The 114,307-nt window shown below is 68.9% G+C and carries 102 protein-coding genes and 2 pseudogenes (2 of these 104 only partly in view); 48 read left to right on the top strand and 56 right to left on the bottom strand.

Translation table 11 applies throughout. The features are described 5' to 3' along the window. The 3 genes in view from rffA to LR394_RS06905 are tightly spaced (at most 11 nt apart) and all read left to right on the top strand, a layout consistent with a single transcriptional unit that may run on beyond the window. Window positions 1–661 carry the 3' portion of a dTDP-4-amino-4,6-dideoxygalactose transaminase gene (gene rffA / locus LR394_RS06915; protein ID WP_231439660.1) on the top strand. Its footprint begins 458 nt before the window's first position, so the window shows 661 of its 1,119 coding nt (coding positions 459–1,119); its start codon lies beyond the left edge, outside the window; the stop codon is at window positions 659–661. Window positions 662–672: 11 nt separating this feature from the next. Next, on the top strand, window positions 673–2,916 hold the full coding sequence (locus LR394_RS06910) for a TDP-N-acetylfucosamine:lipid II N-acetylfucosaminyltransferase (protein WP_231439658.1): 2,244 nt from the start codon (window positions 673–675) through the stop codon (window positions 2,914–2,916). Then, complete coding sequence (locus LR394_RS06905; RefSeq protein WP_231439656.1) at window positions 2,913–3,632, top strand: WecB/TagA/CpsF family glycosyltransferase; 720 nt, start codon at window positions 2,913–2,915, stop codon at window positions 3,630–3,632. The genes LR394_RS06910 and LR394_RS06905 overlap by 4 nt, the downstream gene beginning before the upstream one ends. On the opposite strand, the gene LR394_RS06900 is transcribed toward LR394_RS06905, so the two are convergent. Together LR394_RS06900 and LR394_RS06895 are read right to left on the bottom strand one after the other, a co-directional pair. After that, on the bottom strand, window positions 3,629–4,279 hold the full coding sequence (locus LR394_RS06900) for a response regulator transcription factor (protein ID WP_231439654.1): 651 nt from the start codon (window positions 4,277–4,279) through the stop codon (window positions 3,629–3,631). The genes LR394_RS06905 and LR394_RS06900 overlap by 4 nt on opposite strands. After that, on the bottom strand, window positions 4,273–6,267 hold the full coding sequence (locus LR394_RS06895) for a sensor histidine kinase (protein WP_231439652.1): 1,995 nt from the start codon (window positions 6,265–6,267) through the stop codon (window positions 4,273–4,275). The genes LR394_RS06900 and LR394_RS06895 overlap by 7 nt, the downstream gene beginning before the upstream one ends. A 464-nt stretch (window positions 6,268–6,731) precedes the next feature. Between LR394_RS06895 and LR394_RS06890 the strand changes: the two genes are divergently transcribed. Both LR394_RS06890 and LR394_RS06885 read left to right on the top strand, forming a co-directional pair. After that, a complete protein-coding gene (locus LR394_RS06890) occupies window positions 6,732–8,315 on the top strand; it encodes a serine protease (protein ID WP_231439650.1) in 1,584 nt (527 codons plus the stop codon). Between the two features lie 78 nt (window positions 8,316–8,393). Further along, window positions 8,394–8,993 carry an RNA polymerase sigma factor gene (locus LR394_RS06885; RefSeq protein WP_231439648.1) on the top strand — a complete coding sequence of 200 codons (600 nt, stop codon included), beginning with the start codon at window positions 8,394–8,396 and terminating at the stop codon, window positions 8,991–8,993. Between the two features lie 14 nt (window positions 8,994–9,007). Here the strand turns inward: LR394_RS06885 and LR394_RS06880 are convergent, their stop codons facing one another. Next, window positions 9,008–10,624: a multicopper oxidase family protein gene (locus LR394_RS06880; protein ID WP_231439646.1), complete on the bottom strand. Its 1,617-nt coding sequence runs from the start codon at window positions 10,622–10,624 to the stop codon at window positions 9,008–9,010. Window positions 10,625–10,917: 293 nt separating this feature from the next. On the opposite strand from LR394_RS06880, the gene LR394_RS06875 reads away from it, so the two are divergent. The 3 genes from LR394_RS06875 to LR394_RS06865 all read left to right on the top strand — a co-directional run bounded on the left by LR394_RS06875 (window position 10,918) and on the right by LR394_RS06865 (window position 14,038). Beyond that, window positions 10,918–12,828 (top strand): hypothetical protein, encoded by a 1,911-nt coding sequence (locus LR394_RS06875; protein WP_231439644.1) that lies wholly within the window; start codon window positions 10,918–10,920, stop codon window positions 12,826–12,828. A 229-nt stretch (window positions 12,829–13,057) separates the two neighbouring features. After that, window positions 13,058–13,543, top strand: coding sequence for a hypothetical protein (locus tag LR394_RS06870; protein ID WP_231439642.1), 486 nt, complete (start codon window positions 13,058–13,060; stop codon window positions 13,541–13,543). Between the two features lie 123 nt (window positions 13,544–13,666). Then, complete coding sequence (locus tag LR394_RS06865; RefSeq protein ID WP_231439640.1) at window positions 13,667–14,038, top strand: PH domain-containing protein; 372 nt, start codon at window positions 13,667–13,669, stop codon at window positions 14,036–14,038. On the opposite strand, the gene LR394_RS06860 is transcribed toward LR394_RS06865, so the two are convergent. Next, a complete protein-coding gene (locus tag LR394_RS06860) occupies window positions 14,007–14,843 on the bottom strand; it encodes a helix-turn-helix transcriptional regulator (RefSeq protein WP_231439639.1) in 837 nt (278 codons plus the stop codon). The genes LR394_RS06865 and LR394_RS06860 overlap by 32 nt on opposite strands. 101 nt (window positions 14,844–14,944) lie before the next feature. On the opposite strand from LR394_RS06860, the gene LR394_RS06855 reads away from it, so the two are divergent. After that, window positions 14,945–15,775, top strand: a complete 831-nt coding sequence (locus LR394_RS06855; RefSeq protein WP_231439636.1) for an oxidoreductase — start codon at window positions 14,945–14,947, stop codon at window positions 15,773–15,775. A gap of 91 nt (window positions 15,776–15,866) precedes the next feature. Here the strand turns inward: LR394_RS06855 and LR394_RS06850 are convergent, their stop codons facing one another. Then, complete coding sequence (locus LR394_RS06850; RefSeq protein WP_231439634.1) at window positions 15,867–17,738, bottom strand: ricin-type beta-trefoil lectin domain protein; 1,872 nt, start codon at window positions 17,736–17,738, stop codon at window positions 15,867–15,869. 125 nt (window positions 17,739–17,863) lie between these two features. Between LR394_RS06850 and LR394_RS06845 the strand changes: the two genes are divergently transcribed. Both LR394_RS06845 and LR394_RS06840 read left to right on the top strand, forming a co-directional pair. Then, window positions 17,864–18,304, top strand: a complete 441-nt coding sequence (locus LR394_RS06845) for a hypothetical protein (protein ID WP_231439632.1) — start codon at window positions 17,864–17,866, stop codon at window positions 18,302–18,304. Window positions 18,305–18,478: 174 nt separating this feature from the next. Further along, window positions 18,479–18,868, top strand: coding sequence for a hypothetical protein (locus tag LR394_RS06840; protein ID WP_231439630.1), 390 nt, complete (start codon window positions 18,479–18,481; stop codon window positions 18,866–18,868). Window positions 18,869–19,025: 157 nt separating this feature from the next. On the opposite strand, the gene LR394_RS06835 is transcribed toward LR394_RS06840, so the two are convergent. Genes LR394_RS06835 through LR394_RS06775 form a run of 13 tightly spaced genes read right to left on the bottom strand, consistent with a single transcriptional unit; the run spans window position 19,026 to window position 35,758 of the window. Continuing rightward, window positions 19,026–20,162: an NAD(P)/FAD-dependent oxidoreductase gene (locus tag LR394_RS06835; protein WP_231439628.1), complete on the bottom strand. Its 1,137-nt coding sequence runs from the start codon at window positions 20,160–20,162 to the stop codon at window positions 19,026–19,028. After that, a complete protein-coding gene (locus LR394_RS06830; RefSeq protein ID WP_231439626.1) occupies window positions 20,155–20,679 on the bottom strand; it encodes an OsmC family protein in 525 nt (174 codons plus the stop codon). The genes LR394_RS06835 and LR394_RS06830 overlap by 8 nt, the downstream gene beginning before the upstream one ends. Before the next feature lie 27 nt (window positions 20,680–20,706). Then, window positions 20,707–21,696, bottom strand: a complete 990-nt coding sequence (locus LR394_RS06825; protein WP_231439625.1) for an ABC transporter ATP-binding protein — start codon at window positions 21,694–21,696, stop codon at window positions 20,707–20,709. After that, window positions 21,696–22,697 (bottom strand): ABC transporter ATP-binding protein, encoded by a 1,002-nt coding sequence (locus tag LR394_RS06820; protein ID WP_231439623.1) that lies wholly within the window; start codon window positions 22,695–22,697, stop codon window positions 21,696–21,698. The genes LR394_RS06825 and LR394_RS06820 overlap by 1 nt, the downstream gene beginning before the upstream one ends. Window positions 22,698–22,702: 5 nt before the next feature. Next, entirely contained in the window at window positions 22,703–23,578 is an 876-nt protein-coding gene (locus LR394_RS06815; RefSeq protein ID WP_231439621.1) for an ABC transporter permease, read from the bottom strand. After that, on the bottom strand, window positions 23,568–24,491 hold the full coding sequence (locus LR394_RS06810; protein ID WP_231439619.1) for an ABC transporter permease: 924 nt from the start codon (window positions 24,489–24,491) through the stop codon (window positions 23,568–23,570). The genes LR394_RS06815 and LR394_RS06810 overlap by 11 nt, the downstream gene beginning before the upstream one ends. Further along, entirely contained in the window at window positions 24,488–26,836 is a 2,349-nt protein-coding gene (locus LR394_RS06805; RefSeq protein ID WP_231439617.1) for a molybdopterin-dependent oxidoreductase, read from the bottom strand. The genes LR394_RS06810 and LR394_RS06805 overlap by 4 nt, the downstream gene beginning before the upstream one ends. Next, window positions 26,836–28,038, bottom strand: coding sequence for an NAD(P)/FAD-dependent oxidoreductase (locus LR394_RS06800; protein ID WP_231439614.1), 1,203 nt, complete (start codon window positions 28,036–28,038; stop codon window positions 26,836–26,838). The genes LR394_RS06805 and LR394_RS06800 overlap by 1 nt, the downstream gene beginning before the upstream one ends. A gap of 15 nt (window positions 28,039–28,053) precedes the next feature. Next, window positions 28,054–29,460 carry an amidohydrolase family protein gene (locus tag LR394_RS06795; RefSeq protein WP_231439612.1) on the bottom strand — a complete coding sequence of 469 codons (1,407 nt, stop codon included), beginning with the start codon at window positions 29,458–29,460 and terminating at the stop codon, window positions 28,054–28,056. After that, a complete protein-coding gene (locus LR394_RS06790) occupies window positions 29,457–30,101 on the bottom strand; it encodes an isochorismatase family protein (RefSeq protein ID WP_231439610.1) in 645 nt (214 codons plus the stop codon). The genes LR394_RS06795 and LR394_RS06790 overlap by 4 nt, the downstream gene beginning before the upstream one ends. Window positions 30,102–30,124: 23 nt before the next feature. Beyond that, a complete protein-coding gene (locus tag LR394_RS06785; RefSeq protein WP_231439608.1) occupies window positions 30,125–31,714 on the bottom strand; it encodes an ABC transporter substrate-binding protein in 1,590 nt (529 codons plus the stop codon). A gap of 25 nt (window positions 31,715–31,739) precedes the next feature. Beyond that, window positions 31,740–33,536, bottom strand: coding sequence for a hydantoinase B/oxoprolinase family protein (locus LR394_RS06780; RefSeq protein ID WP_231439606.1), 1,797 nt, complete (start codon window positions 33,534–33,536; stop codon window positions 31,740–31,742). Then, entirely contained in the window at window positions 33,533–35,758 is a 2,226-nt protein-coding gene (locus LR394_RS06775) for a hydantoinase/oxoprolinase family protein (RefSeq protein WP_231439604.1), read from the bottom strand. Before LR394_RS06775 ends, LR394_RS06780 begins: the two co-directional genes overlap by 4 nt. Window positions 35,759–36,030: 272 nt before the next feature. Between LR394_RS06775 and LR394_RS06770 the strand changes: the two genes are divergently transcribed. From LR394_RS06770 to LR394_RS42735, 4 genes are all read left to right on the top strand, one after another. Next, on the top strand, window positions 36,031–37,071 hold the full coding sequence (locus LR394_RS06770) for a LysR family transcriptional regulator (protein ID WP_231439602.1): 1,041 nt from the start codon (window positions 36,031–36,033) through the stop codon (window positions 37,069–37,071). Further along, complete coding sequence (locus tag LR394_RS06765) at window positions 37,058–37,702, top strand: TetR/AcrR family transcriptional regulator (RefSeq protein ID WP_231439600.1); 645 nt, start codon at window positions 37,058–37,060, stop codon at window positions 37,700–37,702. The genes LR394_RS06770 and LR394_RS06765 overlap by 14 nt, the downstream gene beginning before the upstream one ends. Window positions 37,703–37,756: 54 nt before the next feature. Beyond that, a complete protein-coding gene (locus LR394_RS06760) occupies window positions 37,757–38,104 on the top strand; it encodes a 5-carboxymethyl-2-hydroxymuconate Delta-isomerase (protein ID WP_231439598.1) in 348 nt (115 codons plus the stop codon). Between the two features lie 84 nt (window positions 38,105–38,188). Then, window positions 38,189–40,105: a CASTOR/POLLUX-related putative ion channel gene (locus tag LR394_RS42735; RefSeq protein ID WP_231439596.1), complete on the top strand. Its 1,917-nt coding sequence runs from the start codon at window positions 38,189–38,191 to the stop codon at window positions 40,103–40,105. 60 nt (window positions 40,106–40,165) lie between these two features. On the opposite strand, the gene LR394_RS06750 is transcribed toward LR394_RS42735, so the two are convergent. Continuing rightward, window positions 40,166–40,675 (bottom strand): WapI family immunity protein, encoded by a 510-nt coding sequence (locus tag LR394_RS06750; RefSeq protein ID WP_231439595.1) that lies wholly within the window; start codon window positions 40,673–40,675, stop codon window positions 40,166–40,168. Between the two features lie 275 nt (window positions 40,676–40,950). Here LR394_RS06750 and LR394_RS06745 point away from each other — a divergent pair, with 275 nt between their 5' ends. From LR394_RS06745 to LR394_RS06730, 4 genes are all read left to right on the top strand, one after another. Next, window positions 40,951–41,259 (top strand): hypothetical protein, encoded by a 309-nt coding sequence (locus LR394_RS06745; protein WP_231439592.1) that lies wholly within the window; start codon window positions 40,951–40,953, stop codon window positions 41,257–41,259. Next, window positions 41,256–41,657: a roadblock/LC7 domain-containing protein gene (locus LR394_RS06740; RefSeq protein ID WP_407936993.1), complete on the top strand. Its 402-nt coding sequence runs from the start codon at window positions 41,256–41,258 to the stop codon at window positions 41,655–41,657. Before LR394_RS06745 ends, LR394_RS06740 begins: the two co-directional genes overlap by 4 nt. A 167-nt stretch (window positions 41,658–41,824) precedes the next feature. After that, on the top strand, window positions 41,825–43,018 hold the full coding sequence (locus tag LR394_RS06735) for an L-talarate/galactarate dehydratase (protein WP_269328772.1): 1,194 nt from the start codon (window positions 41,825–41,827) through the stop codon (window positions 43,016–43,018). 70 nt (window positions 43,019–43,088) lie between these two features. Beyond that, on the top strand, window positions 43,089–43,862 hold the full coding sequence (locus tag LR394_RS06730; RefSeq protein ID WP_231439590.1) for a YqjF family protein: 774 nt from the start codon (window positions 43,089–43,091) through the stop codon (window positions 43,860–43,862). Here LR394_RS06730 and LR394_RS06725 read toward each other — a convergent pair. Next, the gene (locus tag LR394_RS06725; RefSeq protein ID WP_231439588.1) at window positions 43,859–44,215 is read right to left on the bottom strand and encodes a cupin domain-containing protein; all 357 of its coding nucleotides are present in this window, start codon (window positions 44,213–44,215) and stop codon (window positions 43,859–43,861) included. The two genes, LR394_RS06730 and LR394_RS06725, sit on opposite strands and share 4 nt — an antisense overlap. A 51-nt stretch (window positions 44,216–44,266) precedes the next feature. Between LR394_RS06725 and LR394_RS06720 the strand changes: the two genes are divergently transcribed. Next, a complete protein-coding gene (locus LR394_RS06720) occupies window positions 44,267–45,232 on the top strand; it encodes a GlxA family transcriptional regulator (RefSeq protein ID WP_231439586.1) in 966 nt (321 codons plus the stop codon). On the opposite strand, the gene LR394_RS06715 is transcribed toward LR394_RS06720, so the two are convergent. Next, the gene (locus LR394_RS06715) at window positions 45,229–46,542 is read right to left on the bottom strand and encodes an MFS transporter (RefSeq protein ID WP_231439584.1); all 1,314 of its coding nucleotides are present in this window, start codon (window positions 46,540–46,542) and stop codon (window positions 45,229–45,231) included. The two genes, LR394_RS06720 and LR394_RS06715, sit on opposite strands and share 4 nt — an antisense overlap. 108 nt (window positions 46,543–46,650) lie before the next feature. On the opposite strand from LR394_RS06715, the gene LR394_RS06710 reads away from it, so the two are divergent. Continuing rightward, a complete protein-coding gene (locus LR394_RS06710; protein ID WP_231439582.1) occupies window positions 46,651–47,697 on the top strand; it encodes an alcohol dehydrogenase catalytic domain-containing protein in 1,047 nt (348 codons plus the stop codon). Window positions 47,698–47,716: 19 nt separating this feature from the next. Here the strand turns inward: LR394_RS06710 and LR394_RS06705 are convergent, their stop codons facing one another. After that, window positions 47,717–48,316, bottom strand: a complete 600-nt coding sequence (locus LR394_RS06705; RefSeq protein WP_231439579.1) for a TetR/AcrR family transcriptional regulator — start codon at window positions 48,314–48,316, stop codon at window positions 47,717–47,719. 134 nt (window positions 48,317–48,450) lie between these two features. Between LR394_RS06705 and LR394_RS06700 the strand changes: the two genes are divergently transcribed. Continuing rightward, entirely contained in the window at window positions 48,451–49,365 is a 915-nt protein-coding gene (locus LR394_RS06700; protein ID WP_231439577.1) for an alpha/beta hydrolase family protein, read from the top strand. Between the two features lie 41 nt (window positions 49,366–49,406). Further along, the gene (locus tag LR394_RS06695; RefSeq protein WP_231439576.1) at window positions 49,407–50,384 is read left to right on the top strand and encodes an SDR family NAD(P)-dependent oxidoreductase; all 978 of its coding nucleotides are present in this window, start codon (window positions 49,407–49,409) and stop codon (window positions 50,382–50,384) included. A 62-nt stretch (window positions 50,385–50,446) separates the two neighbouring features. Here the strand turns inward: LR394_RS06695 and LR394_RS06690 are convergent, their stop codons facing one another. The 3 genes from LR394_RS06690 to LR394_RS06680 form a co-directional block, all read right to left on the bottom strand. Continuing rightward, entirely contained in the window at window positions 50,447–51,199 is a 753-nt protein-coding gene (locus tag LR394_RS06690; protein ID WP_231439573.1) for an SDR family oxidoreductase, read from the bottom strand. Further along, the gene (locus LR394_RS06685; RefSeq protein WP_231439571.1) at window positions 51,196–51,933 is read right to left on the bottom strand and encodes an SDR family oxidoreductase; all 738 of its coding nucleotides are present in this window, start codon (window positions 51,931–51,933) and stop codon (window positions 51,196–51,198) included. The genes LR394_RS06690 and LR394_RS06685 overlap by 4 nt, the downstream gene beginning before the upstream one ends. A 109-nt stretch (window positions 51,934–52,042) precedes the next feature. Then, window positions 52,043–53,761, bottom strand: a complete 1,719-nt coding sequence (locus tag LR394_RS06680; protein ID WP_231439568.1) for a tetratricopeptide repeat protein — start codon at window positions 53,759–53,761, stop codon at window positions 52,043–52,045. A gap of 119 nt (window positions 53,762–53,880) precedes the next feature. Here LR394_RS06680 and LR394_RS06675 point away from each other — a divergent pair, with 119 nt between their 5' ends. Together LR394_RS06675 and LR394_RS06670 are read left to right on the top strand one after the other, a co-directional pair. After that, on the top strand, window positions 53,881–54,783 hold the full coding sequence (locus LR394_RS06675) for an ABC transporter ATP-binding protein (protein ID WP_231439566.1): 903 nt from the start codon (window positions 53,881–53,883) through the stop codon (window positions 54,781–54,783). Beyond that, window positions 54,780–55,607: an ABC transporter permease gene (locus LR394_RS06670; RefSeq protein WP_231439564.1), complete on the top strand. Its 828-nt coding sequence runs from the start codon at window positions 54,780–54,782 to the stop codon at window positions 55,605–55,607. Before LR394_RS06675 ends, LR394_RS06670 begins: the two co-directional genes overlap by 4 nt. A 101-nt stretch (window positions 55,608–55,708) precedes the next feature. Here LR394_RS06670 and LR394_RS06665 read toward each other — a convergent pair whose 3' ends face one another. After that, on the bottom strand, window positions 55,709–56,062 hold the full coding sequence (locus tag LR394_RS06665) for a VOC family protein (RefSeq protein ID WP_231439562.1): 354 nt from the start codon (window positions 56,060–56,062) through the stop codon (window positions 55,709–55,711). Between the two features lie 178 nt (window positions 56,063–56,240). Between LR394_RS06665 and LR394_RS06660 the strand changes: the two genes are divergently transcribed. Then, complete coding sequence (locus LR394_RS06660) at window positions 56,241–56,720, top strand: phage tail protein (RefSeq protein WP_407936992.1); 480 nt, start codon at window positions 56,241–56,243, stop codon at window positions 56,718–56,720. A 5-nt stretch (window positions 56,721–56,725) separates the two neighbouring features. Here LR394_RS06660 and LR394_RS06655 read toward each other — a convergent pair whose 3' ends face one another. After that, window positions 56,726–57,334 carry a hypothetical protein gene (locus tag LR394_RS06655; RefSeq protein WP_231439558.1) on the bottom strand — a complete coding sequence of 203 codons (609 nt, stop codon included), beginning with the start codon at window positions 57,332–57,334 and terminating at the stop codon, window positions 56,726–56,728. Between the two features lie 115 nt (window positions 57,335–57,449). Here LR394_RS06655 and LR394_RS06650 point away from each other — a divergent pair, with 115 nt between their 5' ends. Then, window positions 57,450–58,607, top strand: a complete 1,158-nt coding sequence (locus LR394_RS06650) for a sensor histidine kinase (protein WP_231439556.1) — start codon at window positions 57,450–57,452, stop codon at window positions 58,605–58,607. Continuing rightward, complete coding sequence (locus tag LR394_RS06645) at window positions 58,604–59,266, top strand: response regulator transcription factor (RefSeq protein ID WP_231439554.1); 663 nt, start codon at window positions 58,604–58,606, stop codon at window positions 59,264–59,266. The genes LR394_RS06650 and LR394_RS06645 overlap by 4 nt, the downstream gene beginning before the upstream one ends. Here the strand turns inward: LR394_RS06645 and LR394_RS06640 are convergent. Beyond that, window positions 59,263–60,297 carry an aldo/keto reductase gene (locus LR394_RS06640; RefSeq protein WP_231439552.1) on the bottom strand — a complete coding sequence of 345 codons (1,035 nt, stop codon included), beginning with the start codon at window positions 60,295–60,297 and terminating at the stop codon, window positions 59,263–59,265. The genes LR394_RS06645 and LR394_RS06640 overlap by 4 nt on opposite strands. Window positions 60,298–60,372: 75 nt before the next feature. Between LR394_RS06640 and LR394_RS06635 the strand changes: the two genes are divergently transcribed. Further along, on the top strand, window positions 60,373–60,912 hold the full coding sequence (locus tag LR394_RS06635) for a TetR/AcrR family transcriptional regulator (protein ID WP_231439550.1): 540 nt from the start codon (window positions 60,373–60,375) through the stop codon (window positions 60,910–60,912). A gap of 7 nt (window positions 60,913–60,919) precedes the next feature. Here LR394_RS06635 and LR394_RS06630 read toward each other — a convergent pair whose 3' ends face one another. Together LR394_RS06630 and LR394_RS06625 are read right to left on the bottom strand one after the other, a co-directional pair. Beyond that, a complete protein-coding gene (locus tag LR394_RS06630; RefSeq protein ID WP_231439548.1) occupies window positions 60,920–61,732 on the bottom strand; it encodes a helix-turn-helix transcriptional regulator in 813 nt (270 codons plus the stop codon). Between the two features lie 54 nt (window positions 61,733–61,786). Beyond that, window positions 61,787–62,809, bottom strand: a complete 1,023-nt coding sequence (locus LR394_RS06625; protein WP_407937002.1) for an aldo/keto reductase — start codon at window positions 62,807–62,809, stop codon at window positions 61,787–61,789. Window positions 62,810–62,931: 122 nt separating this feature from the next. Between LR394_RS06625 and LR394_RS06620 the strand changes: the two genes are divergently transcribed. From LR394_RS06620 to LR394_RS43565, 5 genes and pseudogenes are all read left to right on the top strand, one after another. Then, window positions 62,932–63,489 (top strand): hypothetical protein, encoded by a 558-nt coding sequence (locus LR394_RS06620; RefSeq protein WP_231439544.1) that lies wholly within the window; start codon window positions 62,932–62,934, stop codon window positions 63,487–63,489. A 44-nt stretch (window positions 63,490–63,533) separates the two neighbouring features. Then, window positions 63,534–64,244, top strand: coding sequence for a maleylpyruvate isomerase family mycothiol-dependent enzyme (locus LR394_RS06615; protein ID WP_231439542.1), 711 nt, complete (start codon window positions 63,534–63,536; stop codon window positions 64,242–64,244). 151 nt (window positions 64,245–64,395) lie between these two features. Next, window positions 64,396–66,870, top strand: a complete 2,475-nt coding sequence (locus LR394_RS06610) for an MMPL family transporter (protein WP_231439541.1) — start codon at window positions 64,396–64,398, stop codon at window positions 66,868–66,870. 171 nt (window positions 66,871–67,041) lie between these two features. Next, window positions 67,042–67,563 (top strand): annotated as a pseudogene (locus tag LR394_RS43570) (AAA family ATPase); the annotation flags it as partial. A 141-nt stretch (window positions 67,564–67,704) separates the two neighbouring features. Next, window positions 67,705–67,911, top strand: a pseudogene (locus LR394_RS43565) (helix-turn-helix domain-containing protein); the annotation flags it as partial. Between the two features lies 1 nt (window position 67,912). Here LR394_RS43565 and LR394_RS06600 read toward each other — a convergent pair. The 7 genes from LR394_RS06600 to LR394_RS06570 form a co-directional block, all read right to left on the bottom strand. Further along, entirely contained in the window at window positions 67,913–68,569 is a 657-nt protein-coding gene (locus LR394_RS06600; protein ID WP_231439537.1) for an NADase-type glycan-binding domain-containing protein, read from the bottom strand. 384 nt (window positions 68,570–68,953) lie between these two features. Then, window positions 68,954–69,526 (bottom strand): phage tail protein, encoded by a 573-nt coding sequence (locus LR394_RS06595; protein WP_407936991.1) that lies wholly within the window; start codon window positions 69,524–69,526, stop codon window positions 68,954–68,956. Beyond that, window positions 69,523–71,496, bottom strand: a complete 1,974-nt coding sequence (locus tag LR394_RS06590) for a putative baseplate assembly protein (protein ID WP_231439533.1) — start codon at window positions 71,494–71,496, stop codon at window positions 69,523–69,525. Before LR394_RS06590 ends, LR394_RS06595 begins: the two co-directional genes overlap by 4 nt. Further along, entirely contained in the window at window positions 71,496–71,903 is a 408-nt protein-coding gene (locus tag LR394_RS06585) for a GPW/gp25 family protein (RefSeq protein WP_231439531.1), read from the bottom strand. The genes LR394_RS06590 and LR394_RS06585 overlap by 1 nt, the downstream gene beginning before the upstream one ends. Then, window positions 71,903–73,810, bottom strand: coding sequence for a VgrG-related protein (locus LR394_RS06580; protein WP_231439529.1), 1,908 nt, complete (start codon window positions 73,808–73,810; stop codon window positions 71,903–71,905). The genes LR394_RS06585 and LR394_RS06580 overlap by 1 nt, the downstream gene beginning before the upstream one ends. Beyond that, a complete protein-coding gene (locus tag LR394_RS06575) occupies window positions 73,807–74,526 on the bottom strand; it encodes a CIS tube protein (protein ID WP_231439527.1) in 720 nt (239 codons plus the stop codon). The genes LR394_RS06580 and LR394_RS06575 overlap by 4 nt, the downstream gene beginning before the upstream one ends. Then, window positions 74,526–74,963 carry a phage tail protein gene (locus LR394_RS06570; protein WP_231439525.1) on the bottom strand — a complete coding sequence of 146 codons (438 nt, stop codon included), beginning with the start codon at window positions 74,961–74,963 and terminating at the stop codon, window positions 74,526–74,528. Before LR394_RS06570 ends, LR394_RS06575 begins: the two co-directional genes overlap by 1 nt. A gap of 2,793 nt (window positions 74,964–77,756) precedes the next feature. Between LR394_RS06570 and LR394_RS41290 the strand changes: the two genes are divergently transcribed. Further along, window positions 77,757–78,290 (top strand): hypothetical protein, encoded by a 534-nt coding sequence (locus tag LR394_RS41290; protein ID WP_269328770.1) that lies wholly within the window; start codon window positions 77,757–77,759, stop codon window positions 78,288–78,290. Window positions 78,291–78,999: 709 nt separating this feature from the next. Here LR394_RS41290 and LR394_RS06560 read toward each other — a convergent pair. From LR394_RS06560 to LR394_RS06545, 4 genes are read right to left on the bottom strand one after another with little or no spacing between them, the layout of a single operon-like run. Continuing rightward, window positions 79,000–79,158, bottom strand: coding sequence for a DUF6760 family protein (locus LR394_RS06560; RefSeq protein WP_231439523.1), 159 nt, complete (start codon window positions 79,156–79,158; stop codon window positions 79,000–79,002). Then, window positions 79,155–79,616 carry a hypothetical protein gene (locus tag LR394_RS06555; protein WP_407937001.1) on the bottom strand — a complete coding sequence of 154 codons (462 nt, stop codon included), beginning with the start codon at window positions 79,614–79,616 and terminating at the stop codon, window positions 79,155–79,157. The genes LR394_RS06560 and LR394_RS06555 overlap by 4 nt, the downstream gene beginning before the upstream one ends. Window positions 79,617–79,639: 23 nt before the next feature. Next, on the bottom strand, window positions 79,640–80,083 hold the full coding sequence (locus LR394_RS06550; RefSeq protein WP_231439520.1) for a phage tail protein: 444 nt from the start codon (window positions 80,081–80,083) through the stop codon (window positions 79,640–79,642). Between the two features lie 31 nt (window positions 80,084–80,114). Then, complete coding sequence (locus LR394_RS06545) at window positions 80,115–81,689, bottom strand: phage tail sheath family protein (RefSeq protein ID WP_231439519.1); 1,575 nt, start codon at window positions 81,687–81,689, stop codon at window positions 80,115–80,117. Between the two features lie 198 nt (window positions 81,690–81,887). Between LR394_RS06545 and LR394_RS42730 the strand changes: the two genes are divergently transcribed. The 3 genes from LR394_RS42730 (at window position 81,888) to LR394_RS06530 (ending at window position 86,908) form a co-directional block, all read left to right on the top strand. Continuing rightward, window positions 81,888–83,315, top strand: a complete 1,428-nt coding sequence (locus LR394_RS42730) for an RICIN domain-containing protein (protein WP_231439518.1) — start codon at window positions 81,888–81,890, stop codon at window positions 83,313–83,315. Between the two features lie 72 nt (window positions 83,316–83,387). Further along, entirely contained in the window at window positions 83,388–85,145 is a 1,758-nt protein-coding gene (locus LR394_RS06535) for an eCIS core domain-containing protein (protein WP_231439517.1), read from the top strand. A gap of 230 nt (window positions 85,146–85,375) precedes the next feature. Continuing rightward, on the top strand, window positions 85,376–86,908 hold the full coding sequence (locus tag LR394_RS06530) for a hypothetical protein (protein ID WP_231439516.1): 1,533 nt from the start codon (window positions 85,376–85,378) through the stop codon (window positions 86,906–86,908). Here the strand turns inward: LR394_RS06530 and LR394_RS06525 are convergent. From LR394_RS06525 to LR394_RS06500, 6 genes are all read right to left on the bottom strand, one after another. Further along, window positions 86,902–88,860, bottom strand: a complete 1,959-nt coding sequence (locus tag LR394_RS06525) for an ATP-binding protein (protein WP_231439515.1) — start codon at window positions 88,858–88,860, stop codon at window positions 86,902–86,904. The two genes, LR394_RS06530 and LR394_RS06525, sit on opposite strands and share 7 nt — an antisense overlap. Beyond that, window positions 88,853–89,419, bottom strand: coding sequence for a DUF4255 domain-containing protein (locus tag LR394_RS06520; protein ID WP_231439514.1), 567 nt, complete (start codon window positions 89,417–89,419; stop codon window positions 88,853–88,855). The genes LR394_RS06525 and LR394_RS06520 overlap by 8 nt, the downstream gene beginning before the upstream one ends. Then, window positions 89,416–90,072 carry a helix-turn-helix transcriptional regulator gene (locus LR394_RS06515; protein ID WP_231439513.1) on the bottom strand — a complete coding sequence of 219 codons (657 nt, stop codon included), beginning with the start codon at window positions 90,070–90,072 and terminating at the stop codon, window positions 89,416–89,418. The genes LR394_RS06520 and LR394_RS06515 overlap by 4 nt, the downstream gene beginning before the upstream one ends. Window positions 90,073–90,101: 29 nt before the next feature. Continuing rightward, a complete protein-coding gene (locus LR394_RS41280; RefSeq protein WP_269328769.1) occupies window positions 90,102–90,716 on the bottom strand; it encodes a hypothetical protein in 615 nt (204 codons plus the stop codon). Window positions 90,717–90,748: 32 nt separating this feature from the next. Further along, complete coding sequence (locus LR394_RS06505; RefSeq protein ID WP_231439512.1) at window positions 90,749–91,324, bottom strand: hypothetical protein; 576 nt, start codon at window positions 91,322–91,324, stop codon at window positions 90,749–90,751. Window positions 91,325–91,530: 206 nt separating this feature from the next. Further along, on the bottom strand, window positions 91,531–94,488 hold the full coding sequence (locus tag LR394_RS06500; protein ID WP_231439511.1) for an AfsR/SARP family transcriptional regulator: 2,958 nt from the start codon (window positions 94,486–94,488) through the stop codon (window positions 91,531–91,533). A gap of 343 nt (window positions 94,489–94,831) precedes the next feature. On the opposite strand from LR394_RS06500, the gene LR394_RS06495 reads away from it, so the two are divergent. From LR394_RS06495 to LR394_RS06485, 3 genes are all read left to right on the top strand, one after another. Next, a complete protein-coding gene (locus LR394_RS06495) occupies window positions 94,832–95,434 on the top strand; it encodes a TetR/AcrR family transcriptional regulator (RefSeq protein WP_231439510.1) in 603 nt (200 codons plus the stop codon). Window positions 95,435–95,502: 68 nt separating this feature from the next. Then, on the top strand, window positions 95,503–97,287 hold the full coding sequence (locus LR394_RS06490) for a pyridoxamine 5'-phosphate oxidase family protein (protein WP_231439509.1): 1,785 nt from the start codon (window positions 95,503–95,505) through the stop codon (window positions 97,285–97,287). Between the two features lie 35 nt (window positions 97,288–97,322). Next, window positions 97,323–98,030 (top strand): alpha/beta fold hydrolase, encoded by a 708-nt coding sequence (locus LR394_RS06485; protein WP_231439508.1) that lies wholly within the window; start codon window positions 97,323–97,325, stop codon window positions 98,028–98,030. A 7-nt stretch (window positions 98,031–98,037) separates the two neighbouring features. Here the strand turns inward: LR394_RS06485 and LR394_RS06480 are convergent, their stop codons facing one another. After that, window positions 98,038–100,191, bottom strand: a complete 2,154-nt coding sequence (locus tag LR394_RS06480; protein ID WP_231439507.1) for an AAA family ATPase — start codon at window positions 100,189–100,191, stop codon at window positions 98,038–98,040. Between the two features lie 115 nt (window positions 100,192–100,306). Here LR394_RS06480 and LR394_RS06475 point away from each other — a divergent pair, with 115 nt between their 5' ends. Beyond that, window positions 100,307–100,852, top strand: coding sequence for a hypothetical protein (locus tag LR394_RS06475; RefSeq protein ID WP_231439505.1), 546 nt, complete (start codon window positions 100,307–100,309; stop codon window positions 100,850–100,852). A 12-nt stretch (window positions 100,853–100,864) separates the two neighbouring features. Here LR394_RS06475 and LR394_RS06470 read toward each other — a convergent pair whose 3' ends face one another. After that, window positions 100,865–101,437 carry a TetR/AcrR family transcriptional regulator gene (locus LR394_RS06470; RefSeq protein ID WP_231439503.1) on the bottom strand — a complete coding sequence of 191 codons (573 nt, stop codon included), beginning with the start codon at window positions 101,435–101,437 and terminating at the stop codon, window positions 100,865–100,867. Between the two features lie 84 nt (window positions 101,438–101,521). Here LR394_RS06470 and LR394_RS06465 point away from each other — a divergent pair, with 84 nt between their 5' ends. Then, complete coding sequence (locus LR394_RS06465; protein ID WP_231439501.1) at window positions 101,522–102,454, top strand: NADP-dependent oxidoreductase; 933 nt, start codon at window positions 101,522–101,524, stop codon at window positions 102,452–102,454. Between the two features lie 4 nt (window positions 102,455–102,458). On the opposite strand, the gene LR394_RS06460 is transcribed toward LR394_RS06465, so the two are convergent. The 5 genes from LR394_RS06460 to LR394_RS06440 all read right to left on the bottom strand — a co-directional run bounded on the left by LR394_RS06460 (window position 102,459) and on the right by LR394_RS06440 (window position 107,204). Further along, window positions 102,459–103,142 (bottom strand): FadR/GntR family transcriptional regulator, encoded by a 684-nt coding sequence (locus tag LR394_RS06460; RefSeq protein ID WP_231439499.1) that lies wholly within the window; start codon window positions 103,140–103,142, stop codon window positions 102,459–102,461. Window positions 103,143–103,196: 54 nt separating this feature from the next. After that, a complete protein-coding gene (locus LR394_RS06455) occupies window positions 103,197–103,889 on the bottom strand; it encodes a type 1 glutamine amidotransferase (RefSeq protein WP_231439497.1) in 693 nt (230 codons plus the stop codon). Next, window positions 103,886–104,875: a carbon-nitrogen hydrolase family protein gene (locus LR394_RS06450; RefSeq protein ID WP_231439495.1), complete on the bottom strand. Its 990-nt coding sequence runs from the start codon at window positions 104,873–104,875 to the stop codon at window positions 103,886–103,888. The genes LR394_RS06455 and LR394_RS06450 overlap by 4 nt, the downstream gene beginning before the upstream one ends. Beyond that, entirely contained in the window at window positions 104,853–106,289 is a 1,437-nt protein-coding gene (locus tag LR394_RS06445; RefSeq protein WP_231439493.1) for a glutamine synthetase family protein, read from the bottom strand. The genes LR394_RS06450 and LR394_RS06445 overlap by 23 nt, the downstream gene beginning before the upstream one ends. 72 nt (window positions 106,290–106,361) lie before the next feature. Beyond that, the gene (locus LR394_RS06440; protein ID WP_231439491.1) at window positions 106,362–107,204 is read right to left on the bottom strand and encodes a helix-turn-helix transcriptional regulator; all 843 of its coding nucleotides are present in this window, start codon (window positions 107,202–107,204) and stop codon (window positions 106,362–106,364) included. Between the two features lie 94 nt (window positions 107,205–107,298). Here LR394_RS06440 and LR394_RS06435 point away from each other — a divergent pair, with 94 nt between their 5' ends. Beyond that, a complete protein-coding gene (locus tag LR394_RS06435) occupies window positions 107,299–108,204 on the top strand; it encodes an SDR family NAD(P)-dependent oxidoreductase (protein ID WP_407937000.1) in 906 nt (301 codons plus the stop codon). Here LR394_RS06435 and LR394_RS06430 read toward each other — a convergent pair. After that, complete coding sequence (locus tag LR394_RS06430; protein ID WP_231439488.1) at window positions 108,193–109,578, bottom strand: FAD-dependent monooxygenase; 1,386 nt, start codon at window positions 109,576–109,578, stop codon at window positions 108,193–108,195. The two genes, LR394_RS06435 and LR394_RS06430, sit on opposite strands and share 12 nt — an antisense overlap. 56 nt (window positions 109,579–109,634) lie before the next feature. On the opposite strand from LR394_RS06430, the gene LR394_RS06425 reads away from it, so the two are divergent. The 4 genes from LR394_RS06425 to LR394_RS06410 all read left to right on the top strand — a co-directional run bounded on the left by LR394_RS06425 (window position 109,635) and on the right by LR394_RS06410 (window position 113,783). Continuing rightward, on the top strand, window positions 109,635–110,249 hold the full coding sequence (locus LR394_RS06425; protein WP_231439486.1) for a TetR/AcrR family transcriptional regulator: 615 nt from the start codon (window positions 109,635–109,637) through the stop codon (window positions 110,247–110,249). A 43-nt stretch (window positions 110,250–110,292) separates the two neighbouring features. After that, on the top strand, window positions 110,293–110,811 hold the full coding sequence (locus LR394_RS06420; RefSeq protein ID WP_231439484.1) for a nitroreductase/quinone reductase family protein: 519 nt from the start codon (window positions 110,293–110,295) through the stop codon (window positions 110,809–110,811). Between the two features lie 37 nt (window positions 110,812–110,848). Beyond that, window positions 110,849–112,204, top strand: coding sequence for a glycoside hydrolase family 32 protein (locus tag LR394_RS06415; RefSeq protein ID WP_331283048.1), 1,356 nt, complete (start codon window positions 110,849–110,851; stop codon window positions 112,202–112,204). A gap of 133 nt (window positions 112,205–112,337) precedes the next feature. Continuing rightward, entirely contained in the window at window positions 112,338–113,783 is a 1,446-nt protein-coding gene (locus LR394_RS06410) for an alpha/beta hydrolase (protein ID WP_231439482.1), read from the top strand. A gap of 7 nt (window positions 113,784–113,790) precedes the next feature. Here LR394_RS06410 and LR394_RS06405 read toward each other — a convergent pair whose 3' ends face one another. Next, window positions 113,791–114,307: the 3' portion of a sensor histidine kinase gene (locus tag LR394_RS06405; RefSeq protein ID WP_231439481.1), read on the bottom strand. 1,031 nt of this gene lie beyond the right edge of the window; the window shows 517 of its 1,548 coding nt (coding positions 1,032–1,548); its start codon lies off the right edge, out of view; its stop codon occupies window positions 113,791–113,793.

Raw genomic sequence — 114,307 nt, 5'->3', positions numbered from 1 at the left:
GGCCCAGGGGCTTTTGTCGGAACGGGAAGGTCAGGCGCTGGGCACCCTGGGTGACGTCGGCTGCCTGAGTTTCCATGAGACCAAGGGAGTTACCGCCGGGGGCGAGGGCGGAGCTCTCCTGATCAATCGTCCCGACCTCCTCGAGCGGGCCGAGATCATCCAGGAGAAGGGCACCGACCGGGCGCGGTTCCGCCGGGGCGAGGTACCCGAATACAGCTGGCAGGAAATGGGGTCCAGCCATCTGATGTCGGAAGTGCAGGCCGCCTTTTTGCTGGCACATCTGGAGGCGGCCCGGCACATGACCGAGCGCCGCCTGGACCTCTGGAACGGCTACGCCGAGGCGCTGAGCGAAAGTTCTCTCGGGCTTCCGGTGGTGCCGCCCGGAGAACAGCACAATGCGCACATCTTCGCGCTACGGGCACCCAGTGTGCCTGCTCGCTCCGGGCTCATCCGGGCGCTGCTGGCCGAAGGGGTGATGACGACGTCGCACTACGTCCCGTTGCACTCGTCGCCAGCAGGAAAACGTTTCGGCCGGTTCAGCGGTGCCGACCGGGTGACCACCGAGGCCAGCCGGCGTCTGCTGCGTCTGCCGCTGTTCTACAACCTGACCGATCAGGAACACCGCACGGTCATCGACGCTGTCCTGCGCCACAGCTGCTGAAGGAGTTGCGCATGATCCACCTGCTGGGCACGGACATCCCGCACCACAATGCTGCTCTGCTGACGTTCTTCGACCAGGTCCTGGCGCCGGAGCAGCCCGAGCGCCCGGTGTTCTGGGTGGTGAGCCGTACACCGGGCCGCTATCCCCACCTCGATGTCCGCCATCTGCCTGACCAGGCGAGCCTGGGCCGGGCGGTGATCTGGGCCGCGATGACGAACCGGCGCGAGCACTTCTTCCTGCACGGCCAGTTCAATCCGGTTGTCTGGGCGGCTTTGCTGGCGCGCCTGATCAAGCCGGACCAGGTCACCTGGCACATCTGGGGCGGCGATCTGCACGAGAGCCTCACGGGAGCCAAGGCGAACATGCTTTACCGGGCGCGGCGTTGTGCCCAGGGCCGGATCGGGCGGGTACTCGGGACCCGGGGAGACCTGGCTGCCTACTCCCGGCGACACCCCGCAACGGCGACCGACCTACTCTACTTTCCCACCCCGTCCATTGCTCCTGAGAAGAAAAGCAAGGATGGAACTTTCACCGTGCTCGTCGGAAACTCGGGGGATCGGTCGAACCGGCACATCGAGGCCCTGCTGAGCGTGCGCGAGCGGTTCGGCCGCGATGTCCGGGTCATTGTGCCGCTCGCCCACCCGAACGGGAACGAGTTCTACCGGCAGCAGGTGGACAGCGCCGCGTCCGGTCTGTTCACTCAGGCCGATCTGATCACCGAATGGCTTTCGCTCCAGGAATTCTCGTCCCGGATCGCCGGCTGCAACCTGGCCTATCTGCCCGCTCGGCGGCAGCAGGGCATCGGTACGCTGAGCTTGCTGCTGCGCCATCGCATCCCGGTCGTCCTGGACCGGGAGAACGAGTTCATCGTCGACCTCACACAGGCCGGGGTGCCCTTTCTGCTCGACGGCGACGATCTCAGCCCGAAAGCGATCGAGCTCTGCCGAGAGCGCCTGGCCGGCATCGACCTGGACGCAATTCCTTTCGTTTCTGGGCCGGACCTTGACGGCTGGATGCGGGTACTGAACGCCGACCGCGCGGCGGCACCGGCCTTCTCCTTCGACACCTGGTTCACCCTGCTCCTCCTGGTGACCAGCTACCTTGGTGTTCCACTTTCGGCGCTCTTGGTCGTGCTCTTCTCCGACCCCGGCCACCCGGCCGGAGCAGTGGTCGCGGCCCTGGCGCTGCCGGTGGCCTTCTACACGATGTACCGGGCGGCCTATGCTGTTCCCGGCGATCTCAAGATCGCCGTCCCGGACCTTTCGGCGGACGAGGCGCGTTCGACGTCAATAATTCTCGCCGGTCTGGCCGGTGCTTCGCTGGCTGCCTTCGTGGCCCGGAACGGACTGCTGCTGTTCCGGATCACCTCCTACGGTCAGGCGTTCGGCCAAGAGGTGCGCCTGATCTTTCTCAAACGCTTCACCTACTATCTGATTCCGGCGGCGATGATCGTCTATCTGCGCCGGCCCACCCGAGCCCGATGGCTGGCCTTTCTGCTGGCCACAGCTGGTTTCGGAGCCTTGACCTATCTTGCGGTGGGCGGAGTCCGGGCCAACCTGGCCATGGCTCTGGCCTTCTCGGTGGCCTTGGGTATCGCCGACGGCCATCTGCCGGCTCGTCTGTTGCCGGTGCTGGGTTTCGCCGGAACGGTTGGGATGTTCGTCCTGGCTCTGGGCCGCTACCGCCTGAACCTGGCGGGGGCTTCCCGTCTGCATGCCTTTCTGTACATGACCCGGGACACGTTCTCGCCCTGGGAGCATCTGGCGCTGATCCTGAGCCGAAGGAAAACGGTCGAGCATCAGGGAATCCGGCCGATCCTGCGCGACTTCCAGGTTTTCGTACCGCACCGCCTGTGGCCCGGTCGGCCGGACATCACTCTGAACACGGCCAAGTACTTCACCTGGAAGGTCCATGGAGGCGAACGATTGACGTCGTTGTCGCCGACGCTGATCGGATCGGCCTGGATCATGGGCGGTTTGGGAGCGGTGGCTGCCGTTGCTGCGTCTACCGGTTCGGTGGTAAGGGTTTTCGATACGGTGCTGGAGAAGGCATCGCGACCTCAGGAGCGACCAGGTGATGCTGTGCTGACCGCGTTCGCCCTGTCGTCAGCCTTCAACCTGGTGGTGCTGGCGAGAGAAGGCCTGGACTCGTTCGTCTCCCGCACCGTGGTGCAAGCCGGGGTCTTCGGCGCCGCAGTGGGTCTGGCGCGCCGGCTGTCCAGAGGGCGCCGAACGGCAGGAGAGGTCGGGGCATGACCGGCTACGAGATCCGTGGGTTGTCGATCAGCAACTACCGCGATCAGAGCGTGCTTCTGGACGACGTCTTCGGGGCCGACGGCGTGGCCACCGGGACCATGGTCGCGATGAACGCCGAGAAGATCGTCATCGCCGAGACCGACATAGACCTGCGAGACAGCATCGAGAAGGCGGACTACCGATATGCCGACGGCGTGAGCGTGGTGCTGGCCGTACGGCGTCGGCACGGCGTCCGCCTGGCCCGGATCGCCGGGGCCGATCTGTGGCAGAGCATGATGCGCAGGGCCGCCCAGCAGAACACCCCGGTCTTCCTGCTGGGTGGGCGGCCTCCGGTATCGCTGGAGGTCGAGCGTCGTCTGCGGGTGGACTGGGGCGTACACGTGGTCGGTCGGCGGCACGGTTACTTCGCCGAGAGCGAGCGCGGCGACATCATGCGCGAGATCCGGGACAGCGGCGCCCAGATCGTCGCTGTGGCCCTGGGCTCGCCGAAGCAGGAGATCTTCATGCAGGAGTGCCACCGCCGACACCCGGCGGCCCTGTACATCGGGGTCGGGGGATCGTTCGACGTGGTCAGTGGCCACGTGCGGCGGGCCCCGGTGCTGCTCCGGCGGTGCGGCATGGAGTGGTGCTACCGCATCCTGACCAACCCCAGCCGCTGGGGCCGGGTCAGAAGACTGGCCCGGTTCGCCGGCTACTACTGGCGCAATCGGCTTTAGACGAGGTGCGCCTTCTGGGCCAGGAGCGCCGCCTTCACCCGGTCGGCCACCCCGAGTTTGGCGAAGATGCCGGTCATCTGGTTGCGGATGGTCTTCTCACTCAGGTGCAGGTGCTGGGCGATCTCCAGGTTCGCGCAGCCCTTCGCCACCAGGACCAGGATTTCCAGTTCCCGGTCGGTGAGCTGGTCCATCTCGGCCGGCAGCGACCTGCGGTGGCGCCCGGCCAGGGGCGCCGGCCGGGGGAGCTCGACGTCGGGCCCGAGCACCCGGGCTCCGCCGGCGGCGGTGCGCAGGGCGTCGACCAGCAGATCGGGCGGCTCGGTGAGCTTCAGCATGTAGCCGCAGGCCCCGGCGTCCAGGGCCCGGCTCACCGTGGCGTCGTCCTGGTCCATCGAAATGATCAGAACCTTCGCCGTGGGCCGGGCCCGGAGGATGCGCCGGGTCGCCTCGATGCCGTCGCCGTCGGGAAGGTTGATGTCCATGGCCACCACGTCGATCGGGTGCAGCGTGGCCAGCTGCTGCGCCTCGGCGACGGTGGCGGCCTCGTGGACTTCGCCGACCCATTCCGTCCCGGCGAGCAACGAGCGCAGGCCCCGCCGGACCACGCCGTGATCGTCCACGATGAGCAGACACTGGTCCTTCAGCATTTCTGGCCCCCCACCTCGTTCCCCCGCACCGCCAAGGGCAGCGGAAGCATCACCCGGATCTCGGTCCCACCCCCGGGAACGTCTCCAATACTGAAGATACCGCCCAGCTCGGACGTCCGGGCCCGCATCGAGTCCAGACCTTCACCCCGGCGGGCCTGAGGATTGATCCCGGTGCCGTTGTCGCGCACGGTGATTCGCAGGCTGTTGTCCCGCACCACCGCGATCCGGCAGGCCGTGGCCGCCGAGTGCCGAACCACGTTCGTCAGGGCTTCGCTGAGGATGCGGTAGGCAGCGGTCTCCACTGCCGCGGGCAACGCACCGAGATCATCGGCGACGTCCTGCTCGAGAACGACGTCGGCCTCGGCGAATCGCCGGCACATCATGCGGATCGCCGGCGCCAGGCCGCCGTCCAGCGCGGGCGGGCGGAGCTGGTCCACCACCTGGCGCATCTCCGTGGTGCACTGCTGCAGGTCGCCGGCCAGATCGGCCAGGAGGGCGGCAGCTCGCTCCTGGTCGGTGACCATCCGGCGGGCGGCGGACAGCTGCATGGCCATGCCGGCCAGAGTCGGCCCGAGCCCGTCGTGCAGATCCCGGCGCAGGGAGCGGCGTTCCTCTTCCCGGGCGACGACCAGGCTCTCGCGGGAGTCGCGCAGGTCCACGATCAGCCGGGTGGCTTCGGCTGCCACCGCGGCATGCCGAGCCGCGTTCTCCAGCAGGCGGCGCTCGGTCGGGCTGAAGCGGCCGCTGCGGGTGCGTGGTGCGGCCAGGAGGCGCCCGACCTGCTCACCCCGGCTCATCATGGCGAATGCTTCCAGCTCTACCTCGGCGCGACCGTGACCGGCGACGATCTCGGGTCCGTGGGGCCCGGGAAGCTCCGCACCCACGTATGGCAGGCGCAGCGAGCGCGCCACGGCCGCCATCAGGGAAGGCAGGACGTCATCGGGCCGGCCCGCGTTCTCGGTGATGCCACCGATCGTGGCCATGAAGGTGTAGGGGTCGTTGCGGTCGCCGAAGACCAGGTGATCCACCGTGCCCTGCACCCGCCGCCGCAGCGGATCGAACGTCACCGCGATGACACCGGTGGCGGCCAGCGACGCCGTGGAGTCGTCGTGCTGCTGGGTGAGCGTGCGCAGCATCGTCACCAGAACCACGAAACCGACGATCACCAGAAGCGTCATCACCAGCCAGACCAGCGTCCGGTCGACGACCTGGTCAAGGTCGTAGAGCCGGAACCGCAGCACGGCAACCGTCATGGCGACGGGCAGGGCCAGGGCCGCCAGGGCCCAGCCGCCGGGGACGGCCAGGGTGTCGAGAGCCAGGCCGATCAGGAGCAGGACGGCCCCGGCCAGCAGGCAGGCGAGCTGAGAGCGGGTCTCGCCCTGGCTCGTTCGCCAGCGCCGCCACAACGACACCAGTACCGCCACACCGGATGCGAGCGTCAGCAATCCGCCGATGATGGCGACCCGGACCAGGAACTGGGCTCTGGGGGTGAACTCGGTGAGCGCGGTCGCCAGCGTCCGGGGATGATCGAGGGCGGCCACCGCGAGTGCTCCGGTGATCGTGACGCTCAGAATCACCAGCAACCCCGCCAGGCCCCGCCACCGCTTCGACGGCAGCCGGCCGTCGGGGAAGAACAGCAGCGCGAGGAAGATCAGGCCGAACGGGGGCCACCAGGCCCACTGGCTGATCCAGGCCAGCGGCAGCCACGAGGCCCAGCTCACCGCCAGGACTTCCACCAGCGCCGTGATCCCGGCCAGGGCCAGGAGCAGACCCACGGTGTGGCGCTGCAGGTTGGCCAGGATGAGCGCTCCCATGGCGGTGAACAGCGCAGCCAGAACGGCCATCGACCCCACGCTGGCGACGGCCGCATCGCTCTGGCCCGTGGCCTGCCCGGCGAGCACGACCGCCGCGCTGATCCCGGCGGCCCCGAGCGCGGCGATCGCTTGGGGCGGCCACGATCTGAGCCCGTCCGGGAGATGAGGAATCATTGGTGGTCGCCCGCTCCGTCAGCTGTGTCGTTGAGAACAAGTTCGTTTCCGGCTGCTGTACCGCTTCCGGCCGTGAACATCCGCGCAGCTCCTGGTCTCATCCGAGAGTAGTCAATTGCGTAGGCTCACCCGGTCAGGATGATGAATCACGACGTCCCGCCACCAGGACAGATGTCCCAGCGGTGATCGGCGCCGAAAAGCATTTCGACACGGGCATCTGCAAGTGACTGGCTGGTCGCCCTTTTGGCGGGAATTCTTTCGGATCGCGGTGGATCCCGGCCCCGGTGGGCCGTAACGTGTTCGACCCACGGCTGAATCGGAAATTGAGGACGCGTGACACCAGTGCCGTTGTCGGTGCGCCTTTCCGGCCGGGTAGAGCCGAAGACCCGGGCCATCATCAGGAAGATCGCGCGAAGAGGCACCTTCCGGGTCTGACCTGAGGACGTCGAACGGGATCGGTGAGCATGAGCTGGATCAGTGAGAGCTACGAGAATCTGCGGGTGTCCGCCCAGGCTTTCGACCGCGTACGGGTCGAGGCCGGCTGTGCGGATCTGATCGCCGGCCTCAGGAGCGGCGCCCCGGCGGACGCCGAGAGCGCCGAGGACATTCTCGAGTTGTTGCGGCGCAAGAGGTATCCGCGTCTCCTGCTCCGGGTCGCCGATGCGCTCTCGCAGAACGGTCACGGTACGCCCGCGGTCCGGCGCCGCTACGCCCAGGCCCTGATCGACCAGGAGGAGCTGATGGCGGCGGATGCGGTCCTGGCCGGGCTCACCGACACCGAGGACGAGGACGAGGACCTACGGGTCGCCGGCCTGCTCGGACGCCTGCACAAGCAGCTTTTCGTCCTCACCGGCCCTGCGGCGGGCGAACGCCGGGCCGCCCACCTGGGCCAGGCCGTCCGGGCCTACGAGGACGCCTACCGGCGCGACCCGACCCGGACCTGGCACGGGATCAACGTCGTCGCCCTGCTGGCCCGCGCCGAACGGGAAGGCATCCTCCTCGCCCGGCCGCAGGCCGAGCCCTCGTCGGCGCTCGCGGCCCGGGTGCTCGAGACCACGCTGGCCGACGAGGGATCCGCGGGCCCGTGGCGGTGGGCGGTAGCGTTCGAGGCGGAGCTGGCTCTGGGCCGTTACGCGCGGGCAGCACTACGGCTGCGGCAGTACCTTGACAGCCCCGACACGGACGGCTTCGAGCTGGCCAGCACCATCGACCAGCTCGTCGAGGTATGGGAGCTGAACCCCGACAACGAGCCCGGTGCGACGTTCCTGCCTCCGCTGCAGGCCGCTCTTCTGCGCAAGGAAGGCGGGCGGGTGACGCTCGATCTTCCGGGGATCCAGGCGGCCCAGGACGCCGCCGCACTGGGGACGACGCTGCTTCAGGATGCGGGATTCCAGTCTCTGGACTGGATGGCCGAAGGGGTGCAGCGTTGCCGGACGGTCGCCCGCGTCGACAACGAGTACAGCGAGGGAATCGCCACCGGGTTCCTGGTCCAGGGCTCGGCCTTCGGGGACGGTCTTCCGGAGGCGGTCCTGCTGACCAACGCACATGTCGTGCCGGGGACCCTCAGCGCGGCGAGGACCCGGGTGCGGTTCCGCGGCCTCGGCGGCCAGGAGGATCACACCAGCGGCGTGAGCGTGCTGTGGTCGTCGCCGGCCGAGGAACTCGATGCGACCGTGCTGCTGCTGGATTCCCTCCCCGCGGGCGTGCAGCCCTGCGTCCCGGCGGCCGAGTTCCCCGAGCTCGATGCGGCCGAACCGCAGCGGCTGTTCGTCATCGGTCACCCCGAGGGCGCCGGGCGGCCGATGTTCTCACTGGAGAACAACACTCTTCTCGACCTGAGCGAAGTCCGGGTGCAGTACACCTCGGCGACGCTGCCCGGAAGCTCGGGCAGCCCGGTCTTCGACGAGCAGTGGCAGCTCATCGCCGTGCACCACAGCGGTGGCAACCAGTTGCCCCGTCTGGACCAGGCGGGTACGCATCGTGCCAACGAAGGCATCCGGCTCGACGCCATCGTCCGGGCCGTCCGGCGCTCCCGCGCCCAGCAGTGACGGACCGGGCGGAAATCCTGCGCCGGCGGGATACCTGACCCATGACGGCCGGGTCATGTCGTCGCCCAGCCTGGCGACATGACGACTTCTGCATCCTTCTGCGAGGACACCGCCCAGCCCGGCACGGCCGATCTGGTGACCCGGGCGCGGGGCGGCGACGCCGATGCCTGGACGGCCATGGTCCGGCGGTTCGACAGCATGCTGTTCTCCGTGGCCGGCGGGTTCCGGCTGAACGCCGCCGACGCAGCCGACGCGGTCCAGCGGACCTGGCAACTGCTGTTCGAGAACATCCACAAGATCCGGCAGGACGAGCGTCTCGCCGGGTGGTTGTCCAGCACCATGCGGCGCGAGTGCATCCGCACCTACCATCGCCGTACCGGTGAGTTGCTCACCGGGGAACTTGCCGACTTCACCTTCGTCGAGGTGGACGGGGCCGACGCGGAGATCCTGCTGGCGGACCGGGCCCGGGTCCTCTGGGAGAGCGTCGATCGCCTTCCCGAACGTCAGCGTGACCTCGTCCGCCTGTGCTTCGGCGGGCCGACCCCGTTGTCCTACCACGAGGTCGGCGCCGCCCTGGATCTAGCGGTCGGGAGCGTCGGGCCGATCCGCAAGCGCGCGCTGCACCGGCTGCGCGAGATCCTTCGCGAAAGCGGATTCGAGGAGCATCATCTGGCGTGATCCCGGCCGGAAGGTCAGTGCCCGTGTCCACCACCGTGCTCGGACAAGGCCATCACCTCGGCCGGGGTGACGACGAACGTGCCCATCATGCCCGCGTCCTCATGCTCGAGAATGTGGCAGTGATACATGTAGCGGCCGCTGCCCCCATCGAACCGGCCCGCTAGCTGGACCAGTTCACCGCCGTCGAGCCGGACCACGTCCTTCCAGCCGGACTCCTCGGCAGCGACGTGGCTGGGGCCGGTCGGGACGGCCGGGGTCAGGGTGCCGCCGACCTCAGGGTCGAACCCGGTGCGGTCGTAGGGGTGACGCCCGGTGATCTGGAACTGGATCAGGTGGATGTGGAAGGGGTGCGCGACTCCACTGAGGTTGAGCAGATTCCACTGCTCCCAGCCGTTCTGCTCGACGTAGAAGGTCGGTGCGTCCAGGAACCGGCGGGCCACCCGGCGCAACGTCTTCACCGCTCCGGCGACCCCGTCCACCTCCGGCATCTGCACCTGGATCACACCGTCCGTGGGAGCGCTGACGGGATCCGTCTCCGCCATCTCCCAGATCTCCGGGTGCCGGTCCGGCACCAGCGTGACCACCAGCCACCGATGGGCGTGCCCGGGCATGCTGTGATGATCCAGCCGCCGGAACGAGCGGGAGAGCTTTCCGGGTAGCCTGAAATCATCATTCGTGGCGCAGGTCTCGTCCACCCGGAACTGCATGATCTCCGGGTCTGCCCCGGCGTTCGCAGCGGTGTTGACCAGAGTGACCCGTTGCCCGGCGAGAGCGCTGAAATCGATCAGAATGTCGGCCCGCTCGGCCGGCGTGAGGGTGAGAGAGCTCAAAGCCAGTGGCGCCGGGAGCAAACCACCGTCCGAGCCGATCTGACGGATCGCACCCGGGACGGTCGTCCCCTGTTCGTCCCGCAGTTCCAGCTGGTAGAAGCGGGCGTTGGCGGCGTTCAGGACCCGGAACCGATACCACTGCGCAGCCACGTCCAGATGCGGCCAGATCATCCCGTTGACAAGGGTGAACGGCCCGACGAAAGGCAACGTTACGATCTGCGGTTCGGCGTCGAAGATGCCGACCTTGTGCAGCAGGCGGCCGGTGAGGCGGCCATCGTCATCGGTGTCGAGATTGCGGTCGCACAGCATCAGCGGGATCTCTCGTTCGCCCTCGGGCAGGCGCAGCGCCTGCTCCTCGGCATCCCGGATCCAGTACATCCCCGCCAGTCCCGCCATGACGTTGAACGCGGTCACCCCCATCGCATGATCGTGATACCAAAGTGTGCTCGCCTGCTGATCATTCGGGTACTCGGCCAGCTGGGCCTCGCCCGGTAACATGCCGTTGTCGGTCCACCCGTCGTTACCCGCGCCGGTGCGGGCCCCGTGCAGGTGGACGACGGTCCACGGCGGTAGCTGGGCCACGGCAGCGAGGGGTTCGGCTCCTTGTCGTCCGGGTGTCGCGGTCGCCCCGGCCACCCGGACCGCGGTGATCGGCAACGGCCCGGTGAGGTCGTTCGCCCAGGCCACCCGCAACCGTTGTCCCCGGTGAACCTCGATGGTGGGACCGGGAAAGGTGCCCTCGTACGTCCACAGTTCGGTTGCCGGAAGTTCTGAGTGCAATTGGCTGTGGCTGCGCTTCATCCGGATCTCCAAGTATGAGAACGGGTGACGCGGGCAGGGGCGTAGCAACGGAGGAATCCGCAGGGGGTCAAGGAATTTGGTCAGGGTAGGGCTGGTCATGGTGGCACTCCCAACAGTGAAAGGACGGGGGTACACGGGCGGGACTGTTGCGTCACCCTCGCTGCTCCGAGTTCGGGGAACGGCTCATCGATACACATGTTTGGGCGTATTGATGAGGGGATTACCACGCTCTGCGTGACAACGGCCGGTACTCATCGTCGGCCGGTTCCGGTTCACCAGGAGGCGAGACAGAAATGCGCAGCAACCATGTGGACGAGCTCAGCGAACTGCCCGGCGGTCACCGGCAACTTCCGGACGTCATGGCCAGTGGCCCGGGAACATTCGTGGTGCCGTCCGGTTCGGCCCGGCGCGTCCTGCTGGCAACGGTGGAGGACGCTCTGCGCCGGGTGCGACTGGATCACGTGCGCCGGACCGTCCCGGTGCAGGGCGGCAACTATCGGCAGACCGCGCCCTGGGAGTTGCCGGTCGCGGCGACATTGGCGGAGGCCAACGAATCTCTCGACCGCCGGATCATTGCGCTGGGAGGTGAGTTTCCCGAACTGCGGGCTCTGCTGCGCAGTATCGCTGAGCCGGTGCAGCGTCTGAGGCAGCCGCTGGCCCAGGCGCTCACGGCCACCACCGAGGTGCTGGCCGCCCTGGCCGGTCTGATCGAGATCAGCGACGGTGAGCAGACCTGCCGGGTGGAAGCGGACGGCGGCAGCCTCCGGATCACGCTGCCCGTGGGGTCTTCACTCATGACCTCGGCGCAGTTCCTGGCTGCGGTCGCGGCCCTGCAGCGGCGGGCCCGGCAGCAGAGCCGGCCGCTCAGCGCTGCTGAACTGATGGCCGAGCAGGCTGCCCATCTTCTCCTGGCGGGCGGCGCCCGGTTCAGCGGAACGTACCGGTCCTGGGGCACCGTCGGGTTCCGCGACCACCAGACCTACATGTCGGTGACCGACCCGGGGGAGGGGCATCTCGACGGCACGCTGCGCGAAATGGGCCATCTGGACGGAGTGATCGTGCACATCGAGCACCTGGAGCGCGGGACTCGGCAGACCCGTGGGGCGGTGGAACCGTACCGGATCCCCTACCCGCCGATGGTCGCCCGGATCCGGCTCGCGCTCGGGGCCGATGCGCCGTCCTCGTCCTACGTGGGCCGGCCGGTCTTCGAGCACGGCGTGGAGACCGGCATGCTCAAGGCCGTCCACACCGTCGCAGCGGCCTGTTCCGAGTTGTTCGCCGAAGGGCTGAGCGAGTGCAAGATCGCGATCGAGGGGATGAGCGCCACCCAGGCGATCAGGTACATGCGCCACCTGAGTGCCGCCGTGCGCCGCGACCGTTTCACCCAGGTGCTGTCAGCGGCCGTCAATCTCAACACCCCGCTGCTGGACGACCGCGGAAAGGGTGGGCCCACCCTGGTCGAGGACCGGCTGGCGATCGGTCGTCTCGGCATCCGGCTTGCGCAGGAGGGCCGCTTCGACAAGGTCACCTGGGACGGGTCGGGTAACTCCTATCCCAGTGGTTGCGTGCTGGAGCAGATCACTCCGGCCGAGGCCCTCACGCTGGTCCACGAGGCGCACGAGAGGGGCCTGCTGACCTACTTCTCGGCCGGTTTCCGGATGCCTCAGGTGCGGGCCGCGGTGTTCACCGGGGTGGACGGGGTCGGCATCGGCGGAGCGCAGATCCTGCGGTACATGGATGCCGAGACCGGCCACCACGGACCCTTCCTGACCGCCAACATCGCCACGATCCTCGAAGTTCGTAACGCCGCGGAGGCCGACGTGCGCGGCCGTGGTGCCGCGCTGCTGGCCCGGCTGGACCGGATGGCGTTCGAGCTGTCCATCGGCCGAGCCGACAACAGCCGCCGGCACCGGCTGTTCCGGGCCCTGGGCGACCGTGACGACGCGAGTGTGGAGGCCCTGCTGAGAACGCTGAGTTCCATCGAGCAGATGCCCCACGACAGCGGGCCGTCGTTGCTGGGCTGGGTGGAACGGCTGCGGGCGGCTGGTCCGGACAGCCTCTTCGCGTTGCTGGTGCCGGACTGGCAGAGTCGTCTGAAGGATCTGAACGTAGCCGCGGCGGCCGGCGATCTGGAGTACCTGGCCGAGCAGTTGCTGGTGGTCCGGTCGTTCTCGTCCCAGTCGCGCTGGGCGAGCACGGCCTGATCGCGAGCCGGTAGCTGCAGTGGCCGGTGGGTGGTCCCGGACTGCCGTGCCCAGAGTGCATGGCAGCCGGGACACCCGTCCCTGGTGGCGGGACATGTCTTCCCGTCATTGTCCTGGCAGGCGCCGGCGCACGGCGCACAGTCGTTCTGGGCAGGACGCCCAGGAGTGCGGACCGGACCGCTCCGGGCGCAGCTGACTGTGGCAGCTTCACTACCCGAAGGACATTCCAATGAGCGCATCCGAGGTGCACGGCGAGGTCGGCGTGATCGTCCTCTCCAACGACAACCGCTGGGCGCACGCCTACGCGAGTCAGCACGACGCCCTGACCAACGAGGCCCTCCAGGCCCGGAAGGACATCACGTTCTTCGACGCCGGGGGACATGCCCTGGTGGCTGTCACCGGAGAGGACGGCCGGGTGCACGCACTGAAGCACAGCGACGCTCCGGCCGATCCGGACAAGCTCCGGGACCGCCTGCACACGATCCTGCGGCAGGTCCCGGAGGTGGTACGGCAGCGTCAGGGGAGCTTCAAGCAGGATCCAGCCGACGAACAGCTCACGGTGGAGGAGAAGCTGGCTCAGTTGCCGTCTCTGCAGGGGGCCGACCTGGCTCAGACGCTGGAGCTGTACCGGTCGATCCTGGGGCCGCACTCGATGGGCGAGGAGCTCCAGCACAAGGGCGGCTGGTTCCACAACGTCTTCGCCCACGGCTGGTGACCGGGCGGCCCGGGCAGATCAGTATCGCCCCGTTCGCCGCCGAGAAGCGCTGGGATCCGGGCGCTCTGCGCTTCAGCACCCGGCCCGCGGAGAGGATTTCCTCAGATTATCTAGACTGTCCGGATGATCGATTTCGCGACCGACTCCACGTTCAAGCTGACCCCGGCCTCGACCCGGGACGCCCGGTCCGTCGAGCCGCTGCTGATCCACGGTGAGGAACTGATCCACGCCTTCAAGTCGGTGCGTGACCTGGTGGTCTTCACCAACAAGCGGATCATCGCGGTCGACGTGCAGGGGATGACCGGCAAGAAGAAGGACTTCACCAGCCTGCCGTACTCCAAGGTCCAGGTGTTCTCGGTCGAGACGGCGGGCACCTTCGACATGGACGCCGAGCTGGAGCTGTGGTTCAGCGCGGTGGGCAAGGTGCGGTTCGAGTTCCGCAGCGGTGCCGACATCCGGCAGATCAGCCAGATGATCGCGACCTACGTGCTGTGAGGTTCTGCGTGCCGATCGTCATCAGCAGGTCGAGTTTGCTGCGGGCCCCGGTGCCCGGTTGCGGGGTGTAGACCACGATCCGCAGGTTCGAACCCTGGGTGGTGAGGATGCTGGAGTCCAGGGCGATGTCCCCGACCTGAGGGTGCTCCACGGTCTTGCTGCTGGCCTGATGGTCGGCCACGTCCCGGCGCCGCCACAGTCCGGCGAAGCGGGGCAGGAGTAGCAGTTGCCCGATCAGGTCGTGCAGGCCCGGGTCGTCCGGGTACCGGCTGCTGGTGGCCCTGAGGTCGGCAACGATCGACTCCTCGAACTGGTCCTGGAGCTGCGGGCTCTGGCGGACCCGGGAGAAGCCGTCGCCGAACTGCTGCAGCAAAGCGTTCTGCGGCGCGTCGGGAACGCCGAAGGCCGCGGCGAACAACGGGTTCGAGTGCAGGAGCGTCCACGTCGCGTCGTAGACGGCCGTGGGGTTGGCCGACAGTTGCTCCAGGATGCGGTGCACGCTGTGCGGGATCAGCCGGGGGACCCGGCCGGGGGCGGCGGCGTGCCCGGCCAGGCGCATCAGGTGCTCCTGCTCAGGGTCGGACAACTGCAGAGCGCGGGCCAGAGCCGAGCAGACCTGCGGCGAGGGGGTGGCCGCCCGGCCCTGCTCCAGCTGGACCAGGTAGTCGGCCGAGATGCCGGCCAGCTGGGCCAGTTCCTGCCGCCGCAGGCCCGGGACCCGGCGTTGCCCGGCCTGCGGGAACCCGACCGACTCCGGGTCCAGCCGATCGCGCCAGGCCCGTAACGCCTCCGCCAGTTGCTCCATGGGCCCATGCTGCCCCAGAGGCCTGTGGTTCTGCGTGGTACCAGCATCACCAGGGAGATCTGTAGCTCCCCGGAACGCCGGGTCGTGGCGAGGGTGGACGCATGACACGCACCCTGAAACTCGCCGAAGATCTCACCCTGACCCGGATGGGCTACGGCGCCATGCAACTCGCCGGACCCAATGCCTTCGGCCCGCCCCGCGACCGTCAGGAGGCCGTTCGGGTGCTGCGGACAGCCGTTGAGGCCGGACTCACCCACCTGGACACGAGCGATTTCTACGGCCCCCACGTCACCAACGAGATCATCCGCGAGGCCCTGCACCCGTACCGCGACGACCTGCACATCGTCACCAAGGCCGGTTTTCGCCGAGGGCCGGACGGCAGCTGGGACCCTTACCCGCAGAACATCCGCGAACAGGTCCAGGACAATCTTGACCATCTCGGGCTGGAGGTCCTGGACGTCGTCAACTTCCGGGCCGCTGGCCCGGGCCCGATCGGCGAGTACGTCGAGATCCTGGCCGGTCTGCAGAAGGAAGGCCTGGTCCGGCATCTGGGCCTGTCCAACGTGAATGCCGAGCAGATCGCCGAGGCCCGGGCGATCGCCTCGATCGTGTGCGTGCAGAACCTCTACAACGTCGTCGCCCGTCAGGACGACGCCCTGATCGACGCCTTGGCGGTGGACGGCATCGGCTATGTCGCCTTCTTCCCGCTCGGTGGCTGGAGCCCGTTGCAGTCCGACGTGCTGGCCCAGGTAGCGGCTTCGGCCGGAGCCAGCCCGCAGCAGACCGCGCTGGCCTGGCTTCTGCAGCGCTCGCCCAACATCCTGGTCATTCCGGGCACGTCGTCCGTGGCCCACCTGCGCGAGAACATCGCGGCCGCCGACCTTGAACTGTCGGCCGAGGCCGTGCAGCGTCTCGACGGCCTGGCGCAGTAGGCTTCGATCCCGGACGGATCGTGGGGGAGCGCTGGCGGTGACAGGACCCGAAAGGCCCTGGCACCGCGAGGAAGTGATGCCGGCCTGAACGTCAGAGACGCTCTTCCTGCGGACCGGCCGGTGCCTCTGGTTCTGCTGGACCGGCCGGCATCTCCGGCGTCGCCGGAGCGGCCGGTCCGGACGGTCGGGTCGGCACTGACGGGGCTTGGTCGTTGCGCTCGTCCGCGCTCACGGTCGGGCTGAGGAACCAGGTCTGCGTGGGATCGTTCCCCTGGCAGGGCGAATGGGCCACGAAACCGGTGTCCGGCAGCCGCTCGTCAGGTGTTGCGCTCAGGCAGGCATAGTCTCCGTCGACCATGTCCACGGAGGCCAGCTGCAGCATGTCCTCGCCCACCATCCGGACCTGCCAGCGCTCGTCGTTGGCGTCGCCGCACGGGGCCAGGTCGACCAGGCCCTGGAACTGCTGCTGCAGGCACGTCTCCTGCTCGGCGCTGCGTACCCTCACCTGATCGTTGCCCAGCCAGTCGAAGCGCCAGCTCTGCTGCTCGGTGCTGTCCCGGGGATCACGGTGGCCGATACCCACGTGCGGGCCGGCCTTGTTGTCGCTCTGGTTGAGAACCTGCCCGGTGAACAGGTTCTCCAGGCCTCCGCTGGGCCAGGACACGGCCAGATCGGCCGGTGAGATCCCCGGTTCCAGATCGTGCTTCAACGGCGGCGCCAGCAGCCACTCCTCACCCAGGCCACCGTTGCAGGAGCCGAGGTGGAAGTCGTCCAGGCGAGTCTCCCGGTGATCACCGACGCCCAGGCACAGGCCGGTCACGTAGTTACGCAGCCGGTACTGGTCGGAGGCCACGGAGTCCAGGTGCCACTGCTGGAACACGTCCCGCGTGCACGGGTCCAGCACCGTACCGAAATGCCCTCCCTCGAACTGTGAGATCCGCAGACAGTTGCCGGTGCGGTTGTGCAGCCGGACCAGACCGCTGGAGTTCTCTTCGAGAAACCATTCCTGGGTCGCGTGGTTCTCCCGGCGGGCCGTCACCGCAGCGGTCCCGTTCTTGTCGCTGCGGTCGCGGGTGCTGATCACCCCACCACTCTGGACGTTTTCGAGCACCCGGGGTTCGTCGAACAGATCCTGGTACTCGGCGCTCGCCCGCAGGGCCCCGATCGCCACCGGGAAATGGTCCGGGCTGGCACCGTTGAGCCGGCGCACCGGATGGTTGGGAATGACCGCCGAGCTGACGGCGTAGTCGAGTTCGCGACCATTGATGTGCGTGGCCTCACCGGAGGAATACACCTGGGTGTTCGGGGGACGGTTGAACCGGTTCGGCTCGATGTTGAAGTCGCCCGCAACCGTCCACCGGCGTCCCGGAACCTGATTCACGAACTGGTCGATCGCGGCGAGCGCGTTCTCCGCGTCGGCGCGGGCGTTGTTGTCGTCGCCGGCCCGGGAGTGCTGGGTGAAGAACCAGTCGTCGCCGAACCGCACTCCCAATGACGGACGGGCCCCGGTCGGGTTCGGGACAGCGGCCACTTCGTCGGCGGCCCGCTGGGTGACGATGGCCAGGTTGTTGCGGTTGCCGACGTAGCTGCCGCCGTTGGGGTCGGTCTGCAGGAAGTACACCTCGAACCGCTCCCGCGCCGGCCGCCAGGCGTGATGCTGGACGAATCCCGCCCGCCCGATCTGCGGCAGGTGGGGCATCGGGATGTTCGCGACGAGTTTGCCGGGCGGAGTGGGCCCCGCCTCCTGCAGGAGGACGATCTCGGCGGCTCGGGCGTGGCCGAGGACGCTGGTGGTCCACTTGGTGTCGCCGCCGCTGCTGGCGCCCTGCAGGTTCTGGGTGATCAGCGGCGTGCTGGCCAGCGGTGAGGCCTGCGCCGGGCTGATCGGCCCCAACGCTACGGCCAGCGAGCCCAGGAGCGCGGCCAACCCCAGCATCACCGCCGCACGAATGTGTCGGTTCATCAATGCTCCCCGTGGATCGACGTGTGGTGCAGGGGGACAGATCGTCTGGCCCCTGCACCGTTCGATCCCCGGCCCGGCAGGAAAGTTCGAATTCTGGGACGCGTGTGGCCAACGGTTTTAGAGGGGTGGTCGAGCCACCCACGCCGTTCGTCTCCAATCCGCTGGCCGTCAAGGTCACTCTTCTCCTGCTGAGCTTCTGGAGAAGGAGATCAACGCATGAACGACGCCGTGCTGAGCTGTCGGTCGGTGGTCAAGAGCTACGGGGAGTCCCCGGCGCTGCGAGGCGGTTCCTTACCGGCGCCGGGTGGGGCACCCTGTCCCTGCTGGCGGCCGCGACCGTGGCCGCCACGGGTGAAGGGGACGGCCCGTACACCAGCGATCTGCTGAACCAGACCGGATTGCACCCCGGCATCGTCATCGCCTTCTTGCTGCTGTGCATCCCGGCTCTGGCCTTCGCCGCCCGGGGCGCCCTGGGCACGACCGTCGGCGAGATCGACGGGGTGAGCATCGATTCCAGTTGCCCTGGGCCGGTCCGGCGGTGGTCAGCTTCGGAACCTTGTCCGTAGTCCTGATCATGGTCCGGGGAACCCTGCCGCTACTGCGCCGCAGCACCGATCCGGCGGAGCTCCGGGCCGCACCGCGTGGGTGACGGTTGTTCGACCGTCATCACGCCCGTTCGTCAGGCCACAGAATCCTCAGGCGGCCCACCTGGGCGGTGTACCTGACGAAAGGCCTGATCCATGAAGTCCCGCGCCACCCGTTCCATCGCTGCCCTGATCAGCATGCTCTTCCTGCTGGGCGGTCTCAGCCTGGTGGTTGCTTCCCCGGCCTCGGCCAGCGGGTGCAGCATCCCGCCGTGCGGTGCCGTGAAGAACAAGACCAAAACCAGTGTCAAGATCCGCTGGAAGAACAAGGACAGCGATCCCTGGTCGACAGGCTGGGTGGCTCCGGGCAAGACGGTGGGCGGGTTCTGGAACGACAAGCGGGACATCGACGGCTTCTGGGCGCCTAAGGGCTGCCGCACCGAGTACTCCACCCACGCCGGTGCGCAGTATCACGTCCGGAACACCTGGGTGAAGGTGAGCTCGAACGAGACGGCAACCGTCTTGGGCGTCGTCTGCCCCGGCTGATCGCAGCTGAACGAGACCGTCGATGTCACCAAGGACATCGACGGTCTCTACCACCGGCACGCCGCCGGGATACCACGGAGATGCCACAGTCATGGGGATCGTGGCCCGACAGCAGAACCAACTGAGGCGTCTGGCAGGCGAACAGCCGCCCGAAAAGCTATTCCTTGCCCTGGCGCCGCCAGAGCACCGACTGCTCAGCCGGTTCCCGCCGGATGTCCCACTCCGACAGGTCCAGCGTCCGGTCCGGATCGCCGATCATCTCCCGGCTCAGCGCCTCGGCCACCGGCGGCCCGTGCATCGCGCCGTGACCGGTGAAGGTCAGGGCCCACAGCCCTTCGTCGACCTGGCCCACGTACGGATGCCCGTCGCCGCCCAGGACCGGCCAGGCGGTGTAGCGGTTGACCATCGACAGGTCGGTCAGCGCCGGGGCCCTGACCTCCGCTGCCTCGTAGAACAGTTCGGCGAGGTGGTCGTAGTCGCGAGGGGCCGGGTTGCGCGAGAGCATGGCCACCATCAGCTGGTCGCCCTCGCGCTCGATCACCATGCCGGTGTCGATGTCCACCGTGGTGGGCAGTTTCCGGCCGGGCAGGTAGTTCTCGGTGATCAGACCGAGGTGCTTGCCCTCGTACATGTCCAGCTGGACCCCGAACGGCTCGAGGAGCTTCTTGGTGCCGATCCCGGCCACCAGAGCGACCTTTGGGGTAACCACCTCACCGGCCGGGCCCTGCACCCGCCAGCCCGAACCGTCACGGACCACGGCCTCGACCGGCCAGTGCCGCTTGACCACCACACCCAGCGAGCGGGCCGCCGCCACCAGCGCCGTAACACCGTCGGTGGGCATGACGTGCCCGTCCAAGGGCGTGTACGAACCCAGCACCAGGCCGGCCGTGTCGATGAACGGTGCTACGTCGGGGATCTGGTCCGGGGTCAGCAGGTGCACGTCCGGCATGCCCTGCTCGATCTGGACGGCGGCGTGCTTGCGCAGGGTCTCGGCGGAGGACTCGTTCGAGGTCAGCATCAAGTAGCCGTCCTCGTGGAACGGCACCGTCATGTCAAAGGAAGAACCCAGCGACTTCCAGAACGCCAGACCTCGCCGTGAGCACTCGATCTCGAGGGGCGTGCCGTACTGCTGGCGCACGTTGCCCATCGAGCCCGCAGTAGCGCCGGAGCCGAGTTCGGTGGCCTCCAGCAGCACCACGTCCTCCACGCCGGCCTGGGCCAGGTAGTACGCCAGCGCCGCGCCGTTGATACCCCCACCAACGACGACGGCGCCCGCGTTCAGCACATCAGGCATCCGGGCGCACCACGGTCCAGGTGATGGTCAGCGGCACACCCGCGTCGTTCAGCAGGGCGTACATCGGGCACAGCCGCTCGACCTCGGCCTTGAAGTGGTCGATCCGCTCCTGGGTCTCGGAGGTGGTGATGACGACCTCCTGCTCGACCCGCTGGTAGTGCCGGGCCACCGGCTCGATCTCGCTGTACTTCTTCTTGGTGCGGCGCATCTCGGCCCGGCGCACGTCGATGAAGCCACCGGTCTTGAACTCCACGCCGCCCAGGTCGAACTTCTGCTCGCGCTTGAGCACGAACATGATCATCGCGCTGCAGGCGTTGAACGCGGCCAGGGTGGCCTCCAGCGCGGTCGGGCCGGAGTTGAAACCGCCCAGGTCCTCCGGCTCGTCGTGGTGCAGCGGCGCCAGGTCACGGATCTGGGTGACCGAGTGGAAACGCTGGTCGTACTTCGTGCTGACCGAGATCGGCTGGATCCGCTCGGTGATCTGCAGGTCGTCCTCGGGGGCGTCGATCTGGGTCATGACTTTCCTTCTTTCCTAGCGGGGGTCTCAGACGAGATGGCAGGCGACCTGATGGCCGTCCACCACTCGTAGTTCGGGCCGGGACTCGGCGCACTGCGGCTCGGCGATCGGGCAGCGGGTACGGAAAGGACAGCCGCTGGGCGGGTTCACCACCGAGGGGACGTCACCGGCCAGCGGTGCAGCGGCCTCGGTCCGGCCGATCTCGGGGGCCGCCGCCAGCAGAGCCTTCGTGTACGGGTGACGGGGGCGTTCGCGGATGTCCTCGTCGGTGCCGATCTCGACGATCCGGCCGAGGTACATCACCGCCACCCGATCGGACACGTAGTCCACGACCGCCAGGTCGTGAGCCACGAAAAGGTAGGTCAGGCCGAGATCTCGCTGCAGCTCGACCAGAAGGTTGACCACCTGCGACTGCACCGAGACGTCGAGCGCGGAGACCGGTTCGTCGGCCACGATGAACTTGGGCTCCAGAGCCAGCGCGCGGGCGATCCCGATCCGCTGGCGCTGCCCGCCGGAGAACTGGTGCGGGTAGCGGTCGGCCGCCGAGCGCGGCATGCCGACCCGCTCCAGCGCGGTGGCGACCAGATCGTCCAGGCTGTCCTTGGTGGCCAGACCATGGACGAGGGGCGCTTCGCCGATCAGTTCCCGCACCTTCATCCGCGGGTTGAGCGAGCTCATCGGGTCCTGGAACACCAGCTGCAGGTCGCGGCGCAGGTCACGCAGCGGCTTGCCCTTCAGCTCGCCGATCTGCGTGCCCTGGAACTCCAGCGTGCCCCGGGTGAGGTCGGCCAGGCGCACCAGAGCCCGGCCCAGCGTGGACTTTCCGCAGCCGGACTCGCCGACCAGGCCAAGGGTTTCGCCGGGCGCGATGTCCAGGTCGATGTCCTGCACGGCCGGCACGACGGTCTTGCCTCGACGGCCGCGCACGGTGAACTCGACGCTGGCGCCACGAGCCTTCAACAGCGGTGCAGAACTAGGGACGCCCGTGGTGGGGGCTCCCGGTTCGGTGACAGTCATCAGCTCACCACCTCTCGGGCGGGCTCAGGGGTGGGTACGCCGTCGACCAGGGGGTGGTCGCAGGCCACTTCATGGCCCGGCCAGCGTTCGATCAACAGCGGTGGCTTCTCCCGGCACTGCGGGGTGGCGAACTCGCAGCGGTCGGCGAACCGGCAGCCGGCCGGCCAGTCGGCCGGGCTCGGCACCGAGCCCGGGATCGAGGGCAGGGGCACGTTGCGGTCCATGCCCAGCCGGGGCACCGAGGCCAGCAGACCCCGCGAGTACGGGTGCGCCGGATTGCCGACCAGGCGCTGCGCCTCGGTGCGTTCGATGATCTGGCCCGCGTACATCACCGCCACGTCGTCGGCGATCTGCGAGACCACGCCGAGGTCGTGGGTGATCATCAGGATCGCCATGTTCAGCCGCTCCTGAAGTTCCTTCAGCAGGGCCAGGATCTGCCCCTGGATGGTCACGTCCAGCGCGGTGGTCGGCTCGTCCGCGATCAGCAGGGCCGGGTCGGCCGAGATGGCGATGGCGATCATCACCCGCTGCCGCATGCCGCCGGAGAGCTGGTGCGGGTACTCGGTGACCCGGCGTTCCGGGGCCGAGATGCCGACCATCCGCAGCAGCTCCACTGCGCGTTCCCGGGAGGCCCTGCGGCTCAGGCCCAGGTGCTTGCGGACGGTCTCGGCCACCTGGTCGCCCACGGTGTACACCGGGTTCAGCGACGACATCGGTTCCTGGAAGATCATCGCCATCCGCTTGCCGCGCACCTCGCGCAGCCCGCGTTCGCTCAGACCGGCCAGTTCCTGGCCCTCGAGCTTGATCGAGGATCCCGGCAGGACTTTGCCGTTCCGGTCGAGCAGGCCCATCACCGACAGCGCGGTGACGCTCTTGCCCGAGCCGGATTCCCCGACCAGACCCAGGGTCTTGCCGGGATGCAGGTCGAAGTCGACGCCGTCGAGGACGGTCTGCCCGTTGAAGGCGGTGCGCAGGTCGCGCACGCTCAGCAGAGAAGTCACCGCGCTCACCTACTCGTGGAGTGCCGGGGGTCGAGGACATCGCGGATGCCGTCGCCCAGAAGGTTGAAACCGAGGATGGCGATGAAGATCGCGATGCCCGGGTAGGTCACCAGCGTGGGGTTGGTGAACAGCAGGTCGCGGCCGTCGCCGAGCATGGCGCCCCACTCCGGCGTGGGCTCGGCCACGCCCAGGCCGAGGAAGCCGAGCCCGGCGCCGGTCAGCACGGCCGAGCCGATCTCCAGCGGGGTCTGCACGATCAGTGCGCCCAGGGCGTTCGGCACCACGTGCTTGCGTAGGATCCGCAGCGGCGGCAGTCCTTGCGAGCGCGCGGCCTCGACGTAGGGCAGCTGCATCACGGTCAGCACGCCGCTGCGGGTGACCCGGACGAAGCGGGGGAAGGCCGAGACCGCCACCGCGATGATCAGATTCGTCATCCCGGTGCCGAGGATCGCGACCAGGGCCAGGGCCAGCAGGAAACCGGGGAAGGACAGGATGATGTCGACCAGCCGCTGGATGACCAGGTCGACCCAGCCGCCGGCGTACCCGGACACCGCGCCGACGATCAGCCCGGACACAGCCGCGATGGTCACTGCGGCCACCGCCATGATCAGTGTGTACCGGGCGCCGTTGACCATCCGGACCAGCTCGTCGCGGCCCAGGTCGTCGGTGCCCAGCCAGTGGCTGCCGGAGCTGCCCAGCAGGCTCTGCCCGAGGTTCTGGTAGTTCGGGTCGGAGGAGGCGTTGCCGAGCACCAGGAACGGCCCGATCAGCGCCACGAACAGGGTGAAGCCGACCAGGATCAGCCCGACCTTCGAACTGCGGTGCCGCCAGAGCGCTCTCAGCAGGGAGGTACGCCGGGCGACGGGGACCTCAATTGCCATGACGCACCCTCGGGTCGATCGCGGAGTAGAGCAGGTCGGTGGCCAGGTTGACCAGGATCAGCAGCACCGCGACCACGAACACCACGCCCTGCACCACCGGGTAGTCGCGGTTGTTGATCGAGTTGACCAGCAGCTGGCCGATTCCCGGCCAGCCGAACACCGACTCGGTCAGGATCGAGCCGCCGAGCATCTGCCCGAACTGCAGGCCGACCACGGTGATCACCGGCACCAGGGCGTTGCGCAGGGCCTGCTTGCCGATCACGTTGACCCCGCTCATGCCCTTGGCCCGGGCGGTGCGGACGGCGTCCATCGACAGGGCGTCGATCATCGCCGAGCGGGTCTGGCGGGAGATGAACCCGATCGCGAACAGCGACAGCGCCACCGCCGGCAGCACCACGCTGGCCGGTGTGGCGGCCCCGGAGGCGGGGAACCAGCCCAGCTTCACCGAGAACAGCACGATCATCATCAGGCCGATCCAGAACACCGGCGCCGAGACCCCGATCACCGAGACCGCCGAGAAGATGAAGTCGATCGCCCGGCCCCGGTACAGCGCCCCGACGATGCCCAGGGCACAGCCGACCACGATCGCGATCAGCATCGCCCAGAAGGCCAGCTGAATGGTGAACGGCAGCCGGGTGCCGATCTCGGCCGCCACCGAGTTCCCGCTGCGGGTGGAGGTTCCCAGTGACCCGGTGAACAGGTTCTTCATGAAGTCGAGGTACTGCTCCCACCACGGCCGGTCCAGGCCCAGCTGGACCCGCAGGTGCTCGACCTGCTCGGGGGTGGCGGTAGGTCCGGCCGAGATCCGGGCCGGGTCGCCGGGAATCAGCCGCAGCAGCAGGAAAGCCACTGTGGCCGCGCCCAGCACGGTGGGGATGACCGACCCGATCCGGGTCAGCGTATAGCGCATCATGCAGAGTTCTCCGGGCTGTGCTGGTGGTCCGGAACAACAGGCTTAGGGACGATCCTGGGCGGCTGGTGCACGGCGACGGCACCGGGATCGGTGCTCGCCTTACGGACGTCGACCAAGGTGGAGTGTGCGCTCGGGCCCTGACCGAGGCGCGAGGTGCCGACGTCCCGGGTCAGGACGTTCGCGTTGCCGTGACGATCCAGGGAAGGCCGGGCCGGGTCGACCGGATCGTGCCACGCACCGGTCGAGAGCTGGATGACCCCGGTGCGCACCGCGTCCGAAAGTACGGCACCGGCCAGCACTGCGCCGCGGTCGTTGAAGACCTCGACCAGATCGCCGTCGTTGATCCCCCGGGCGGCAGCGTCCTGCGGGTTGAGCCGGACCGGTTCGCGTCCGGCCACTTTCGCCCGCCGGCTGACCCGTCCCATGTCGAGCTGGCCGTGCAGCCGGTGCCGCGGCTGATTGCTGATCATGTGCAGCGGGTAGGTCTGGGCCAGCGGTGAGCCGGCCCACTCCCGCGGCGCCAGCCAGACCGGGTGCCCCGGGCAGTCGTCGTAACCGAAACCGGCCACCACATCGCTGGTGATCTCGATCAGCCCGGTCGGAGTCCGCAGCGGGTTCGCCGACGGATCCTGACGGAACCCGGCCAGCAGCGTCCGTTCGCCGTCGTGCTCGATCGCGACCTCGCCCTGTTCCCAGAACGTCTCGAAGTCGGGCATGTCGACCCCGTACGCCAGGGCCTTGGCGCGGCTGGTGTCGTAAAGGAACTGCAGCCACTCCATCTCGGTGCGGCCCTCGGTGTATTCCTGCTTCACACCAAGGCGTTCGGCCAGTGCGCTGAAGATGACGAAGTCGTCCCGGGCCTGCCCGACCGGCTCGATCGCCCGCTTCATCGCCACCAGCACCCGGTCGCGGGAGCTGGCGCCCACGTCGTTGCGCTCCAGGGTGGTGGTGGCCGGCAGCACGATGTCGGCGCGGCGGGCGGTGGGCGTCCACCACGGCTCGTGCACCACGATGGTCTCCGGCCTGCGCCAGGCGGCGGCCAGCCGGTTCAGGTCCTGGTGATGGTGGAACGGGTTGCCGCCGGCCCAGTAGATCAGCCGGATGTCCGGGTAGGTACGGGTCTCGCCGTCGAACTCGTACTCGCCGCCCGGGTTCTCCAGCATCTCGGTGTGCCGGGCCACCGGGATCCAGGAGTTGCCCTGTTTCGGCCCGGAAGCCAGCACCGGCGTACCGAACGGCAGCTTGGACGAACCCATTCCGGCCGAATTGCCGTAGCCGAACGAGAACCCGCCGCCGTCCAGCCCGATCTGGCCGAGCATCGCGGCCAGGGTGACCGTCATCCAGTACGGCTGCTCGCCGTACTCGGCCCGTTGCAGCGACCAGGTGGTGGTGATGAACGTGCGGTTGCCCGCCATCCGGTGCGCCAACTCGACGATGAAGTCCGCGTCCAGGTCGCAGATCTGCGCGGCCCACGCGGCGGTCTTCGGCGCCCCGTCGCTCTCACCCATCAGGTACTGGCGGAACGTCTCGTAGCCGTGCGTGCAGCGGCTCAGGAAATCCCGGTCGACCAGGCCGTCACGTTCCAGGGTGTGGGCCAGGCCGAGCATCAGGGCGGTGTCGGTGTTGGCCCGTAGCGCCACCCACTCCGGGTCGATCTCCTCGTGCACGTCGTCCCGCAGTGGGCTGACGTTCACGAAGTGCGTTCCGGTGCGCGACAGTTCGGCCAGGTTGTCGCGGCCGACGTGCCGGGTGATGCCGCCGGCCTCGGCCTGCGCGGTGCGCAGCGGCAGGCCGCCGAAGGCCACCCAGAGGGTGCAGGTGCCCTTCAGCTTCGACCAGGTGGTCACCTCGCCGGCGACCATGGCCGGGTCGCCGACGATGTGCGGCAGCACGGCCAGGCCGGTGGCGAAGGAGTAGTTGTGCTTCTGGTCGGTGAACCCGCCGATCCGGTTCAGGAACCGGTTCACCTGGGTCTTGGCGTGGTGGAACCGGCCTGCGCTGGACCAGCCGTACGAGCCGCCGAAGATCGCGTCGTTACCGTGCTGCGTGCGCACCCGGTCCAGTTCACCGGCCACCAGGTCGAGGGCCTGCTCCCAGGACACCTCGACGAACTCCTCGGCCCCGCGCAGGTCGGTGCGGGCGCCCGGGCCGTGCTCCAGCCAGGAGCGGCGCACCGACGGCGCGTTCACCCGCAACGGCGAATCCACGATGTCCGGGATCGACGTCAGCAGCGGGGACGGGTCGGTGTCGGAGGCGTGCGGGCGTGCCTCGATGAGCTTGCCGTCCTGCACCACGGCGGTGAAGGCGCCCCAGTGCGAGCTGTGCGGAACCGAGGAGGTGGACATCAGCGAACGGCCTCGTCATCCCATTCGCGGGCCGCCCAGATCGAGAAGCTGGCCGGGCGCTCGGCCAGCCACATGCCTTCCTTGGCGATCTCGCCGCCGTCGGTGAACCGCTCCGGGCGAAAGATCGACAGGTCGGTCTGCGGGGTCTTGCCCTGGATCGCGGCGGCGATGTCCTCGGCCAGGCCGGGGCCGATGCACATGCCGTGACCGCTGAAGCCGGTGGCCAGGAAGTAGTTCTCGAAGGTGGAGAAGCCGATCAGCGGGTTGTCGTCCGGGGTGACCTCGATCGGCCCGGCCCAGTTCCGCTCGAATTTGCGGCCGGCCAGCGAGGGCACCCGCACGGCCAGGCGGCGGGCGAGCTCCTCACCCTCGGTCCAGTCGGCCTCGACCACGTCCGGCACCTCGTCCAGCACCGGCTTGAAGGCCGCGCCGGACCAGATGCCCTTGCCCGCGCGGCGCACGTAGATGCCCGCGTCGAAGTCGAAGGTGTGCGGGGCGTCCTCGGGGATCTCCGGGGTCTCCTCCATCACGAAGACCTGCGAGCGACGCGGCAGGATCGGCAGTTCCTGGCCGTAGGTACGCCCGATGCCGACCGACCAGGCGCCGGCGCAGGTGACCACGATGCCGGCGCTGAGCACACCCTGGTCGGTCTCGACGCCGGTGACCTTCTCGCCGTCCACGACCAGCTTGAGCACCCGGCGGTCCTCGAGCACGGTGATGTTCGAGCGGCGCACCTTCTCGGCCAGGGCGGGCATCAGCACCCGCGGGTTGAGGTGACCGTCGGTCGGGCCGAAGCAGCCGCCGATCACGCCGTCCAGGTTGACGTGCGGCAGCAGCGCCTCGGTCTCGGCCCGGCTGATCATCCGGGTGTCGGCGCCGTGCGCGTTCTGGATCGCCACGCCCTCGGCCAGCCGGTCCGCCTGGGCCTGGGAGGTGACCAGGAACAGGTAGCCGTTCTGGTTGTACTCCAGGTCGACGCCGGTTTCGGACTCGAAACCGCGCAGCCAGGCCTTGGTCCGGTTGGCGGCCTCGATGTTCGGGCCCTTGAAGAACTGCGAACGGATCCCGCCGGCGTTCAGCGAGCTGGAACCCTCGCCCAGTCGGCCCTTGTCCACGATGGTCACGCCGGCGCCGGACTCGGCCAGGGCCAGCGCGGTGGTCATCCCGACGATGCCGCCGCCGATGATCAGGACGTCAGTCAAAGCTGCTCTCCTTGCTTACAGAATCGGAGCTTGGGGTGATGCAAATGCGGGGGTATCGGTGGGCTGGGCCAGGCGTCCGCGCCCGGGCTTGCCCAGAACTTCGCCGTCCAGCATCACGGTCTCGCCGCGGCTGATCGTGCGCACCGGCCAGCCGGTCAGCTCCACGCCCTCCAGCAGGCTCATCTTGGCCCGGCTGTAGAGCTCGGCGCCACGTACCGGCTTGGTCAGGTGCGGGTCGAAGATGGTGATGTCGGCGTCCGCGCCGGGGGCGATGGTGCCCTTGCGCGGGTACAGGCCGAACAGCCGGGCGGCGTTGGTGGAGGTGGCCTCGACGAAGCGCTGCAGCGAGATCCGGCCCTTGAGTACGCCTTCGCTGAACAGCGCGGGCATCAGGGTCTCCAGGTCGGCCATGCCCGGGCGGGTCATCGTGACGTCGACCTCGGGGGCCAGCTTCTGCTCGCGCTTCCACGGGGCGTGGTCGGTGCAGCAGGTGGCGATGTCCCCGGCGGCCAGCCCGGCCCACAGCGCGTCCACGTCGGAGCGGCTGCGCAGCGGCGGGTTGCCCACGTACAGGCCGGGCGTGTCGGACTGGTAGCGGGACTCGTCGAACAGCAGGTAGATCGGCCGGGTCTCGACGTAGACCGGCAGGCCGCGGCGACGGGCGCTGGTCGCGGCGTCCAGGGCCCGGGCGCTGGAGAGGTGCACGATGTAGATCGGGGCGTCGGCCGACTCGGCGAACGCGATCGCCCGCTCCACCGCAGCGGATTCGGACGAGACCGGCCGCATCCGCGGGAAGTTCTCGATACCGGTGTCACCGGCCTTGACCAGCTTCTCCAGCTCGTGCCCGATCACGCAGGAGTCCTCGCAGTGCACCAGGCTCAGCATGTCGTCGTGGCCGGCCTGCGCCAGCACCCGCAGGTACTCCGCGGCCCGGGTCTCGAAACCGAACAGGTGCATGAAGATCTTCAGGCTGCGCGCCCCACGTTCACGCAGCTGCGCGATCTCGGGAAGCTTGTCGGCCGAGGGATCGAGAAGCACGGTGTGCAGGGCGAAGTCGACCACGGTCTGGGCCGAGGCCGTCTCGACCGCGCGATCGAAGGCCTGAGGCAGGGATTCGCCGGGGATCGGGAAGGTGATGTCCCCGATCGTGGTCACGCCCCCGGCCGCAGCCGCCTCGGTGCCGCTGGTGTAGTCGTCGGCCCAGGCCAGCTGCCGGTCGGGCAGATTCACCGGGGAGAGGTGGACGTGCAGGTCCATCCCGCCGGGCAGGACGAGTTTGCCGGCGGCGTCGATCTCTTCGTGGCCGCGAGGGATGTCCCCGCCGACCTGGGTGATCACGCCGTCCTTGACCGCGACGTCGGCCATCGCCTCGGACCCGGAGGTGACCACCCGGCCGTTGCGGATCACCAGATCGGGGGTCACTTCGCCTGCCCTTCGAAGTACGTCACGGCCTCGTCGAGCGAGATGACGTCGCCGTACTTGATGTCCACGTCGGTCAGCGTGATGTCGTGGGCCAGCTGGTTGCTGTCCATCACACAGTCGCGCACCAACATGGTACGGAAGTTGTGCGAAAGGCTGTCCACCACGGTGGCCCGCACGCACCCGCTGGTCGAAGTTCCCACCACCACAACGGTGTCCACGCCCTGCGCCTTCAGGTCAGCGGCGAGGGTGTTGCCGAAGAACGAGGAGGGAACCTGTTTGGCGATCACCGCGTCGCCGGGCTGCGGGGTGATCAGCTCGTCGATCTCGGCTGGCTCGGTGCCGATCACGTTCTCCAGCAGGGTGTGCGCCTTCTCGCCGAACACCCCGGCGTCCGCGCCGTCGGCCTCGAACCCGATGAAGGTGTAGGCCACCGGTGCCCCTGCTGACCGCGCCGCGGCCAGCAGGGTCGCCGTGTTCTCCACCGGGGTGAGCGATTTGGCTCTCCAGGTGCGGGTGTACTGCTTCTGGAAGTCGACCACGACAACCGCAGCCTTGGTACCGAAGCCGAGCCGATGCCCGACGCCCTTGGAGCGGTACAGCTCACGGACGTCCTCAAGCTGCTTCTGGTTGTCGGTGGTCACTTTCAGTCCTTTCTTGAACAGAATCAGGAAGCGGGGGTGGCCCAGGTGGTGACGAACATGTTGTTCGGCTTGCCCTCCACGCCGCTGACCCCCGAGGAGGTGGCCACAGCGTTCTTCACCTGGTACATCCACATCGTGGGGGCCTGCTCGACCAGGTACTTCTGCGCCTCGGCGTAGTCCGCGGTGCGCTTGGCCTCGTCGATCTCGCCGTTGCCGGCCAGAACCAGCTCGTCGTAGGCCTTGTCACTGAAGTAGGTGCCGTTGAAGCCGTTCGGCGGCACCTGGTCGCTGCGGAACTGCAGCAGCGCCTGGCTGGCGTCCAGGTAGATCGAACCCCAGCCGATCAGCCGCAGGTCGCTGGTGGCCTCCTTCGGGTCGACCATCACGCCGGAGAGGTAGGTGGTGAAGTCGGTCGGGTTCTCCAGGGTGACCTCGACGCCCACGTCGCGCAGGTAGCCGGCCACCGCCTGGGCCACCTTGTAGTCGTTCAGGAACCGGCCGTCGGAGGCGACCATGGTCAGCTTCAGGTCGCTGGCGCCGGCCTCGGCCAGCAGCTGCTTGGCCTGGTCCGGGTCGTATCCGGGCATCGTCACGTCGGCGTTTCCGGCCACCGACTTGGGCAGCGGGCCGGTGAGTTTGGTGCCGGTGCCGAACAGCACCTTCTCGATGATCGTGTCCCGGTCGATCGCCAGCGACAGCGCCTGGCGCACCTTCGGGTCGTTGAGCTTCGGGTTCTTGGTGTTCTGCGTGTTGAAGCCGATCTGCACCGAGTACGAGGAGTCGAACAGCAGCAGGTCCTGGTCGGCGGCGTTCTCCAGCTGGGACAGCGAACTGGCCGGCGGGCTGGCGATCACCTGGGCGTCACCGGACTGCAGGGCGGCCAGCCGGGCCGAGGCGTCGGTGACGAAACGGTAGGTCTGGGTCTTGTAGGCCGGCTCCTCGCCCCAGTACGCGTCGTTGCGGGTCATCGTGATGTGGTCGCCCGCGGTGTAGCTGTCGTACACGTAGGGGCCGGTGCCGACCGGAACCTTGATCTGCTCGGCGGTGTTGCCCTCGGCGGTCACCGAATCCGGCGAGACAAAGCCGGCGATCGGCAGGCTCAGCGCCTGGGCGAGGGCCGGGAACGGGGTCTTGGTGGTGATGGTCAGCGTGCTCGCGTCGGTGGCCTCGACGCTGTCGATCACTGCCAGCTCGTTCGGGGCGGCCTTGTAGGTGTCCTTCGACAGCAGCCGGTCCAGGCTGAACTTGGCCGCCTCGGCGTCGAACTCGGCGCCGTCGGAGAACTTCACGCCGGTCTTGAGCTTGAAGGTCCAGGTCTTGCCGTCCTCGGAGGTCTCCCAGCTCTCGGCGAGTTCCGGCTGGGCGGTGCCGGTCTCGTCGATCGCGGTGAGTTCCTCGACCATCATGTCGACGATCTGCATGACGCTGGTGGTGCCCTGCGCCTGCGGGTCGAGCGAGTCGATGTCGTTGCCGATGATCGTGGTCAGGGTCTGGTCGGTGGTGCCGCCGCCGGTGCTGCCGCTGCCGTCGCTGGAGCCGGTGGTGGCGCAACCGGCCAGGGTGCCGACGGCGATCACGGCGCTCAGGCCGGCCAGGAGTCTGGAGGTCTTCATGGTTCTTCCTTCGGGGGAGGGGAGTTCAGTGCGAAATGGGAGACGTTGTGGGCGCCGGTGTTCCCCGGCCGCCGGTTTCCGGGTCGGTCGGGGCGAAGCCGTCGAAGATGTCGTTCTGGCGGGCGGTTTCGTCGCGTCGGGCGGGATCGCCGTAGCCGGCGCCGTTGGGGACCTCGATGGTCAGCACGGTCTCGGCGGGCAGGCTCAATCCGGCGAACTTGGAGTTCAGCTCACGCTCGTTCGGAGTGCCGTGGTCGACGATGATCCGCCCGCGGCGGCCGTCCTCGCCGCCGAAGATGCCGCGGGGCGGATCGGTGCGGAAGTCGCCGGAGGCGCTGACGATCACCGGGGCCAGGAACTCCCACACCCGCCGGGTGCCCAGACCACCGCGCCACTGACCACGCGCGGCCGGTTCGGGGCGCAGGCCGTAGCCGTGGCTGCGCATCGGCAGCCGCAGCTCGACCTCTTCGATCGGGGTGTTGCGGGTGTTCGACATCAGGTTGTCGATCGAGTCCAGCCCGTCCTTGCCGCTGCGCCCGCCGTACGAGCCCTCGGCCACCTCGACGTAGATCCAGTACTCGCCGGTGGCCGGGTCGTAGCCGCTGTACGAAAGCGCCTGCAGCGAGGCCGAGTTGCCGCCGGTGACGTGGTTCGGCAGGACCTCGGCCAGGGCCAGGTTGACCTGGTCGGGGATCCGGTTGATCACCGGGAACCGGCTGGAGCAGGCGTGCGGGAACGAGGGGTTGTAGATCGTGCCGACCGGAACCCGCAGCTTCACCGCCCGGAAGATGCCGTCGTTCTGCGGGACCGCCTCACCGGTGATCGCCTCGTCCAGCAGCAGGGTGCGCACGGCGAAGTTCACCGTCGGCAGCACACTGCCCTCCAGCGGGGCGTTGATCGCGGTGTTGACCGCCTCGTTGCTGCCGGTCAGGTCGATGATGATCTCGTCGCCCCGGACCTGGACGCTGGTGGCGATCCGGACCGGCACACCCCGGTTCTTGCCGTCGTCGTCCAGGAAGCCCGCGGGTGCCTGGTACACGCCGTCCGGCACCGCGCTGATCGCCTGCCGGAGCTTGGACTCGGAGTGGTCCATCCAGGCCTCGGCCGCGCTCATCACCGTGTCGAAGCCGTACTTCGCGACCAGTTCCTCCCAGCGCCGGACGCCCAGCCGGCAGCACGAGATCATCGCCTCGATGTCACCCGCGTTCTGGCTGGGGGCGCGCACGTTGCCCAGCACGTGCTCCCACAGATCCTCGTTACGGACACCGGCCCGCTCCAGCCGCACCGAGTCCAGGATCTTGCCCTCGGCGTACACGTCGATCGCGTCCACGCTCAGCCCGGGAGAGGCACCACCGACATCGCTGAGATGCCCGGTGGCCGCGGCGAAGGCCACATGCCGGCCCTCGTGGAAGATCGGGATGAGAACGCCGTAGTCGGGGGAGTGCGCGGCGCCGTGGTACGGGTCGTTGTGCAGGATGACGTCGCCGGGCTGGTACGTGCCCGCAAGCTTGCGGTTGATCCCGCGGATGTAACCGGGCAGTGAGCCGATGTGCATCGGGGTGGAGTCGGACTCGCAGAACTCCCGGCCCACGATGTCGAACAGCCCGGCGCCCAGGTCCTCGGACTCCCGGATCAGGGTGGAGTACGACATCCGGTACAGGACCTGGGCCATCTCCTTGGCCGTGGCGTCGAGCGCGCCGCCGATCACGGACAGGGTGATCGGGTCCAGATCGACCGGGGCCCAGTACCGCTCGGTGTACGCGCCGGGGGAGGTGCAGTACAGATCGGTGCCGGGCAGGGTCGGAACCAGGTTCTTGCTCATGCGTGCTTCCCCTCGGTCTGGTGCGGGCCGGGGGAGAGCCGCAGTTCGAGTGTGCCATCAGGGTGGACCGGACCGGCGAAGCCGGGCGGGACGACGACGGTGGAGTCCATCTGCTCGACCAGGGCCGGGCCGGTGATCAGGTCGCCGGGCTCGAGCTCGTCGCGGTTGTGCACGGCGGTGGGCAGGCTTACTGCGGAGCCGTCCACCCACCAGGTGGCGTTGACCGTGGTGGCCGGGGCGGGCGTCCTTTGATCGGTGGTCGGCGGCTGGGCGGCTGCTGCGGCGGCAACCGGCGCTGCACCCGTCTCAACCTTCGCTTCGGCGTGTCGTGTTGCCCCGGGTGGGAGGGCGGGTGCGAGGTCAAGCTTTGAGCCGGCGGTTTGCGGGGCCGTGTGGGCCGCGACCTTGCCGACCCCGGCCACGCAGAGGTTGACCACCTGCACCTCCTGCTCCGGGAAGCTCCGGCCGTAGGTCTGCTGGTGACGCAGGTGGAAGGCCTTGGCCACCTCACCCATCCAGGCCGCGTCCACCTCGCCGTCCGGGGCGGGCACCCGCAGCTCGTACCCCTGCCCGGCGTAACGCACGTCGGCCGAGCGCTCGATCTGCTTCAGCTCGGCGGGAACCTGGTCGGCGTCCAGCGAGGCGTGCGCCTGGTTCTCCAGCTCAGCAAGAGTTTTCGCCAGCTTGGTCAGGTCGGCCTCGCCCTGGCGCTGCCACACGGTCGCCTGGACTTCGTAGCGCAGGTCGCTGCCCAGCAGCCCGAACGCCGAGGCCAGACCCGGATGGGCCGGGATCAGGACACTGTCGGCGCCCAGCGCTTCGGCCACCGCGCAGCCGAACGCCGGACCGGCACCGCCCTGGGCCACGATCGCGTAGTCGCGCGGGTCCAGGCCCTTGCGCTCGGACAGGATTCGGGTGGTCGAGGCCATGGCGTTGACCAGCACGGTCACAATGCCCGCGGCGGCCGTGGCGGTGTCTGCGAAACCCAGCGTGGCTACGGCCTTCTGCGCGGCCTCCAGGTCCAGCGTCATCGCGCCGCCGGCGAACGTCTCCGGGCGCAGCCAGCCGAGCACCGCCATGGCATCGGAGGCCGTGGGCTCGGTCCCGCCCCGGCCGTAGCACGCCGGGCCGGGGTAAGCGCCGGCGCTGCGGGGGCCGACCGACAGCACGGACGAGCCGCCGGCCTGCTTCACCGAGGCGATGCTGCCGCCGCCCGCGCCGATCGTCTCCACGTCGAGCATCGAGACCATCAGTGACTCACCGCAGATCCGGGTGTCCAGCAAGTGCTTGTAGCGCAGCTCGCCACCGGGAACCACGCCGATGTCGGTCGACGTACCGCCCACGTCCAGCGTGATCACGTTGGGACGGCCGACGTCCTGACCGGTACGCCGCCCCGCGATGACCCCGGCTGCCGGGCCGCTCATCAGCAACTGCACGGGCTGACGGGCCGCCACCTCGGCGGAGATCGTGCCGCCGCCGGAAGACATCAGCCGTACCCCTGCGTGGATTCCCTCGGCAGCAACGGCTTCGGTCAGGTTCCTGAGGTAGGTACCGGTGCGCGGGCCGACGTAGGCGTTGACCGCGGCGGTGTTGAAGCGCTCGTACTCGCGGTACAGCGGGGTGCACTCGGTGCTGGTGGTCACGAACACGCCGGGCAGCTCCTGCTCCAGCAGCGCGCGGGCGCGGTTCTCGTGCTCGGGGTTGGCGAACGAGGCCAGGAAGCAGACCGCTACCGACTCCACCCCCTGCTCCCGCAACCGTCGCCCGGCGGCGCGCACATCGTCCTCAATCAGGGGTTCGAGAACGGCGCCGGTGCGCGTGTCGACGCGCTCGCGGACCTGCTCGCGCAGGCCGCGGCGGGCAATCGGGTCGGACTGCCAGGGCACGTCGAGGTAGCTGGAGAAATTGAGCGGACGCTTCTTGCGGGCGATGTGGAGCACGTCGGCGAAACCCTCGGTGGTCACCACGCCGACCTTGGAGCCGTCCCGCTCGATCAGCAGGTTGGTGGCCACGGTGGTCCCGTGCAGCAGTGCGCCCAGCTCGGACGCCTGGCGGCCGGCCTTCGCGATGACGGCCAGCACTCCGGCCAGGATCGCCTCGGCCGGGTCGTGCGTGCTGGTCGGCAGTTTGTGCACCCACCAGCGGCGGTGCTCGTCGTGCAGGACGACATCGGTGAACGTGCCACCCACGTCCACCCCGACCCGGAGCGACGAGGCGCTCACCAGCTGCCTTCCTTCCGGGAGAGGCCCATAACCTCAGACGATGCACACCGGAGGGGGCGTGGTGCCGGGGTTTCGACAGTTAGCACAACGACCCTTTCGTATCTCCGGACTGAGCGATCACCAAGTTTGTACTCGATGTGCGGCTGACATGCTAGATCGAGTGAGCAAGACCCTACGAAACGAAAACGGCGGTTCTGTTTCTGCGTGTAACGGTTCTGTGTAACCAGACCGCGGGGCTTCTAAGTAATGCTTATGGCTGAGAGGGTGTGGGCATGTTCGACGTCCGTGACTTCCGCGTGCTCGACGAGGTGCTGCGCACCGGCTCGCTCTCCGGGGCCGCCCGTGCCCTGGGCATGAGCCAGCCCGCCGTCTCCCAGGCCTTCGCCGCTCTGGAGCGCCGGGTGGGGGCGCCGCTGCTGGTGCGCACGTCGTCGGGGGTGCGCCTGACCGAGGCGGGCCGAGCGGCGGCCGGCCACATCCGTCCGGTGCTGGAGTCGATCCGGCGGGCCGAGGTCGAGGTCACGACGGTGGTCGGCCTGGCCCGCGGCTCGGTCCGGATCGCCTGCTTCCCCAGCGCAGCGGCCACGATCCTGCCGTTGGCGCTGCGCGATCTGCGGGAGAGCCAGCCCGGTCTGACCTTCTCGGTGGTGGACCTGGAACCGCCGGCCGCGCTGGCCCGGCTGGCCGACGAGGAATGCGATCTGGCCGTGGTGTTCGAGTACCCGGACGACCCGGCCCCGGCCGCCACCGGTCTCGGCGAGCGGGTCGTGCTGATGCAGGACCGGCTCGTGGCCGTGGTTCCCGCCGGTCACCGGCTCGCGGGCGCGGACTCGGTGCCGCTGGCCGAACTGGCCGAGGAGTACTGGATCGCGGGCTGCCCGCAGTGCCGGTCCCACTTGTTACGCCTCTGTGAAAGCACCGGATTCGTGCCCGACATCACGTTCCAGACCGACGACCACCTGGTGATCGCCCGCAGCGTGGCCGCCCGGATCGGGGTGGCCCTGGTGCCGGAGATGGTGCTGCCGATCATCGCCGGGCCGGAAGTCGTCGGCGTTCCGGTCGAGCCGGTGGCAACCCGTACCATCAGTGCAATCAAGTCATCCCGGGCCGCCAGCTCGCAGGCCGTCGAGGCGACGCTGGCGGCGTTGCGCACCGCGGCCGGGCAGTCGCACCACCCGCTCAACGCCCTGAGCCAGACCGATTCGCTGAGCCATACCGATTCGCTGAGCCATACCGATTCGCTGAGCCATACCGATTCGCTGAGCCATACCGATTCGCTGAGGCAGACCGAGGAGACCCGTGCCCAGTCCTGAGCCGACGGCCGCGCCCGGCAGTGCGCCGAGCGCCCCGACCCTCGGCCGGCAGAGCGCCGGTGCGGGCGGCCGGCCGATGAGCCCGGAGACCACCGAGTCGATCCTGCGCGCGGCGATCGAGGTGCTGGCCGAAGCCGGCGTGGAGCAGTTCACCATTCGCGCGGTGGTGGCCCGCTGCGGAGTCAGCTCGGCCACCGTGTACCGGCGCTGGCCCAGCAAGGAAGCCCTCATCCTGGCCACCATCGCGGTGCAGATGGACCGGCTGGCACCGGCCCCGCAGCACGTCTCGCTACGGGCCGACGCCGAGCACCTCACCCGCAACCTGGTCCACGTGCTGCAGGACACCCCGGTCGGCCCGGCCTTCCGCTACCTGGTCAACGCCGACCGCAACGATCCGGAGGTCAGCGAGGTCGCCACGGAATGGCTGATCCGCCGCCGCGCAGTGGTCGAGCAGGCCCTGGCCACCGCCGTGGCCCGCGGTGAGGCCCGGCACGACCTGCCGCTGGCACACGCCGCCGAGCTGCTGGGCTCGCCGATCTACTACCGCTACCTGGTCAGCCACCGCCCGCTCGACGAGGAGTTCATCGACCTGCACGTGCGGGAGTACCTGCAGTGGGTCGGCCGCCGCTAGGTCGTGTCCTCGAATTCTGCCTTCGGGTAAGGCGTTACGTCGTATGCTGCGAATATGCCGCATCTGATCATCGAGTGTGGGGCGCGACTGTCCGCCTCGGTCCGAGACCGCCTGATCCGGGACGCCCACCAGGCCCTGCTGGAGTCCGGCCAGGTGAGGAAGCCGACCGACCTGAAGTCCCGCCTCGTCCAGGTGGAGCAGGATCTGGTCGGCCAGGACAGCCCCGAGCTCACCTTCGTCCACGCCGAACTGCGGCTCCTGGCCGGCCGGTCGGCCGAGACCCGGCAGGAACTGGCGGATCTGCTGCTCAAGACCCTCACCCAGGACCTGGCGCCCGAGGTCCAGGCCAGCGTGGAGGTCCGGGAGCTCGCCGCGACCTACGCGAAACGGCAGCCTTCCTGAGAGCACTCGCCCCGCAGTCCTCGGCCGCTCGGTCAAGATCACGGTGAATGGTGCCGAATTGCGGCAATCGATAGGGTCGGGCCCGTGAGTTTCAGAGCGAGTTGGCGCTACCGGTTCGACAATGTCATGGCCCGCGGACTGGGTGCCCAGATCGGTCTGCTGGCCGGTGTCACGGTAGTGCTCGTCCTGATCGCGGCCGCGGCCACGATCCTCTTCGGGGCCCAGCCCGAGGGCAGCAAGTCCGACTCGTTCGGCCGGATCGTCTGGCAGGCTCTGATGCACTCCCTGGACCCGGGCACCATCGCCGGTGACGGGTACGACTGGGGCTACCTGACCATCATGCTGATCGTCACGATCGGTGGCATCTTCGTGCTGTCCGGCCTGATCGGTGTGCTGACCCAGGCTTTCGGCGATCAGCTCGACGGCCTGCGGCGCGGGGCCAGCCCGGTGGTCGAGCGCGGCCACACCGTGATCCTGGGCTGGGACCAGAAGATCCTCACCCTGATCGGTGAGCTCGCCGAGGCCAACCGCAACCAGCGCAACGCCTGCGTGGTCGTCCTCGCCGACCGGGACAAGGTCGAGATGGACGCCGAGATCGCCGCCCTGCTGGACACGCTCTACGAGCTGGACGGCCGGCGGCTGCGCGTGGTCACCCGCGCGGGCAGCCCGATGTCGATGGAGGCGCTCGGCCTGGTCGCCCTGGAGCACTCCAAGGCCGTGATCGTGCTGTCGCCCGAGTACCAGCCCGACGGCTCGCACAGCGCGATCAGCGAAGCGGACACCCGGGTGATCAAAACCCTTCTGGCGCTGTCCAAGTCCAACGACACCAAGCCGCTGCACATCGTCGCCGAGCTGCTCGACCCGCGCAACGAGGCGGTCGCCCGGATGGCCGTCGGCGCGGATGCGGCCCTGATCCTGACCGGCCCGCTGATCAGCCGCCTGCTGGTGCAGACCGGGCGGCAGCCGGGGCTGTCGGCGGTCTACAGCGAACTGCTCGACTTCGCGGGCCAGGAGATCTACATGAGCCTGCAGCCGGAGCTGACCGGCACCACCTTCGACGAGGCGATCGGCCGCTACGACACCTCGAGCCTGATCGGGGTGCGCACCGCGGCGGGGGAGATCCTGGTGCCGCCGCCGTTCGGCCGGGCCTTCGAGAAGGGCGACCAGGTCATCGCGATCACCGAGGACGACGACACGATCGTTCTTGACGGCCGGCCGGTGGCCGACGACAGCGCGATCATCCCCGGAACCTCCACCCGCGCCGCAAGTCCCGAGCGTACGCTGATCCTCGGCATGAGCTCCCGGCTCCCGGTCGTGCTGCGCGAACTCGACGCCTACGTGGCTCCGGGCAGCCAGACCCACGTCGTCGGTGAGGCCGACCCGTCCGTGGTTCTGGACGACGTCGCCGGGCAGTTGCAGAACCTGGAAGTCAGCGCTCAGGTCGGCGACATCACCGACCGCGGGGTTCTCGACTCGCTGAACGTGCCCAGCTTCACCAATGTGCTGGTGCTGTCCGAGACCGAGGGCCGCACCCAGGAGATGACCGACGCCCGCACCACCGTGGCCCTGCTCAACCTGCGGGACATGGAGCGGCACACCGACAGCATCCCGACCACCAGCGAGATCCTGGAGATCCAGAGCCGCAACCTGGCCCGGGTCGCCGAGCCCGACGACTTCATCGTCAGCAACATGCTGGTCTCGCTGATGGTCTCGCAGGTCGCCGAGAACCCTTACCTGGTAGCCGTGTTCGACGAGCTCTTCACCGCGCAGGGGCATGAGCTGTACCTGAAGCCGGCCGCCGACTACGTGGAGCCCGGCGAGATGCCGTTCGGGGTGGTCTCCGAAGCCGCCCGGCGGCGCACCGAGATCGCGGTCGGGTACCGGCTGGCCCGCAACGCGCACGACCAGGACCAGGCCTTCGGGGTGGTGCTCAACCCGACGAAGAGCACGGCCGTCGAGCTCGGCGACGACGACCGGATCATCGTGCTGAGCAGCCACTGAACGATGGGGGACGTGGCTGCGCACGCTGGGCGCTCACCGCACCAAGGCGAGGGGTTGCGATCACGGGACCTTCCGCGGAAACGCCGCCAGCTGGGCGTTCCAGTCCTGGGCGGCCCGGAGCACCATCTCCCGAGGGCAGGTGAGCTCGACGATGATGTCCTCGGCCCAGTCCGGTGCGGACTCGTACGCCATGTGCACCCGCAGTGACACCGTGCCGTCCACGCCGTGCGGTGCGGTTCCCGCGTACCCGGCCACGCTGAACGCCAGGTTGGGCTCGATGAAGATGGCCGCTGCGTCGTGGGACGCGTCGTCGTCCGGCAGGGCGGCCGCCTGATCGTCCGTAACCACCTCGACCCGTCCGTGGGCGGCCTCGGCCAGCCAGTCGCCGAGCTCGCGGGCCTCCCAGGTCAGCAGGGCGGGATCGGTGAAGGTCCAGGTGCGGCCGTTCGCCAGGTCGACGGTGCCCCCGATGATCAGCCAGTTCGCGTCGTAGCCGCCGGTGGCGTCGGGTAACTGGTAGCCCACCGGCCGCAGGCGCACCCGGGCGCCGTCCGCGGAACGCAGGTCCATGCTTGCCAGGATCCCGTATGCACTGCGACCGTGGGGACCGGGTTCCTCACACCCGTGCGGAGTCAAAAATCAGGGCACACTCACCTGCCGTGACCTGAGTGACGGCGATAACAATTTGCTCGCTTCGGAATGGCCGACGCCACTGCCACGCTTGAGGCAGACGTCCTCAGTACCGTTTGCGACTCGGCCTGAACAGGAAGACGGATGACCGGAAGCCAACCCTCGTCGTCGAGCCGGGCCTCGACGTACGCCTGGGCGGCGTCGGTGGCCGGCGCATGATCGACCTGCGCGGTTACCTCAGGCCGCTCGGCCCAGCCTCCTTCAAGCCCGACCGGACGGCTACCGGACCGGCCGGCCCGCTGAGGCGCACCGAATGGCCTCGGCTGCCCGACCGGGCCGAGCACACCGATCCGGTGCTGATCCGGGCCCGTCTGGGCCGCTATCAGCGTGCTCTGACCAGCGCCCGTAAGACACTGCATCACCCGGTACCGGACTTCCGTCCGAGCGGGGCGAGTCTTTTCACGACTCACAGCGACGGCGGCGCCCATCAGGGTTCTGCCGCACAACAAGGAGGAGATCAGTGAGCACGGGTACCGGTACCGACGTCACCTGGCTGGTCGACGGGTTCGCCCAGCGGGTACCAGGCGTGGCGCACGCAGCCGTGGTCTCGGCCGACGGGCTCCTGGTGGCGAGCTCAGCAGGACTGCCGAGGGACCGCGCCGATCAGCTCTCCGCGGTCGCCTCCGGTCTGGGCAGCCTCACCAGCGGCGCGTCCTCGCTCTTCGCGGCCGGGTCGGTGATCCAGACCGTGGTCGAGATGCAGGGCGGGTTCCTGCTTCTGATGGCGGTTTCGGACGGGTCCTGGCTGGGTGTCCTGGCCGCGCCGACCGCCGACATCGGTCTGGTCGGCTACGAGATGACCATGCTGGTCGACCGGGTGGGGCAGCATCTGTCCCCGGAGATCCGGCGCAACGGGCACTGAGTCTTCCCCGCGGCTGAGAACGGCGCTTGCGGCGCAATCGCCGTTCTCGGCTTCGGCGTCAGGGTGAGCAGGTCATGTCGTCACAGCATCGGGCGATGCCGAACGAATGTTGGACCGGCATCGCCGGCCTGACCTAGCGTCGAAGGATCCCGATCGAAGGAGATCCCATGACGCTCGAGACCAGCACCGTCGTCCCCGATCTGGCCGGCCTGCACCTGGGCGCCGGCGAGGCGACGAGCGACCGGATCACCGGGGTGCGCACCTCGCTGGCCTACCTGCCGCTGGGTAACCCGATCAGCGACGCAAAAGTCTTCACCGGCCGCCAGAAGCCGCTCACCGAGATCGCTTTCGTCTTCGCCGAGATCACCACCGAATCCGGTATCACCGGGCTGGGCTGGGCCTACTCCAAGCGGGCGGGTGGCCCCGGGATGTACGCCCACGCCCGCGAGCTGGCGGGCAACCTGCTGGGCGAGGACCCCAGCGACATCGCCCGGATCTGGACCAAGCTGGTCTGGGCCGGGGCATCGGTCGGCCGCAGCGGACTCTCCGTGCAGGCGATCGCCGCGTTCGACGTCGCGCTGTGGGACATCAAGGGCAAGCGGGCCGGCCTGCCGCTGGCGAAACTGATTGGCGCCCATCGGGATACGGTGGCGGCCTACAACACCTCCGGCGGATTTCTGTCCATGCCGATCGAGGCCGTCGTCGAGAACACCCAGCGTTCCGTCGCCAACGGGATCGGCGGGATCAAGCTCAAGGTCGGCCAGCCCGACCGGAAGGCTGATCTCGCCCGGGTGGCCGCGGTCCGCGAGGCCGTGGGCGACGACTTCACCCTGATGGTGGACGCCAACCAGCAGTGGAACCGCCAGGACGGCCTGCGGATGGGCCGGGCCCTGGAAGAGTTTCGGCTGGAGTGGATCGAAGAGCCCCTGGACGCCTACGACGCCGAGGGCCACGCCCAGCTCGCCGCTGCCCTGGACACCCCGATCGCCACGGGGGAGATGCTGACCAGCGTTGCCGAGCACGCCGAGCTTCTGCGGCTGCGGTCGGTCGACTACCTGCAGCCGGACGCACCCCGGGTCGGCGGGATCACCCCGTTCCTGAAGCTGCTGGCGCTCGCCGAGCACGCCGGGGTGAGCCTGGCCCCGCACTTCGCCATGGAGATCCACGTCCACCTGTCGGCTGCCTATCCGCACACCTCCTGGGTCGAGCACTTCGAGTGGCTCGAGCCGCTCTGGAACGAGCGCCTCGAGCTGAGGGAAGGCCGGATGGTGGTGCCCGCCCGGGCCGGCCTGGGACTTTCGCTGAGTGAGCAGGCCCGGGCGTGGACGATCGAGACCAGTTCAGCCGGGTCGCTCGGCTGAGATCGGGAGCCCGGCGTCAGGTGCTGACGCCGGGCCCGCCGGCCTGAGGTTTGAACCTAGGATTGCGCAGATGGACCCCGAACCGGTCAGCCCTCTCGCGCTCAGGAGCGTGGGTCGCACGGTCTTCACGCAGACCTGGGCTGAGCTGACCTTCCTGCACTGGGCGGTCGAACCGGCTCGGGTTGCCGCCTACCTGCCGCCGGGCGTGTGCCCAGACACGTTCGAGGGCCGGACGTACGTGGGGCTGGTGCCGTTCCAGATGCGCGACGTGGGTCTGCTGCGCACTCCGGGCGTCCCGTACTTCGGCACCTTCCTGGAGACCAACGTCCGGCTGTACTCCGTGGACGAGAAAGGACGTAGGGGAGTCGTCTTCGTCAGTTTGGACGCCGAGCGGCTGGTCCCCGTCCTGGTTGCCCGGGCTGCTCGCTTGCCCTACCTGTGGTCCTCGATGCGGTATCAACGGCACGGCGACCGGTTGACGTACAGCACGGTCCGCCGTCCACGGCTGAAGCGGTTGTCCAGCAGCCGGACCGTGACCAGGGCCGGCGTCCACACTGCGCAGAACGCCGCTGCCTCGACGATTTCGGTGACCGTGGGAGAGCCGATCCCGCCTGACGAGGTCAGCGACCGGGAACACTGGATGACGGCTCGCTGGGGCCTGCACCAGTCCGGCTACTACTGGCCGAACGAGCATGAGAGGTGGCCGCTGCACCGGGCCACTCTCGACCACATCGACGATCAGATCCTGGCGGCGGCAGGGTTCCCTGAACTCACCACGAGAATGCCGGACAGTGTGCTGTTCTCGCCCGGCGTCCACGCCACCTTCGGCCCCCGCATCATCTAGGTCGTGCTTCGACTCCAGTCCGGCTTGCCACCGGCCGCGTTCGAGGTCACGTCCGGTCCGATCAGCAGGAAATGGGCCTCCTCGCCCTCGACCTTGGGGCAGTGCTCCACCCCGCGCGGGATGACCAGCAGGTCACCGGGTGTCAGCAGCACGTCCCCGTCGCGCAGCTGGATCGTCATCCGCCCGGACAGCAGCAGGAACGTCTCCTCCTGATCGTCGTGCGCATGCCAGTTCGTCGACCGGGTTCCCTTCGCCACCTTGATCAGATTGCCGTTGGCCGCGGCCAGCACCCGTTGTGACCAGAACTCGGTGAGGGCGGCCGCTTCGTCGGCCACCGCGAATTTCGTGAGCATGCAGCGATCCTGGACCACACCGTCCTCGGCCGGCTCTGATAGGAATGCCCGATGTCGCAAGGATCCTCACACCGGGTCGCTCTGGTCGTGGACGAGCAGTCCAACCCGTTCGAGGTGGGGTGCGCCTGCGAGATCTTCGGCGGTCCGCTGCGCCCGGAGATCGGCTTCCAGCTGTACGACCTGTGGGTGGTCGCTCCCCGGGGGAGGACCCCGATGCGCGATTCCCTCTTCAGCATCAGCGCGGTAGGGCGGCTCGAGGAGATCGAGCGGGCGGACACCGTGATCGTCCCCAATCGGCCGTATCCGGAAACTCCGATTCGTCCGGTGCTGCTGGCAGCCCTGCGGCGGGCCCATGAGCGCGGCGCCCGAATGGTTGGGCTGTGCACCGGGGCGTTCACGCTGGCCGAGGCCGGACTGCTGGACGGGCGTAGGGCGACGGTCCACTGGGATCTGGCGCAGGAGTTCCGGGAGCGGTTTCCGGCCGTGAATCTGGAGCCCGACGTCCTGTTCGTCGACGACGGTGACGTGCTGACCTCAGCCGGTAGCGCGGCCGCGCTGGACCTCGGTCTGCACATCGTCCGCCGCGACTACGGCGCGGAGGTCGCCAACCACGTCAGCCGCCGCCTGGTGTTCGCCGCCTACCGCGACGGCGGCCAGCGCCAGTTCGTCGAGCGGCCGATCCCGCTGGCCACGGACCAGTCGCTGGGGCCCGTGGTGGCCTGGGCACAACAACGTTTGGACGAGTCGATCACCGTCGCGGACCTGGCTCGCGAAGCGGGGATGAGTGTCGGGAACCTGCATCGTCGTTTCCGGGCCGAGTTCGGCACCACCCCGCTGGCCTGGCTGACCGTAGAGCGCGTGAGTCTGGCCTGCCGTCTGATCGAGCAGGGCGGGCACGGTTTCGAGTCTGTCGCGCAGCGCTCCGGTCTGGGCAGCGGGGCCAACCTGCGTGCCCTGTTCCAACGGCACATCGGGCTGAGCCCGCTGGAGTACCGGCGTCGCTGGCTGGCGACCTAGGGCTCGGGGTGCCGGGCGTCGTACCGCAGGAACCGGGGTTGGAGGCCCGCCATCAGCAGTACCAGGGCGATGCAGGCAGCGCCCCCGGCGAGCGCCGCGATGCTCTCGGAGGTGAGGTCGGCCATCGACCCGACCACCAGGTCACCCAGTCGCGGGCCACCGGCGACGACCACGATGAAGACGCCCTGGAGACGTCCGCGCATTTCGTCGGGGGTGGCGGTCTGCAGGATGGTGCTACGGAAGATGCCGCTGACCGAGTCGGCCATGCCCGACAGCGCCAGCGCCGCGAAGCAGGGCCACAGGAGCCAGTGCGGACCAGAGCCGTCCACTGATCCTTGCAGGTGCCCGGCGAAGCCGACCAGGACCCCGAACAGCACGATGCTGGCTCCCCAGGCCGTGATCGCCACGATGACGGCGAGCCCCTGACGGCGGACCCGGCTGACCGGGCCGGAGAACACCCCGGCGAGGACGGCTCCGGTGGCGATACCGGCGCCGAGGATGCCGGTGGTGCCGGCGCCGCCGCCGATCACCACCGCGCCCAGGGCCGGGAAGAGGACCCGCGGCATGGCGAAGATCATCGCGATCAGGTCGACGACGAAGGTCATCCGCACGTTCGGGCGGGTGCGCAGGTAGTTCAGGCCCTCGAGCACCGAGGCCAGGCCGGCGCGGCGGACCTGGCCCACCGGAGGCATGGCGGGCAGGGCGAGCAGGGTGCTCAGGGCGATGCCGAGGAGCACGGCCTCGGCGAGGTAGGTGCCGGCGAAGCCGAACCAGGCGACCCAGAACCCGGCCAGCAGCGGTCCCAGAGTCATGCCGACGCTGCTGGACAGGCCGGACAGAGCGTTGGCGGCGGGCAGCATCTCGGGTGGCAGCAGCCGGGGCAGGATCGCCATCCGGGCCGGGGAGTTGACCCCGAAGAAGCCGCTCTGCGCGGCCACCAGGAGGTAGAGCAGCCAGGTCTGCTCGAGCCCGGCCACGGCCTGGACGGTGAAGGCCACGGCGACCGCGAAGAGGCCGCTGGAGCTGGTGACGATGACCTTGCGCCGATCGAACCGGTCGACCAGGGCACCGCCGTACAGGCCGAAGACGATCAGCGGGCCGAGGGCGCACAGGCCCACCAGTCCCACGCTGAAGGTGGAGTCGGTCAGGTCGAACACCTGCAGGCCCACGGCGACCGTGGTGAGCTGGGAGCCGATGGAACTGAGCAGGGTGCCCAGCCACATGTGACGGTAGGCCCGGCTGTGGCGCAGCGGGGTCAGGTCGGCCAGGAGAGCAAGGAGGCGGGTCGGCGCGGGTGGAGCTGATTTCACTCCAGGACCTTAATGCCTGGCCCGTCGTCTCAAAGTGAGACGGTGGCGGCCTTCCCGCGAAAGTACCGTTGGCCTGCTGCATCAGCTCCAAGCCAATGGAGGCGTCCGATGAAGGCACTCGTCTACGCAGGTCCCGGCCGCAAGGCCTGGCAGGACGTACCGGACGCCGTGGTGCAGGAACCCACCGACGTGGTGGTCCGGGTGGAGACCACCACCATCTGCGGGACCGACCTGCACATCCTGCAAGGGGACGTCCCCGCGGTCACCGAAGGCCGGATCCTCGGTCACGAGGCGGTCGGCACCGTGGTCGGGACGGGCTCGGCGGTGAAGGGCTTCGCGGTCGGCGACCGGGTGCTGGTGCCGGCGATCACCCGGTGCGGACGCTGTGACCACTGCCAGCGCGGGATGCCCTCGCACTGCCGGACGGTGGGCGGCATCGGCTGGATCTTCGGGCACCTGATCGACGGGACGCAGGCCGAACTGGTGCGGGTGCCCTTCGCCGACACCTCGCTGTACTCGGTGCCGGAAGCGGTGAGCGACGAACAGGCGATCTTCCTGGCGGACTCTCTGCCGACCGGGTACGAGGTCGGCGTGCTGGCCGGGGGAGTGCGGCCGGGGAACACCGTGGCGGTGGTCGGCGCAGGAGCGGTCGGGCTCTCGGCGATTCTGACCACCGGGTTGTGGGGCGCCTCACGGGTGATCGCGATCGACTCGAACAAGTTCCGGCTGGATAAGGCCCTGGAGTTCGGTGCGACGGACGTTGTCGAAGCCGGGGCCGGAACGGTCGAGGAGGTCCGGACGCTGACCGACGGCCTGGGCGTGGACGTCGCGATCGAGGCGGTCGGCTATCCGGAAACCCTGCGTACCACAATGGCTTTGGTGCGTCCGGGCGGCACGGTGGCGAACGTCGGGGTGCACGGTGCGCCGGTGGAGCTGCCGATGCAGGACCTGTGGATCCAGAACATCACGCTGACCATGGGCCTGGTCGACACCGTCTCGGTGCCGACCCTGCTCACGATGGTGGCCGGCGGCCGGCTCCCGGCCGAGAAGATGGGCACCCACCGCTTCACCTTCGGCCAGATGGACCAGGCCTACGAGGTTTTCGGCAACGCCGCCGCGCATTCGGCGCTCAAGGTGATCATCCGGCCCAGCTGAGGAAGCGTTCCACTCTCGCTCAGCCGAGTTCGGGTTGTTCTTGCCTCAGCCCGCTGACCAGGAGGGTCACCATTTCCCGCACGTCGTAGTCCGGGTCCTGGGGAGCAAAGGCCACCAGGTCGCCCACGGCGCGGATGAGCCGGTAGGCGCCGGTCGGGGCGACGACTTCCCCCGAGGCCCGGGCCGCGTCGAGCAGGTCGGCGAGCACGGGAACGAGTCGTTCCACGAAGAGGCTGTGCAGTGCGGTGAATCCGGCTGAGTCGCCTTCCCACACGTGGGCGAGCCCGTGCTTGGTCCCGAGGAAGTCGACGAACTGGTGGATCCAGGCCAGGGTGGCGGCAAACGGGCTGGGGGCCGAGGCGAGCAGGAGCGGGCCCGCCTGCGCGCAGGCCTCGATCTGGTGCCGGTACACGGCGACGACCAGGTCGGAGCGCGTGGGGAAGTGCCGGTACAGGGTGGCCACGCCGACGCCGGCTGCTGCCGCCACCTCACGCACCGGTGCGTTCACCCCCGATCTCGCGAACACGTCGGCGGCCGCATCCAGAAGCACCCGCTCGTTGCGCTCCACGTCACGACGCCGTCGGGGGACGTCCGGGCTGGGCTGGGCGGGGCTGCTCACGGTCCGATCCTCTCATGCGACGCGACTGGCGGAACATCGTTCCGCTTCGCTCTTGCCAAAACGAATCAGCGTTCCGTATCGTCAACGGAACGCTGATCCGTTTCGATTGGCGCCTCGGTCCCGAAAGGATTTCCATGTCAACCACCGCTCTGCCCCCGACCCCGGTGATCAGCGTGCGGCCGGTGGCTCTGCCCGCCCCGGCCTCGCGGGGCGCTGACCTGCAGGTCCGGATCACCGCGCCGGTGACCGGAACCGGCCTGCCGGTGATCGTCTTCGCGCACGGCTTCGGCCAGTCCATGACGGCGGCCGATCCGCTGGTGGACCACTGGACGGCGAACGGGTTCGTCGTCGTGCAGCCCACGTTCCTCGACTCCGCCACGCTCGGGGTGACGCCGGCCGACCCCCGCTACCCGACGATCTGGAAGACCCGGGTGGACGACCTGGAGCAGGTCATCAACGAACTGGACACCATCATCGCCGCGGTGCCGGGCCTCAGCGGCCGCGTCGACCCGCAGCGGCTCGCCGCGGCCGGGCACTCGTGGGGCGGGCAGTCCATCGGCATGCTGCTCGGCGCCCGGGTCCTGGATGCTCAAGGGCGGCCCGGCGAGGACCGAACCGACAAGCGGGTGAAAGCAGGTGTCCTGCTGGCCACCACCGGCCTCGCCCGGGGTGATCTGTCCCCCTTCGCCCAGGAGAACTTCGCCTTCATGAGCCCGGACTTCACCGACCTCACCACGCCCTCGATCGTCGTGGCCGGCGACCACGACCAGTCGTTGCTCTCCTCCCGCGGCCCGGACTGGTTCACCGACGTCTACCACTACAGCCCGGGTGCGCAGCACCTGGTGACCTTGATCGGTGGGGAGCACACCCTGGGCGGCATCCAGGACTACGCCTCGACCCTCACCACCGACGAGAGCCCCGAACGGGTCGACCTGGTCCGCCGGACCACGACGGCCTTCCTGCGCACGGCCCTCGGTCTCGACGCGCAGGCCTGGTCCGAAGTCACCGCGACGCCCGCCGAACCCGTCGGCCGGATCGAATCCAAGTAGGGCCTGTCCGGCTCCTGATCGCAAGAGAAAGGCGCACCAACGTGTCCAAGGACCAGCACCCCATCGGCAGTGGATTCACCGCGGCCTCCACCGCCACCGACGTCCTCGAAGGTCTCGATCTCACCGGCCAGAACGTCATCGTCACCGGCGGGCACGGTCGGCTCGGCCGCGAGATCAGCCGCGTTCTCATCGCAGCCGGCGCCTCGGTGACGGTCGCCGCGCGAGACCCGCGACGGGCTCGGGCGAGCCTGTCCGGCCTGGACCACGTTCAGGTAGAACAGCTCGACCTGGCCGATCCCACGTCGATCGACGACTTCGCGCACCGGTGGAGGGCGACGGGCCGCCCGCTGCACGCGCTCGTCAACAACGCGGCGGTGATGTTCGGCCCCGAACTGCGCCTCGACTCCCGGGGGAACGAACTCTCCTTCTCCACCTCACATCTCGGCCATTTCCAGCTGACTCGGGCCCTGATTCCGGCGTTGGTCGAAGCCTCCGGTGCCCGGGTCCTCACCGTGACTTCAGGAGCCGCCCGGTTCGGGGACATCCGCTGGGACGACCTCGCTTTCGCCGGCGGCTACGACCCCGGCGCGGCCTACATGCAGTCGAAGCGGGCCAACGTCCTGTTCACCGTCGAACTCGACCGCCGCTACGCCGGCCACGGCATCCGTGCCTTCGCAGCGCACCCCGGCGTCGTCATCGGCCCTGGCCCGCACCGGCCCGACGCGCTCGCCTCGTACCGGGACCAGGGCCTGGTCGACGATAACGGGGCCACGATCATCGACCCCGAAGCCGGAAAGAAGACCTCGGTCCAGGGGGCGGCCACACCGGTGTTCGGCGCGGTGAGTCCCGTGCTCGACGGTCTGGGCGGCCTCTACCTCAAGGACTGTGACGTCGCGGTGCTCGACGACACCGTCCGCCCGCTCACCGCGAGCAGCATTCCCTCGGACGCCAACTCGGCCATGCTCGACCCGGTTGATGCCGAGCGTCTTTGGGACGTCAGCGAGCAACTGCTCGCCTGATCCGGCCTACGGCAGCCGCCGGCCTCGCGGGACGTCCCGCGAGACCGGGTCGGGGTGCCGGTTCAGACGATCGCCCCGCCGGACAGCAGCAGCGACTGACCACTGACGTAGGAGGCCAGGTCTCCCGCGAAATACTCCGCGGCGTCGGCCACGTCGTCCGGGCGTCCCAGCCGCTGGCCGAACCGGATGCGCGCGAAGAACTCGTGCTCCGGAGCGTCCTGAGCCAGGTCGGTGAACACCCCGGCGCCGTCGGTCGGCGCCGGAAGGATGGTGTTCACGGTGACCGACCGCTCGATCATCTCGGCCGCCAGCACCCGCACGAGCTGGCGCGCAGCCATCTTGCTGGAGGAGTACAGACCGGTTCCGGGTACCGGGGAGGCGGTGCTGCTGGAACCGATCAGGATCAGCCGGCCGCCGTCGGCCACGTACTTCGCGCCCTTCTGCAGGGTGAAGAACGCACCCTTGGTGTTGACCGCGAAGATCCGGTCGAACTGCTCCTCGGTGGCCTCCAGCACCGGCTGGTCGACGATCTCGAAACCGGCGTTGGCCACCACGATGTCGATCCGGCCGAACTGCTCCCGGGTGCTGCGGTACAGGCGCTCGATGTCCTCGACCTTCGACACGTCCGCCTTGACCGCGATCGCCTCGCCGCCGGCCGCCCGGCACTCGGCGACGGTGCTGCCCGCGACCTGGTCGTCGCCGAAGTAGTTGACCACCACCCGGGCCCCGAGCGAGGCGTACCGCAGGGCGACGGCCTTGCCGATGCCGCGCGCGGAACCGGTGACGACCGCGACCTTGCCGGTGAGGTCGGTCATGCCAGGCCCCCGTTGCTGAACAGGACCTGGCCGTTGACCCAGCGGGCCGGGCCGGCCAGGAACGCGACGGTCTCGGCGATGTCCTCGGGCTGCCCGAGGCGCTCCAGCGGCGCGGCCTTGGCCAGCGTGGCGACCAAGGACTCGTCCTTGCCGTTCAGGAACAGCGGGGTGGCGGTGGGGCCGGGAGCGACGGCGTTGACCGTGATGTCCTTCCCGCGCAGTTCCCGGGCCAGGATCAGGGTCATCCCCTCGACCGCGGCCTTGCTGGCGACGTAGGCGCCGTAGGTCGGCAGCTGCGTCCGGGTGACGGTGGTGGAGAAGTTGATGATCGCGCCACCCGCCCGCAGTTGCTGGGCGGCGAGCTGCGAGACCACGAAGGTGCCGCGGATGTTGGTGCGGTGCATCCGGTCGAGGTCGTCCAGCGACAGCGTGGCGATCGGGGCGAGGACCATGATCCCGGCCGTGTTCACCACCACGTCGATGCCCCCGAAGGCCGCCTGGGTGGCCTCGAACGCGGCGGCCATCGCCTGTTCGTCGGCCACGTCACCGCCGACGGCGATCGCCTGGCCGCTCTCCTTGGTGATCTCCTCGACCACCTCCTGCGCGCGCTCGGGGTTGCCGGCGTAGTGCACGGCCACGGCGTACCCGTCCTGGGCCAGCCGGCGTACCACCGACCGCCCGATCCCGCCGGAGCCGCCGGTGACGAGTGCGACGCGGGTCTGCTGCGTGCTCATGAGATCCTCCTGGACCAGCTGAAATGTATGCCGCGTCCATATAAGCACCTGCGGGACGCCTTGTCCATATCGAAGCTACGAAATAATCGTATTGGCGATACGCCTCGCCTCAGGTCAGGGCCTGCCCCTGGGTCCGGCGCCAGTCGTTCATGGCGATGCCGTACTTGCGCTGGTCGAGCAGGTTGTGATCGCGCAGCCGATCCAGCGCCAGATTGCCGTTCGGATCCTCGAAGGCGCGATACATCGCCCGGCCGGCGTGCCAGCGAGCCATCCCGGTGGCGCCCTGGCGGTCCTGGTCGATCGCCATCTCGACCAGGGTGAAACAGTTGCCGGGATCCACCTCGTGCGCCTGCTGCAGGTAGGCCCGGGCCTCGCTGATCGCGCCGAAGTCCCGTCGGGCGGTGTAAAGGCCCATCAGCAGGGCGTGTTCCAGGACCCGGGTGTCCGTCGCCATCGCGCTGGCGGGGCTGCGCCGCAGGACGGTCAGGGCCCGGGCCAGATGCACCTTGGCATCGAGTTCTCGTCGGCGCTTCAGCTCCAGATAGCCCAGCCGCAGGCCGACGTCCGGGTTGAGCGGCCGGACCTTGACCACCTCCCGCCACACCGCCTCGGCTGCGTCCAGGCCGCCCAGGATCTCCCGGCAGTCACCGAGCCGGAGCATGGCCAGGGCCCAGGTCCCGTCCTGGGCCGGGATCACCGAAAGGGCCTGCTCCAGATCGTTGGCGGCGCCGGCGTAGTTCCGGTCGGCGAACCAGGCCTCGGCCCTCAGCATCAGCGGTTCGACCAGGGTGCGGGCGTCGTGACTGTCCTGGCCGAGCAGGTCGTCGAGCAGTTCCCGGCACAGGGCGTTGAACCGGCCGGTGGCCAGCAGCAGCCGGGCGGCCGAGACCGCGAGGCCGGTGACGTGCGGCACCACCGACATGGACAGGTCGAGATGTTCCAGGGCGCTGCGGTACCGGCGCTCGGAGATCAGCCGGCCGGCCTCGGTGACCATCGCGTCGATCTCGGAGAACCCGACCCGGATGATCTCCGGGGTCAGTGGCGCGTCCCGGCCGTCTCGCCAGAGCCGGAGAGTGGCCCGGACCTGTTCCTCGGTGATTGTCTCGTCAGGCGCTGCGGCGCCGGTGCCGGCGGTCCAGCCGGGGACGAACACCGGCAGCGGCGCGGCCACCTGGAAACCGTCCGCCGAGGGCGGTTCGGGCGTGTCCTCGCTCTCCAGGGTGGTGCTGCGGTCGGAGACGTAGAGGAAGGCCTGGCTCTCGAAGGTCTTGCGCCGGGCGTAGGCCGGCCAGAACGCGTCCTGATCCAGTCCGGTCAGGCCTTGCCGGAACACGTCCTGGTACAGCGAGCCGGCCACGATCAGCGCGAGATCGGCTTCCGGATAACGGTTCACCGCCTGCCGCACCTCGTCGCTGTCGACCAGGCGGGCGACCTGGACGACGGCGTCGCTGGACCAGCCGAGGTCCCCGGTCCGGACGATGCCGCGGGCCAGGCCGGCCCGCACCCGCATCCGGCCACCGCTCGGTGCCTGCTGGTTACGCCGGTGCAACGACTCGACCAGGGATCCGACCAGGGTGCCGATGACGGCGCCCTCGACGATGCCCGGTGGGAACACCATGAGCGCGCCGTCCCCGCTGTACTCGGTCGGGAGCGGACCCGCGGCCGGGACCGCGCTGACGGCGGCGAGCCGCAGAGCCAGGTTCAGGTCGTGCTGAAGCGCCTCGCGATCGGCGGCGGTGACCCGCCTGCTCCAGCTGACGATGTCGAAGCAGGCGCACAGACTCACCGCGCCCTCGATCAGTCCCTTGCCCGGTCCGGGTCCCCTCACCTGTCCAACCATGCTCCATCCCTGGCCCGGGAGCCAGGGAAGTCCCTGAGTGCTTCCAGGGAACGGCTCGGCCGGTTCCCCGATGTGACGGGGCAGGGCGTGCCGTCACTCTGAACGGCATGATCGCGATTGAGTCACTCACGCGGAAGTACGGCGGGCTGAACGCCGTCGACAACGTCTCGTTCACGGCCGAACCGGGCCGCGTCACCGGCTTCCTCGGTCCCAACGGGGCCGGAAAGTCCACCACCATGCGCATTCTGGTAGGCCTGACCAAGGCCACGGAAGGCCGCACCACGATCCTGGGCCGCAGCTACGCCGACCTGCCCAACCCGGGCCGCGAGGTCGGCGTCCTCCTGGACGCCTCGGCCCAGCACGCCGGGCGCACCGGCCGGGAGATCCTGACCATCGCGCAGCGGACCATGGGGCTGCCCAGCTCCCGGGTCGCGGCCATGCTCGAGCAGGTCAGCCTGACCAGCAGCGAGGCCGACCGCCGGGTGCGCAACTACTCCCTCGGGATGCGCCAGCGGCTCGGCATCGCCACCGCGCTGATCGGCGACCCCCAGGTGCTGATCCTGGACGAGCCGGCCAACGGCCTGGACCCGGCCGGTATCCGCTGGATGCGGGACCTGCTGCGCGGGTACGCGAACGACGGCGGCACCGTGCTGCTGTCCTCCCACCTCCTGCACGAGATCGAGGTCATCGCCGATGATCTCGTGGTGATCGGCCGCGGCCGGATCGTCGCCTCGGGAACGAAAGCCTCGCTGCTGCAGCAGGCCGGGACGACCGTCCGGGCGTCCTCCGGGCTGGCCGATCTGGAAGCAGCCTTGCGCAGCAACGGATTTGACGCCAACCCGGTGCCCGAGGGAGGTCTGCGCACCTCCGCGGATCCCGAACTGGTAGGCAAGCTCGCCCTGGCCGTCGGCGTCGCCCTCTCCGAACTGCGCACCGCCGACGGGGCGGGCCTGGAAGACATGTTCCTGGAACTGACCGCCGACACTCAGCGTGAAGGAGCCGTGGCATGAGCACCACCGCCGTCACGACACGAGAGACGTCCGTCCCCACCAGGCGGGTCGCCCTGGAGGCGGCCGGGCCGATCCGGGCCATCCCGCTGAGCCGGGTGGTCGGGGTCGAACTGCGCAAGATGTTCGACACCCGATCCGGCTTCTGGCTGATGGCCAGCATCGCGATCACCGCCACCCTGGCCACCGTCGCGGTCATCGTCTTCGCCCCGGACTCCGACATCACCTACACGTCGTTCGCCGGCGCGGTCGGCTTCCCGATGAGCGTCATCCTGCCGGTCATCGCGATCCTGGCCGTGACCAGCGAATACAGCCAGCGCAGCGGCCTGACCACGTTCACCCTCGTGCCGCACCGCGGCCGGGTGATCACGGCCAAGGCGATCGCGGTCCTGACCGTGGCGGTGTTCTCGATGGTCCTGGCGATGCTGATCGGGGTGCTCGGCAACATCGCCGGCTCCGCGATCGCCGGAGTGGACACGACCTGGGACAGCACGGCCACCGAACTGCTGCTCATCGTGCTCGGCAACACCCTCGGCATGCTGGTCGGGTTCATGCTCGGGGTGCTGATCCGCAACTCCGCCGGGGCGATCGTCGGCTACTTCGTCTTCTCCCTGGTCCTGCCCGGGCTGTCGGAACTGCTGGCCGCCAACGCCTCCTGGTACGCCGACCGGCGGGAGTGGCTGGACTTCAACTACGCCCAGGGCTCGCTGTTCGGGGGGAGCATGACCGGCGAGCAATGGGCCAACCTGGGCGTGACCAGCGCCGTCTGGCTGGTGCTGCCGCTCGCGATCGGGCTGGGCACGCTCATGCGCTCCGAGGTGAAGTGACGCCTCCGCTGCGCGGGGGGACGCCGTACCTCACCGAGCCAGGAACCGGCTCAGTGAGGTACGGCGTTCGGCAGGATCGCGGCCACTGGAAACTGAACTGATCAGCGGGGCAGGGGACTGTAGAACACCAGGCCGTTGCCCTTGTTGTCGTAGACCACGGCCCGTCGTTCGTGCGCGTCGTTGTACGGGCCCTTCACGATCGCGCCGCCGCTCGCCTCGATGGCCTGGGCGGCCGCGTCCACGTCGGGCGTCTTGATCCCGACCACCGTCTTGCCGGGCAGGGGGTGGTCCACCGCGGTTGCCAGGGCGATGGTGACCGAGCCGCCGTCGAGCGCGGCGTAGTGCGCACCATCGCGGAATTTGAGCTGGTAGCCCAGGGTCTCGGTGTAGAACGCGATGGATTCGTCCAGATTGTCGGTGGACAGAACGATCTGGCGGACCTCGAAGGTACTCATGACAGCCTTTCCTGGGCGATCGGCGGGCCGGATCAGGCTAACCAGGTGACCGCCGGGACGGCTGAGGCCAAAGGCCTCTGTCTTTCCGCGACGCGCATTCTGGATGGCATCGGCGCCCGCCCTGGCTGTGTCAAGATCGGCAGAACACAGAGAGCCGGAAGGACGACCGGAGGTAACCGTGCCACAGGTGGTTGACTTCAAGACCGTTTCGGCCTCCGGGCTCGAATCGTCTCCGGTTGCGGACGCTCTCGCCGGGCTGCGGGCCAACGAGGCCCGCTACATCTCCAACAAGTACGAGATCGAGTTCTCGGTGGACGCCGCGGACGAGTCCCCCGAGATCGTCACCTGGGTGCACGACATCCTCCAGAGCGAGCGGAGCCTGGTCATCGCCTCGCGCCCGCTCCAGACCACCGCGTTCATCGCCGCGGGGATCCAGTTCGCCTACGTCTTCTACGAATCCGGCCTCTCGATCAACGTGATGTACGAGCTGGACGAGGGCGGGAAGCGGGCGGTGGGCTTCAAGCTCTCCGACGGCATGGAGATCCCCGGCGAGCTCGCGTCCACCTTCAAGTTCGCCCGGCAGAAGTCGAAGCTGGCCGGCACCGTCCGGGGCTCCTACTTCGTGATCAAGGGCGAGCACCGGCCGGTCTCGCGGTAAATGCCCTACCCGGCTGCCGAGCGCGCCGCGCGGTGCAGGCGGAACGCGGAGACCAGGTAGAGGATGGCCCCACCGACGGCGTAGCCGGCCACCCCGCCCAGCTTGATCTCGGTCTCGGTGGCGGCCATGAAGAAGGTCAGGCCGATGACCGCGGACAGACCACCACTGAGAATCATGGCCCATTGCCCGCGCAGCCCCTGCCGCCGCCGGTTGACCGCCAGCGCCAGCTGGATGACACCGGTCAGCACGGCCCAGGTACCGAAGACCCGCAGGACCGAGGCCGGTCCTTGCCCGATCGCCAGGACCACCGCGAGCGCCGTGAGGCCGCTGATCGCCGCATTGACCAACTGCGCCCGCACGTTTGCGGTGTTACCTACGCTTCGTTGGGCACGGACGTCTACAAGCGAGGACACGACGTCCAGAACGGGGTAGAGGAACAAAAGGACGCTTGCGAGGACCGGCAATGTCGACTCGGCGGTGAGGGTGCCCGCCGAGGACAGGGCGGCGCCCAGCGAACCGGCCCACAGCAGGGCCAGGCCGGCCCGGATCAGATAGAGCCGGCTGGTGGCCTGCGACGTGGTGGTCAAGGAGGGTGCTTCGGCGGTAAGGGGCATCGGTGATTCCTCTCATCGGGGGCAGGACGTGCTCAGCAGTCTGCGATCGGCCGGGCCGGGCCGCGTACTTCGAACGAAGTACCTGGGGCGGGAACCTGTGGCAGACAATTGCGCCATGGAACGAGAGGACGATGTGGTCGCGGTACCGCTGTGGATCCGCCGGCCTGAGCTGGTGCATCGTCTGGCCTACACGGCCGCCGGGCTCTCCTTCACCGGCCAGCTCGTGGCCACGGCGATTCGGGACTGGGACGGGCAGGTGGCCTTGTCGGTGCTGGTCGCCGGGATCGGGGTGGCGCTTTCCGGGCGGCGCCCGTGGGCCGGGCTGGCCCTTGTCAGTGCGGCGTCTTTTGCGGTCACCGCGGTAGGCAACGATCCACTTTCGGTATGGATGATGGCGGTTTTCGTCCTGATCTCCGTCACCTTCCGAGGTTTGCCGGTGCTGCCGGCCACGGCGCTGGTGGCGGCGTTCTTCTTGGGGGCTTTCATGACGGTAGGGGGATTTCGGGGAGGCCCGGTGGTGGGATCCGCCGCGCTCTTCTCGGCGATCGCCGGCGGTGCCGTCGGAGCTGCTCTGCGCGCTCATCGCGAGCAGTGGTGGATGCTTCAGGAACGGACGGCCCGGGCCCTGGCAGCCCGGGAACTGGAGGGCAGCCGGCGGGTGATCGAGGAGCGGTTGCGGATCGCTCGCGACCTGCACGACGTGGTCGGTCACCAGGTGGCCATGCTGAGCATGAATCTCGGGATCGCCGAGATCGGCCTGGCGCCCGACGCCGCGGGCCCTCGGCAGGCCCTGGTCCAGGCTCGTTCCAATGCCCGCACGGTGATCGCCGAGACCCAGCGGATCCTGACGCTTCTGCGCCAGGAGGACGATCCGGAGGCGCTTCGGCCCACACCGTCGCTGCAAGGGCTGGACGGTCTGATCGTATCCTACCAAAGCCTTGGCCTGAGAGTTGATTACGACGTCTCGGTTCCGGACGATCAGGTCGAGCCCAGCGTCGGGGTGACGGTCTTCCGGGTGGTTCAGGAGGCCCTGACGAACGCCTACCGGCACGGTGAGGGCGCGGCCAAGGTCTCGGTGCGCGAGCGGGACGGGCGGTTGCGTGTGACGGTGGCCAACCGGGCGGGCCGGTCCGATACTGCCGAAGGAGGCTGGGGACTGGTGGGCATGCGCGAGCGGGTCGAGTCCGCCCATGGCCGACTGAGCATCACCAGGGACGATGGCTGGTTCCGGGTGGAGGCCGAATTCGGTGTTCTCGCCGAGGCTTTGAAGTGACCCGGATCCTGATCGTCGACGACCAGGACGACATCCGGGCCGGGATCCGGGCCATGCTCCGGCTCGATGAGTCCCTGAACGTGGTGGCTGATCTGTCCGACGGTTTGCAGGTCGTCCCGTTCCTGCGCGAGAACCCCGTCGACCTGGTCCTGATGGATATCCGGATGCCGGGGATCGACGGGGTGGAGGCGACCCGCCGGATCCGGGCCGAGCACCCGGCCGAGAAGGTCCGGATCATCGTGCTGACCACCTTCGACCAGGACGCCGTCGTGCTGGCCGCGCTGCGCGCCGGGGCGAACGGCTTCCTGAGCAAGACGGTCAGCCCGGCCGAACTCGTCGCCGGCATCGCCGAGGTTTCCGACGGCGGCGGCGCGCTTTCCGCCAATGCCGCGGCCGCGTTGATCGGGCACATGGCCGACAACCCGCCCCCACTCGTCGATCAGGAGTTGCTGCGCCGATTCGACGTCCTGACGCCCCGCGAGCGCGAGATGGTCGTTCTGGTGGCCCAGGGCCTGAGCAACGAGGACATCGCCGCCCAGATGTTCGTCTCGCCCTTCACCGTCAAAACGCATGTGGTGCGGGCGATGACCAAGGTCGGAGCGCGAGACCGGGCCCAGCTGGTCACCTTCACCTTCCGGGCCGGTCTCGGCCCGCACTAAAAGACCGGGACGACGGGCGTGCGGACCAGAGAACGGTCGCCGTCGGCGCCGTGTTGCAGGGCGCCCAGCACGTCCTCGTGCGGGGCGCCCAGGCGGACTGCGCTGGCCTCGTTCAACCGCTGGTCGTGCTCGGCGCTGAGGTCGAGGTGCAGTGAGGCCAGGTACTCGTCCAGGTGGGCGAGGGTGCGCGGGCCGACGATCGGGACGATCGCGGTGGGGGAGAGCGCGGCGCGTCGACGCAGCCAGGCCAGGGAGACCTGGGTAGCGCTGACACCGAGTTCGCCGGCGACGGCCAGGACGGTGTCGACGATCGCGGTGCGTTGGGTCGTGCCTTCGAGGGCATCACCCCGGGCACTCAGCCGGCCCTGCTCACCGCGGCGGTACTTGCCGGTCAGCAGTCCACCGGCCAGCGGCGAGTAGGTCACCACGCCCAATCCGTGAGCCTCAGCCATCGGCAGCACTTCCCGGTCTCCGGAGCGTTCGGCCAGGCTGTACTCGGTCTGGATGCCGACCAGTGGGGCCAGGCCACGGAGGTCGGCGCGGAGGGCAGCGCCCGCAACTCGCCAGGCCGGAAAGTTGGACAGCCCGCCGTACCGGATCTTCCCGGAGCGCACGAGGCTGTCGAAACCGGCCAGGATCTCCTCGATCGGGGTGATCCCGTCGGGAAAGTGCGGCATGAAGACGTCCACGTAGTCGGTCTTCAGCCGGCGCAGGCTCTCCTCCAGGGACCGGATCATCACCTTGCGGCTGTTACCGGTGGTGGCCGGGCGCGGCGCCGCCTCCCGGGTGCCGGTGTACTTGGTGATGAGGACGAAGTCGTCGCGCTGCCCGGTCAGCAGGTCGCCGAGCAAGGTCTCGGCCTCGCCGCTGCGGTAGATGTTGGACGTGTCGATCGTGGTGCCACCGGCAGCGGCGAACCCGTCGAAGACCTGACGGGCGGTGCCGGCCTCGGACGCACCGAAATTGGCCGTTCCGAGAGCGAATTCGGACACCCGCAGTCCGGTCGACCGGCCGAAGGTCTGGTACCGCATGAGCAAGCTCCTGGATCGGGGGGATCTGGGGTAGGCTCAGGACCGTATCAAATAAAACGAGGGGTCACTCTTTTTATGTCGCCGAAGGTCAGTCAGCAGCACCTCGACGCCCGCCGTCAGCAGATCGTCGATGCCGCCCGCGCCCGGTTCGCCACCCATGGCTTCGCCCGTACCTCGATGGCCGACATCGTGGCCGCGTCGGGGTTGTCCAACGGCGCCATCTACCGGTACTTCACCGGCAAGGACGACATCGTGGTGGCGGTCTGCGAACAGGGTGCCCAGGCCTTGCCCGCGGCTCTCACGCCCGGGTCGGTGGCCAAGTTCCTCGAGCACGTGCGCACCCAGTCGCGCGACACCGATCACGGCCGTCTGGTGATCCAGATCTACGCCGAGGCCGCCGTGTCGCCGGCACTGGCGGTCGTGGTCCAGCGGCAGTTGGCCGAGTTGCGCAGTGCGGTCGCCGGCCTGGTGCCGCCGCAGCGATCCGAGGCCGCCGAGGAGATTGCCGAAGCGTTCGTCGCCCTGTGTGCCAGTTACAGCCAGCAGGTAGTGATCCGCGGCGACCTCGACCACACCCCGTACGTCACGGCCCTGATGGCGATCATCGAGGGCTGACCAGGCCTCAGGCGGTCAGCGTGAGAAGGGCCTCGAGCGCTTGTGCCGAGCGGGATTCCGGGGTGCTCGTGTAGATCGCCAGGGTCAGCCCGGGATCGGCGGGAAGTGGCAGGGCCTCGAACGCCAGACGGAACTGCCCGACGGCCGGATGCTGGAGATCCTTGACCCCGGTGTGGTGCAGCACCACCTCGTGCTGGGCCCAGCGCCGCCGGAACGGCTCGCTCTGGTCCGCGATCTCCTGAACCAGACCGTGAGTGCCGTGCGGATCGCGCCCGGCCTCGGTCCGCATCAGGGCCACGGTCGCGTCGGCGGCGGTTTCCCAGTCCGGATAGAAGTCCTGGGCCTGCGGGTCCAAGAAGCAGAACCGGGCAAAATTCGCCGGTTTCGGTGGGGTTTCGTTCGCGAGCAGGGGAGCGTAGAGGATGCGGGCGAGGTTGTTCACGGCGATCAGGTCGAGGCAGCTGTTCCGGACGAAGGCGGGCGTCCGGATCGCATCGACCATCTGCTGGATCCCCGGTCGCAGCGGGCGCCGGGGAAAAGCGGCCGGCTGGCGGGCGAGGTCGAACAGGTGCGACCTCTCCGCCTCGTCCATCCGCAGGGCTCCGGCAAGGGCGTGCAGCACTCCTTCGGACACGCCGGACAGATCGCCGCGCTCAAGCTGGACGTAGTAGTCCTCGCTGATGCCCGTGAGCTGGGCCACCTCGCTGCGGCGCAGCCCGGATACCCGCCGCCTGCCGTACGTCGGGATCCCGGCCTGCTTCGGGGTAATGCGGGCTCGCCGGGAGACCAGGAACTGACGAACGTCCTGCTTGATGTCCACGCTCCATCAGTATCAAGGCCCCCCGGCACCACTGAGCCCGGGTGGCGGCTTCGTTCAGCGCCGCCGGGCGGCCGGTTCCAGCCAGGGGCTGACCCAGTTCTCGCCCGGGTTGATGGAGGTTCCCGGCGGGACGATCGTGTCGATCCGGTCCAGCACGTCGTCGGTGAGCACGACGCCGGCCGCGGCGAGCTGGGAATCGAGGTGTTCCATCGTGCGCGGCCCGATGATCGGTGCGGTCACCGCCGGGTGGTTGCGGACGAACGCCAGCGCCAGCTGGATCAAGGTCAGGCCGGCTTCCTCGGCGAGGTCGTCCAGTTGCTCGACGGCGGCCAGCCGGCGCTGGTTCTCGGGACGGGTCATGTCGTAGCGATCCGCGATCATTCGCTGCCGGGCCAGGGACGTGGGGCCCGTCTGCTGCCCGGCGCGGTGACGGCCCGACAGCCAGCCGGTCGCCAGCGGGCTGTAGGGAATGACAGCCATGCCGTAACGCTGGGCCAGGGGCAGGATCTCGTTCTCGACTGCGCGGTCAAGGATGTTGTAAGGAGGCTGCTCGGTGACGTAACGCTGCCGCTGACGCGTCTGCGAAGTCCACTGAGCTTCGACGATCGCGGACGCGGGGAACGTGGAGTGCCCGATGTAGCGGATCTTGCCTGCCTGGACGAGATCGGTCAGCGCGCCCAGGGTCTCGTCGTGCTCCACGGCCGGATCCCAGCGGTGGATCTGGAAGAGATCGATCCAGTCGGTGTCCAGGCGGCGCAGCGAGTCCTCGACGGCGCGCACGATCCAGCGACGTGAGTTGCCTCGGTGATTCGGGTCCTCGCTCATCGGCAGGTGCGCCTTGGTGGCGAGGACGATGTCGTCGCGGCGCCCGGCCAGGGCCTTGGCCAGGATCTCCTCGGACTCGCCCTGCGAGTAGACATCGGCGGTATCGATGAAGTTGATCCCGGCATCGAGGGCCCGGTGGATGATCCGGACGCTCTCGCCGTGATCGGGATTGCCCCATTCGCCGAACATCATGGCGCCCAGGCACATGCTGCTGACCGAGACTCCGGTACGGCCGAGGGGACGGTGCTCGATGCTCATGCGGCCAGCCAAGCAGGCCGGCTCCGGCCGAGGGAGGGGCTGGCAACCCTCCCTTCCGCTCGTCCGGGCGGGACTCAAGAGGCACAAAGTGCCAATTGGCCGCTAGCCTCCCGAAGGTGACCAAAGTACCCGCAGCCCGCCCCCGCCCGATCTCCGGTCCGCTCAACCGGCACTTCCCGGTGGACGAGGACCTGAGCGACGACCGTGCCCGCAGCCGGCTGTCCGCCTACGTGTACGGCAACATCCTGGTCCTGGCCGCGATCATCGGCACCGTGGGATCGGAGGACCACGCCCACTCGTGGGTGATCGTGCTGGCCACGTTCCTGACCACCTACCTGGCGCACATCTTCGCGCACAACGTCGGGGAACGGATCGGCCGCACCGAAGCGGAGCACGAGACTCACCTGCGGGAGGGGATCCGCGACGCGGCTCCGATCCTCAGCTCGGGGATGGTGCCGATGCTGATCTTCGTGGGCGTGGCCCGGGAATGGTTCAACCCGGTCCCGGCCGAGATCGTCGCGGCGGGTCTGGTCGTGCTGCGGCTGGCCAGCACCGGTCTGGCCGTGGAACGCCTGAGCGGTCGCAAGGCCTCGGCCGCCACTCTCTGGAGCGGGGTCGGGATCGCCGCGGCCGGCATCGTCATCGCCCTGATCAAGGTGAGGTTCTCGCACTGACGGTTTTTCTGACGAGATCAGTTCCCGATGCGATCATGCATTTCGTGGACTATCTCGCGGTCATCGAACAAGGCACGCAGGACTTCGCCGGTCTGCTGGAACGCGGCGACCTTCAGACACCGGTGCCCTCGTGCCCGGGGTGGGCACTTCTCGACCTGGCCGGTCACCTCGGCGAGGTACATCAGTGGGCGGTGCATGCGATCGTCCACGGAAACCCGGACGCCAGAACGACAGACGCTCCGGCCGCCGCACTCGCCGAGTGGTACCGCGAGTCGGCAGGCCTCCTGCTGAGGACCCTTCGGGAGACACCGGAAGACGCGCCGGCCTGGCATTTCGGCGCGAAGCCGCGGTTGGCGGGGTGGTGGCGTCGGCGGCAGGCGCACGAGGTGACGATCCACCTGCATGACGCCCGATCGGCGCTCGGGCAGGTCGAGCCGATCGACGCGGCGTTGGCGGTGGACGGGTTGGACGAGGTGCGGAACGTCTTCTTCCCGAGGCAAGTACGGCTGGGGCGGCGCCCGGCGTTGGAGAGCCCGCTGTCGTTCGTGGTGTCCGAAACGGGGGAGCGGTTCGTCTTCGACGGGGACGGGACTGTTCTTGAGGACGAGGCGCAGGCCGATGCCACCGTTTCCGGGCCGGCCGAAGCGTTGTATCTGGCCGTCTGGGGGAGGCTTCCGCTGGAGGATCCCCGTCTGCGCGTTTCCGGCAATGCGGCCGCCGTGCAGGCCGCCTTAGGAGTCGGCCTGGTTCCGTAAGGTTTGCCGCCGGGGCTGTCGACCATCTCGACGCACGGCTGAAGCAGCTTCCCGAGCAGCCAGGTCTGAGCGCTGCGGTCCGGGACGCAGACGCAGACCTGCCCGCCGGATGGGTGAGACCAGGAACTACGGAAGGGCTCTGGGCAGCACCATGGCTGAACTCCTCTATCGCACCGGACGGTTCGCGGCGCGTCGGCGCTGGGGCGTCATGGGCGGCTGGCTGGTGGCCCTCATGGTCGGGCTGGTGACGTTCGTCCTGTTCTCCGGGACGATCTCGTCGGCCATCTCGATCCCGGACACGCCCACCAGCAAGGTCACCGACCAGCTGGCCTCGCAGTTCCGGTCCACCAGCGGTGGTTCGGGCAGCGTCGTGTTCGAGACGGAGGACGGCTCGGCGTTCACCGACGCGCAGAAGGCGGGCGTCGCCGACCTGCTCAAAAGCATCGGGCAGGTGGACGGAGTCACCGGCGTCACCGACCCGTTCACCACCCAGGCCCAGCTGGAGCAGAGCGCGGCCCAGTTGAGCGAGGGCCGCAAACAGCTCGAGCAGGGGCAGACCGCCCTCGAGAACGGCCAGAAGAAGCTGGACCAGGCCCAGCAGGAGCTGGACCAGCAGCGTGAGCAGGCCGGCGAGGTCGGTGGGGCGGCCAAGGCCCAGCTGGAAGCCGGGCAGGAAGAGCTCGACCGCCGCCAGGCGGACCTGGACGCCCAGCGCACCGAAGTCGAGCAGCAAGCCGCAGGCCTGGAAGCCGGAACCCAGGTGGCCGAACTTTCCTCGGGCTTCCGGTTCGTCTCCGAGGACGCCTCCGCGGCGGTCGGGACCGTCTCCTTCAGGCTGCCCAACGCCGAGGTCCCGACCGAGGTCAAGGACGAGATCGCCGGCCTGATCGACAACAGCGCCATCGACGGCGTCAAGCCGTTGCTGTCGCAGGAGATCTCGCAGACCACGCCGTCGATCCTGGGCCCGGGCGAGGTCATCGGCGTCGTGGTCGCCGCGATTGTCCTGGTCGTCATGCTGGGCACGCTCGTCGGGGCCGCGCTGCCGCTGGCCAGCGCGTTGCTGGGAGTCGGGGTGGCCACCCTGGCCGCGATGTCGTTCTCCGGCCTGGTCGAGTTCCAGTCCGTCACCCCGGTGCTGGGCGTCATGCTCGGCCTGGCGGTCGGGATCGACTATTCCCTGTTCATCCTCAACCGCCACCGCAACCAGCTCAAACAGGGCATGGAGTTGCACGAGTCGATCGGCCTGGCCAACGGCACCTCCGGCAACGCGGTCGTCTTCGCCGGTGCCACCGTGATGGTGGCGCTGCTGGCCCTGAACGTCACCGGCGTCCCGTTCCTCGGCCTGATGGGAACCGTCGCCGCCGGGGCCGTCCTCGTCGCCATCCTGGTGGCCACCACGTTCACTCCCGCGCTGCTGTCGCTGGTGGGAACGCGCATCCTGCGCCAGAAGGAACGCGCTGCCTCCTCCACCCCCGCACCGGCGACGGACAGCACCATGTCCACCCGGACGTCCGTCATTACCTTGGTCGCCGGTATTGCTGCTCTGGTCGTCATCGCCCTGCCGGCCCTGAACATGCGGCTGGGTCTGCCGGACGGCGCCGGCCAGCCCGAGGACTCACAGGGTTACCAGGCGTACAAGATCCAGTCCGAAAAATTTGGGGACGGTTTCAACGGCCCGCTCCTGGTGGTCGCCAACCTGCCCGCCCCGGTCGAGGAAGCTGCGCTGGTGGCCGAGCAGGCCGTCGTCGGAAAGGCCATCTTCGACGAGGGCGACGTGACCGCCGTGGTCCCGATCAGCGTCTCCACCGACCGCTCGGCCATCGCCTTCCAGGTGCTGCCCGACGGCGGGCCGAACAGCGAGTCCACCGCCGACCTGGTCCACGGTCTGCGCGAACTGAAGCCCCGGACCTCCGACGGGGGCAGTGCCACCCTCGGGGTCGCTGGTAACGCCAGCGCGAACATCGACGTCTCGCAGAAGCTCTCGGACGCGCTGCCGGTCTACCTCGTCCTGGTCGTCGGCCTTTCGCTGCTGATCCTGATCCTGGTCTTCCGCTCGATCCTGGTGCCGCTGACCGCCACGCTCGGCTTCGTGCTCTCGCTGCTGGCCGCGTTCGGCGGAATCACCGCGATCTTCCAGCTGGGCTGGCTGTCCGGCGTGTTCGGGGTCCACGAGCCGGCCCCGATCCTGAGCTTCCTGCCGATCATCCAGACCGGCATCCTGTTCGGCCTGGCGATGGACTACCAGCTGTTCCTGGTCTCCGGTATGCGCGAGGCCTACGCCCACGGTGCTGCGGCCCGGGTGGCCGTGCGCCGCGGGTTCATCGCCGGGCGCAGCGTGGTGACCGCGGCCGCGATCATCATGATCTCGGTCTTCGCGGGCTTCATCTTCTCCCACGACACCACCATCAAACCGATCGGCTTCGGCCTGGCGTTCGGCGTCCTGCTCGACGCGTTCGTGGTGCGCATGCTGATCATCCCGGCCGCCATGCACCTGCTCGGCGACCAGGCCTGGTGGCTGCCGAAGTGGATGGACCGGATTATCCCGGACATCGATGTCGAGGGGGCGAAGCTGGAGCGGGCCCACCCGGTCCATCCGCAGGAGGCCGGAACCGCGTCTGCCCGGTGAGGCCCGACGAATGAACGCTGGGCAGGTCAGAGGGTGAGTGAACGGCAGTGGACAGCCGCGTTCACAGATCGTCCACAAGCCGCGTTCTAGGGTCCCTCCCGACGGCGAGGGCCGTCCGTCCGGGCTTTCGCTCGGCCCGGACGTCAACGGGGAAGCGAGGCTCACAAGCCAGTGTCAGCCAGTGTGCTGCCGGAACTGTGCAGGCAGGAGCAAGGACAGGTCACGGAACGGGCGAAAGGCCGACCGGAACTGGAGGTGCTGAGTTCTTTGCTGGCCAGACCCGGGGACACGCTGTCCAGCCTGGTGCTGCGGGGTGAGCCCGGTGTGGGGAAGTCGGCCTTGCTGGATGCGGTCGCGGCCGAGGCACACGAGTGCGGGATGCGGGTGTTGCGGGCCTGCGGGGTGGAGGCCGAGGCGGAGCTGCCGTTCTCGGGGGTGCATCAGTTGCTCTACCCGCTGCGGGAGTACATCGACAGGCTTCCGGGAGCGCAGCGAGATGCCCTGAACCGGGCCTTCGGGCTGACCGAGGGGCCGGAGCCTTCGCGGTTCGTGATCTCGGCGGCGGTGCTGGCGTTGGTCGAGGCCGCGGTCGCCGCCGAGGGCCCGCTGGTTCTGCTGGTGGACGACGTGTTCGGGATCGACCGGTGCAGCGCCGAGGTGCTCGGGTTCGTCGCCCGCCGCCTCTCGGACCAGCCGGTGCTGTTTCTGGCCGCCGCCACCGGGACCGATCCGGCGACACTCACGGCCGGCCTGCCGGAGCTTCGGGTGCACCCGCGGTCACCCCGAGATGACGCGAATCCGGTCCGGGAGCGCTGGTACCAAGTCCCGGAGAGCGGTCCCGAGGAGCTCACGGCGCAGGAACTGCGGATCGCCGGCCTGGCGGCTCAGGGGCTGACCAACAAGCAGATCGGCGAGGAACTGTTCCTCTCGCACCGCACGGTGGGAACCCATCTGTACAAGATCTTTCCCAAGCTCGGGATCGGTTCCCGGGCGGCCCTGCGGGATGCGCTGGATGCGCACGCCCGCCTGGCCACCCGGTAGGTCAGTAGCGGTACAGCTCCACCTCGGCGATCGCGACCTGCTTGCCTTCGGACGTGCCGAAGCCGTCACCGAGCACCACAAGCACCTGGACGGCGTCGTCCACCCGGATCCGGACCGTCTTGGGTTCGTAGTCCTGCAGCGTCACCTGTTTCGTGGTGCGCCGACCCTGCTGGTCGAACACCAGCAGGGTCACGGTGTGCGGCCGGGCCTGCTCGTCGCGCCGCTGGGGATCCTGGGATACACCGGGGGTGATGCGGACGGCGCGCAGATCGGTCGGGTTGATGATCGCCCGCAGGAACTGCCCACGGGAGTCGCCGGAGAAGCCCGGACCCCACCAGGTGTTGGACGCGCCGTCGAAGGCCGAGGCCGGCGGGTGAGCCGGGTCGTTGTTGGACGAGTCGACGGCCGTGGGCGGGATCGCCACCGGCGTGCTGGTCAGGTCCTGGTAGCGGTAGAAGAGCGGCTTGGCCAGGAGGATCGCGGCCACCACGAGGAGCAGGGCGAGCAGACCGGCGCCGACGGCGAAGAAGTTCAGATCGCTCAGCCGGTCCTTGAGCCGTTGCCACCAGGACGGTCCGGTGGGCGCCGCGGGTTGGGGGGCGCGGTCGAGTTCCACCCCGCAGTTACGGCAGAAGACGCGGTCGGTGCGGTTCTCCACCGAGCAGTTCCAGCAGCGCACACCGCGTTCGTCGGACGCGGTCAGGGTACGGGCGTTCGGACGGATCGGGTCGGGTTTGCCGGGGGCGACCTCGCCGACGCCGGAGTCGGGTACCGGTAGGAGCAGAGCCCGGGCGCGCTCGACTTCGGGGTCGTTCGGGGGAAGCGGCGGGGGCTGTTCCGGGGGGACGGGTTGCGCCGGGCCCGGCTGCGCGGTCCCGGGTTGAGAGGGACCGGGCTGGGACGGGCCTGGCTGTGCTGGGCCGGGCTGGGAGACGCCTGGTTGGGAAGGGCCCGGTTGCGACGGACCGGGTTGGGACGGGCCGGGGTACGCAGGCCCGGGCTGACGGCGACGCGGGTCGCTGCGTTCGTTCGGCATCGGTACTCAGTTCCTCTCGGTGTCGGCCGAGGCCGGGCTGTCAGGGCCCAGAACCTCTACGGTGTAGGGAATGTGGGCCGGACGTGCGCCGGCCACCACGGCGTCCAAACGTTGCTGATCAATGGCAGCCGGGTCCGGCACCCGCAGTGTGACGTGCAGCCAGGGCGAAGGATCGCCGGGAAACGGCCCGAGCGGCCCGGCCGACCAGATCGCCCCGCCGCTCTCCGAAATCTCCGGCTCGACGCCGAACATCAGCCGGATCGCCATCCGCAGCCCACGGGGTGTGCCACGGGAGCGATGCAGCAGCCCCGCCGAAGCAACCGCCGCCCGACGGACGTCCTGCGTTTCATCGCCGTCCAGTTCGGCACCGACCCAGCGGCCGAGCCAGTCGACGAAGTCCATCGGAGCCAGCATCGGGTCGAAATACGCTGGTAGACAGTCAAGCACGGTCAGCAGCGGAGCGAACGCGGTGTCCAGTCCCTGGCTGAACTGCTGGCCGAACTCGTCGTCGGCATACACCCCGGGCAGCCGCTCACCGAGCGGATGTGGGCTGATCAAGCCGGGCAGCGCGCCTCTCACGACGGCCCGATCACGTCGACGTCGTGCTCGAACGAGAAGAACAACGACGAGGGCGACAATTGAAGGACGTCCGTGGCGTCGCCGCGTCGTCGGGTGAGGGGATCGGAGGGGTACAGCAGAACCTCGTCCACCAGTTCCACGCCGGGCAGACGTTGCAGTGCGGCGAACAGGTCTCCCGAACGCAGCGGACGTCCGAACGGCCAGCCGGTTCCTTCGGGCCCCCCGGTCATCGGGTCGAGGAAGTCGTAGAGCGCGTCCAGAGCCCGCGCCCGCACCTGGGCCGACTGTGCGGCGCGATACGAGTGCAACGTCGCCTTGACCGAAACGCCTTGGTAGAAGGGCGGGCCCACGGCCAGGCGGGTTCCCAGCGGGCGCCGTTCGTCCAGGTAGCGAGTGATCTTGTCCAGCAGCCGGTCGCCGGGCACCAGCTGCTCGAACCGTAGGCGCCCGCCCCGATCGGGCACGGCCTGCGGCACGACCAGGATGCGCACGGCGTTCTCACCGGACTCGGCCGCGGACATGCCCACGCAGGCCAGCCGGGCGGTTCCCGGCGCGGCCCGGCGCGCCAGCTCCTCGTAGTCCCGCACTGTGACCGCCCGGTCCTGGGCTCGCAGCGTGATCGGGGCGCGCACCGAAGCCTCCTCCACCGTCTCGCCGTTCACCCCGCCCCGCGCGGCCTCCCGATTCTCCACCCGGGCCACGAACGGGATCGAACTGCGCAGCACCTGCAGCGTCCCGCGGGAGACGTTCCCGGCCCGCCCGCCCCCGGAGCGGTAGCGGGCGGCGCGAATCACCGCTCCCCGAGCCGGAACCGCCCCGTACTGACGCAGGGTGCCGTCCGGCTCCCGGACCGCCGGGCCGAAAGAGACCTCGCCGGTGGACGGCTCCAGCGTGACGTGGCGGTCGTGGGGCCGGGACTCGGAGAAGTCGGCGACGACCGACCAGGGCTGCCAACCCCCCTCTTCGGCGACTTCGAGGACCAGCGGCGGATCGTCGGCCAGCACCGGCACGTGAGCCACCCGCACCCGCTGACCGGGCGCGCCGCTGGACTCACCCAGGACCTCGTTGTGCACGGCCTGGGCGTGAACGGCCGAAACCGTCCCGCCGATGGTGAAGGCCTCGGCCGAGCGGATCGTCGGGGAGGTGGTGAAGAACGGCTGGTCGGGGAACGGCGCGACGACCCGGCAGCGCAGCCAGCCGGCTTCGTGTCCGCCGATCCGGCTGGGACGATGCCCGTCCGGGACGTGCAGCACCACGTCACCGGCCCGGTTCAGGCCACCGGTGCCGTCCTCCTCGACCTCGCACTCGGCCCAGCCCGCGGGCGTCCACGCCTCCCAGACCAGCGGGGGCTGGCGCGGGTCCACGCCCACACCGTCCACCTGGCTGCCCATCGCCAGCATCACCGCGCAGCCCGGAACCGCCGCCGAAAGGCCCAGCAGCAGAGCGTCCCCGGCCTGCGGCGGGTTGCTGAAGACCGTGACGTCCCGCTCGGCCCGCACCTGGCCGGTCAGGTCGATCGAGGAGGTGTCGTTCTGCGGGTCCCGGTCGAACGGGATGCGGGCGATCCGCTCCAGCGAGCACGGGGGGACGAGGAGGTCGCGTTCGGTGGCGAAGATCAGCGCCTCGTCGGTCTCGGTGCGTTGCGTGGCCACCTCGGTGTCGGCCGGCAGCGTCACCGTGTCCGGTTGGGGTGCCGAGAGCCAGAACGTCACATCGGCCCGGGCCGCCGTCGGCGGGAACAGCTTGACCCCGAGCAGGTTCAGGAAGGTCAGGTAGCTCTTGCCGGGAACCCGGTTGAGCCGGTACACGAGCTGGTCGGCCATGTGCGCCACGGCCTCGATCAGAGTGACGCCCGGATCGGAGACGTTGTGGTCGGTCCAGTCCGGATTGTGCTGCTGAATGTGCCGTTTCGCATCGTCGACGAACTGCTGGAAGCGCCGGTCGTCCAGGTCGGGGGTGGGCAGTCCCATCAGGCACCTCCTTCTTCGGCGGGGATCGTGTAGAACGGGAAGACCAGGTTGCGCGGGCTGTTGGTGCCGCGGACCGCGTACCGGATGTCGATCAGGACCATGCCGTCGTCGTCGTTGTCCTCCAGCACGTTCACCTCGATCACCTCGATCCGGGGTTCCCAGCGCTCCAGCGAGGCCCGCACCTCGTACCGGATCTGCCCCGAAGTGGCCTCGTTGACCGGGGCGAACACCAGATCATGGATGGCACAGCCGAACTCGGGACGCATCGGGCGCTCGCCGGGCGCGGTGGCCAGGACCAGCCGGATCGCCTGCTCGATCTCGCGCTGGCCGCGGGCCAGGGCCACGGCGCCGGAGGCGTCGGCGCGCAGGGGGAAGGCCCAGCCGGCGCCGATGAACTGTTCGGTCATCAGAACGGCAGCCCGTTCCGGATCGGGATGCCGGTCAGCACCACCGACAGGGCCGTGACATTGGCATTGCCCACGGCCCGGATCCCGACGGCGCCACCGGCCTGAATGTTGGCCGTTGCACCGGCATTGATCGTGGCCGCCGCACCGGCGCTCATCGTCGCCGCACCGCCTGCCGTCATCGAAAGTGCTCCTGCGGTGGTCAGCCCGATCCGGCCGGTCGCATTGACGTTGACCGCGCCGCCGGCCTGCATGGTGATCTGGCGCCCGGCCCGCAACGTCAGATCGCCCTCGCTGGCCACCTCGACGCTGCGCGAGCCGTGAATCTTCACCGTTCCCCGGCTGTCGACGGTCAGGGTTGTGCTGCCCCGGTCGAGGTGCACCACCAAAGCCCCGTCCCCGGAACGTAGACGCACCCCACGATTGCCGGCTCGGGCGTCCATCAGTTCCAGCATGTTCCCGCTGCGGTCGGACATGCTGCGCCAGTTCACCTCTCCGCTGCGCAGGTTCACCGGATCGGTGCGGTCCGGATCGGGGGTCGGCTTGTCGATGCCGTTGTAGAGCCCGGCCAGCACGTACGGGTGTTCCAGGCTGCCCCGGTCGAACGCCACCAGGACCTCGTCCTGCACGTCGGGCAGCATCAGACCGCCACCGGCGACCCCACCGAACTGCGCCACCCGCGACCAGTCGCTCTCGTACGTCTCCGACAGCCAGGGAAACTTGAGCTTGACCCGTCCCATCTTCAACGGGTCCTGGATGTTGCTGACCAGGGCGCTGACCACGCCGTTCATCGCCGGGGCGCTCTCGCCGGCCGAGGCCAGCCCGTACAGCGAGCGGAACTGCCGCCCGGTCACGCTGACCTGCGTGGTGTACTGCCGGCCGGAGGCGAACACGTGCCGCACACCCGTCACCGTGTACTTGCCCTCGAACGGATAGCCGGCGTCCTTCAGGGCGACCGGGACGCCTGGTTGCAACTCGGGATCGCCGGTGACGGTCAGCTCGACCTCGGCGAAGGAACCGGCCACGTCGTTGGCCAGGGCCGTGGCCGCATGCCGAACCTGCGACTGCGTGCCGTAAGGAGTTGACGCGTCCACCATTTCCGAGGTCCCGAACTTGGCGATCAGCTCGGCCGGGCTGATGTCGGCCGCGATGTCGTCGGTGCGGGTGGCGGGCGCGTCCTGGATCAGCGGCTTGCGGGTCTTGACGTCCCAGCCCCGCACCGAGACCGACTTGACCTGTCCACCGGCGGTCACGCCCACGCGTCCGTTGATCGTGTTGGCCCCGAACTCCAGCACGAACGGACTCTGCTTGGCCGGGGTGCTCTCGCCCGGCCCGCTCGAGGCCGCCCGCAGGGCGGTGAACTGCAGCTTGCCGAGCCGGTCGAAGTACAGATTGACGTCGTTCTCCCGGGCCAGCCGCGACAGAAAGTCCCAGTCGGTGAGGTTGGGCTGGGTCGCCAGTTCGTACACGGTTCTGGTGGCATCGACCGTGCCCAGGCTCAGCCCGTTCTGCTGGGCCACCCGCCGCACGATCTCCGAGGCCGTCTGGTTGGGGAAACCGGCCACCCGGCGATTGCGCAGCAGCCGGTGACCCGGGTCGTAGCCGCGCACCACCACCGAACGCCCGGCCGCGTCCACATCCACCTCCACCCCCGTGATCTCACCGGTGATCAACGGCTGGGCCGGGCGGCCGTCCACGATCGGGACCAGTTCGGCCCTGGCACCCACCGCCAGGACCGAGAAGGTGCTCAGCAGATCGCCACCCGGGTTGGAGAACGCCAGACGGAAGGCCGCGGGCACGTTCACGCTGGCGTCCACCCAGGCCTCGACCAGCAGATCGGCCAGCCGCGGCGGCAGTTCGGCTCCGCCCACCTTCACCTGCAGCACACTGGTGTACGTCTTCAGGCTCATCGCCCAGCCACCTCCTCCGAGGCCGGAAGCAGCAGCTCCTGGCCGGTTTCCAAGCGCATCGGATCGTCGATCCCGTTCGCCTTCGCAATGGCCCGCCAGCGCGTCGCGTCCCCGTACTCGGCCCAGGCCAGCGACTCCAGCGAATCGCCCGAGACCACCCGGTGCACCCGCTGCGCGGCCAGCGTCCCTGAGGTCGGGTTCTGCCCCTTCGTCGGCAGCGGCACCTCGGTCAAGGACAGCTGGCACGTGGCCCGCAGCGGATCGCCGGTGGCGGTGAACAAGGTGTAGGTCGCGCTGACGTTCTCGACGTAGGCCACGAACTGCACCGTGCTGAACGAGCCCCAGGCGAACCGGACCCACGGCGGGGACGGGCGTTTGGTGGGCAGACTCTGCGGATCGACCTCGCAGCACGACAGCAGCTGCTCCACGTCCTCACGTACCTTGCTCGCGCTCGGCTTGGCCGAACCGTCCAGAAACACCTCCACCTGCAACGAGGCCGGATTCGCCCCGGAGAACTCCGGTGTCACGCCCCGGGTGAAACCCACCGTGGGCTGGGAGTTCCACGACGCCGAGCGCGAGAGCTGCAACTGGCTGGGGTTGAACTGGAAGCGCACCTGGCCCATCTGCCCGCCCAGCCCGCCGGTCAGGGTCGATGGCGGATGATGGATCGACAGCGTGGCCCGTACCAGGCTGGAACCGTTCCTCCCGATCGCCATCAACGGCCACCCGCATCCGTGAAGCCGTGGTGGGCGATCTCGAGTTCCTCGGTCGCCACGTCCGCCTGGCCCGGGCTCAGACTCGGCCCGCTCCAGCGCACCGGCAGCACCTCGACCAGTCCCCACTGCGCCACCACGCTCAGATCTGCGCGCAGCGCTGCGATCTGGGCCGTGGGGCGCTGGATGCCCGTCGAGATCGAGGAGATCCAGGACGCCACCTTGACGGTGTCGGCGGTCAGCGGACGCGTGAGGCGGATGTTCGAGAACGTCACCCGGGTGGGCAACTGCCAGACGAAGCCGTTGTTGCCGCCCTCCTCGTGCTGCTCGACCTGAACCTCGGAGGACAGGCCGTCACAGCCGTGGAACAACCCGAGATCCCGGCCGTCGATGGACAGCCGGAAGAACACAGTGGCGGCGGGATCAGCGGTGGACGGCATCGGTCTTCCTCAGGTCGGGGCGGTCTGGAGTACTTGGTCGGGTCATCGGGTTCGGCACGTCAGCTGCGGCTGTCGCGGAGCCGGCCGATGCGCTCGCGGTCGGCGCGCAGTTCGGCTCGCAGCAGTCGGGCCAGAGGGTCGAACAGGGCCTTGGCCAGCTCGTCGAGTTCTTGTGCGCTGCGGGGTTCGTTGCGTCGCGCGGGTGTAGCTGCTGGTTTCGGGGCGGGCGTGGGCGTTGGGCGGGCTGCTGGTGCTGGACGCCGCTGAACCGACGCCGTCGGTGGCGACGGAGGCGTCGGTGGTTGCTGTGATGTTGGGGCTGGCACTGGCGGGGACGACGGTGGCGGTGCCGAGGTCGTTGGCGGGGGCGGCGGCACTACGGAACGTTGGACGCGCGGTTGGGTCAGTGGAGCTGCGCCGGGTAGTGCGCGCTGCACCGATGCGCGGGACGGGTCTGACACCCCGGTCTCCGGAGCCGGGGACACTCGGCCCAGCGACGGTGGGACCAGACGCTGGACCTGGCTCTGCGCTCCAGTTCGGGCCACGGCTCGCTGGGCATCGGGCGCCGATGGCTGGGCTGATCTGAGAACCCGTGCCGGCTGCTCGCGTCGTTGCCCGGACGCCTGCGGCTGATGCGCCGCCAGCGTTCGCTGGATCGCTGCCACTGGCGATGGCGGCAGGAGGCTGGTGATCGGCGGGGCTGATGGTCCTGGCCGGGTTGGTGCTGGGTTGGACGGGTGTGCCGAGGGAGAGGTGGACGTCGCAGATCGCTCAGCCGTCGTGGAGTGCGAACGCTGGGCGGCTGGTGCAGTCACAGTTCGGTCCAGGGGCTGGGCCGTCGCCTGGGCTCCGGGCTGGCCCGATCGCTGGACCGAGGTTGCGGTTGAGGCTGACGTCGGAGGAAGCAGAGACGGATCGCGGTGCGCCGAGGGCGAGGATTGCGTCGGCGACTGTGCTGGAGTCCGGTCCGGTTCCTGCAGGGCTGCGACTCGCGGTGCGTGCTTCGGCGCCTGGGAAGAACGCTGCACTGCCGAGGACGAGTGGTCCGAAGTCGTCGGCCGGGCTGAACCCGGTGAGAACGTCTGCGGCTGAGAGGTTTCGGGCCGGATCGAGCGCTGCACCACTGCTGAGGACAGCCCTGGGCCCACGGCGCCGGTCTGCGAGGTCAGCGGCGAACGGTGGAGCGGTGCCGGCGAGGGGGCCGATGCCGGGGCTGAGGCAGCTTCTGGTGTCTGCGTCCCGGGAACCGTCGCAGAGGGTGCACGCTGGATCGACGACGCAGTGGCGGACGTAGCGGCTGAAGCAGCGTGTGACGTGGCGCGCAGCATTGCGGGTGACGCAGCGGGTGATGTGGCGCGAAGCGGTGCGGGTGACGTTGCGGGGGATGCAGCGCGATGCGCGGCCGACAAGGAGGCAAGTGAAGCCTCCGGCGCGGTCGCACGACGCATGACCGTTGACGCCATGGGCGTCGGTGAGACGGCATGTGCGGTGGCCGGTGGTGCAGTTGGAGAATCGGTACGGGTTCGGCCTGGTGTCTGGGGTGCTGAGCCCATCGGCGGATACGACATCGGCAGCGCCGAGCGCTGCACGGCTCCCTGTCCCTGCTCGTAGGCCGAGGCTGACGGAGAAGCGCTGCGCGGTGACCGCTGAACAGCCGCCGACGATTCGGCCACTGACTCGTTTGCTGGCAGGGCTGAGACCGTGACAGGGGACGAGTCGCGCGGGGTCGTCGCTGAACTTGTCTGCTGCATGGACGCTTGGCGTGCCAGGGCGTCACCACCAGGGGAACGCTGGATCGAAGCGGGCGAGGCAGCTGCCGGAGCGGGTGCTGAAGCAGTCGCCGGGACCGCCTCCGGGGAGACCCTGGCAGATGTCGATGCAGGTGCGCCCCTGCGAGCCGGTGCTGGCGCGCTCGCGCGGGCCGGTGCTGGGGCGGCCGCGCGGGCCGGTGCTGGAGCCTGCGCCAGATCCGCTACCTGAGCGGTCGAGCGGCCTGGCGGGTGAGCGCTTGAGTGGCCCAGCGCGTGAGCGGTCGAGCGGCCCGGCACCTGGGCGGGCGTCACTGACGAGCGCTGAACGGCCGCCGTCGCCACCCCCGTGTGCGGCGCGGCAGCTACGGATGAGGGGCGCCCCGCCCGGCGTGACGGTGCGCGCTGTACTGAGGCTCCCGCGGCGGGCGGACCTGAAAGGGGCGGCAGCGGCGGAGCATCCGCTCGCGCATGCGGGGCCGGGGAGATGCCGAGCGCTGAGCGCAGGCGCTGCAGGGGGCCGACCGGGTGGGAGGCCGACGGCGTTCTCATCGGTGTGGTGCTCGTGGGTGGGGCGGAAGTGTTGGAAGTTGAAGCTTCCGCAGGCGGGGGGAGGGGGACTTGCCGCCCTGCCTGCGGAAGAGTTGCTGGCCGGCGTTGAACAGAGGACAGGGCCGCGGTCTGGGGCCGGGTGGGTACGACAGCGGCCGACACGATCGCGGAGGCAGCGCTCAGGGGACGGAATGAGGACGAGGCCGTTGACGTCAGGGGACGTGATGAGGCCGGGGACGTCGAGTGCGCGAACCGCTGCACACGGACAGGGTCTGCCCGGCGGCTGGATGCAGGGGGCGTCGTCGAGGGTGGTTCGGTCGCAGCCCGTGGTTCGGGGGCGGCGCCGGCTGTTGTTGCCGGGCGGGCCGAAGAGGAGCTGCTGTCAACCGAGTTCGATCGAACGAACGGTCTTGCGTGCTGGACCGAGGCCGTTTCCCACCTGCGCTGGATCGAAGCGCTCTCGGCCGTTGGGGCTTGTGCTGCGGGGCTGGTCTTGCCTGAGGTCTGGGTGCTGGTGCTGGGCGAAGAGTTCAGCGGAGCGCCCAGCCGGGGGCGGCCAGATCGCGGAGAGCTGGCGGAGCGGCTGGACGGGGGAGTAATGGCCGCACTGCGCGAGACCGTGATGGGAGCACCTGGGCCGACCGCACCGGCACTGCGTGAGGCCGCGCTGGGGGAGTTGGCGCTGCGGGAGTTGGCACTGTGGGAGGCGGCACTGGTAGCACCCGTGCTGCGGGGCCCCCTGCTGGGTGAGCCGGCGTTGGGGGAGACCGCGCTGGAGGACCCGCTGCTGGCGGAGATTGCGCTGGGGGAGCCGCTGCTGGAGGGGCCGGTGCCGGGGGAGACCGCACCAAGGGCGTCGGCACCTGGGCCAGCAGCACCTGGGCCAGCGGAACTCGCGCTTCTGGCGGTGCGGGGCAAGTCGGTGAGCGGTGCGCCGAGTCCCAGCCGCCGTGGGCCAGAGGTGCGGCTGCTCGAGGCCGCTTGCCCGGCAGCCTGGTTCGCTGCCGGTGCGCCCAACGAGCGCTGAACGGAGGAGGGAGTGGACGCGGTCTGCCCACCGGCAGACGTCGGTGCCGGTCGCGAGGAAGGCGCGACTGACGGTACCGAGGGCGCGACTGACGGGGGTGAGGACGCGGCTCGCTGTACAGAGGGCGTAGTCGATCGCGCGGCTGACGAGGGCGAGGCCGCAACTGGGCGTGTGGAGGGCCCGGCGGAAGGTGCGGAGGGCGCAGCAGGCGAGGACGGTGCTCGCTGCACGGAAGCTGCGGTTGACCGTGCGGAAGTGGCCGCCGGCGGTGCGAAGGGTTCGGAAAGTGCTGGCTGCGCTGCGGAAAGCGCGACTGGCGGTGGCGAAGACGCTGCCGGTGGCAGGGCCGGCGCCACCTGGCGAGCAGCCGGGGCCGCGGATGGGGACGCCGAGGCGTGGGTGGCGGTGGCCCCGGCGCGACCCGCGCCCACGGCCTGGCTGAAGAGGGGACTGGCGTGCGTGGCCAGGGAAGCGCCGAACGAACCGGTCAGCATCGCCGGGACCGACGCCGTCACCCTCTGCACCGCCGGCATCGACGCCCAGTCGCGCACAGGCATCGCCACCGCCTGTGCGGCAACGGTTTCGGGGGCCAGAGACGACGCGGCCGCAGTGGCGGTAGCGGGCACGGTCGACGTCGCGGTCGGTGCATCTGATCCTTCGGAGGCCCGCTCCGGGCGCCGGCCGAAACCCAGGAACCCGAACAGGCCGCTCACCGCCCGCCTCCGGCCACATCGGCGAGCTGACCGGCGGCCACGACGTAGCGGCGCCGGTCGTGATGCTCGAGATCCATGATGTCTTCCAGACTCCAGTGCAGATGGTGGGCCACGTACGCGATCTCCTGGTGGATCCCCTCGACCGCGTACGTCACGATTCCCCCAGGCGGCTCCCGCCGAGCTCGACCTCGAAAGGCTGCGAGCAGTGCGGGCAGACCACGCCGGCCCGGGTGTGTCCCTCGGCGTTGATCTGGCGGTAGAAGTCCTGCAGGAAAGCCAGATCGGCGGCGAACATGTTCTCCACCACCCCGTCATGGATGCTGGGAAGCGTCCCTAATTTCGTGATCACCCGGGCCAGCAGGACCACCGACAGGTAGGCCGGGTTCTCCTGCACCCGCAGGTCGCGCAGCGGCACGAGTTCGTCCCGGGCGGTGGCCAGGCGCATCACTCCCGCGCGATGCACCGTGCCGTCCCCGGAGACGAAACCGCGCGGCAGCTCGAAGGGGAACTCGGTCTGCAGACGTTCCGGCGCCGCAACGACTTCGGGGGTGGCGGGCCCGGCCGAGGTGGACTCTGCCGAAGCCGTCAGATCTTGCGCGCTCACCGGTGTCATCACCCCGGTCCGGTCCCGCCTGGTCACTCGATGATCAGGTCTTCGAAGGTGATGGTGACCTGCTCGGTCAGGGCCGAGGCGTCCCCGGCCTTGACCCCGCTGCTCTCCACCTTGCTGCACCAGGCGTTGGTCATGTTGTAACGCTTGACCGGGTTGTACTGGTAGTCCATCAGGATGATGGACGCGTTCTTGCGGGCCGAGGCCATGTTCCCGGCCAGCGAGTCGTTGATCCACTGGGTGAAGGCCGAGGACTCGGTCATGCCGCGGGTCACGCTCGCCTCACCGGCCTTCTTGGCCCCGGGCATCTTCTTGGTCACCGGGCGGCCGTCGGCCGAGACCTGCTGGTACTCGATCACGTCCTGCTCAAGGCTGAGACCCCCGACCTCCTGCAGGTACTCGACGGTGACGCCGTCGATCTGAAGGCCGAAGTTATGGGCGGCGAGGGCATCGCCGGGCTGCAGTGACATCTGCGTTCCTGTCTATCGTTGAGGGGAAGGACTATTCGCTGAGCTCGCCGGCGCCGCCGCCGGTGAACTGGGCCAGCTGGAAGACGACGAACTCGGCCGGCTTCACCGGGGCCACACCGATCTGGCAGACCACGCGACCGGCGTCCACCGACTCGGTGGGGTTGGTGTCGCGGTCGCACTTGACGTAGAAGGCCTCCTCGGCGCGGCTGCCGAACAGCGCACCGGCCCGCCACTCGTTGACCAGGAAGGCCGAGATGTTGCGCCGGATCCGGGCCCACAGCGCCTCGTCGTTCGGCTCGAAGACGACCCACTGCGTCCCCAGCAGGATCGACTCCTCCAGGTAGTCGAAGTAGCGCCGCACGTTCAGGTAGCGCCAGGCCGGATCGGAGGACAGCGTGCGCGCGCCCCAGATCCGGATGCCGCGACCGGGGAAGGTGCGAATGCAGTTGATCCCCTGCGGGTTCAGCAGATCCTGCTCGCCCCGGGTGATCTGCAGCTCCAGGTCGACCGCGCCGCGCACCACCTCGTTCGCCGGGGCCTTGTGCACACCCCGCTCGGTGTCGTTGCGGGCCCAGACCCCGGCCATGTGACCGCTCGGCGGAACGTTCTGCTTCTTGCCGGTGGCCGGGTCGAACACCGAGATCCACGGGTAGTACAGCGCCGCCTGCGAGGAGTCGTAACCGGCGGTGTCCTGGCGCCATTCACGGATCTGACGGGCGTTCAGCCCGGGCGGGGAGTCCAGGATCGCCATCCGGTCACCCATCAGCTCGCAGTGCGAGATCATGCCCAGCTGAACGGCCTTGACACCGTCCAGATCGATGTCGCCGCGCTCGTAGGCGGCCATCAGGTCGGGGACCGCGACCACGTTGACCGCGTCCAGGGCCTCCAGGCCACCGAAACCGGTCCGCTCGGAGGTGTCTCCGAGGAACTCGGCCGGGCTCAGGGCGCTGCTGTTGCTGCGGGCGACCTCGGCCGGGCGGCTGGGGACCTGCACCTGCACGGCCTGGTTGGTCGGGCGAGCCAGCTGCGGGGCGTTCTCCTCGAGGAGGATCAGCTTGGAGCGCTGGCGGACCTGGTTGACGACGAAGTTGCGGGCGTTCTTGCGGGCCGAGACGTCGAAGCTCTCCAGCACCCGATCGCCCTCCTTGACCTGCAGCGTGAACCGGTCCTCGGGGCCCTCACCCGCGGTGTCGACGACCTCGAGGGTCAGCTGCCCGCCGTTGGCGCCCTCCCGCGGCAGGGCCTGGGCCCGGAAGGTGCCCAGTTCCACCGGCTCGCCGGGGGCGATGGCCCGCGCCGAGCGGGCGGAGCCGTTGCTGCTGCCGTTGCTGCCGGCGCCTGCGATGTCACCCACGCGCACGATGTACGCGGCGGTGCCGCCGTTGCTGAAGAAGCCGTAGACGGAGTGGGCGAGGTACGAGCCCTCGGTGAACTCACCGAACGAGGAGACGTACTGGGCCCAGTTGCTGACCAGGACCGGCTCGTGCAGGGGGCCGCTGGGGGCCAGCCCGACGAAGGCGGCCACCGACGTCCCTACCCCCTCGATGGGGCGGGAGCCACCGGCCACCTCCTCGACGTAGACGCCCGGGGAGAGGTACGTGGCCATGGGATCTCCTTGCTGGATCTGTGGATTGGACGGACGTGCCGCAGTGCTTCTTCAGAGTGGCGCGGCCAAAGCGCGACCGGAACGTCCGGGAGGCTCCGGATCCGGGCACGGCGCTATGACCATCCGGGCACCCAAGATGCCCTCAGGACTGCCCGCCGGACTCGTGCCGGCGCCCACCCGCGTCCTTAGTTTTCTGGTGTGAGCCTTTGGACCTCCATCAGCCCGTCGTCGGTGCGTGTCGAGCCGGGCACCGACACCGCCTTCACCCTGACGTTGCGCAACGACGGCGACACGGTGGAGGAGTACCAGCTCTCGGTGATCGGTGCGCCCTCGGCCTGGTCGCAGGTGGAACCGCAGTCGCTGCGCCTGTTCCCGGGCGCGCAGGGCACCGCGCAGCTGACCCTCAGCCCGCCGCGCAGCTCCGAGGCGACGGCCGGCCCCACGCCGTTCGGGGTGATGGTGCGCCCGCGCCAGAACACCGAGCTTTTCGACGTCGTCGAGGCCAGCGTGGACGTCGGTCAGTTCAGTGATGTGCGGGCCGAGCTGACACCCACGACGATCAGAGGACGTCTGTCGGCGCGTCCCCGGTTGTCGGTCTCGAACTTCGGCAATGCACCCTTGACCGCGACGCTGAATCCACGCGACGACGAGGATGCGTTGCGGTTCGAGCCGGGCACCACGGTGGACGTGTGGCCCGGGCGCTCGAACGCCACCCGGCTGAGGATCAAGCCCCAGCGCCTGCGCCTGACCGGGCAGGAGGAACGCTTCCCGTTCGTGGTCGGCGTGGGCAAGGCTGGGCAGGTCGACGACCCCCTGAACCGCCTGGAGCCGCGCGGCACGTTCGTCCGGATCCCGCTGTTCCCCAAATGGCTGCTGGCGCTGCTGGGCCTGCTCCTGGCGATCGCCCTGGCGGTGATCGGCCTGATGACGTTCCCTCTGCCCAACTTCCGCACCGTGGCTCAGGAACTGGCGCTACCGGCACCCGCCGCTGCCCCTGCCGCTCTGCCACCGGCACCTGCGGCGTCGCCCGCGCCTGTCGTCCCTCCGCCGCCCCCACCGGTCCAGACCCCGCCCCCGGCGGCAACCCAGGCGCCCGTGACAGAGCAGCCGCCAACTCCTGAACCCCCGCCGGAAGAAGAGCTTGGCGACCTGCAGAAGGACCAGAACGGCAACGCCCTGGCCACGATCATCAGCCGCCAGGACGGCAACTACCTGACCGTGCTGAACGGCGCTCAGGACGACGCCACCCCGGTGATCGTGCAGAGCAAACAGAACCAGCAGAACCAGCCGGTGGCACTGAACCAGTTCTGGGTGCTGGTGGGCTACGACGACGGCTCGATGGCGCTTTCACCGGGCAACGCGGCGGGCAGCGCCCTGACCCGCGACGGCGACGTGGACCAGCTACGGATCCGGACGGTCTCGGGTGGGGACGGGGCGATCCGGCAGGGGCGGGTGGAGGACAACCAGCGCTGGACCTTCACCGAGTCCGGCGACGACACCGTGCTGATCGTGAATGCGGCGACGGGGGAGTGCCTGACCAACGCGGGGGCCGACCAGCAGGCGCGGGCGATCCGGTGTGAGGACCGGCTGAAGCCCTTGCAGCAATGGACGCTTGGGGACAGCTGAAACCGCTGCCCAGGACAGGGCCCTAACCCACGGTACATCCGGATGCCTACGTTAACCAACGGTGGGAGCACGATGTTCGAGCAGCAACAGCCGGAGCGCACCGAACGCGCAAACCCGGAGGCGGTCCAGCGAGCCGGCGCGCAACGTGCTCTGGTTCCCCAGGCGCTGCGCGGCGCAGGCCGCCCGCTGCCGGACAGCCTGCGGACCGAGATGGAAGCCCGTCTGGGGCACAGCTTCTCCGACGTCCGTGTCCACACCGACTCCGTCGCCCAGCAGGCCGCGGCTTCGCTCCAGGCCTCGGCTTTCACCGTGGGATCGAACCTGGTCTTCGGCCGCGGCAGCTACGACACCCGCACCAACGCGGGCCGCCACCTCCTGGCCCACGAACTGACGCACGTTGTGCAGCAGCGCTCCGGGCCGGTTGCCGGGACCGACTTCGGTGACGGGCTGCGAGTCTCGCACCCGTCCGACCGGTTCGAGCGGGCCGCGGAGGCGAACGCCCATTCGGTCTTGCGCGGGCCCGCTCCGGACGGGCCGACTCAAGTCAGGGAAGTGCCGTCGACTAGCGAAAATGGCTCGGTCCAGCGCAATATCGGCGCCGAACTGGAGATCACCAACTGGCGTTCGAGCGATGAGGAGGGAAATCCTCTTGAGAAGAAGGACGTGATCGTGCGGCGTCCTTCGTTCGAGCTACAGGCCGACTCGATCGGTGACAGTTCGGACATCGAACTGGTGACGAAAACCCCCGGGGTTCAGCTCGGCACGCCCTGGACCCGCTCGCTGGCCGAGATGGAGACTCTGCTGGGCCAGCTTCGCCGGTACAGGGCGGTGATGCGAACTTTCCAATGGGCGGTGAGGCAAAAAGACAGTAAAGACGAGACCATGCAGGGTGAACAGCGCGGACTCTGGCTGAAGCGCCCGCTGCGGGCCACCTGGCTGGGCGGTGGCCAGGGGGACCGGAAGCTGTGGGTGCCGCACGCGGAACCCGCCATGCACCTGCAGATGACCGTCGGCGTACCTCTCGATTCGGTGGCGTCACTGATCAGCTGGCTGAAGGACACGGACGTCTCGGTCGCCATCCGGGGGGACCGACCCAGCGCACCGTTGGGCAACTGGGGAGAAGACCGGACCCGGACGTCCGTGACCAATGCGCTGAACGGAACTCGGCCCAGCGCGCATCTGCTCGGATTTGCCATGCTGCTGAATCATTACCTGAGCCAGGGCAGCAACACCAGCGGGATGCCCTTCGCCAAGGGCGCTTACCATCTGATGGCCAGGACCGACTTCGCCGCGATGTTCAGCAAGCTGCCGCAGGCCGACCAGCAACTCGTCCAGGCGAACCTGGAGCAATGGATCCAGACCCTGTCCCGCGACTTCACCGGGGATCCCCTAGGGCCCGAGAACCGGCTCCTGGGAAAGGAACTGCTCGAAGGACCGGCCGGTAAGACCGCGCGAATCAAGACCACCCGCCGCGACTGGCTGGAGCAGATGAGCCAGGGGCGCGACCTGCTGACGGTTACCGCGGGCCTGGCCGAGCCTGACCAGGCTGACCTGGCCGGCCGGGTGGAGGTGAAGGACGCCGAGGGAGAGTGGAACGACGCCGTCGGTGAGTCGCTGAAGCAACTGAAGCTGGTGTACGAAGGCCTGGGAGCCCTGGGCAGTACGGTCGACACCGTTCCCGCCGACCAGAACAACCCCACGCGGGAGGGGGTGATCCTGGAGATCCGCAACCCTCAGCAGGTGAACGAGAATACCTGGCTGGACACGGCGAACGCGATCCACGACGCCGTCCAGAAGGCCATCGCCGATCCCACATCCAGAACTGGCTGAGGCCGGTGAGTCATGGTTCTTCGGCGTCGACCGCAGCGCCTTGGGAATTCTTAGTCTGACCTGGGGAGACCGGAACAGTGAGAAAGCTTCAGCGTTCTCCGTCGAGTTCATCGACCGAGAACGAGGCAAGTGACAGGCGTTCGGGTGGGCTGCACAGAGCCACGGTCGCCGCTGACGAGAAACCCTCTGTACCAGGCTACCTGCCGGGGGCGGAACGAAACCTCAGTGGGGTGGCCGGATTGGCGGCCGGGAACGATGTCTTCGGAACGCAGCACCGCGACGATGCCTTGGCGCACGAGCTCACCCATGTCGTCCAGCGTTCGGCGCTCGTGGTCCAGACAGCTCCTGCCGCCATCGGTGAGAAGCGCAAACGTTCTGACAGCGAAATGGATCTGGACACGGATCTCGTGATCGGCGGGGCGGGAGGATCTGCGACGCCGCCGGCAAAACGGCAGAACCTCGGTCCGCTCAAACGTTCCAAGAGCCAGGAAGACCTGGCGAATCGCCGCCCCCGCACGAACAGCATCATTCTCGAAGGCAGTGAAAGGATGGAGAAGGGAAAGCCGATCTTTGAGGCCCAAGCTCCGGTGCCAGATCAGGGACAGGGTCCGGCTCCGGTTCCGGGCCAGGCTCAGTCGCAGTGGAAAAACCTGCTCGACGTCGAAAGGAACAGTGCGGACGGGAAGAACCTGCACCGGCAGTCAGGGCTGACTTTCGCCGATGCCGCGGTGTTCGCCACCTTCTCCCGGGAATCGAGCCGGCAATTTTCGAACGAATACTGGAAACTCATCGAGAAGAAGCGCTTTCGGCCCGGTACCGAGCGCGGCGACAGTGACGAGCATCTGACGAAGAATGTCGCCGACACCAAGGACATCTCGAACGCCGACATGACGAAGCAGTTCGAGGCACTGCTGGCCAACAAGAACATCCCTCACGTGATCACCGTTCTCGAGGGCCACAAGCCCAGCGCGGACCAGCAGGAGATCAAGGTGAAGATGGCGAGTCTTGCCGTTCCCTACAAGATGATCACTCATCAATTGCTGGGGGCGAATAACCTTGTGAATTCCGTGACCCTGTACGTCCGGAGCGATCTGGAGAAAGTGTACAGCCCCAAGGTGGTCGAGATCCTCGCCAAGAACCAACAGAGGACGAAAATGACAAACTTCGAGTGCCTGGCGGTGGACTACGATGATGTCGATGGCAACCACTTCCGGATCATCAACGTTCATATTCCGAACAAGAACACCGGGTCGGTCGAGGTTGACGGCCTGACCCGCAAGGCCTTTGAGGAATATGCCGAGAAGTGCGCCAGGGAAGATCCTCCGGTGCTGGTGACGTGTTATACCGGTGATACCAACTTCAAGAAAGTTCTGGTCGAGACTCACCTGCCTTCCTACGGGGGGCGCCGATCGAACGACTCGACCCTCTCGGCGCGCTCCAGCAGCGCTGCCAAGCCCTCTGTCTTCATGCAGGCGGTCCCGTTCGATCTTACGGAGATTCTTGGTCCGCAGGCGGACGGCGGGCAGAAGGCGGGCGATGGTCAGAAGGCGGACGACGACGCCATGGCGGTGGACGATGTCCTCAAGGGGATCCCGCACGTCGTTCTCCAGCCCTCGACGCTGAACTACCTCCAGCTGGCGGATTCAGGGGACATCACGACCGACACCGACCACCCCAGCCACTCGGTCACGGTTCTCCACAAGCACGCCCTGGCAAAGCGTTATCCGGCCGCGTTCAAGCAGTACTACGAAGGCGATCAGTGAGGGTTGTCAGAGAAGGTCAGTCGGCCGGACTTGCGATACTCACGCAGGGCGCCCTGAAACAGGTCGTCCTGAACCGCTGAGTCGCCACGGCCGGCGGCGAGGTAGGCGGCCGTCACGGCCGCGCTGTGGATCCCTCCGCCCGAGAGTTCGAAGCTGGAGCTGACCGAGGCCAGGTCCAGCTCTGCAGCCCCAGGTACGTTCGCCAACGAATGCCGCCAAAGGAGTTCTCGCTGAACGGCGTCCGGAAACGGGAAGTCGACAATCAGATCCAGGCGCCGGGTGAACGCCTCATCGATGTTCGCCCGCAGGTTGGTGGTCAGCAGGGCGATCCCGTCGAACTGTTCCAGCCGCTGCAGCAGGTAGGCGCTCTGCATGTTGGCGTGCTTGTCGTGCGAGTCCTTCACCTCGGAGCGCTTGCCGAACACCGCGTCCGCCTCGTCGAAGAGCAGGACGGCGTCGCTGCGGTCGGCCTCGGTGAAGATCCGCTCGAGGTTCTTCTCGGTCTCGCCGATGTACTTGTCGACGATGGAGGAGAGGTCGACCACGTACAGGTCCATCCCGAGTTCACCGGCGACGACCTCGGCCGACATAGTCTTGCCGGTGCCGGACTCACCGGCGAAGAGGGCGATGAGGCCGTGTCCGCGGCCGCCGCCGGTGCGCATCCGCCACTGCCCGAGGACCTGGTCGCGGTACTGCGCCCGCTGGACGAGTTCGTGAAGCATGGCGAGGGGTTCGGGCGGCAGGACCAGGTCTGCCCAGCCGACGCGGGGGTGGAGGCGGCGGGCGTGGCGGTCCAGGAGCGGGGCCGACTGGCGGCGGGCAGCCTGCTGGAGGTGGCTGGAGCTCAGAGGTCGGCCATCGAGGGTGGCCAGGGCCAGAGCAGAGTGCGCGGCCCGGCGTACCTGGCCCGGGGTGAGGCGGTAGGGAGCTACGGTGGATGCGACGTCGAGGTGGTCGGCGCCCGGGCCGAGTTCGGAGCGCCAGACGTCGGGGGAGGCGTGAAGCGGGGGCGGGGCTTCGAGGGGGATCGGGGTGCCGAGGCTCGACCAGCGGGGGTCGTAGGGGGCCGGCCCGGTCATGACGACGGGGACGGAGGCAGACTCCAGAGTTCGGACGAGCCGAGCCGGGTCCGCGGGGAGGGGGCCGACCAGCAGGGCGGCGTCGCGGAGCCGGGCTTCTCGGATCAGGGCAGGCAACAGTTCGTGGTCGAGGGGTTCGGTGCGCAACACGGGGTAGCCGGCGGCTGAAAGTGCGACGGCGGCGAGGTCAGTGCCGGAGCCGTGCAGGTAGATCACCGGAGGGCGTTCGGCGGAGGCGACCAGAAGCTGCGATAGACGCTCGGCGAAAGGGCTCATCGCTGAGGGGAAATGCTCGGTGATGAGCTCGGCGGCGATCAGCGAGCCGTCGATGGTGTCATCGCCCAAGAGGTAGGCGACCACCCGCTCCGGCACTCGCAGCGCCCGGCCGGGCAGAGGCCGGCGCGGATCATCGTCCATCATCAGCAGTGAGCCGGTGATCAGCGGGGCGCTCGGATGAAAGCGTGAGCGAGCCAGGGTCTGGTCGGGCTGCAGGCCGGCCAGTTCCAGGGCGAGGGTGACGGTGGCCCGACGCCGGCTCACGTTGTCGTTCAGGTAGCCGTAGAGCGGCTCGAAGCGGCGGTTCACGTCAGGGGCCAGCGCTACGAGCAGGATGTGAAGATCCAAGGGGCTCAGCGCAAAGCGTTCGGCTAGGGCCAGCAGGCGGCCATCGGGGTTGCGCAGCGCCACGCCGTAGGCATCGTCGTCGGGGGCGGGTTCGATGCGGCGGGTCAGTTGATGATGGACGGCCGCCGGCGACAGCACCAGGCCGCGCAGTGGATCGCCGGCGGTCGGGTCCTCGCATGATCGGGCTTCGACGAGGTGAGCGACCCGGTCATGCAGCAGTTCCAGCCGCTTCAGGAGATCCTCAGACATTGCGCACCTCAGCCACCAGGTCGGTTGCGGGCGCAGCCACAGGGAACTCGAGCTGGACCGGGAAGGGTGCGATGACGACCACGTCCAACGACGGCTTCAGTTCACCCCCCAGCGCGGACCAGATATCGGCGATCGAGCGCGACTCGGCCGGCACGGCAACGGAGAGCTGCACGGCGCGGGTGATGTCGGTGAGCGCTGCCGGAAGGTCGTCCGGTGGAAGCACCTCGTTGCGCAGAAGACAACCCAGAACCACCGATAGAAGCCGGTGTTCGTCCTCCGGCCGTTTGGTCCAGGCCGTCACCAGGTACGACAGCCGAAACCAGCGCGGTTGCATCCGGCGGGCCTGGACCAGGCCCGCCGGATCACGCACAGCAGCTGCGCCACGCTCGCGGCGGGAGACCTCTTCGCGGATGTCGTAGAGGTAGGCGTCAATGGTCGGAGCATTGCGACGGGCAGCCCAGTCGCGGCTGGGGGCGTCGAAAACGACCTCGGCGGTGCCGTTGGGCAGGGCCTGGCGGATCAGCAGACGGCGCAGCGCATCGTCGATCTCGTTGATCACAGGTATCCCTCCCGCAGGGCGTAGGCCACCGCATGCGCCCGGTTGGTCAGGTGCAGTCGCGACATGATGCCGTGCAGAACGTTTTTCACCGTGCGTTCGGAATAGGAGAGCCGGCTGGCGATCTGGCGGGTCTCCAGGCCATCGGCGACCAGGCGCAGCACATTCACCTCGCGGGGTGCCAGGTACAGCGCTGCGCTGGGGGAGCGCTGGGCCCGCCCGACCGTGCTGAGCAGCTGGCCCAGCAGGTCCGGCGGGAGCTCACCGTCCCCGCGGGCGGCCGTCCGGATCGCCTGGGCCAGCCGTTCCGGGGTGGCCTGATGGCGCCAGACGATGCTCTGGACACCGCATTCCAGCACACTGACCAGTTCCGGCTCGCGCAGCTGGGCGGCTATCAGGACCACCTGCTGCCGGCCGCCGCGGACCAGCCGGCGCAGCTCGGCCAGGGTCAGTTCGTCGGGCCGGTCGCTGACCACCACCGCCACCGTGCCGCTGAGGTCGGGCCGGGAACGGGTGGTCTGCTCCAGCACCCGAACCCCGGCCTGGCCCAGGTGGGCGACCAGCCCGGCGCGCAGGAGCTGGTCGGCGACGTGCACGGTGACGGTGATTTGCTCGGCGGCTCGCGGTGTTACACCGATCGGCCCGGCGATCTGCATGGAAGGTCCCTCAGGTCGGGTTGGACGGATCAGTGCGCGCCGGCGCGGGAGCCGTCCGGGGCGACCGCGAACCAGTTGCCGTCCACGCCCTGGCCGTTGATCTGCCCGGGCGCGGTGTCCTGGGCGAAGCGGTAGACCGGCCACTTGCCGATCGACATCTGCACGCTGCCGTCCTTGCGGTGCAGCGAGTCGATGTTCTTGCGCTGCAGGCCCACGTACTGCACCTGGTGCTTGCCCAGGACCGGCGGCCAGGCCACCGCGCAGCCGTCGTTACAGGTCGACCTGGACGGGTCGGGGGTGTCGGGGTTGAACCGGTAGAGCGTGAAACCCTCACCGTCCACCACGTATCCGCCGATCTCGGCGGACTGCGCCACCTGGAAGGTGACGGTGTCGTTGCCGCCCAGGTCGGTGGTGTACGACTGCACGTCACCGGTCGGGGTGGTGGGCACCCCAGAAGCAGCGGACGGTGCGGTTGCCCCGGTCGCGGCCGCCGAGTTCGCGCCGGTGGGGGTAGGAGCAGAGGACGTGGTGGCCGGGGCGGGTGCGCTGGGCGGCGGGGCCGCGGCGGGCTCGGGGTCCTGGGAGCACGCGGCCAGCAGCACTGCGGTCATGGCCAGGGAGATCGGCAGGGCGGTGCGCTTCATGTCAGGCTCGTCTCTGTGCGGGTCGGAAGTGGTCAGTTCTGGCTGGCCTTGGAGCCGTCGGGAGCGACGACGAACCAGGTGCCGCCCACGCCCTCGCCGCTGTTCTGCCGAGGCTGGGTGTCCTTGCTGAAGCGGTAGACCGGCCAGCCGCCCACGGTCATCTGCACGCTGCCGTCGTCACGCTTGACCACTCCGATGGAGTCGCGGTGCAGACCGGCGAAATTGACCGTGTGCGAGGCCAGTACCGGCGGCCAGGTGGCGGCGCAGTCGTCGTTGCAGGTGGCCTTGGACGGGTCGGCGGTGTCCGGGTCGAAGCGGTAGAGCGAGAAGCCCTCACCGTCGATCACGTACTGGCCGAAGCGCTCGGACTCGACCACCTGCAGGGTCACGGAACCGTCCTGGTAGCCGGACTGACCCTGGCCGGCGGTGTAGCTGTCCATCCCGGCGGGCGGGGCGGCCTGGGTGCTGGCGGCCGCGGGCGTCGGGGCCGTGGGCGCGGCGCTGGCGACCGGCGGCAGGGCCGGCGCGGGGTCCGGCTCCTGCGCGCACGACGAGATCAGCAGGGCCGTACCCACCGCGAACGCGATGGGCAGGGTGGTGCGAAGCATGGGGACTCCTCGGGGAAACGGGATCGGATCTCGATCCCACGCCCTCGATTCTTGCTTTCCGGAGCTGTTTTTCCCTGCGTCAAATGACTGAAGGGATGACTGTTCGGGCGACTCAGCGGTGACGTAAAGGCCTAAGTGCAGGGGTAGATCAGGCAGGCCGAGCAGGCCGGGCGTTCACCGGCCGGTGTCCGGACGGCCGCGCCGAGCTATGAATCCTGTCTGCGGTGAACGCTTTTACGCAGGTCGACGGCCGATCCCCGAGCTGGCGGGGCGGGGTGCCCGGGAGCCGAGTGCGGGCTGACCCATACCGGTTGAGCCACCACCGGTTCCAGCTCGCGCAGCTTCTCCCGGACCTGAGCGGCATCGCTGTGGTCGAGGTCGTCCAGTACGTCCAGGGCCTGCTGCCAGCTGCGCCGGGCCAGGGCGACGCGGCCCTGATCGCGGTACACGTCGCCGAGGTGCCGGCTGGTCATGGCCGCGAAGTAGCGGTTGCCCTGGGCCGTGAACATCTCCAGAGCCCGCTGGTAGGCGGTGATCGACTCGTCGGCCCGGCCCAGATGGTGCAGCGCCAGGGCCGCGCTGTCCCAGGCGGCGGCCTGCCCGTGCCGATCGCCCAGTTCCTGGTGCAGGTCCAGGGCAGTCTGGGCGTGTTCGAGGGCAGCTTGGTAGTCACCCAGCAGCGCGCTGGTGTGGCCCAGGTTGTTCAGCGCCCGGGCCCGGCCGACGCTCGATCCCGCGGCGGTGAACAGGTCCAGGGCCTGACGGCTGTGCCAGCACGCTTCCTGCACCCGTTGATGCTGGTTGCTGCGGCTTTTCACGGCGCCCAGAACCAGGTGGAGGTGGGCCTGGGCCGCGCCGTCACCGATCTCGCCGAAGAGCTCCAGAGAACGGTTGAGCTCCCGGTAGGAGTCTTCCGGACGGCTGAGCCGGCTGTAGACCGTGCCGATCCCGCGATAGGTGTGAGCCAGGCCGGCCTGGTCGTTCGTGCGGGCCGCGGCGTCCCGGGCCACGTGCAGGACGGCGATCCAGTCGTGCCAGTGCCCGCTGCGGTCGAAGTACTGCTGCATCGCCCAGGCCAGTTGCCAGGCAGACTCCTCCAGATGCTCCTGGGCGGCCTGACGGACAGCCGCCAGCAGCACCGGGTACTCGGCGTCGAACCAGGCCACCGCCTCCTGCGCATCGGCCAGCGGCACCGGGGTGACACCTTCGGTGCCGGCCGGCAGGTCGATGGGGTGGCGATAGGGCTCGATCAGCCGGTTCGCCGCGTAGGCGGTACGCACGTAGTGCTCGGTGATCCGTTGCTGGGCGGCCCGCCGTTGGACCGGGTTCTCGGTCTCCTCCAGCAGTTCGCTCGCATAGGCGCCGATCAGATCATGGACGATGAACCGCCCCGGAACCCGCTCCGTGATCAGATGGGCCCGGGCCAGTTCCGCCAGCAGCGGCCGCACCTTGCGGATTCTCAGCCCGGCCAGGTCGGCGGCCGCCGCAGTGCCCAGATCCTGGCCCGGACGCAGCGCCAGCAACCGGAACAGCCGGGCCGCCGCCGAGCTCAGCGCCCGGTAGGACCAGGAGAAGGCGAGCCGCGCATCGGTCGAGGGCTCCGAGTCGGCGAAGGCGTCCAGGCTGCCCGCGGCCTCCCGCAGCTCACCGGCCAGAGCGGTCAGCGAGAATCCAGGGTTGGCCGCGGCCCGGGCCGCGACGATGGCGACGGCCAACGGCAGACGACCGCACCGGGCAATGATCTCCTCGACCGCCTGAGGCTCGGCCGCCACCCGCTCGCGGCCCAGCCGTTCGGCCAGCGCCGCCCGGGTCTCGTGGACGCTGGGCAGATCGAGGGTGACGGGCCGGGCGCCGTCCCGGGCCACCAGGCCGGAGAGCCGGTTGCGGCTGGTGACCACGACCAGATGGCCGGCCGAGCCGGGCAGCAGCGGACGCACCTGTTCCTCGTCCCGGGCGTTGTCCAGCAGCACCAGCATCCGGCGGTCGCTCAGCAGGCTGCGCCACAGAGCGGCCTGCGCATCGACATCGGCCGGAATCTGGGCCGGGGGCACCTCCAGGGCGTCCAGGAAGCCGCGGATCACGGCGGCCGGGTCGGCCGGGGTACCGCTGGGGTCGAATCCCCGCAGGTTGGCGTAGAGCTGACCGTCGGGGAAGCGTTCGGCCACCTGGTGGGCCCAGTGCAGGGCGAACGTGGTCTTACCGATCCCGGCCATGCCGTTGACCACGGTGATCACCATCGGCGCAGTGGCCGGGCCCTCGTCCCCGAGCAGCGACCGGGCCTGGTCCAGCTCGGCCTCCCGGCCGGTGAACCCGGCCAGCACAGCGGGTAGGTGAGCCGGCCGGACAGTGCGCTCCGCCGGCAGCGGGGCCGGTTCTGGGCGAGGCAGTTCCTGGCGTAGCACCTTCTGATGGGCCGCCTGCAGTTCCGGGCCCGGGTCGATCCCCAGCTCGTCGGCCAGCGTCGTGCGGACCGTGGCGTAGCGGCTCAGCGCCTCGGCCTGATGCCCGGCGGCCGCCAGGGTCAGGATCAGCCGGGCCTGCAGGGATTCGCTCCAGGGCAGATCGGCGGCGGTACTGCGCAGGATCGGCAGGGCCTGCTGCGGATCCCCGGCCTCCAGAGCGGCGTCCGCCAGCGACTGCACGGTGGCGATCCGGTCCTGCTCGACCGCCTCGAACAGCGGGTGAGCCAGCACCTGCGGATCAAGGTCACCCGCGCACGGCCCCTGCCACAGCTCCAGCGCCTGGACCAACAGCGCAACCGCAGCGCCCGGACGTCCCTCATCGAGGACGTCCCGGGCTTGACCGGTGAGCTGCTGGAACAAGGTGATGTCGACCGCGTCCGCGGGCATCTCCAGCCGGTACCCACCCGCACTGCGCAGCAGGTACTGCCCGGCCGCGCGCACCGGCAGTCCCGGCTCGAGCAGTCGCCGCAACCGGCCGATGTACCGGTGCAGCACGTTGACCGCGGTGGCCGGAGCACGTTCACCCCAGATCACGTCGGTCAGCTCGGCCAGGCTGACCGTGCGGTTCGGCCGCAGCAGCAGGACCGCAAGGGCAGCGCGCTGCTGAGGCGGCCCGAGGTCGATCTCGACCTCACCTCGCCAGGCTCGCACCGGGCCCAGGACAGAACATCGAATCCGCAGGTCGTCAGGGGACCCAGGCATCAACGAACGCTTCTCATGCAGGAACAGCGCCTCACTGTCGGACACTCGAAAGGCTACGAGCTCACCGGCAGATCCGGCATCCTCGTAGCGAATTCAACTTCCTCGAAATCGCTTGCTGGCTCCTCATGCTGGTGGACCGGGCTTGCAAACTTCTTGCCAACGAGAACCGGCAGCCGCGCCTGGTGATACATCCGCTCCATAAAGTGTGCCAGCTGTCGCAGGCGGTGATCGGGCGAAGTGCGCGCTCCGCTCCGGGGCCAGGCCGCGCAGTCCGAGGTGGAATGAATCAGGGCAGACGCTGGTTCTGTACTCTGAAGTCCATAACTGCCGGAAGGAGACCGCAGTGGCCCGCCCCCGCACGTTCGACGAGAAGACCGCCCTGATGGCGGCCGCCCGGACCTTCCGCCGGCACGGCTTCGCCGACACCACCACCGAGCAACTCTGCACGGCCGTCGGAGTCGGCCGCGGCAGCCTCTACAACGCCTTCACCTCGAAGGACGAACTGTTCATCCGGGCGATCGAGGCCTACCTGCAGGCGCTGAGCGAGGTCGAGCACGAGGTCCTCGGCGACCCGGCCCGTACCGGCGCCGAACGTCTGCAAGGCCTGCTCGACCTGGTTCTCGAGGAAGAGGAGAACGCGGCCCGGGACGGGCACGCCGCCGGCTGCATCAGTGTCGCGACGCTGATGTCGCCCGATCTGCGCTCGCGGGACGAGCGGATCGGGAAGCTGGTGGAGGAAGATCGCAGCCGTCGGCACGAGGCCGTCAAGCACGCGGCCCGGATCGGCCAGGCGGACGGCTCGGTGACGCGGGACGATGCTCCGGACGGCATCGCCTGGTTCGTCTCGGGCCTGATCTCCGGGATCCGGGTGAATGCCCAGGCGGGTGCGCCGATCAAGGTGCTCCGCCGCACGGCCGCCACCGGGTTACGGGCGTTGCGCCCCTGAGACGCCGGATCGGGGTTGCTCTTCGTCCATATTTTGTATTCGGAAGTACAGAACGAAAGAGGTGCGACATGACGGTGCGATCCCCAGGTGGCTGGCACTCCGGTGAGGAGACGATGCACCGCCTTCTCCAGGTGCCGTACGAGGACGACCCCACGGCGCCCGGCCTGCCCGGTGCCTACGGACGCTGGATGGCGCACAGCCCGCTTCTCGCGCTGGGGACCGTCGATGCTGATGACCACGTCTGGACCACCGTTCTCGGCGGGGAAGCCGGGGTTACGAGACCAATTGCGGACGGGGTACTGGGCTTGAGTTCTCGGGCCCACTTGGGTTCTGATCCAGTTCTCGAAGCCCTCTTCGCCCGTCCCGATGACGAGCACGTGGTCGATCACGGCGACGGAAAACTGGTCGCCGGACTGGCTCTGGACCTGGAGCAGAGAACGCGGGTGAAGATCGCCGGCCGGATGCTGCGCGGAGTGGTTCAGGGCTCCGATGCGCTGATGGCGGTCGCGGTCGACGGGACCCTGGGCAACTGCCCCAAATACCTGAACCGCAAGACCGTCTGGCCGCACGACGCGTCCCCTCGTCCGGTCAGCGATCGGCTTCCTCTGCCGGCGGAGGCGGTGGACCTGATCGGCCGGGCCGACATCTTCTTCATCTCCAGCCGCAACGGCGCCCAGAGTATGGACACGAACAACCGTGGCGGCGAAGCGGGTTTCGTGCGCGTGTCCAGCAACTCCGAGGACGAGGGCGTGACACTGGTATACCCGGAGTGCTCGGGTAACCGGCTCTTCCAGACGCTGGGCAACCTGACGTCGGATCCGGCCGTGGGGCTGACTTTTCCCGACTTCGTCACCGGCGACGTCCTGTATCTCACCGGCCGGGCCGAGGTTCTCATCGGGGCCGAGGCTGCCGCGGTCCTTCCGCACAGCAAGCTCGCCGTCCGGGTCCGGGCCGAAGCTGCTCGTTTCGTGAAGGACGGCCTGCCGTTCCGCGGGCGTCTGCTGGATCCGTCGCCCTACAACCCGCCGGTGCGCAAGCTGGCCAGCGAGATGGACAGCGCTCAGGAAGCGGCGCTGGACAGCACCGGCAAGCCGATGAGCATCGCGACGGCCAGCCTGATCAGCAAAACGGCGGTGACGCCGACGATCACGCGCTACCGCTTCCGGCTCAGCCAAGATCCGGCTGCGCCGCTGAAACCCTGGCGCGCAGGTCAGCACATCACCCTGGACTTCTCCGCGCAGCTGGATCGCGGCTGGTCGCACATGCGCGATCACGACCCCCGATCGCTCAACGACGACTACATCCGGTCCTTCACCATCTCCAGCGCGCCTGAGCGTTCTGAGGGTTGCGAGTTCGAGATCACGGTCCGCCGGCAGGGCCCGGTCACCAGTCGCCTCGCCCGCTGGCAGCCCGGTTCGATGCTTGAGGTGGCCGTTCTGGGTTTCGGGGGCGACATCCGCTACGCCGAAACCGGGAAAGACGTTGTGGTGGTGGCTGCGGGCGTCGGTATCACACCTCTGATGGCTCAGGCGAGCGAAGCCCTGGAGAGCGGGCAACGCCTGAAGGTGTTCTGGAGCCTGAATGCGGCCGACCTGCCACTGGCCGTCGATGTCCTGCAGCGCATTGACGGGCTGGCCGCGGTCACCAAGCTCTTCGTGACGCAGTCGAACGGCAGCAGTCTGGCCGTGGAAGGTGCTCAGGTCTATCTCCGGCGGATGGAGAAGGCCGATGTTCTGGGCGCCGGAGTGGCGGGGGACCGGCGGTTCTACGTCTGCACGGGCCGTGCGCTTCGCGAGTCCGTTCTGCAGTGGACCGAGGGCGAGGACGTCAGGTGGGAGGCCTTCGAGTACTGAACAAATTGTTCGCTCGCGGGTTACGCCGTAAGGACGTGACCGATCTTCTTCTGCTCCACGGCCTGACCTACGACCACCACACCTGGGATCTGCTGCGGCCCCACCTCGATCCCGAACGCAAGGTCCTGGCCGTCGATCTGCCCGGCCACGGCCGATCCGCCCAGCGCCCGGAATACCCGCTCGAGGAAGTCCTCGAGGACATCCACCAGCAGGTGACGGACGCCGGGCTCACCGCTCCGGTGGTGGTCGGGCACTCGCTCGGCGCAATCGTCGCCACGACCTATGCCGCCCAGTTCCCGGCCACTGCGGTGGTCAATGTCGATCAGCCGCTGCTGATGGGCCGGTTCGGCGACGTGGTTCGCCAGGCCGAGCCGCTGCTGCGCAGCCCGCAGTGGCGGCAGTTCTGGAACCGCATGCTGGCCAACATGGGTATCGAGGCGCTGCCCGACCAGGCCCGCACCATCGTCCAGACGTCGACCGACCCGCGCCAGGACCTGCTGCTGGGGTACTGGAACGACATCCTGCGCTACACCGACGAGGAGATCAAAGAACAGCGGAGCCAGGAACTGAGGACGATCGGCGAGCGTTCGGTCGCCTATCACTGGATCAGTTCGTTCCCGCCTGCGCAGGATCAGTTGGAGTGGCTGACGTCGATCCTGCCGGTCGAGGTGACGGTGCTGCCGGGTGGGCATTTCCCGCACCTGTCCCATCCCGCCGACGTCGCTCGAGCACTGCCTGCTTGAGGACGCTTCAAGACAGTCGCCAGCGCTGAGGTCCCCCGGCCGTGGGTTGATAGCGGAAATAAGAGCCAGTACGGAGGGACGCCCGCAGATGCGCAGTCGCGATCGGCGCCTTGGTCTCCAGGCGGCTGAGCGCGGTGCCCAGCGCCCGGGTCGCATTGACCCGGGCGCGCTCGGCTTCGGGACTGCTCTGGCGCGGACGTCCGCCCAGACCGGTGGCTCGGCGCAGTTCGGCCAGCAGGGCTTCCCGCTCGGCGCTCAGGGATTGCCCCCGGCCGGCATCGCCGGCTTGGTCGGCCACGTCCAAAAGCTTTTCCAAAGAAGACAACCGCTCGTTGAAGGACCGGCGAGCAGACGCGTCCAAAAGCTCTTCGCTCCAAGGTCGTTCCAGCCCGGCCGGGCCGTCGGCGACCAGATCCAGAGCCGCAATTTCCTGTCCGGGAGCCGAGACCAGCGTCTTCAGGTACTGAAACCCTCGAACATGCCGGACCCGAACGGTTTCCGCTCCGGCCTCCAGTAGCCAGGCGTCGTCCTCGCGGACCAGCCGCCATTCGTCGGGCCGAGCCCGGACGATCCCGATGCGCTCGGTCAGTTCGCCGGACCGCTGGGCGTCTCCAGGCCGGCCTCGAACGGCCAGCGTTCCGGACAGCCAGGTCGCAGCTCCCAGCCGTTCCTCCTGAGCCACCGCATCGTCAAAGTGCTTCAACGCCAACGCCTGTTCCCCGAGCCGGTTAGCCAGCCTGCCCAGAAGGTCATCGACCGGCCCGGTCACCGTATTGGCGCCACCCCAGACCACGAGCCGCCCAGTGAAGGGTTGCAGTGCGTCGTACAGCTTCCGTGCGTCCTCGACACTGCCTTCCCGCGCCGCCACGAAGGCCAGGTCGGCCACCGCACCCAGCCAGCGCGGCCCGGATCCGGCGAGGACCGATGGAAGCAGACGCGTCAACTCCAGCCCGGCCTCCTGATCGCGCCCCGCCTCGGCCATCACCCGCGCCGCGGTCGCCTCGTAGAAGTGACCGGGGAGCCGTAACGCCATCTCTTGCAACGGATCAACCTGTCCCGCAGCTTCACCTCGAAGGAGGGCCAGCTGCCCGGCCAGCGAGGCAGTCAGCCGAGCGGTGTCCTTCAGGCCGGTAGCCTGCCCGGCCTTCGCCACCTGCTCAGTCAGTTGCTCGGCCAGCGTCAGACGTCCGCGAGCGATGGCGAGAACGGCCTGCCGGGACAGGGCGATAACCCCAGCCTCGGAATCTCCCAGCAACTCACCGGTGCGCGCGTAGCTGACCAGGGCCGCCTCGGCTGCATCCAGATCACCCAGTTCGACCAGGGCCACGAACCGCCAGAACAAACCGTTCAGCTCGGCCTGACCGTCTCCGGCCTCCCGGGCCTTGCCGACGATCAGAGACGAGACATCGCGCCTTTCCGGGGCGGCCGCCGGATCCCATAGTGCATGTAACCGGCCGTCCAGCACGTTGGCCAGGACACCGGGATCGCCGCAGCCCTCGGCCAGCTGGACCGCTTCGTCTGCCAGTTCCCGCCGCCGATCCAGGGACGAGGTGTCGCCGAGCAGCTCCCGGGCCCAGCGAATCAACACTTTCGCCCGGACCTCGGAGGTCAAGGGCCGGGTCGCCGCCCATTCCAGCAGGCGCAGCAGGGCCACGTCCGGCACGAGGAACTGGGTCCGAGAAGGCGCACTCAGAGCCAGGACAGCCACCGGGTCGTCGGCCGAGCCGATCAAAGCAGCCAGATCCAGGGCTGTTCCTGGCATGCCGCCGCTGGCCAGCCAGATCGCGTGCACCACGTCGGACTGCCGACCGGGCAGCAGCCGATTGAGCTCGGCCTCGCTCAGGGCCCTCAGCCGCAGGTCAGCCTGGCTGTCTTCGCCCGCGGTGACCAGTACTGACGCTCCGCTGGCCAGTAGCCGTTCCAGCTCGGCCGGCTCGGGCACGCGGTTCTCGTCGATCACGATCAGCCGGGTGCCGAGCGATTCGGCGGTGCGATGAGCCACCGGCACACCCTGAGCCCGGGCGGCCCTGACCGCGGCGTCCAGCAGAGTGGTCTTGCCCGAACCCCGGGGACCAGTCACCACCAGGAGACCGCTCGCACCGGCCGCCGCCCGTTCCACCAGCCGCGTGAGGGCTGCGAGCTCGGCCGTGCGGCCGATCATGATCGCTCGTCCCAGAGAGGGCTGATCGCTGTCCATCACTGCCCATGACATCACAACGCCAGATCTCCACCCGGCTGGGTGCAACCTGGGCAGAGACGGGCTCCGTCGAATAGGCATGAGCATCTCTTCCACCCAACGCAACGTCCTCCTCCCCGTCGGTCTGGCCGCGGCTGCCGCCGCCGGAGTCCTGGCTTTCACGCTCCTGGGCTCCGGTTCTTCGGCGACCGCCGAACCGGCCGGGACACAGAGCATTTCCGCCGAGCTGACCTCTTTCCAGGGTGAGCAGCCCGAGGGTTTCCGGATCGAGCAGGTTCCGGCCGGCTGGGACGTGCTGGCGGCTGACACCGGCAAGCTGGTGCTTGCCGCCGAGGACGCGAGCAACCAGGACCCGAACGAGTTCACCGGCAAGATTCTGGTCACCGTGGCCAACGAGGCAGAGCTTTCGGTCGAGCGCAAGAACACTCAGGATCTCGAGGTCGGCGACGTCACCGCGACCAGCTTCGACTTCGAGGGCGGTGACAGCACGGGTCTGCTGCTGCCGGCCGAGGACCGCACGCTGATCTTCCAGTTTCCCGGCAGTCTGAAGTGGGACAGCGCCACCGTGGCCGAGTTCGCCGCCGGTGTGGAGTCGGTCGGTACTCCGGACATCGCCCAGGGCTGACCTTTTCGGTCTCTACCCCGCGTCATGAGCTGGGCGCAGGCCGTGTAGCAGGACGTTCAGCAATCTTTCGGCGCGGGCTGAATGCTGAGGTACCGGCGCGACGGTGAAAATCCCGATCAGGTGGGCGGCGATGTCTTGCGCAGTGATGTCGGTGCGCAGCTCGCCGCTCGCCTGACCGGCTTTCAGCATGCCCTCGATCGCGGTGATCAGGTCGGTATGGGTTCGGGCGTGCGGGATCTCGTCGGACTCGATCAGGGCGAGCAGCGTGTTCAGCATGCCGTCCTTGGTGGCGATCCAGTCGCCGAACAGGTCCATCCAGCGGCGTAGGGCCTCGGCCGGGGGATGGGTCGCGAGGAGTTGCTGGGCGCCGTCGGTGAGCCGGGCCACCTGATCGGCGTAGACCGCGGCGACCAGAGCCTCGCGGGTGGGGAAGTGTCGGTAGAGCGTGGCGATGCCCACCCCGGCCTCACGGGCGATCTCCCGCAGCGAAGGCTCGCCCTGGGCCGACTGGAAGACCCGGGTGGCGACGTCGAGCAGGTGCTTGCGGTTGCGCGCGGCATCCGACCGCGCAGGGGTCTCGGGCAAAACGGATCACGCTCCGGTTGTGCTACGTTCGTTGAACCGGAGCATAGTCCGTTTTCCGGGACTCCCTTGAGGAAGGACCTCGCCGTGCGCACATCCACCAGCCGGGCCGTCCAGTTCGCCGAGTCGTTCGGCGGGCCCGGGAACCTCGTCCTGCGCGAGGTGCCCGTCCCTGAGGCCGGCCCCGGGCAGGTCCGGGTCCGGGTCACGGCAGCCGGGCTGAATCCGATGGACTGGTTCATGACCTCGGACGATGCCACCGCTGCCCGCTTCGGCCTGAGCCTGCCGGGCGGGTTCGGCAACGACTACGCGGGCGTCGTCGACGAGGTGGGGGACGGGGTCGGTGATCTGTTCAAGGTCGGCGACCGGGTCTTCGGCTCAGCCTTCTCCCGCAGCGTCGCCGACTACGTCGTGGTGGACGCTCCGGGACACCTCGGCAAGGGCGGAGACGTTCATCGCACACCGGACGGGCTCGATGACCGGACCGCCGCCGTCCTGTCCATCGCCGGGAGCACGGCCGCAGCAGCGCTCGCGGTGGTCAAGCCCGGGCCGACCGACACCCTGCTGATCGGCGCTGCGGGCGGTGGGGTGGGCGTGTTCGCGGTTCAGCTTGCGCGCCTGGCCGGTGCCCGAGTCGTCGGCACGGGGTCGGCCACTTCGGCCGATGCGCTACGCGCTCTGGGAGCGGAACCGGTTGTCTACGGCGAGGGCCTGGCCGACCGACTCCCGGACGGCATCACTGCGGCGATGGATCTGCACGGCGCCGAGACGATCGCGGCGGCTCGTGAGCTCGGCGTGCCGGACTCCCGGATGACCACGATCGCCACCGTCGTGGAAGGCATCGAGCCGGCCAACGGCGCGAACGCCGAGCCTGGTGCCATCGAGGAGATCGCTCGTCTGGCCGCGGAAGGGCAACTCCGGGTGCCGATCGCGGCCCGTTTCCCGGTGGACCAGATCCGCGCCGCGGTCGAACTGCAATCCGCTCGGCACGTGCACGGCAAGGTCGTCATCGACCTGTAGGGATTCAGTGCCCGGGCAGCAGATCGTCCGTCGTCCCGACCAGGTGGGCCAGCATCCGCCCGGCCGCCAGCGCTGGGTCGCCGGCGGCGATGGCCTCGAAGATCCCGCGGTGCTCGGCCAGCGACCGGGCCGGCTGACCGGCCCGGGTCAGGGACGTCTCGGAGGTCTTGTCGAACGACTCCCGGATGCCCGCCACCAGCTGGATCAGGATCGGGTTGTGGGAGGCCTGGACCACGCCGAAGTGGAAGGCCCGGTCACCCTCAAGAGCCGCTTCGCCCGCGTCGACCTCGGCGGCCATCTGATCGAGGGCGGCCGCGACCAGGGCGAGGTCCTCGGTGGTGGCCCGGGTGGCCGCCAGCCGGGCACACTGCACCTCGATGGCCTGCCGGGTCTCCCAGATGTAGGGGTGGTCGACGTGCGTGCCGACCAGTTCCTGAGCCAGCGACGAGATCAGGTCGGTGCTGCGTTCCAGCAGGTAGATGCCCTCACCGTGACGCACCTCGACCAGGCCCCGGGCCCGCAGGGCGGTGATCGCCTCACGCACGCTCGAGCGGCCCACGCCCAGTTCGGCCGCCAGTTCGCGCTCGGTCATCAGCTTGTCCCCGGCCTGCAGGCCGTTCTCGTCGATGAACTCCCGCAGGCGCTCGGCGACCTGCTCGGAGACCGGCTGGCGAGCGACCGGGCGCATCCGTGAAGCCGAACCCGTCGTCCTGCCGCTCACCATCGTCCTCTGGCTCCCTGGTCATCTGCTGGTCAGACCACTGTAGGGGTCAGGGGATCGGAGCAGGAAACCGAAGAAGCCGGCGTACAGACGATGGGCGGCCTGCTCGGCTTCTGCCGCCCGGGCGGCACTCTCGGCCAGAACGGTGTCGATGGTGCTGTCCACCGCGGAAAGCTGTTCCTGACGGCGATTCTCGGCCAGCCAGCCGGTGATCATGGCGAGCGAGACCTCCGGATGGAACTGCACCCCCAGATGCGGCCCGACCTGGAACGCCTGCACGCAGGCCGACGAACGGGCCAGCACCTGGGCCTGTGGAGGGACGGTGATCTCGTCTCCGTGCCAGGCGAACCAGGAGCCGGTCAGGGGCGAGCCTTCGACGTCGATCCAGCCTCGTTCGGGCGAGCGCGCCGCCGCAACCGATCCACCCGTGAGCTGAGCCAGAAGCTGTGCCCCGAAACAGATCCCGAGCAACGGACGACCGGCGTCCAGATGGCGCCGAAGCTCAGTTCGCTCCCACTCCAGCCAGGGGACCGAGGCGTCGTACGCCGATTCCTTGCTGCCCAGCACCACCACGGCGCCCCAGTCGGTCTCGTCGTGCGGCCCCTGAGCCGTCACGTCCTGAACGACGAACGGGATGCCCTGAACGGTGAGCCACTCACCGAGGTTGCCGGGTGCGACGTCATCCTGGTGTTGCAGCACGAGAACTGGTTTCAACGGACGTCCTCCCATGCGATTGCGGTTCGCCGCGTACGGTCAACCGTAGTACGCAGAACGTCCGGACGGCTGTAGTGCCCGGTGGGGTCGAAGGCGAAACGCTCCTCGGCCACCCGGGACAGGTCGAGTTCGGCCACCACGATGCCCTCCCGTCCGGCGATCGGCTCGATCACCCAGCGCCCGTCGGGACCGGCCACCGCTGTGCCTCCGTCGAACGGCAGCTCATCGGCGTCCTGCAGAAGAGCTTGGGCCAAGGGGAAATCGTCCGGAACCTCGTCCCGCCGCAGCAGTCCCGAGGCAGCGACGCTGAAGACCCGTCCTTCCAGGGCCGTGAACCGCGTGATGTCACCGGTGAGCCCGACCGAGCCGGGCCAGACCCCGAAATGCACGTCCTCGCCGGTCGCGTACATCGCCTGCCGGGCCTGGGGCATCCAGTTCTCCCAGCAGTTCAGGCTGCCGATCCGGGCCCGGCCCACCTCGTGAGCGCGCAGACCGTGCCCGTCGCCGGACCCCCAGACCAGACGTTCGTCATACGTGGGAACGAGTTTGCGGTGATGCCCGGCCAGGCCGGCGGGAGTGATCGTCAGCAGCGAGCAGTACGTGGTGCCGGAGGAACGCTCGGTCAGGCCGATGACCACGGTGATGCCCAGATCGGCGCTGAGTTCCTTCAGCCGGGCAACCTCGGGCCCGTCCACCGGGACGGCCGACTCCAGGTAGTAGCGATAAGCCTTCTTCTGCAACGGGTCGCCGAACGTCGCACCGTTGGTCCGGGACAGCCAGTACGGGTAGCCACTGAGATAGCACTCCGGAAAGGCAATGACGGACGCTCGGTGAGACGCGGCCAGTTCGCTCGCCTGGACGGCCCGCTCGAGTCGAGCAGGCACGTCCAGCCACGGCCCGCCCAGCTGCGCCGCCGCCACCACGAAAGGGTCACCGGCCTCGCTGCGGACGTGCTCGAGCAGATCAATAGACCTCGAAGTACTCACGGTGCTCCCAGTCGGTGACGGCGGCGTTGAAGCGGGAGACCTCGTGACGCTTGATCATCGTCAGGTAGTCGACGAACGCCTCGCCGAACTCCGCCCGCAGCAGCTTGCTCTCGCTGAAGTGCCCGACCGCCTGCTCCAGGGTGGCCGGCAGTGCCGTGGCCGCGGCCAGGTACGGCTCGTCGGCCGAGGCACCCGGGTCGAGCCCGCGCCGCAGGCCGTCCCGCCCCGAGGCGATCTGTGAGGCCAGGTACAGGTACGGGTTCGCCGCCGGGTCCCCGATCCGGTTCTCCAGGTGGGTGTTCGCGTCACCGCGGGCACCGGCCACCCGCACCATCGCCCCACGGTTCTCCTCGGCCCAGGCGATCCGGTCGGGTGCGAAAGAGTCCGGCCGGTAACGCTTGTAGCCGTTGACCGTCGGGGTGGTCAGGACCGAGCAGGCCAGAGCGTGCTCCAGCAGCCCGGCCATGAACTGGGTACCGGTGGGCGAGAGCAGCTCGTCCGGGGCGCTCCCGGCGAAGGCGTTGGCCTGCGCGGACGAGCGCAGCGACTGGTGCAGGTGCCAGCCGCTGGAGAACGCGTTCGGCAGAGCCGGGCGGGCCATGAAGGTCGCGTGGTAGCCGTGCCGGCGGGCCAGCTGCTTGATCACCGTGCGGGCCAGGACCGCAGCGTCCGCAGTGGCCTTCCCGGTGAGTGGCTCGAAGGTGAACTCGACCTGCCCGGGCCCCCACTCGTCCTCGATCGTGCTCAGCGGAAGGCCCAGTTCGACCAGGTTGTCGCGCAGGACCGACAGGATCGGCTCGATCTCGTCGCCCCGCGACTCGGTCAGGTACTGGAAGCCGTGACCGACCGCCGTGACCTTCGGGGGAGCGGGCGGGTAGCCGGAGTCCTCGAAACCGAGCATCGGATCGACCAGCCTGGTCAGGTAGAACTCCATCTCGATGCCGCTGACGTACTCGAAGCCCTCGTCGCCGAGCCGGGTCAGCTGCTCGGTGAGGACGCCCCGGGTGTCGAACGGAACCCGCTCGCCGCTGCGGTAGTGCAGTTCGGACAGGATCCAGCCGGTCCCCTCCAGCCAGGGCAGGACCTTGAAGGTCAGCGGATCGGGCACCAGGACGCCGTCGGGCAGGCCGGTCATCCGGGAGTCGCCCAGGGCGTCCGCGCCGAACGGGGGAACCACCGGGCTGTTGGTCGTGTCGAAGATCAGGGTGGCGGTCTGGAAGTCCTTGCCCTGACGCAGCACCGAGCGGAAATGCGGGATCTCCAGCGTCTTGCCGCGCAGGATGCCGTGCTGGTCGCACCAGGCGATCCGGACCTGGCGCAGCTTCTTCTGCTCGATCTCGCTGAGCAGGCGGTCGGCGGCGGTCCGTTGCTCGTCCGTCCACAGTCCGTGGCGGGCGATGAATCCTTCGGTCACGGCGAGCTCCTAGTGGTCAGGTGGTCTGACCACCAGACCATAGGCCTCCTTTGTTGTGGCCGTGTTACGAGTTCACGAGTCGACGAGGTCCTGGGTGCCGAGGACCAGGGCCAGGGCGAGGCGCTCGGCGTCGGGGGTGCCGGGTTCGGCGGTGTACACGCTGATCCGCAGGTCGTCGAGGGCCAGGAGCAGGACGTCGCAGTCGAGCGTGATCGGGCCCACGGCTGGGTGGGCGATCGTCTTGTGCCGGGCCCGTTCCGGGGCCGGGAGTGCGGGGGAGTCCCACAGCGCGGTGAAGCCCGGGGATTCGTGCAGATGATCGATCAGCTGCCGCAGTGCTCGGTCGGTGGGGTAGCGGGCCGCGGTCAGCCGAAGGTCGGCGACGAGGAGGGCCACGTGCCGGGCGAACTCTTGCGGTGAGTGCACGACCCGGTTGCGGCGGCCGTTGAGGTGGCGCCAGATCGCGTTGCGCTCCAGGCCCTGCCAGCCGGTCGTGTCGCCCATCAGCGCGTCGTAGGCGCGGTTGGCCAGGACCAGGGTCCAGGTTGCGTCGTAGACCACGACCGGGGTGTGGTCCAGCCGGTCGAGCATCCGCTGGATGCTCGGGGCCAGCCGGGTCGGCACCACCTCCGGCCCGGGCACGGTCAGCCCGGCCAGCTCGTACAGCAGCGCCCGGTCGCGGTCGGGCAGCCGCAGGGCCCGGGCCAGGGCCTCCACCACCTGCGCCGAGGGAGTGGTGGCCCGGCCCTGTTCGAGGCGGGTCAGGTAGTCCGCGGAGATCCCGGCCAGCTGGGCCAGTTCCTCACGCCGCAGCCCGGTCGCCCGGCGCCGACGGCCCACCGGCAGGCCGACCGCCTCCGGCGCCACCTCGTCCCGCCGCCGGCGCAGGGCCTGACCGAATTCCCAAGTCTCCACCAGCACCAGTCTGCCCGGACCAGGCCGCGAGATCCTGGCCCTGCTGGTCCTACGACAACCTGGCGACTGCCTGAGCAGCGCCGACCGGGCCAGGCTGGCGGACATGACAACAGCGCTCATCACCGGCCCCACCCGCAGCCTCGGCCGGGTGGCCGCTCTCGCCTTGGCCGAGCATCCGCAGGTCCGCGACGTGGTGCTCCTCGGGCGAGCAGGAACCGCTCTGGACGAGGTGGCCGAGCAGGTGCGTCGGCGTGGGGCCCAGGCGCACGCGATCGGGTGCGACCTGGCCGACCTTTCCGACGTCCGGGCCGCGGCATCCACCGTTCGGGATCTTGTGGAGGCCGGGGACGTCCGTCCATTGGTAGCTCTGATCGCCAACGCCGGATTCGTCTCGCCCGACACCCGCCGGGCCTCGGTGGACGGTCACGAGCTGACCTTCGCGGTCAACTACCTGGCCCACGCCCAACTCATCGGTGACTTGACCGCAACGCTGGCCACCTCGTCCAGAATTGTTCTGCTCGGCTCGAACACGTACTACGCCAACTTCTGGCGGCGGCTGCTGAAGGTGCCACCGGCCCAGTGGCGGGATCCGATCGAACTGGCCGAACCGGCTGCCGCAGAGGGTCATCTCGGCATGACCGCGTACTCGGATGCCAAGCTCGCGATTCTCTACTACGCCCACGAACTGCAGCGCAGGGTTGCCGCCGGGGTGAACGTCATCGTCTACGAACCGGGTTGGATGCCGGGTAGTGCCCTGAGCCGGAGCGCTCCGCCGGCCGTACAGGCAATCGGACGTGCGCTCGGTCGGATTCCCGGTGTGGCGACCCCGGAAAAGTCCGGGCCACTGCTGGCTTCGGTCGCCGTGGACGAACGCTGGTCCGATCTGCGCGACGGAGCGTTCGTGGTGCGGGACCGAGTTACCGAGGTGCAGCCGATGGCCCAGGACCGGGCGCGGGAGCGTCGCCTGTGGGAGGCGACGGCCGAGCTGCTAGGCCGCTGAAGCCTTCTTGAGATAGGCGGCAACGTCGGCGGGATCGGTTGCTGCACAGCCGATGTAGTTGTCCGGACGGACCAGGAACAGGCGTGGACCCTGGCCGTCGTAGGCGTCGCTCGCCTCGTCGATGCGGTAGGCCGGAATGCCGAGATCGGGCAGGTCGGCGGACCAGTCGAGGGCCAGCAGGGTGAAGTGCGGGCCACGCAGCAGGTCGAAGACCCGGCCGTCGCCTCGCGGGTGGTCCGGTGCCCGGTCTCCGGCCTGAAGCACGCCCGGCCCGGCCCGATGCTCCACGGCCAGAGGGCTTTCCCGGTAGTTCAGGTTCAGTTGCTGCAGGTCCGGGTCGTCCCGGCGCATGGCATCCTCCTGGTTGTCGACCGCCCGCTGGTACAGCTTGGTGCTGATCCCGAGGACGGCCGCGGCCACCGGAAGTCGTTCGGACTCGTAGGTGTCCAGGACGGCATCGTCGCCGGTCGCGAGCTTCCAGCCGAGGTTGTAGGCGTCCTGGACCCCGGTGTTCAGTCCCTGCGCGCCGGTGGGCGGGTGGACGTGGGCAGCGTCGCCGGCGAGGAAGATGTTGCCCACCCGGAAACGCTGCGCCATCCGGACGTTCGCGCGCCAGCGAGAGGTCCAGCCGACGTGCTGAAGACCGATGGACGGGTCGGCATCGGAAAGCAGTTGCTCCACCGAAGAATCCGTTTCGGGCGAGACCAGCTGGAAGTCGTCGGTGCCGGCCAGTGGGCACACCGCCAGGCCGATGGAGCGGCCGTCCGGGCCCAGCCAGATGTGCCAGTTGTCGCGGTCCAGTCCGGTCAGCTTCACATCGGCGATGAACAGCTGCTCGCTCTCCTGGGTCTCGCCCTCGAAGGCCACGCCGATCGCGCGGCGCACTGTGCTCTTGCCGCCGTCCGCGCCCACGACGTACCGTGCGGTGAACTCTTCGCCGTTGTCCAGCTTCAGGTGCACGCCGGACTCGTCCTGAGTCAGTTCATCCAGGCCGACGCCGTATTCCACCGGGACACCCTGGGCCAGGATCTCGCCGGTCCGCCACTGCGGCAGCATCAGCGGGTTCGGGTGGGGAACGGTCGCGGACGGCTCCCGGACCTCGCCCATCGGCCGGGGCATCGTGCCGCCGTCGGGCAGGTGGATCAGCATGCTCGGGTAGGGGCCGCCCGAGGCCAGAAACTCCTCGAGCACGCCCAGATCGTCGAGCACCTCAAGGGTCCGGGGCTGCAGGCCCTTGCCCCGCGAGCCCTCGAACGGGGTGGGGGACTGCTCGATGATCCGGAACGGAACGCCGTGGCGCTGCAGCTGGCGGGCCAGCGTCAGCCCGGTCGGCCCGGCCCCGACGATTAAGGTGAACTTAGATTCAGTGAACATAAATTCACCATAGGTCGGCTGGTAGGTTGGGGTCAAGAGCGAAGGTGGGCAGCAGGGTGAGTGGACCCAACCGCGGCATGCGCAGGCAGCAGGCCGCCCAGACCGAGGCCGAACTGCAGGCCGCGGCGATCCGGGTGTTCGAGCGCAAGGGCTACCTGAACACCAAGATCACCGACATCACGGCCGAGGCCGGCCGGGCCACCGGGTCGTTCTACAAGCACTTCGCCAGCAAGGAGAAGCTGCTCGAGGCGCTGCTGAGCAGCCTGCTGGCCGAGAGCGACGCCACGGTCACCGCCGCCGGGCCGTCGCATCCGGACGACTTCCGGGAGCGGGACGCGGTCCGCTGGCACGTCGCCACCTTCGTGCGGTCCTTCCGCGAGCACCGCACCGTGATGATCGCGCTGCAGCAGGCCGCCATCGTGGACGAGACCTTCGCCCGGCGGCAGCAGGAGATGTTCGAGCCGGACCTGGAGCACCTGGCCGGGCACCTGGCCCAGCTGGAACTGAGCGTCGATCCGGTGCTCGCGGCCTCGCTGATGACCGGCCTGATGTGGTCGTTCGCCTCCACCTGGTGGAATCCGGCCGTACGCCAGGACCTTTCCGAGGACGCGATGACGGACGCCCTGGCGGCCTTCGTTCATGGCGGGCTGCTGGGGCTTACGGTGTCCTGATCGGCCTGATCCGTCGATGTGCCGAGGGTTACGGGGGAGCAGCATGATCCGGGAACGAGTTCAGGGACTTGTGCGGGCCACGATGATCCGCCTGGCTCCGCGGCCGTGGTTCGTCACCTTCATGCGCCAGGTGATGGTCCCGGTCGACCGGTACCTCCTGGCCCGGAGCAAGGGGCGGTACAGCATGGGCGGGACGACCGGCGCCGGGACGTTGCTGCTGACCACCACCGGCCGCCGCACCGGCCAACCGCGCACCACGCCCCTGTTCTTCAAACCGCATGGTGACGGTGTTTTCGCGGTTGTCGCATCGAACTTCGGGCGTCCGCAGCCGGCCGCCTGGGCGGAAAATCTGCTGGCTCACCCCGACGCCGTCGTCACCTTCGGCAACCAGGTGATCCCGGTGCGGGCGCGGATGCTGAAAGACGCCGAGCACGAGGAGGTGTGGGATTTCTTCGTCAGCGAGGCACCCGTCTACGGTAACTATCTGACCAACAGCTCACACTCGTCGTTCCGGACCTTCGCTCTGGAGAGCAGCGGCGAGTCGTCCGGGCGCCCGGTCTGAGGAGACCTGTTCGGCACGCAACTTGTGGGAGCGCATCGTGAGCCGTCGCGAACCAACTGAGCAATGGCGTCCTCTGGTTCACTTCACCCCACAGAAGAACTGGATGAACGATCCGAACGGCCTGATCCGGCACGACGGGGTGTACCACCTCTTCTTCCAGTACAACGCCACCGGCGACGAGTGGGGGTCGATCAGCTGGGGCCACGCCACGTCCACCGATCTTCAGCACTGGACCGAGCACGAGATCGCGATCGGCTGCAGCGAGGACGAGTGGATCTTCTCCGGCTCGATCGTGCACGACCAGGACAACACCTCCGGCCTGGGCGAGGGATCCGATGGTCCGCTGATCGCGTTCTACACGAGCCAGTACCGTGACCACCCGCAGTACGGCACCCGCCAGGCCCAGTCCATCGCGGTCAGCACCGACGCCGGCCGGACCTGGAAGCAGCACCCGGACAACCCGGTCAGCGACCGGGGCCGCAACGACTACCGCGACCCCAAGGTCTTCTGGTTCGGCGAGCGTCCGGGCGGCTACTGGGTGATGGTCACGGTCGAGGCCGACGACTCGCGGCTGGTGATCAACCGCTCGGACGACCTTCTGCACTGGACGGAGCTGAGCACGTTCACCAGCCCGAACCTGCCGGGGTTCTGGGAGTGCCCGGATCTGTTCCCGCTGCCGCTGGACGGCGACGAGGGCCGGCCGCGCTGGGTGCTCTCGCTGTGTACCCGCGGCCCGGCCCAGGTGTACCTGCTCGGCGACTTCGACGGGACCAAGTTCACCGAGGACGCCAGCATTCCCCCGGGCGACCTGTACCGGACCAGCGACTTCGGGCACGACAACTACGCCGCCGTCACCTTCTCGGGCATCCCGGAGCGTCGGCTGATGATGGGCTGGATGGGACACGCTTTCCTGGCGCCGACCGCTCCTTGGCGTGGTATCCAGACCTTGCCCCGCGAACTGGCCCTGGTCACGCTCGACAGGGTGCCGAGGCTGACCAGCCGGTTCCTGCGGGAGCTGGATACGCCGTCGGTCGAGGTTCCCGCGTCGGGGCAACGGATCACCGTCCCACTCGCCTACCGGTTGCAGACCCGCCTGCAGCCCGGGGCTTCGCTTCTCGTGCACGCGAGCGCGGACGGCGACGGAACCAGGATCGGCTACCAGGACGGCTGTCTCTACGTCGACCGCAGCCGCAGCGGAACGCTCGCTGATCCTGCGTTCATGGTGGCGCGGCGGGTACCGGTGGCGCTCGAGAACGGTGAACTGCAGCTGGATGTGGTGGTGGACCGCTGCTGTATCGAGGTGATCGCCGGGCACGGCGAGGTCGTGCTCACCGAACTGGTCTTCCCCGGCCCGGAGCAGGACGGACTGCTGCTGGACGGTTCGTCGGTTTGACCATGCCCCGACGGCAGGGTTTCTGATGGATGTGCTCATCTGCCCGAGGAGTGCATCCAAAGGAGGCTGGACGTTGGTGGGAAGAGGCGCAGGTCTGGCGGTTTCGGCCGGACTACTCGCAGGTGCGATCGTGATGCCGGGAGACACCGGGTCGGTTCGTGAGGCTCAGCCGGTGGCCCAGACGGCCGCGAAGGTCAAGTGGGCGGGATGCCCGGAGGGGACGGACATCCCGCCGACGCAGATGCCGCTGGTGCAGTGCGCCACGGTGAAGGTGCCGCTGGACTACAGCAAGCCCAAGGGCAAGAAGATCGAGCTCACGCTCTCCCGGATCGCCAGCACCAAGCCGGAGAAGCGGCGCGGGATCATGCTGTTCAACCCGGGCGGTCCGGGTGGCACGGGGCTGGGGCAGGCCGCGCTGATGGTCGAGCAGGGGCTGCCGGCCAGCGTCATGGACGCCTACGACCTGATCGGCATGGACACCCGGGGCGTCGGCTTCTCCTCGCCGGTGAAGTGCGGGTTCAAGGCGGACGACCCGTACAACGGCAACATCCCTCCGTTCGCGGTGGACGAGGCCGCGGTCGCGCAGCGGGCGAAGGTGGTCAAGGCCGCGGCCCAGACCTGCGCCAATAGCCCGGACGCGGCGGCGCTCAAGCAGCTGACGACCGAGAACATGGCGCGTGACCTGGACCAGATCCGGATCGCGCTGGGGGAGAAGAAGACCAGCTTCTACGGGGCCTCGTACGGCTCGGCCCTCGGAGCGGCGTACGCCTCGATGTTCCCGCAGCGCTCCGACCGGATCGTGCTGGACAGCAACGTCGGCGACACCCACCTGAACCAGGAAGGCATGCGCCGGTACGGACTGGGCTTCGAGGAAACCTTCGGGGACTTCGCGGCCTGGGTCGCGGCCCGGGACGGGGCCTACGGCCTGGGCAGTACCCCGCAGGAAGTGCGCGAGAACTTCGTCAGCACGGCCGAGCGGCTGGACGAGACCCCGGCTCCGGACGGGACCAACGGCGCCCTGTTCCGCCACTACGTGTTCGTGGGCGCCTACAGCCCGCTCTCCTACGGCTCGCGGGCGCAGTACTGGCAGTCGTTGCTTGATCCCGGTACGGCGGCCCCGGCTGCGCAGGTTGCGGCGGACGCCAATCCGCTGGACAACGCGCTCACCGTGTTCCTCGCGGTGACCTGTAACGACAGCGAATGGCCGAGCAACGTCAAGGCCTACCAGCAGGCCGTGGCCGAGGATCGCGAGCGGTACCCGCTGTTCGGCCCGGCCAGCGCCAACATCCTGCCCTGCGCCTACTGGGAGCTCGGTCCGGAGAAGGAACCGGTGGCGATCAACGACGAGGGCCCGGCCAACATCCTGATCCTGCAGAACCAGCACGACCCGGTCACCCCGCTCGCGGGCGGGCAACTGCTGCGGGAGAAGTTCGGGCAGCGCTCCCGGCTGGTCACGGTGGACGGCAGCGGTCACGGCGTGTACGTGCTCGGCCGGAACGCCTGTGCCTCCAACGTGACCACGTCGTATCTGATCAGCGGGAAGTTGCCGGCCAAGGACGTCGCCTGCCCGAGCGACTGACCGTCGTTCAGAGCTTGTCCTTGCTCACCAGTTTCCCGTCCAGGAAGCAGAATTCGAAGTCGATCTCGTCGATCAAGGGGTCATCCGACTCCACGTCGGCGGCCGCGGTGTAGTAGCTGCAGACCTTTCCACCGGATTCTTCGGTGTGCCAGGGCTCCGGCAGGCCGGTCGCCGCCTCGCCGATGCGTAGTTCATCGAACTGCTGCTGCGACACCGGTTCCGAAACCAGCTCGGCTGCAACATCGTCCGAGGAGACGGGATCCGGGACCACCAGCGCCCCGACGCACGAGCCCAGCGAGAGCACCACGGCAGTGATCACGGTCAGGACGCCGAGTCGCTGACGACGGGTATTGCGCTTGATCTCCTCCGGGAAGTCGCCCGTCTTCGGCGCGAGCGCATCCGGGATCTCGGCGTTGTACGGCAGGACGGCCGAGATCCGGAACCCACCGCCTGAAGACGCGTCGATCACCGGACCGGAGGTCAGCACGCCGCCGGCCAGGCGGACTCGTTCCGCCAGGCCGGCG

It is taken from the genome of Kineosporia babensis, from assembly GCF_021129305.1.
In the GTDB taxonomy this organism is placed as follows: Bacteria; Actinomycetota; Actinomycetes; order Actinomycetales; family Kineosporiaceae; genus Kineosporia; species Kineosporia babensis.
Note: the sequence above shows the minus strand (reverse complement) of the source record. Positions and strands in the feature narration are given on the sequence as shown.

Coding starts and splice junctions, on each gene's coding strand:
- LR394_RS06635 (WP_231439550.1), top strand. CDS start 60,373: ATGTCGCCGAAGGTCAGTCAGCAGCACCTCGACGCCCGCCGTCAGCAG.
- LR394_RS06650 (WP_231439556.1), top strand. CDS start 57,450: ATGGAACGAGAGGACGATGTGGTCGCGGTACCGCTGTGGATCCGCCGG.
- LR394_RS06555 (WP_407937001.1), bottom strand. CDS start 79,616: ATGACACCGGTGAGCGCGCAAGATCTGACGGCTTCGGCAGAGTCCACC.
- LR394_RS06885 (WP_231439648.1), top strand. CDS start 8,394: ATGACGACTTCTGCATCCTTCTGCGAGGACACCGCCCAGCCCGGCACG.
- LR394_RS06580 (WP_231439529.1), bottom strand. CDS start 73,810: ATGAGCCTGAAGACGTACACCAGTGTGCTGCAGGTGAAGGTGGGCGGA.
- LR394_RS06895 (WP_231439652.1), bottom strand. CDS start 6,267: ATGATTCCTCATCTCCCGGACGGGCTCAGATCGTGGCCGCCCCAAGCG.
- LR394_RS06500 (WP_231439511.1), bottom strand. CDS start 94,488: ATGCCTGGGTCCCCTGACGACCTGCGGATTCGATGTTCTGTCCTGGGC.
- LR394_RS06745 (WP_231439592.1), top strand. CDS start 40,951: ATGATCGACCTGCGCGGTTACCTCAGGCCGCTCGGCCCAGCCTCCTTC.
- LR394_RS06860 (WP_231439639.1), bottom strand. CDS start 14,843: ATGGAGCAACTGGCGGAGGCGTTACGGGCCTGGCGCGATCGGCTGGAC.
- LR394_RS06575 (WP_231439527.1), bottom strand. CDS start 74,526: ATGGCGATCGGGAGGAACGGTTCCAGCCTGGTACGGGCCACGCTGTCG.
- LR394_RS06675 (WP_231439566.1), top strand. CDS start 53,881: ATGATCGCGATTGAGTCACTCACGCGGAAGTACGGCGGGCTGAACGCC.
- LR394_RS06475 (WP_231439505.1), top strand. CDS start 100,307: ATGAGCATCTCTTCCACCCAACGCAACGTCCTCCTCCCCGTCGGTCTG.
- LR394_RS06910 (WP_231439658.1), top strand. CDS start 673: ATGATCCACCTGCTGGGCACGGACATCCCGCACCACAATGCTGCTCTG.
- LR394_RS06505 (WP_231439512.1), bottom strand. CDS start 91,324: ATGCTTCGCACCACCCTGCCCATCGCGTTCGCGGTGGGTACGGCCCTG.
- LR394_RS06550 (WP_231439520.1), bottom strand. CDS start 80,083: ATGTCACTGCAGCCCGGCGATGCCCTCGCCGCCCATAACTTCGGCCTT.
- LR394_RS06535 (WP_231439517.1), top strand. CDS start 83,388: ATGTTCGAGCAGCAACAGCCGGAGCGCACCGAACGCGCAAACCCGGAG.
- LR394_RS06420 (WP_231439484.1), top strand. CDS start 110,293: ATGATCCGGGAACGAGTTCAGGGACTTGTGCGGGCCACGATGATCCGC.
- LR394_RS06725 (WP_231439588.1), bottom strand. CDS start 44,215: ATGCTCACGAAATTCGCGGTGGCCGACGAAGCGGCCGCCCTCACCGAG.
- LR394_RS06840 (WP_231439630.1), top strand. CDS start 18,479: ATGAAGTCCCGCGCCACCCGTTCCATCGCTGCCCTGATCAGCATGCTC.
- LR394_RS06865 (WP_231439640.1), top strand. CDS start 13,667: ATGATCGATTTCGCGACCGACTCCACGTTCAAGCTGACCCCGGCCTCG.
- LR394_RS06460 (WP_231439499.1), bottom strand. CDS start 103,142: ATGCGCCCGGTCGCTCGCCAGCCGGTCTCCGAGCAGGTCGCCGAGCGC.
- LR394_RS06690 (WP_231439573.1), bottom strand. CDS start 51,199: ATGACCGACCTCACCGGCAAGGTCGCGGTCGTCACCGGTTCCGCGCGC.
- LR394_RS06570 (WP_231439525.1), bottom strand. CDS start 74,963: ATGCCGTCCACCGCTGATCCCGCCGCCACTGTGTTCTTCCGGCTGTCC.
- LR394_RS06855 (WP_231439636.1), top strand. CDS start 14,945: ATGACACGCACCCTGAAACTCGCCGAAGATCTCACCCTGACCCGGATG.
- LR394_RS06760 (WP_231439598.1), top strand. CDS start 37,757: ATGCCGCATCTGATCATCGAGTGTGGGGCGCGACTGTCCGCCTCGGTC.
- LR394_RS06880 (WP_231439646.1), bottom strand. CDS start 10,624: ATGAAGCGCAGCCACAGCCAATTGCACTCAGAACTTCCGGCAACCGAA.
- LR394_RS06825 (WP_231439625.1), bottom strand. CDS start 21,696: ATGACTGTCACCGAACCGGGAGCCCCCACCACGGGCGTCCCTAGTTCT.
- LR394_RS06770 (WP_231439602.1), top strand. CDS start 36,031: ATGTTCGACGTCCGTGACTTCCGCGTGCTCGACGAGGTGCTGCGCACC.
- LR394_RS06905 (WP_231439656.1), top strand. CDS start 2,913: ATGACCGGCTACGAGATCCGTGGGTTGTCGATCAGCAACTACCGCGAT.
- LR394_RS06815 (WP_231439621.1), bottom strand. CDS start 23,578: ATGGCAATTGAGGTCCCCGTCGCCCGGCGTACCTCCCTGCTGAGAGCG.
- LR394_RS06750 (WP_231439595.1), bottom strand. CDS start 40,675: ATGGACCTGCGTTCCGCGGACGGCGCCCGGGTGCGCCTGCGGCCGGTG.
- LR394_RS06685 (WP_231439571.1), bottom strand. CDS start 51,933: ATGAGCACGCAGCAGACCCGCGTCGCACTCGTCACCGGCGGCTCCGGC.
- LR394_RS06410 (WP_231439482.1), top strand. CDS start 112,338: ATGCCGGGAGACACCGGGTCGGTTCGTGAGGCTCAGCCGGTGGCCCAG.
- LR394_RS41280 (WP_269328769.1), bottom strand. CDS start 90,716: ATGAAGCGCACCGCCCTGCCGATCTCCCTGGCCATGACCGCAGTGCTG.
- LR394_RS06810 (WP_231439619.1), bottom strand. CDS start 24,491: ATGATGCGCTATACGCTGACCCGGATCGGGTCGGTCATCCCCACCGTG.
- LR394_RS06490 (WP_231439509.1), top strand. CDS start 95,503: ATGACGGTGCGATCCCCAGGTGGCTGGCACTCCGGTGAGGAGACGATG.
- LR394_RS06590 (WP_231439533.1), bottom strand. CDS start 71,496: ATGGGACTGCCCACCCCCGACCTGGACGACCGGCGCTTCCAGCAGTTC.
- LR394_RS06480 (WP_231439507.1), bottom strand. CDS start 100,191: ATGATCGGCCGCACGGCCGAGCTCGCAGCCCTCACGCGGCTGGTGGAA.
- LR394_RS06735 (WP_269328772.1), top strand. CDS start 41,825: ATGACGCTCGAGACCAGCACCGTCGTCCCCGATCTGGCCGGCCTGCAC.
- LR394_RS06835 (WP_231439628.1), bottom strand. CDS start 20,162: ATGCCTGATGTGCTGAACGCGGGCGCCGTCGTCGTTGGTGGGGGTATC.
- LR394_RS06610 (WP_231439541.1), top strand. CDS start 64,396: ATGGCTGAACTCCTCTATCGCACCGGACGGTTCGCGGCGCGTCGGCGC.
- LR394_RS06525 (WP_231439515.1), bottom strand. CDS start 88,860: ATGTCTGAGGATCTCCTGAAGCGGCTGGAACTGCTGCATGACCGGGTC.
- LR394_RS06665 (WP_231439562.1), bottom strand. CDS start 56,062: ATGAGTACCTTCGAGGTCCGCCAGATCGTTCTGTCCACCGACAATCTG.
- LR394_RS06585 (WP_231439531.1), bottom strand. CDS start 71,903: ATGACCGAACAGTTCATCGGCGCCGGCTGGGCCTTCCCCCTGCGCGCC.
- LR394_RS06890 (WP_231439650.1), top strand. CDS start 6,732: ATGAGCTGGATCAGTGAGAGCTACGAGAATCTGCGGGTGTCCGCCCAG.
- LR394_RS06545 (WP_231439519.1), bottom strand. CDS start 81,689: ATGGCCACGTACCTCTCCCCGGGCGTCTACGTCGAGGAGGTGGCCGGT.
- LR394_RS06700 (WP_231439577.1), top strand. CDS start 48,451: ATGTCAACCACCGCTCTGCCCCCGACCCCGGTGATCAGCGTGCGGCCG.
- LR394_RS06730 (WP_231439590.1), top strand. CDS start 43,089: ATGGACCCCGAACCGGTCAGCCCTCTCGCGCTCAGGAGCGTGGGTCGC.
- LR394_RS06720 (WP_231439586.1), top strand. CDS start 44,267: ATGTCGCAAGGATCCTCACACCGGGTCGCTCTGGTCGTGGACGAGCAG.
- LR394_RS06670 (WP_231439564.1), top strand. CDS start 54,780: ATGAGCACCACCGCCGTCACGACACGAGAGACGTCCGTCCCCACCAGG.
- LR394_RS06875 (WP_231439644.1), top strand. CDS start 10,918: ATGCGCAGCAACCATGTGGACGAGCTCAGCGAACTGCCCGGCGGTCAC.
- LR394_RS06870 (WP_231439642.1), top strand. CDS start 13,058: ATGAGCGCATCCGAGGTGCACGGCGAGGTCGGCGTGATCGTCCTCTCC.
- LR394_RS06710 (WP_231439582.1), top strand. CDS start 46,651: ATGAAGGCACTCGTCTACGCAGGTCCCGGCCGCAAGGCCTGGCAGGAC.
- LR394_RS06640 (WP_231439552.1), bottom strand. CDS start 60,297: ATGCGGTACCAGACCTTCGGCCGGTCGACCGGACTGCGGGTGTCCGAA.
- LR394_RS06830 (WP_231439626.1), bottom strand. CDS start 20,679: ATGACCCAGATCGACGCCCCCGAGGACGACCTGCAGATCACCGAGCGG.
- LR394_RS06900 (WP_231439654.1), bottom strand. CDS start 4,279: ATGCTGAAGGACCAGTGTCTGCTCATCGTGGACGATCACGGCGTGGTC.
- LR394_RS06850 (WP_231439634.1), bottom strand. CDS start 17,738: ATGAACCGACACATTCGTGCGGCGGTGATGCTGGGGTTGGCCGCGCTC.
- LR394_RS06785 (WP_231439608.1), bottom strand. CDS start 31,714: ATGAAGACCTCCAGACTCCTGGCCGGCCTGAGCGCCGTGATCGCCGTC.
- LR394_RS06515 (WP_231439513.1), bottom strand. CDS start 90,072: ATGCAGATCGCCGGGCCGATCGGTGTAACACCGCGAGCCGCCGAGCAA.
- LR394_RS06655 (WP_231439558.1), bottom strand. CDS start 57,334: ATGCCCCTTACCGCCGAAGCACCCTCCTTGACCACCACGTCGCAGGCC.
- LR394_RS06780 (WP_231439606.1), bottom strand. CDS start 33,536: ATGAGCAAGAACCTGGTTCCGACCCTGCCCGGCACCGATCTGTACTGC.
- LR394_RS06430 (WP_231439488.1), bottom strand. CDS start 109,578: ATGTTCACTGAATCTAAGTTCACCTTAATCGTCGGGGCCGGGCCGACC.
- LR394_RS06805 (WP_231439617.1), bottom strand. CDS start 26,836: ATGTCCACCTCCTCGGTTCCGCACAGCTCGCACTGGGGCGCCTTCACC.